Source organism: Rhodococcus ruber, assembly GCF_016804345.1.
In the GTDB taxonomy this organism is placed as follows: domain Bacteria; phylum Actinomycetota; class Actinomycetes; order Mycobacteriales; family Mycobacteriaceae; genus Rhodococcus; species Rhodococcus ruber.
This window is the reverse complement of sequence record NZ_CP044211.1, coordinates 858732-972177: the sequence shown is the minus strand read 5'-3', so window position 1 is coordinate 972177 and position 113446 is coordinate 858732. Positions and strand designations below refer to the sequence as shown.

The window sequence follows — 113446 nt, the reverse complement described above, 5'->3', positions numbered from 1 at the left end:
CCATGCACCACCTGTACACCGACCACAAGGGAAACCCCATCTCTGGGGCGGTCCGGTGTATGTCAAACCCAGGTAAGGTTCTTCGCGTTGCATCGAATTAATCCACATGCTCCGCCGCTTGTGCGGGCCCCCGTCAATTCCTTTGAGTTTTAGCCTTGCGGCCGTACTCCCCAGGCGGGGCGCTTAATGCGTTAGCTACGGCACGGATCCCGTGGAAGGAAACCCACACCTAGCGCCCACCGTTTACGGCGTGGACTACCAGGGTATCTAATCCTGTTCGCTACCCACGCTTTCGCTCCTCAGCGTCAGTTACTGCCCAGAGACCCGCCTTCGCCACCGGTGTTCCTCCTGATATCTGCGCATTTCACCGCTACACCAGGAATTCCAGTCTCCCCTGCAGTACTCAAGTCTGCCCGTATCGCCTGCAAGCCCGCAGTTGAGCTGCGGGTTTTCACAGACGACGCGACAAACCGCCTACGAGCTCTTTACGCCCAGTAATTCCGGACAACGCTCGCACCCTACGTATTACCGCGGCTGCTGGCACGTAGTTGGCCGGTGCTTCTTCTGTACCTACCGTCACTTGCGCTTCGTCGGTACTGAAAGAGGTTTACAACCCGAAGGCCGTCATCCCTCACGCGGCGTCGCTGCATCAGGCTTGCGCCCATTGTGCAATATTCCCCACTGCTGCCTCCCGTAGGAGTCTGGGCCGTGTCTCAGTCCCAGTGTGGCCGGTCGCCCTCTCAGGCCGGCTACCCGTCGTCGCCTTGGTGGGCCGTTACCCCACCAACAAGCTGATAGGCCGCGGGCCCATCCTGCACCGGAAAACCTTTCCACCCCGGAACATGCATCCCGAGGTCCTATCCGGTATTAGACCCAGTTTCCCAGGCTTATCCCGAAGTGCAGGGCAGATCACCCACGTGTTACTCACCCGTTCGCCACTAATCCACCCAGCAAGCTGGGCTTCATCGTTCGACTTGCATGTGTTAAGCACGCCGCCAGCGTTCGTCCTGAGCCAGGATCAAACTCTCCGTTGAAGACTCTCAATCAAACCCCGAAGGGCCGATCAGCCATAAGCGTAGAGCCGAATCACTAGCAAAAAACTCAAACTAGCAAAAACACTGACCACCACAGACGGAAGAATGCGGCAGCCAGCAACAACCACCCCACAAAAGTGAAGTGGCCGCACCAAAATAATTTGGCACTGACATTCATCGGCACACTGTTGAGTTCTCAAAGAACACGCACACACCATCACCCCGCGAACCAACGTCCGCGGCGCTCCGGGGCAACCGTTCCAGCCTACCCACACCACCCGCCGGGAACAAACCCGACGCACTCGGTGGGATCGGCAACGGCCCAGAACCCTACCAGAAGATTCCGAACCGAACAATCAGGCGCCTGCGTCCAACCTCGTTGTCCCGAGCCCCTGCGGGCCGGGTCGGTGTCCGTGTCGCTCTGACCTGGAATAAGTTACGTGAACATTGCGCGAGTTACCAAATCTCCTGGTCAAGCCGCTTTTCTGGACGACATCAGGGCACCCAGTACTTCGCGGCCAGCTCTTCCACAACGGGGTCCCCCTCGGCGGCCTGGTCCAGCAGTGCCAGGTCGAGGCCGATGTCGATGAGCCGGGGGTTGTCCCCTTCTGCGTCCCCGAGGGGGCGCCCGCCGTCTTCTCCGCGCTGGCGCAGAATCTTCGCTCGCACCCGCTCCTTCAACGACTCACTCATAAGTCGAGTGTACTGAGCCGACGACGCCCGAGCGGGGTGCCGAGCAGCGGCGATCGGACTAGTGGTCGTCGTCGCGCCGGCGGAACACGCGCACCGCAGTGGGGATGAGAACGACCAGGGCGCCGATGATCAGAACGATCGAGAAGATCTCCAGGAGCACACCCGCCATCATGCGGCACGGAACGCGGCGGCGGGCGCCTTTGCCCGGGGCGAGCGGACCGGAGAGTGTACGTGCGTACGACGAAGGCCCTCCGTCCGCGTTCGGGATGGAGGGCCTTCGTCGTGCGGAGCTGCCTGCGAGAATCGAACTCGCGACCTTTTCATTACGAGTGAAATGCTCTACCGACTGAGCTAAGGCAGCGTGCCTGACGGCGCGCACGAGTCTAGCGCCTACCCCCCTGCCCAATGCAAACCGCCCGTCGGTGCCTACCGGAAGGCCGAGCTCAACCGGGCCGCCATCGCGGCCACCGCGAAGCGGGGCTTGACGTTCTGCGCGAGGACCTCGCGGCATTCGAGAATCGCCTCGATGCAGGTCAGCAACGCCTCCGGCCGGGCACGCGAAGCCAGGTCGGCGGCACGCTCGGCCATGTCGGGATGGTTGGCGGTGCTGGAAGCGCCCAGGGAACGTGCCAGCGCGTCGCGGTAGAGACCGGCCAGATCGATGAGGGCGCGATCCATGATGTCGCGCTCGGTCCGGGTGCGTCGGGACTTCTGGGTGCGTTCGAGGTCCTTGAGGACGCCCGCCGAGCCCCGGAGCGCCCCGGCGGCGCCCTTGCCGGTGCCTCCGGCGCCGAGAGCCGTCCGAAGTTCCTCGGTCTCCCGTTCGTCGCGCGTGGCGCTGATCTCCTTGGCTTCCGCCTCCGCACGCTGCACCAGCTCGTCCGCAGCGGTGTACGTGGTGGCAGGGCGGAGGACGGCCGCGGCCAGATCCAGCGCACGTCGACGGCTGGTGCGAGCGGACTCGTCGGTGGCCAGACGCCGGGCCCGCCCGACGTGGCCGCCGCTGATCGATGCCGCCCAGTTCGCGGTCTCGGGGTCGAGTCCGTCGCGTTCGCGCAGCACCCGGGCGATGGCGTCCGGGTTGGGCGTGACGAGCGCGACGTGCCGGCATCGCGAGCGCAGGGTCACGGAGATGTCCTGCGGATCCACGGACGGTGCGCACAGGAGGAACACCGTGCGTTCCGGCGGTTCCTCGACGACCTTGAGCAGTGCGTTCGCGGCGCCCTCGGTGAGACGGTCCGCATCCTCGATCACCACTACCTGCCACTGCCCGGTGCTCGGACGACGCGACGCGGTCCGGACGATGTCGCGCATCGCCTTGACACTGATCGTGAGCCCCTCGGGAACGACCCGACGGACGTCGCCGTGAGTGCCGGCCATGGTGGTGCTGCACGCGTGGCAGCGACCGCAACCCGGGACGTCCGGGTCGGTGCACTGCAGGGCGGCGGCGAAGCAGAGCGCCGCAATCGACCGACCGGAACCGGGAGGGCCGGTGAACAGCCACGAGTGCGTCATCCGGGAACCGGCTCCGCCGCCGCGCGCCGCGGTGGCTGCGGCGATCAGTTCGGTCTCCACGTCGCGCTGGCCGACGAGACGTTCGAAGACACCGGGCATGGCCTCAGCGTAGCGACCGGTTCCGACGCCGCCGAGGCGTCGGCCGTCCGAAACCTTCAAGACGGCGACGGCGCAGCGACCTAGCGTCACCGGTATGACCGCACAACTCGCCCTGGTCGGGCTCGTCGTCGCCGACATGACCCGTTCCTTCGACTGCTATCGACGCCTCGGACTGGACCTGCCCGCCGGTACCGACGAACCGCACTTCGAAACGACACTTCCAGGTGGGCTCCGCCTGGCATGGGACACAGTCGAATCGGTCCGGTCCTTCCATCCGGACTTCCGGCCGGGAACGGGTGGCCCCGCGCTCGCCTTCGACTGCGGTTCACCGGCAGGCGTGGATTCGACGTACCGCGACTTGCTGGAGGCGGGATGCACGAGTGCGCTCGAACCGTGGGACGCGTTCTGGAAGCAGCGGTACGCGAGCGTCCACGATCCCGACGGGCACAGCATCGAGCTGTTCGCGGCCCTGCCCGGGTGACCGCTCAGCCGAGGAGCGCACCGAGCGTGGTGCCGGAGAGGGCGCGGACCTCCCGCGCGAGATGGGCCTGGTCGCTGAAGCCGCACTCGGCCGCGACGTCGGCGAACGGTCGGCCGGCGCGGGCGAGACCGACCGCGCGGCGGAACCGCAGCACGCGTGCCAGCGTCTTCGGTCCGTAGCCGTACGCGCGCAGTGCGTGCCGGTGCAACCGGCGCGCACTCCAGCCCGTCGACGCCGCCAGCTCGGCGACGGACGCTCCGGCCCCGAGCTGCGCCGCGATGCTCGTCTCGACGCTGCGGTCGACGCCGTCCAGACGGCGCCGGGTCTCGCGCAGGAGCGCACCGACCGGGTCGGACTCCGCGTCCGAGACCAGGCGACGAACGTGTGCGCCGGGCCGGATGTGGTCCAGCGGTACGCGTGCGTCACGGAGGTCGGCTGCATCCACGCCGAGCACCGCCGGCCCTACGCCGGGACCGAAACGCACGGCGGTCAGGTCACGCCGGGCACCCAGGTCGGAGAACTGGGCTCGGGTGTCCGGTCCGGCGACGAGGAGGCCGTCCTCGTGCCAGATCAGGTCCGTGCAGCCGTCGGGCAGCACGGACGTTCCCGCCGAATCCGCGGTCCTCGTCGCGGTCCACACGAGCACACCGGGTATGCCGGACGCCGCTTCGCGGTACACACGGCGAGGATAGGACGCCGTACCCGGAAGGTCACTCCTTCTGCGCGGCGGTCTTCTTCGCAGTCGTCTTCTTCGCAGTCGTCTTCTTGGCGACGGTCTTCTTGGCCGCCGTCTTCTTCGCGGGAGCCTTCTTCGCAGCGGTCTTCTTGGCGGTCTTCTTCGCCGGACCACGGGCACGTCGATCCGCGAGCAGCTCGGAGGCACGCTCGTCGGTGATGGTGTCGACCTCGTCGCCCTTGCGGAGGCTGGCGTTGGTCTCGCCGTCCGTGACGTACGGGCCGAAGCGGCCGTCCTTGATCACCATCGGCTTGTCGCTGACCGGGTCGGTGCCCAGTTCCCGCAGCGGCGGCGTGGCGGCGGCCTGCCGACCGCGTCGTTTCGGCTCGGAGTAGATCTTCAGCGCCTCCTCGAGGGTGACCGTGAACATCTGCTCCTCGTTCGCCAGCGACCGCGAGTCGGTGCCCTTCTTCAGGTACGGCCCGTAGCGACCGTTCTGGGCGGTGATCTCCTCACCCGTCGCAGGATCGACCCCGACGACCCGCGGCAACGACAGCAGTCGCAGTGCGTCCTCGAGCGTCACCGTCGACAGTTCCATCGATTTGAGCAGCGACGCCGTCCGCGGCTTGGGACCGGCCGCCTTCTTGGTGGCCTTCTTCGCCGGTGCCTTCTTCGCAGCCTTCTTCGCCACGGTGGTGGTGCCGCCCGCCGAGGGCGCCGCCTCGACCGGGATCGGCGTGATGTCGGGTTCGGGCTCCGGCTCCGGCTCACGCAGCAACTCGGTCACATACGGACCGAAGCGGCCCTCCCGCGCGACGATCTCGTTGCCGGTGGCCGGGTCGACGCCGAGGACCCGGCCCTCCTGCGGGGTCGAGAACAGCTTCTCCGCGTACTCGAGCGTCAGCTCGTCCGGCGGCAGGTCGTCGGGCAGGTTCGCACGCTGGGAGACCGGTTCCCCGTCGGGAGCGTCGGGATCGGCAACCATCCGCTCGAGGTAGGGGCCGAACCGGCCCACGCGCACGTGGATCTCCCGGCCCTCGGCGTCGTCGAACAGCCGGATGGAGTTGATCTCGCGGGCGTCGATGTCTTCGAGGTTCTCGCCCACCATCTTCTTCAGGCCACCCTCGCGCGCCACCGAGTTCTCGGCTCCGTGGGCGCCACCGAAGTAGAAGCTCGACAGCCAGTCCGTTCGCTGCTCGTGACCACCCGCGATCTCGTCGAGGTCGTCCTCCATGGCGGCGGTGAAGCCGTAGTCGACGAGGCGTCCGAAATGCGCCTCGAGCAGCCCGATGACCGCGAACGCCACCCACGACGGGACCAGGGCGCTGCCCCGCTTGTAGACGTAGCCGCGGTCGAGGATGGTCTTGATGATCGACGCGTACGTCGACGGCCGGCCGATGCCGAGGTCCTCGAGAGCCTTGATCAGGCTGGCCTCGGTGTAGCGAGCCGGCGGGTTGGTCGAGTGACCGTCCGGGTCGAGCTTCGTCGCGGTGACGCGCTGTCCCTCGGACAGGTTCGGCAGCCGGGATTCGGCGTCGTCGGACTGGCCGCCGGCCTCTTCGTCGACGCTCTCGACGTACGCCCTCAGGAAGCCGGGGAAGGTGATGGTGCGACCGGACGACGAGAACGTGCATTCCTCACCGCTCGCGGCGGTGCCGGTGATGCGCAGTGTCAGGGTCGTGCCCCGCGCGTCGGCCATCTGGGAGGCGACGGTGCGCTGCCAGATGAGTTCGTAGAGGCGGTACTCGTCGGTGTCGAGACGCGAGTGCAGTTCGCCGGGCGTGGCGAACACGTCACCGGCCGGACGGATCGCCTCGTGGGCCTCCTGCGCGTTCTTGACCTTGCGGGTGAACTGCCGCGGGGTGGCGTGCACGTACTCCGCGCCGTACAACTCGGTGGCCTGGGCCCGGGCGGCGGCGATCGCGCTCTCGGACAGGGTCGTCGAGTCGGTACGCATGTACGTGATGTAGCCGTTCTCGTACAGGCGCTGGGCGATGCGCATCGTGCGCTCGGACGAGAACCGCAGCTTGCGGCCCGCCTCCTGCTGCAGCGTCGACGTCATGAACGGTGCGTACGGCTTGCGGGTGTACGGCTTGCTCTCGACCGACGTCACCGTCAGGTCCACGCCGTGCAGAGCGTCGGCGAGTCGTCGCGCGTACGCCTCGTCGAGCACGACGACGCCGGTGGACTTGAGCCGGCCGTCGGCGCCGAAATCGCGGCCGGCGGCGACGCGGGCGCCGTCGACACCGACGAGCCGTGCCCCGAACGATCGGGGGCTCGCGTCGGCGCCGGCGTCGAGGGTGGCGGCGATGTCCCAGTACGTCGCGGACCGGAAGGCCATGCGCTCACGTTCGCGCTGGACGATGACCCGGGTGGCGACGGACTGCACGCGGCCCGCCGACAGCCGCGGCATGACCTTCTTCCACAGCACCGGGCTGACCTCGTAGCCGTAGAGGCGGTCGAGGATCCGGCGGGTCTCCTGCGCGTCGACCAGGTTGTTGTCGAGGTCGCGGGTGTGTTCCGCGGCGGCCCGGATGGCCGGCTCGGTGATCTCGTGGAAGACCATCCGGCGGACCGGGACCTTCGGCTTGAGCGTCTCGAGCAGGTGCCAGGCGATGGCCTCGCCCTCCCGGTCGGGGTCGGTCGCGAGGTACAGCTCGTCCGCGTCCTTCAGCAGCCCCTTCAGCTCGGTGACCTTGGACTTCTTCTCAGGACTGACGACGTACAGCGGCTCGAAACCGTGGTCGACGTTCACACCGAGGCGGGCCCACGACTCGCCCTTGTACTTGGCCGGCACATCGGCGGCCCCGCGTGGCAGGTCGCGGATGTGTCCGACGGACGCCTCGACGACGTAGTCACGGCCCAGGTAGGGCGCGATCTTCTTCGCCTTGGTCGGGGACTCGACGATGACGAGCCGACGCGTGCCCGACGAGCCGTTCGACGTGCTGTTGTCCCGTGCTGCCACAGCGCTGCCGCACCTTCCCTGTTCGCTGACATGTCCCGCTTCTTGAAGACATGTATACCGACCCGTTCCCCGGACGCGGCCATACACAGGGTCGCACACCTGCAACGGAAGGCCCGTCACGCGTGATGCGGCCCCTACTGCACGCGCGGCCAGATCTGCCGCGCGCGGGCGTCGTCCGGGGGTGCCCCGATGTTCTCGACGAGACGCGTCAATCGCCGTCGCCCGGACACCCGCAGGCCCGGTCCGGCGCCGCGGGCGCCGATCAGCGTCGGCGCGATCCCGGCACGCATCAGCGACTGGGCCAGCACCGCGTGGGTGTCCGGGGCGTGCGGATCCAGCCCCAGGACGTAGCGTTCGCCCTCGACCTCGACGCGACCGGCCGCGAGCACCCACGCCCGCAGGGCTCGCGAGCCCGGCACCCATCCCGCCGGCACCGCCTTCACCGCGCCCCGCGTCCATTCGGCCGCGACCGGGACGAGTTCCGGCAGGGCTGCGGTGCGCACCAGCGGATGTCCCTCGTCCGTGCGGGTGACCTCCGGGGACAGCGCGGCCTGCGTCATGAGCTCCGCGATCGCGTCCGCCCGCCACGGCTCGTCCACGACCACGGAGATCCGCGCGCCGTCACCGGAGACCACCGCGTGTCCGTGCGCGGCCAGCAGACCACCGAGGTCGGCCGGGTCCGGCGGCATCACCTCGGCCCCGAAGAACGACAGTTGACTCACTCCCCCGTCCTTCCTTCGCTGCCTCCCGCAGAAACAGATCGTCCCCCATCACCGAGGGTGACGGGGGACGATCGAGGCTTCGGTCCTTGCGGACCGAGTCACGTCAGGCTCCGGCAGGAGCGTCGACGATCAGAGCGCGCGAACGCCGGTGGCCTGCGGGCCCTTGGTGCCCTGGCCGACCTCGAACTCCACGCGCTGGTTCTCCTCCAGGGTGCGGAAGCCGCTGCCCTGGATCTCCGAGTAGTGGACGAAAACGTCGGCGGAGCCGTCCTCGGGAGCGATGAAGCCGAAGCCCTTCTCCGCGTTGAACCACTTCACAGTGCCCTGTGCCATGCTTTTCCTTCTCTTTCTAACACCGGATGCGGCGGTTCGCGGGCGAGCGAGCCGCCGGGCCGGTTCCGACCGCTGTACTTCTTGATCCCCCCACAGGAAGAGCAAAGCACCGCGCTCGCAACCATCGATCCTGCGAGCCGTGCACTTTCTCAAGTCACCGAACACAGAAGCTGCGACCGATGTCAGTGAACCACGTTCGGGGCGCCGACAACAGTAGGAGGGCGCACAATTCGCCCGAAAATTTGATCTTGTACATACCGACGGTACGATTACTCGTCGGTACGGTTACGTCGATGTTAACCCGCGCGCGGGTCGCACACCGACCGAACGCCGGGAACGACGGCCGACTACGCTGGTTTCCCATCCCGACCGCATCCTCCGGAGTACCCAGTGTGACCAGCTCGCCGCACCGCCGTCCCGTCGGCGACGGGCCGACGAGCTTCGGCCACGAACTGCTCGAACGAGTTCTCGAGGGCACCCCGGCCTCGGAGCACCCCCTCACCCACAGCGCGGAGCTGCCCGCCCGCGAGGTCCGGCACACCGACTGGCCGGACTGGGCGTCCGACGCCGTCGTCCGGGCCCTGCGCGCGACGGGTGTGCCCCGGCCGTGGAGCCACCAGAGGGCGGCCGCCGACGTCGCCGCCGGCGGGGAGCACGTCGTCGTCTCCACCGGCACCGCGTCGGGCAAGTCCCTCGCCTACCAGTTGCCCGTGCTCACCGCACTCGTCGAGGACCCGCACGCCACCGCGCTGTACCTCTCCCCCACGAAGGCGCTCTGTGCAGACCAGTTGCGCGCCGTCACCGACGTGACCGCCGCCGAGCCCGAACTCGGTCGGGTGCACGCGTGTGCCTACGACGGTGACACCTCCACCGAACTGCGGCAGTGGGCGCGCAGCCACTCGCGGTGGATCTTCACCAACCCCGACATGCTGCACATGTCGATGCTGCCCGGGCACGCCCGCTGGTCCCGGTTCTTCCGCCGACTGCGCTACGTCGTGGTCGACGAGTGCCACTCCTACCGCGGCGTCTTCGGCTCCAACGTGGCCCTGGTGCTGCGCCGGCTGCGACGGATCGCCGCACGCTACGGTGCCCGACCGGTCTTCGTCCTCGCCTCCGCGACGACCGCCGACCCCGGCGCCGCGGCGTCCCGGCTCGTCGGCGCGCCCTGCCGGGAGGTGACCGAGGACGGCTCCCCGCACGGCCCGCGCACCGTCGCGCTGTGGGAACCGCCACTGCTCGAGCAGGTGACCGGCGAGAACGGCGCCCCGGTGCGCCGCGCCGCCGGAACCGAGGCCGCGCGCATCCTCGCCGACCTCGTCGTCGAAGGTGCCCGCACCCTCGCCTTCGTACGGTCCCGGCGCGGCGCCGAGTTCACTGCGCTCGGCGCACAGCGGCTGCTCGCCGAGGCCGCCCCCGAACTCGTCGATCGTGTCGCCGCGTACCGCGCCGGCTACCTCGCCGAGGAGCGGCGCGAGCTCGAGGCTGCTCTGGCGGACGGCCGTCTGCTCGGTGCCGCCAGCACCAACGCCCTGGAACTCGGTATGGACATCGCCGGCCTCGACGCCGTCGTCGTCGCCGGATTCCCGGGCACCGTCGCGTCGTTCTGGCAGCAGGCCGGCCGGGCCGGCCGCCGCGGCGCGGGATCGCTGGTCGTGCTCGTCGCCCGCGACGATCCACTCGACACCTACCTCGTGCACCATCCGGCGGCGCTGCTCGACAAGCCCGTCGAGGCGACGGTCACCGACCCCACCAACCCGTACGTGCTCGGCCCGCAACTGCTGTGCGCTGCGCTCGAGCTGCCCCTCAGCGACGCCGAGGTCGAGGAGTTCGGCGCGGCCGACGTCCTCGCTGCCCTGGCCGCCCAGGGCGCGATCCGGCGGCGCCCGCACGGCTGGTTCGTCACCCCCGACACCCGTCCGCACTCCGACATCGACATCCGCGGCGGCATCGGCACCCAGATCGCCATCGTCGAATCCGACACCGGACGGATGCTCGGCACCGTCGACGGCGGCCGGGCACCGGCGACCGTGCATCCGGGCGCGGTGTACCTGCACCGCGGCGAGTCGTTCGTCGTCGACGAGTTGCACCTCGACGACGGGATCGCGCTCGTGCACGCCGAGGAGCCCGAATGGTCCACCTCCGCGCGGGAGATCACCGACATCGTCGTGACCGCCGTGACGGAGCAGCGCTCGCTCGGTCCGGTGACTGTGGGCCTCGTCGAGGTGGAAGTGACCCATCAGGTGGTCTCCTACCTGCGGCGACTGCCGTCCGGCGAGGTTCTCGACAGCACCGAACTCGATATGCCGTCCCAGTGCCTGCCGACGCGCGCAGTGATGTACACCGTCACCCCCGAACTGCTCGACCGGTGCGGAATCGGACCGGAACGGGTACCCGGCGCGCTGCACGCCGCCGAGCATGCCGCGATCGGGCTGCTGCCGTTGGTGGCGACGTGCGACCGCTGGGACATCGGCGGGGTGTCCACGGCGGTGCACCCGGACACCGGGCTGCCCACCGTCTTCGTCTACGACGGGCATCCCGGCGGCGCGGGCTTCGCCGACCGCGGTTACGCGCGCATCGCCGAATGGCTCGGGGCGACCCGCGCGGCCGTGACGGCCTGCGAGTGCGCCGCCGGCTGCCCGTCGTGCGTGTACTCCCCCAAATGCGGCAACGGCAACGACCCGCTCGACAAGGCCGGGGCGGTCGCTCTGCTCGGCGCGGTGCTCGACGCCCTCTCCTGACCGGCGCTCACTCGACCGGCCCCGCCCGCGCGATCGCGCGGGCCTGCCGCCCACCCGGCAGCGCCACCGCGGCCTCGACCTCGACGACCGCGTCCCAGCCGTCGACGGTGCACGAACGCACCTGCACCCGCATCCGCGCCGCGATCCGGTTCGCTTCCGAGCAGGCGGTGCCCGATCCGCGGTCGAGTGCACCGGCCACCGCGAGGGCCGCCAGGTCGGCCGCCCCCTGCGCCCGATGCCGCGTCGCGACCCCCGCGCCGATCTGCACGAGCAGTCCGGTGACCGCGATCAGCGCGGCCGCAACGAAACACGCCACCACGCTCGCGCTACCCCGATCGTCCCGGAACGTCACTGCGCCACTTCCGGTTCGAACGCAGCCACGGCCTCCGCGGTGAGCGTCACCGCCGGCAGCAGCGGACCGTCCGCTGTCACCGTCGCCACGACGAGGTCGCCGTCGGGGCGCACGGAGATCCGTGCGCCCTCCGGGGCGATCCGCGCCGCCACCTCCACCGCCCGCGTCCCGTCGCCACGGGCCGCGAGCCGGGCGGCTTCCCGTGCGGCGTCCTGGCATCGGAGCTGACTCGAAATACACAGCACCGCACCGAGACACAGCACGAGGACGCTCACCAGAGCGGTGAGGGCGATCGCCGCCTCGACGGTCACCCCACCGTCGTCCCCGCTCACACCGCCGTGTTCAGTGCGCGCTCGACAATGCCGGTGAGCGCAGTGACGATGTTGTCGCCGGTGACGACCGTGTAGAGCACGGCCCCGAACGCCGCCGCCGCGATCGTACCGATCGCGTACTCCGCGGTGGACATCCCGTCCTCCGCCGCGACGGCACCGCTCAGCCGTTGCACGACCGTACGAATTACGTTGCCTACCATGGTTCCTCCCCTCCTCCGGCGCGGACCGTCCGCGCCGACGTCTCACAACAGCCCCTCACCGAGCACGCGTCCCGCGAGCCCGATCACGACGGGCACGATGCCCAGGCACACGAACGCCGGCAGGAAGCACAGTCCGAGTGGGCCGCTGACCAGAACCCCGGCACGCTCGACGGCTGCAGCCGCCCGGTCCTCCGCTCGTTCGCGCTGCCGCTCCGCCACCTCGGCGACGATGCCCGACAGCGGGGCACCGGATCGTGCCGATCGCCGCGCGGCGCGGGCGAAGGCCTCCAGCGCCTCCGTCTCGTCGTCGGATCCGTCGGCCGTCGCCTCCCCGAGACCGCTCCACGCCTCCGACGGCGCGGCCCCGAGCTCGAGACGGTCGGCGCCCCGCCGCAGGGCCAGGGCGAGCGCGGGCGGTGCCGAGTCGGCCACCGCCCGTGCCGCGGTCGCCGTCGGAAGGCCGGCGCGCAGGCAGGCGGCCATCAGGTCGAATGCGGCCGGCACGGCGTGCGGGTCGTCCGGGGCGCCGCCGGTTCCGGTGGCTTCCCCGGAGGCCGCGGCCCCGGCAGTCCGGCACCGTCGCGTCCGCAGGTCCGGCAGGATCACGAGCGCCGCGGCCAGGCAGACCAGCGCTACGGTCACGATGCCACCCCCCTCGCGATCCGGTCGGTCCACAGCAGTCCGGCGCACCCCAGTGCGGTGCCCACCACCAGCAACACCCCGCCGAGACCGTCGCCGAGCAGCACCGACACCGGCGACGCCCCCATCATCTGCCCGAGCGCCACACCGAGCGCCGGCAGAGCCGCGAGCACCGCCGCCGTCGCGCGGGCCCCCGCCAGTCCCGCTTCGGTACGGGAGCGCAGGCGCATACGACCGGACAGATCCGCCCGTGCGGCCGCGAGGAGTTGCGCCAGCGCCAGCCCGTACCGGTCGGACACCTCCCAGGCCCCGGCGACCCGATCGAGCGACGCGGCGATCCCCGACGGGTCCGTCGCGCGGGCTACCGCGCGCAGGCCGTCGGCTGCGCTTCCGCCGAGCCGGGCCCGCGCCGCCGCGACACGGAAGGCATCGGCGGTGGGCCCGGTCGTCTCCCGTGCCGCCGTCGCACACGCCTCGGCCGGATGGGTGCCCACCTCCAGCTCGGCGACGACGGTTTCGAGACCGGCGAGCAGGGCCCGCTGTTCGGCGTCACGGGCGCGGTCCCGTCGGCGTCGCCGCACCCGGCGCACGGTGGTGCCGGCGACGACCGCCGCCGCGACGGCGGGTGCGACGCCGAGCAGCAACACCGGGAGGACGCACAGCACTGCCGTCACCTCCTGCGGCGGTCGCCACGGCCGTCCGGCGACGACTGTCGTGCGCAGCGACCGCAGTCGCGGCGCGGCGACCGTCGCCGGTGCGACCAGCAGGGCCGCGGCCAGGCACAGGGCGGTCGCGGTCACGGCGCCTCCCGTCGCCGGAAGAGCTGTTCGAGCCGGTCCATGCCGGCCTGCGTGCCGCGCTCGTGGGTCCACGCGGGTGCGACGACGACACCCGAGACCTCGTCGCGCTGCACGACACCGATCTCCGTCAGCCGACGGGTTCCGTCGGGGGTGCGGTGCACGTGCAGGACTACCTGCACCGCTGCGACGAGCTGACTGTGCAGGGCGGCGCGGTCCAGACCGCCGAGCGCGGCGAGGGCTTCGAGCCGCGCCGGCACCTCGTCCGGAGAATTGGCGTGCACGGTGCCTGCACCCCCGTCGTGACCGGTGTTCAGCGCGGTGAGCAGATCGACGACCTCGGCGCCGCGCACCTCGCCGACGACGATGCGGTCGGGCCGCATTCGCAGCGCCTGCCGGACGAGATCGCGCACCGCGACCTCCCCGACGCCCTCGACGTTGGCGGCTCGCGCGACGAGCCGCACGACGTGGGGATGGGCGGGCGCCAGTTCCGCCGCGTCCTCGACGCACACGATCCGCTCACCCGGATCCACGGTGCCGAGCAGCGCCGCGAGCAGGGTGGTCTTGCCCGCACCCGTGCCCCCGACGACGAGGAAGGCGAGCCGGGCGGCGACGATCCGGCGCAACAACACGTAGGCGTGCGGGTCGACGGCGCCGCGATCGCGCAGCGCGTCGAGTCCCTGGGTGGCGGGCCGCAGCACCCGCAGCGACAGACACGTGCCACCCTGTGCGACGGGCGCGAGGACGGCATGCAGGCGGACACCGAAATCGCCGTGCCCGGGCAGCCGGCCATCGACCCACGGTTGGGCGTCGTCGAGCCGCCGCCCGGCGAACAGCGCGAGGCGCTGGGCCAGTCGCCGCACCGACGCCTCGTCGGGAAAGGCGACGGAGGTGAGCCGCAGCCCGCCGCCGCGGTCGACCCAGACGCGGTCGGGGGCGGTGACGAGTACGTCGGTGACGCCGGGTTCGGCAAGCAGCGCTTCGAGCGGGCCGGCGCCGGACAGCTCGGTCTGCAGATGCCGCAGTGCCGTGAGCAGATCGAAATCGCCGAGAACCCCGCCGGATTCGGCACGCAGCGCAGCGGCGACACGGTCCGGCGTGGGCTCGCCGGCCTCCGTCGCGAGACGTTCACGGACCCGGTCGAGCAGCTCGGCAGTGAGGACGGCGCTCATGCTGCCCACCGCGATCCCGGCTCGGGACCGGCCAGCACGTCGAGGACCGACTCGGCGGCGTGGACCAGGGGCGAACGACGTCCGAGCCGCAGTCCACCGCGTTCGAGTGCCGCGGCGAGGCCGGGCTGCGCGCGCATCGTGGCGATCAGCGGCAGCCCCACCACCTCGGCGACGTCCCGGCCACGCAGTCCGCCGGGGGCCGGGCCGCGCACGACGATGCCCTGGTTCGTGTTCTGGTCGGCGACCCAGCCGGCGACCCGCCCCGCGGCGAGGGCGGCACGCACACGGGCGGGGACCACCAGCACGGCCAGGTCGGCGGCCGCCACCATCGCCTCGGCGGCCGGCCCGCGGCTGCGCGGCACGTCGCACACCACCAGGTCGCCCGAGCGGCGGACGGTGTCGAGCACCGCGGTGACGGCGGCGGGGGCCGGCTCGGACGTGGACTCGCGATCTGCGGAGAGCACGCCGAGTCCCGGAAGCCATTCGGGCACCGCATCCCGCAGCGACCGGGCGGAGAGCCGGCCGCGATCGACGGCCAGGCCGGACCAGCGGACACCCGGCCGCTCCTCGATTCCCGTGAGGACGTCCAACCCTCCGCCCAGGGGATCACCGTCGACGAGAAGTGCTCCCGCACTGTGCCGGAAGGCGGCGACGGTCCATGCCAGGGCGGCCGCGAACGTGGAGGCGCCGGCGCCGCCGCAGCCGCCGAGTACGGCGACGACGTGCCCACCCCCGGTGTCGGGTTCGGCGGCGGTGCCGAGCACCGTGAGCAGTTCGACTTCGTCGTCGGGCAGGCCGACGACGTGTTCGGCCCCGACGGCGGTGGCGGCCTGCCAGTCGGGGAGGTCGGCCCCGCCGGCAGTGACCAGGACGATGCCGCCTCGACGGGGAAGCTGCTGCGCGCAGAGCAGGGCTGCGGTTCGGTCGACCACGACGAGTCCCGCGTCGAGCCAGGTTCTGCGCGGCGGTGGCATCGCCGCCGCGCCGACGGTGCGGTCGGTGGCGGCCGCCACGCGGTGCAGGCTCGCCGTCAGGGCGGGATCGTCGACGAGGGCCAGGACGTCGTTCATGGCGCCCAGCTTGCGCGCCGAACGAGGGTGCCGGAAGCCGAGGCGGGGCGAATCGGCGAATCTGTGGATGAATGCGCCGCCTGTGGATGAACACGCCGGGCTTCGAAAGGTCCCGGAACAGAGGACGACCCTCGCCAGGGGGGGAGGAGGCGAGGGTCGTCATGTTCAGCCCCGGGGGGTCGGGCTGAACACCCCCTGGACTATGTCCAGGTGAGGTCGATACTACGCCGGGACCCGATATTTGCAAGTTCAACCGTCGCGTGTTCCACGCAGGTGGAGGCGCCCGACGACGGGCCGGATCACGGGACGTACCGGGAAGATGCAGCCACACCTATTGTGGTGCCGTGACCGACGCGACCGTGGACCCGACCCCGTCCGGCCGAATCGCCGCCTTCTTCGATCTCGACAAGACCGTCATCGCGAAGTCCAGCGCGCTCGCCTTCAGCAAGCCGTTCTTCGCCCAGGGGCTCCTCAACCGGCGGGCGGTGCTCAAGAGCAGCTACGCCCAGTTCCTGTTCATGCTGTCCGGCGCCGACCACGATCAGGTGGAGCGCATGCGTGCCCACATCGCGGCGATGTGTACCGGCTGGGATGTCGAGCAGATCAAGGCGATCGTCGCCGAGACACTGCACGACATCGTGGACCCGCTGGTCTTCGCCGAGGCGGCCGATCTCATCGCGGACCACCGGCTCCGGGGACACGACGTGATCATCGTGTCCGCGTCCGGGGAGGAGGTGGTCACCCCCATCGCGACGGCGCTCGGGGCGACGCACAGCACCGCGAGCCGGATGCGGATCGAGGACGGCCGCTACGCCGGGGAGCTGGAGTTCTACTGCTACGGGGAGGCCAAGGCGGAGGCAATCCAGGCGCTGGCGCTGCAGTACGGGTACGATCTCGCACGCTGCTACGCGTACTCGGACTCGTCGACGGACATCCCGATGTTGCGGGCCGTGGGTCATCCGCGGGCGGTGAACCCGGATCGGGTACTGCGCCGCGAAGCAGTCGAAAATGATTGGCCCATACTCACTTTCATCCGTCCCGTCCCGCTCCTGCACCGATTCACCACGACGTCGCCGGCCGTGGTCGCCGCGACGGCCGCGATCACCGCGGGCGCGGCGGCCGCGGGCGCCGCGGCGTACCTGGCGTTGCGCCGGAGGCACCGGCGCGGGTTCACGCCCCGGGGGTGACGGTCCCGAAAATGGGACTTGCCCCCCTGTGAGACCGGGAGTAGAAAGGAGTTACGGAAGGACGGAAGGCCAAGAGCGAATCGGAAGAGAAGGTTCGATCTCCCGACCGGACTTCCCAGCACGGACACCGAGCACCCACGCGGAGCCGATGCCACTATAAGGGCAAAAGCGTTGTGGGCTTGCGAGATTCGGGTCTTCGACGGCGAGCACCCCGCACCCGTTGCGAGGACGAACCAGCGATATCCGAACCCTCGCCGAGGCCAGTGACACACAACCCATGCAGCACGCTTGGTAACTCGGCAGTCCGTGCTGGCGGGCGACGCCACCGAAGTCATTCGGCGACGTCGCCCGCTTACATGTGACGACATGGCCCGAAAACGATGTCGGGCAGCCTGATTCACTGCTCTAACCAGCCGCACCGCTCGGACTAGCCGCCGGCGAAGGCGTCCGCGATCGATGTCGCCTCCCGCGCGCCCGCTTCCAGCCCGCCGCAGCAGAAGACGACCCAGCCGCCGACGCCGACCGCGGTGCCCGACTCGAAACCCGCGAGCCCGTCGCGGTAGGCCTGGGCGCGACGCATCCAGCTCACCTCGGGCACGCCCAGATTGTGCACGTCCAGCCCACTCGCGACCGACACGAGGCGCGACGCCGACCGGGCGATCACGCCGTCGGCCACTCCGAAGGGACGCAGCACCGCCAGCTCGCCGTGCACCACCGCGGCCAGCACCGGGGCGGGTGCCCGGGTACCACCGGTCACCAACTGCGCGAGGGCGTCGAGCCGCTCCCCCACGCCCGGCTCCGGGCGGGGCCGGCCCAGCACCTCCGGATCGTCGACGAGGTCGGCCGCCGCGAGCAGATGCAGACGTGCGAGGGTCTGCAAGGGCGCGCGCTGCCAGGTGGACACCATGACGGCCAGGCCGTCGCCGTCGAGCGCCTGCGCCACTCGCAGTGCGCCCGTCAGAATCGGCTCACCCGCCTCCCCCGGCGTGGGCAGCTCCATGGATCCACCGTCGAGCGCGGCCGAGGCCCGGGCGGCCCGGACCGACGCCTCGGCGGCGGTGTTCGGCCAGCCGCGCCGGTTGGTCTTGTGCCGGTGCACCTCGGCGAGGGCGTCGCGCGCGCGGTCCGCGGCATCGCGCACTCCGGGCAGGTCGAGCAGGGGCTGCAAGGGGTCGGTCACGGCATCCGACGGTACCGGCCGGTGCCGACTGCCCGGGCGCCGGTTCCGCTGGACGCGGAGGCCGACCGCCCGTCGCGCGGGACCGACCGATCGTCGAAAGTGAGCAGGTTGCAGCCGTATGCAACGGTGCGATGTCGGTCACAGGTGACTACCCTCACAGGTGCCCGAACTGTTTGGACCGACCGGAAAGAGGCCCCGCAACCATGACGAGCGCAGCGCAGGACCACGAACAGCAGGTGTACCCACCGAGCCCCGAGTTCGTCGCCACCGCCAACGCCGGTCCCGAGTTGCAGGCCGCCGCGGACGCCGACCGGCTCGGGTTCTGGGCGACGCAGGCGCAGCGGCTGGACTGGGCCACGCCGTGGACCGAGGTGCTGGACTGGTCCGACGCGCCGGTGGCCAAGTGGTTCGTCGGCGGGCAACTCAACGTCGCCTACAACTGCGTCGACCGGCACGTGCTCGCCGGCAACGGCGACCGGGTCGCCATCCACTTCGAGGGCGAGCCCGGCGATTCGCGGGCGCTGACCTACAACGACCTGCTCGCCGAGGTGTCCAAGGCGGCGAACACCTTCACCGACCTGGGCCTGGTCGCCGGCGACCGGGTGGCGATCTACATGCCGATGATCCCCGAGGCGATCGTGACGATGCTCGCCTGCGCGCGCCTGGGCCTGACCCACTCGGTGGTCTTCGGCGGGTTCTCCTCGCACGCGCTGCGCTCGCGCATCGACGACGCCCGCGCCAAGCTGGTGGTCACCGTCGACGGACAGTGGCGCCGTGGCCAGGCCGCTCCGCTCAAGCCGGCCGCCGACGAGGCCCTCGCCGAGGCCGCGTCGGTGCAGCACGTGCTGGTGGTCAAGCGCACCGGCATCGACGTCGACTGGACCGACGGACGCGACCTGTGGTGGCACGAGACGGTGGACAAGGCCTCCGCCGAGCACGAGGCCCAGCCGTTCGACGCCGAACATCCCCTGTTCATCCTCTACACCTCGGGCACCACCGGTAAGCCCAAGGGAATCGTCCACACCTCTGGTGGCTACCTGACGCAGGCCTCGTACACCCACCACTACGTGTTCGACCACAAGCCGGGCCGCGACGTGTACTGGTGCACCGCCGACATCGGCTGGGTCACCGGGCACAGCTACATCGTGTACGGCCCGCTGTCCAACGGCGCGACCCAGGTGGTCTACGAGGGCACCCCGAACTCGCCGAACGAGCACCGGCACTTCGAGATCATCGAAAAGTACGGGGTGAGCATCTACTACACCGCCCCCACCCTGATCCGCACCTTCATGAAGTGGGGCCGGCAGATCCCCGACGCGCACGACCTGTCCTCGATCCGGTTGCTGGGTTCGGTGGGTGAGCCGATCAACCCGGAGGCGTGGCGCTGGTTCCGGGAGGTCATCGGCTCGGGCAAGGCCCCCATCGTGGACACCTGGTGGCAGACCGAGACCGGCGCGATCATGATCTCCCCGCTGCCGGGCATCACCGCCACCAAGCCGGGCTCGGCGATGGCGCCGCTGCCGGGCATCTCCGCCAAGATCGTCGACGACAACGCGGCCCCGCTCGGGGCCGGCGGCAACGGCTACCTGGTGCTCGATCAGCCGTGGCCGTCGATGTTGCGCGGCATCTGGGGCGACATGGACCGGTACAAGGACACCTACTGGTCCCGGTACGCCGAGGAGGGCTGGTACTTCGCCGGTGACGGCGCCCGCTACGACGAGGACGGCGCCCTGTGGGTCCTCGGCCGCGTCGACGACGTCATGAACGTCTCCGGGCACCGCATCTCGACCTCCGAGGTCGAGTCCGCACTCGTCGGGCACCCGGCCGTCGCCGAGGCCGCCGTCGTCGGTGCCGCCGACGAGACCACCGGCCAGGGCATCGTCGCGTTCGTCATCCTGCGCGAGGGCGTGGAGAACACCGGCGATGCGCTGATCGCGGAACTGCGCAACCAGGTCTCCACCGAGATCTCCCCGATCGCCAAGCCCCGGCAGATCTCCATCGTGCCGGAACTGCCCAAGACCCGTTCCGGCAAGATCATGCGCCGCCTGCTGCGCGACGTCGCCGAGGGCCGCGAACTCGGCGACACCTCCACCCTCGTGGACCCGAAGGTCTTCGAAGCCATCCGTTCCCAGAGCAAGTAGGCAGCGAAGCTGCCGGTGTGCCCTTTGGGCGGCCCCAACAGCCCAAAGGGCACACCGGCCGCGGAGCGGCCTACACCTCGTCCAGCCGGCGATCCTTGGTCTCGTGCATCACGAGCAGCGCGACGAAGGTGAGTGCGGCCGCGGCCAGGAGATACACACCCACCCAGCCGACCCCGTAGGTCGTGGCGAGCCACGTCGCGATGAACGGGGCGACGGCGGCGCCGAGGATGCTCGACACGTTGTAGGCGATGCCCGACCCGGTGTAGCGCACGTTGGTGGGGAACAGCTCGGGCAGCACGGCGCTCATGGGACCGAAGGTGAAGCCCATCAGGATCATGCCGACGACGAGGAACAGCAGCATGCGCGGTTCGCCCATGCCCTCCGGGTCGAGCAGGATCCCGAAGGTCAGGCCGAACGCCATGATGATCCCGGTGACGACGAGCAGGGTGATGCGGCGACCGTAACGGTCGGCGAGCCGGCCGGACACCGGAATGGCGGCCGCGAAGAACAGCACCGCGACCAGCTGCAGCACCAGGAAGTCCGAGTACTGGAACCCGGCGCCGGTACCGCCTTGCGCGGGGGTCTTCCCGGTGCCGTGGCTGAGCACCCAGGTCGTCATGATGTAGAAGAGGGTGTACGTCGCGAGCATCACGAATGTGCCGATGATCAGCTGACGCCAGCTGGTCCGGAAGACCTCGGCCAGCGGGGTCTTGACCTTCTTGCCCTCGGCGACGGCGCGGGCGAACACCGGCGTCTCCTCCAGCTTGAGCCGCACGTAGAGGCCGATGATCACCATCACCGCGCTGAGCAGGAACGGGATCCGCCAGCCCCACGTCAGGAACGCGCTGTCCAGGTCGGGCTCGGCGTTGTTGTGGTTCAGGAACAGGGTGATGATCAGGAACAGGCCGTTGGCCAGGAAGAACCCGATCGGCGCACCCAGCTGTGGCCACATGGCGGCCCACGCCCGCTTGCCCTTCTCGGCGGTTTCGGTGGCCAGCAGTGCCGCGCCGCTCCATTCGCCCCCGAGGCCGAGGCCCTGACAGAAGCGCATGAGTGCGAGCAGCGCCGGGGCCAGCAGACCCACCTGGTGGTACGTGGGCAGGATTCCGATGAGGAAGGTCGCGACGCCCATGGTCAGCAGCGAACCGACGAGGGTGGCTTTGCGGCCGATGCGATCGCCGAAGTGACCGAACAGGATCGAGCCGACCGGACGGGCGACGAACGCGAGACCGAACGTCGCGAGCGAGGCGAGCAGAGCGGTGGTGCCGTTGCCCTTCGGGAAGAACAGGTGCGGGAACACCGAGACGGCGGCGGTCGCATAGATGTAGAAGTCGTAGAACTCGATCGAGGTGCCGACGGTGCTCGCGACGATGATGCGGCTGCGCGGTACTCCCGCGACCAGCGATCCGTCTCGGTCGGCGGTGTTGTCGAGGGAAGTGCTCACGAAACCAGCTCCAGAGATTCACATGATGGGAAACGATCCCAGCTTCTAGGAAAGTGAACACCTCCTTTCCGGAACGAATCAAATCGGACATCCGCCGACCGGACGGACGGGGATACGATTCGTCGCTGGGTGCGCTGGGAATCCTGGTCGGCGGCAGCCCCATCGCCCCGCGGATTCGTCGATCGAAAGGCCTTCGTGAATCAGCCACTGCGCTCGGAACTCACTCGGTATCTACGCACCGAGACCGTCGGTGGCGCGATCCTCCTCGTCGCCGCCGCCGTCGCCGTCCTGTGGGTCAACTCCCCGCTCGGACCCGCCTACGAGAGGCTGCGCGACTTCACCGTCGGGCCGGAGGCGCTGCACCTGCATCTCACCGTAGGCACCTGGGCACAGGACGGCCTGCTCGCCGTGTTCTTCTTCGTCGCCGGACTCGAACTCAAACGCGAACTCGTGATCGGTGAACTTGCAGACCGCAAGAAGGCCCTGCTGCCGGTCATCGCGGCCTGCGGCGGCGTGCTGCTGCCGGCACTCATCGCCGCCACCGTCGGGTGGGGCACGCCGGGCATGGACCGCGGCTGGGCGATCCCCGTCGCCACCGACATCGCCTTCGCCCTCGGAGTTCTCGCCCTCACCGGTTCCCGCATCCCCACCGGCGCGCGTGTCTTCCTGCTCAGCCTCGCCGTCGTCGACGATCTCATCGGCATCGCACTGATTGCCGTCCTGTTCACCACGTCCATCGCGGCGCTGTGGCTGCTCGGGACCGTCGCGTGCGCCGCCGCCTACTGGTACGCCCAGCACCGGCGGATCACGACCCCGTGGCTGTACGTCCCGCTCGCGCTGCTCACCTGGTACGGCATGCACGAGGCCGGCATCCACGCCACCATCGCGGGCGTCGTGCTGGGTCTGCTCACCCGCGTCCGCGCCGACCCGGGTGAGCGGCGGGCACCGGCCGAGCGGCTCGCCCACGACCTCCAACCCTGGTCCGCCGGCCTGTGTGTGCCTCTGTTCGCGCTGTTCGCCTCCGGCGTTCCCATCGACGGCGAGGTCCTCGCCGATGTGTTCACCAGTCCGGTGGGCCTGTCCGTTCTGCTGGGCCTGCTGATCGGCAAGACGGTCGGCATCTTCGGCGCATCCTGGCTCGCGATCCGGACAGGCGTGGCCACCAGGCCCGCCGGCCTGGCATGGCCGGACCTGCTGGCCCTCGCCGTACTCGGCGGCATCGGATTCACCGTGAGCCTGCTCATCGCCGACCTCTCGCTCGCCGGAATCGACGGCGGGGCGCCCGCGGAGATCGCGAAGGCGTCGGTCCTCGTCACGTCACTGATCGCCTCGCTGCTGGGATCGACGCTACTGTTACGGCGTGGGCGAGCCCACCGTAGGCAATACGAATCAACTGGAGGGGTCGACAAGTGAGCGTGACGAACGGGAACCGGAAGCAGGGTGACGGGGTACCGACGAGCATCTCGTCCATTCCGCTGACCGAGGTGCGCGCCCGCACTCCTCAGGAAGCGAGCATCGGGGACCTGGTCCGCGACGCCACAGCACAGGTCTCGACGCTGTTCCGCGCCGAGGTCGAACTCGCCAAGGCCGAGGTCACCGGCGAGGTGAAGAAGGGCCTGCAGGGCAGTCTGTTCTTCATCCTGGCCTTCGCGGTCCTGGTGTTCAGTTCGTTCTTCTTCTTCTTCTTCCTCGCCGAACTGATCGACATCTGGACGCCCCGCTGGCTGGCGTTCCTGATCGTCTTCCTCATCATGGTCGTGGTCACGGCGATCTTCGCCCTGATCGGGTACCTGCGGGTGCGCAAACTGCGCGCCCCGGAGAAGACCATCGACTCGCTCAGGCAGGCTCGTACCGTCCTGCCGCAGCAGCACGACGCGGTGCCGGCAGCGGGTCCCCGGCACGCGCGCTGATCCTCCACGTGCAGGGCACCGTGTCCCTCCCCGACCCGTCCACGGTCCGGTTCCCCGGGCCGTGGACGCACCGCGACATCCACGCCAACGGCATCCGTCTGCACGCCGTCGAAGCCGGCCCGTCCGGCCCCGACGCACCGCTGGCGCTGTTCCTGCACGGGTTCGCCGACCTGTGGTGGTCGTGGCGGCACCAGCTCACCGCCTTCGCGGACGCCGGCTACCGCGCCGTCGCCGTCGATCTGCGCGGCTACGGCGACTCCGACAAGCCCCCGCGCGGCTACGACGGCTGGACCCTCTCGGGCGACGTCGCAGGACTCATCCGCGCCCTGGGCTGCTCGGAGGCGACGCTGGTCGGGCACGCCGACGGCGGGCTGGTGTGCTGGGCGACGGCCGTGCTGCACCCGCGGCTCGTCCGGGCGATCGCCCTCGTGGACTCGCCGCATCCGATCTCACTGCGGGACGCGACGCTGCACGACCGGGCGCAGCGGGCGGCGCTGCTGCCCACGTTCCTCGCCTACCAGGTGCCGTGGCGGCCCGAACGCAAGCTCGTGCGCGACGACGGCTGGGAGATCGAACGACTGCTGCGGGCCCGCGCGGGCGCACGGTGGCAGCAGTCGGACGAATTCCGGGAGGTCGCCGAGCGGATGCGCTCGGCCATCCGCATTCCCGGCACCGCACACTGCACGCTCGAGTACCAGCGCTGGGCCTTCCGCAGCCAGTGGCGGCCGGACGGGCGACGGTTCATGGCGGCGATGGACAAGACGCTGACGCTGCCGGTCCTGCAACTGCACGGCGCGCGGGACCCGTACGTCGTGCCGGCGACCGTGCGCCGGTGCGTCCGTCACGCTCCCGGCCGGAAGTTGCTCATGATCGACGACGCCGGGCACTACGCCCATCAGGAGCGTGCCGACGACGTGACCGCCGCGCTGCTCGACTTCGCCGCCGGGCTCTAGGAGCCCCGGGATTCAGGCGATGCAGGTCCCCGTCGCCACCGCTGCGAACGAATCGTCGGCCAGTGCCAGCTGACTGCTGACCTCCGCCGCGGTCAGCACGAATCCGGTATCGCTGTTGTCCACGGCCGCCCCGAACACGACACCCAGGACCCGGCCCTGCTCGTCGACGAGCGGACCGCCGGAGTTGCCCTGCCGGATGGACCCGCGGACGGTGTACACCTCTCGCTCGACGGTGCCCGAGCGGTAGATGTCCGGTCCCTGCAGGTCGAGCGTCTCCCGGATGCGCGCGGCACTCGCCGTGTAGGGGCCGCCGCCGGGATAGCCCAGGACGAGGGCGTCCTGCCCCGAGTCGGCCGGGGCCGGGGCGAATTCGAGCGGTGCCACGTCGAGTCCCGGCACCGAGAGGATCGCGACGTCGACCGCGGGATCGAACAGCACGACCTCGGCGTCGAGCGCCCCGCCCAGCGTCTGCACCGACACTGCCGACGTGCCGGCGACGACGTGGGCGTTGGTCATGACGCGTTCGGGCGCGACGACGAACCCTGAGCCCTCGAGCGCGCGCTGGCAGGTCGGCGCGATGCCGTTGATGCGCAGCACACTCGGGTGCAGGTCGAGCGCGACGGGACTGGCGAGCACACTCGGGTCCGGTGGCTCCACCTCGGCGACCGGGGTGCGTCCGAACGGGCCGATGACGTCCGGCAGGCCCGAGGTGTCGAGCAGCGCAGAGAACTCCTTCGGGACCCCGCGCAACCAGTCCGGGGCCAGCACGTCGACCGTGCTCAGCACCCGGGACCCGCGCACGGCCGCGGAGATCTCCGGCTGGGACGAGGCGGTGAGCGGAATGGCGAGCAGCCATGCCGCCACCAGCACCGCCACGGCCTGCAGGCCGGCCCCGACCACGCTGTCGACGCCCCGCGCGACGGGGCTGTGCATGTTGCTCCGGGCCGCCCGGCCGAGCACCATGCCCGCGACCTCGCCGATGATGACGAGGACGACGATGAGCGCGATCCCGGCGAGGATCCGCATCCGTCCCTCCTCGACGTGCACGAGCACGTGCGGGGCGATCAGGATGCCGGCGACCGCGCCGAGCACCACGCCGAGGAACGCCAGCGCGGACGCCACCGCGCCCTGCCGCAGGCCGGACGACGCGGCCACGAGCACGACCAGCAGGATGAGCAGATCGATCCATCCGGACGGCGTCACGGTTCGACCACCCCTGTCTCGAGCTCGGCGAGCGTGACGTCGAAGTCACGGATGTCGCTGTGGTCCCACTCGATCTCCCAGCCCGACACCGCGAACAGGCCTGCGAGGATCCCCGCGGTGAATCCCCACACGAGCATGTCCTCCACCAGGAACGCCGGTCCCTGGTAGCCCCGCTCGTGCCGGATCTGGAAGCGATTGTCCGGGTCGAGCAGGTCGTGCAGGGACACCCGGACCACCCGGACCGCCTCGCGGGGGTCGACCACCCCGATGGGAGTGGGCTTCTCCCAGAAGGCCACCACCGGGGTGACGTCGAACCCGGACGGCGGGATGAAGATCTCCGGCAGCACCGTCAGCGGGCGGACACCCGCGGGGTCGAGGCCTGTCTCCTCCTGCGCCTCGCGCAGCGCGGTCGCGACCGGGCCGTCGTCCTCCGGGTCGGCGGCACCACCGGGGAACGCGACCTGTCCGCTGTGCTGACGCATCGTCGGCGCCCGCTGGGTGAGCAGGACGTCCGCGTCGGCGGGCAGTCCGCCCCGGGCCAGGGGATCGGGTTCGGGCGAGCCGCCGAACAGTACGAGCACGGCCGCGGGACGAACGGGAACCCCGCTCGGAGCCCGGCGGTCGAGCACGGGGTTGACCCGGTGCGGATCGCTCGGCAGGACGGTGGACACGTGGCGCAGCCAGTACGGCGTCATACCTTCACTCCCAGGTGGTACTCCACGGCGGCGGCGACCTCGTCGGCGCTGCGGAACGGCTGGGGCAGCACCTTGGCGACCGAACCGTCGGGCCGCAGCAGCACCGTCACCGGCAGCACCGGCGGCGACTGCACCGCGGCCTGCGCCCGCGCGGACCCGTCCTGCACCCCCGGCAGCTGCACGGCGTACTCCGCGAGCCGGGACAGGGCGTTGGCCTCGTTGGGATCGGTGTGGACGGTGACGACCGTGACCGCATCCCCGGCACGCTGCGCGTACTCCTGCAGGTAGGGCAGTTCTTCGGCGCACGGCCCGCACCACCACGCCCACAGGTTCACCAGGGCGGGCCGTCCCGCGAGCGCGGCCGCCAGGTCGACGCTGCTGCCGTCGCCGAGACACTCGAACCGCAGCCCCGCAAGCGGCCCCGCTCCGTTCCCGGCCGGGGCCGGGCAGGCCTCGAGCGCCGCCGCGGCACGCAGCGGCGCGAGGGCCTCGGGGGTGTCCTGGGCCCGGCGGTCCACCGGCGCCGCGGCCGGCCGGGCACCGTCGACGGGCGGTGCCGGATCGTCGGTGTCGCGGGGCCAGATCGCGACGATCAGCGCCACCACGACGACGAGTGCCACCAGGCTCCAGCGGCCTGCGCGGGTCAGTTGCACCGGGTCACCGTCCGGCCAGTTCGAGCAGGTGCTCGGTCTCCGGTCCCTTCACCAGCGCGGCGGCGGTCACGGGGTCGGTCGGTCCGATGCCGTAGGACGGGCAGTCCTTGGCCAGTACGCAGATGCCGCAGGCGGGTTTGCGGGCGTGGCACACGCGCCGGCCGTGGAAGATCACCCGATGCGAGAGCAGGGTCCATTCCTTGCGTTCGACGAGCGCACCGACGGCGTGTTCGATCTTGACCGGGTCGGTCTCCCCGGTCCACTTCCAGCGGTGCACGAGGCGCTGGAAGTGGGTGTCGACGGTGATGCCGGGAACGCCGAACGCGTTGCCGAGGACGACGTTGGCGGTCTTGCGCCCGAATCCGGGAAGTGTGACGAGATCCTCGAGCCGGCGTGGCACCTCGCCGTCGAACCGCTCGAGCAGGGCCTGGCCGAGCCCGATCAGGGAGTTGGCCTTGTTGCGGTAGAAGCCGGTGGACCGGATGTACTCCTCGAGCTCGGCGCGGTCGGCCTCGGCGTAGGCGCGGGCATCCGGGTAGCGGGCGAACAGTGCCGGGGTCACCTGGTTGACCCGCACATCCGTGCACTGGGCGGACAGGATCGTGGCGACCGCCAGCTCGAGTGGCGTGGTGAAGTCGAGTTCGCAGTACACGTGGGGAAACGCCTCGGCGAGCCGCCGGTTCATGCGACGCGCCCGGCGCACGAGGGCGAGCCGACTCTCGGGTGGGCGCTCGCCTCCGGACGCGCGTCGTCGGCGCACGTCGGGACTCTCGGACGGGGTCGCATGCACCTGCTCCACTGTACGTACCCGGCCCGTCGCGGATTCGGCGCTGTGTCGCATCTGAGACCTTTCTTGTGTTTACTTCCCGGTATGCAAGCTCTTGCTGTCGTGCTCTTCCCCGTCCTGCTCATGCTGTTCGCATTGGCGATGGAGCGGGTCGAGTCCCGGCTGAGCCGTCTGTCCGTTCGCCAGCAGGAGGTCGAGGAGTTCCTCGACAAGGCGAGCCACGACGACGTCGCCACCCTGGCCAGGGAGGGATTCCCCCACGCTCTCGCCCGGTTCCACCGCCGCCGGCGGCGGGTCCTCGTCATGGAGTTCGACGACGCGGAGTCCGACATAGGGGAGCGCCGCGCGAGCTGATGCCGCGCGAGCTGATTCCGCGCGAGCTGATTCCGCGCGAGCTGATTCCGGGACGCATCGGTAGAATGCGTGGGCGCTGCCGCGGGAACGGCACGACGGTTGTCGTGGTGTCAATCACTCGTGCCGAGGGCGCGCACAGTAGACTTCGATTCCGTACGCGTTGCAGGTGGCCTGTCCGGGCGCCCGTGGACGTCGTGCGGACCCGGCAGCATGACGACGAGAATTACCCTCAAAGGAGCGCACGTGGACGACGTCCTGGCCAGAGCAGGCATCTTCCAAGGAGTCGAACCCTCGGCGGTTGCGGCGCTGGTCAAAGAGCTTCAGCCGGTCGATTTCCCCCGCGGACATGTCATCTTCAACGAGGGTGAGCCGGGCGACCGCCTGTACATCATCGTCTCCGGCAAGGTGAAGCTCGGCCGCCGTTCCCCGGATGGGCGCGAGAACCTGCTGACCATCATGGGTCCGTCCGACATGTTCGGTGAGCTGTCGATCTTCGACCCGGGCCCGCGCACCTCCACCGCGACGACCGTGACCGAGGTCCGCGCCGTGAGCATGGACCGCGACGCGCTCAAGGCCTGGATCGATCAGCGCCCGGAGATCGCCGAGCAGCTGCTGCGCGTGCTCGCGCGCCGCCTGCGCCGCACCAACAACAACCTGGCCGACCTGATCTTCACCGACGTGCCCGGTCGCGTCGCGAAGGCTCTGCTGCAGCTCGCGCAGCGGTTCGGCACCCAGGAGGCGGGCGCGCTGCGCGTCACGCACGACCTGACCCAGGAGGAGATCGCACAGCTCGTCGGCGCCTCCCGCGAAACCGTGAACAAGGCGCTCGCCGACTTCGCCCACCGCGGCTGGCTGCGGCTCGAGGGCAAGAGCGTGCTCATCTCCGACTCGGAGCGCCTCGCCCGCCGCGCGCGGTAGGCCCACCCTTCCGAACGACCCGAGGCCGGTGCATCGTCGATGCACCGGCCTCGGGTCGTCCCAGGTCAGGCGAAACTGCGCAGGTACTCGAGCTGGACGTTGACCGACTTCTCCGCGACCGGCCACAGCGACGGGTCCACATCGGCGTACACGTGCTCGACGACGGATCGCGGCGTGGCGTCGTCCCCGAGCACTCGCAACGCGGCCCGCACCTGGTCGAGCCGCTCCTCCCGATGGGCGAGATAGCCGCGGGCGACGGTCTCCAGGTCGGGCAGATCCGGTCCGTGACCGGGCAGAACGGTGTAGCCGCCGCCCAGGTCGATCAGCCGGCGGAGCGACCCGAGGTAGTCCCCGAGGTCGCCGTCGGAGTCGTCGAGAACGGTGGTGCCCCGGCCGAGGATGGTGTCGGCGGTGAGCACGCTGCGGTCGTCCTCGACGACGAAGGACAACGAGTCCGCGGTGTGGCCCGGCGTTGCGAGCACCCGGATCCGCAGCCCGGCCGCCTCGATCGTCTCGCCGTCGGCCAGGCCCGCTCCCCCGCCGTGCCGGTGCCGGGCATCCACGGCCCGTACCGGGGTGCCGGTGAGTTCGGCGAACCGGCCGGCGCCGTCGGTGTGGTCGCCGTGCCGATGGCTGACCAGCGTCAAGGCCACGGGAACGCGCGCGACGCGGGCGAGGTGCGCCTCGTCGAGCGGGCCCGGATCGACCACGACGCATTCGTCGCTGCCGGGGGCCCGCAGGATCCACGTGTTGGTGCCGTCGAGCGTCATCATCGACGGGTTCTCGGCCAGCACCACCGCGGCGTTGGCGGTGACCTGCCGCAACTGTGCGTACGCGGGGTGAACCAGCGTCACGATCCGGCCTCCTCCATGTGGGGTGCGTCCCACTCTAGATCCGGTCCACCCCGCATCCGTCAGCGCACCTCGGCGACGATCTCGACCTCGACGGGTGCGCCGAGCGGCAGCTCGGCCACGCCGACGGCGGACCGGGCGTGCACGCCCGCCTCCCCGAACACCTCGCCGAGGAGTTCGGATGCGCCGTTGATCACACCCGGCTGACCGGTGAAACCCTCCGCCGATGCGACGAAGCCCACGACCTTGACGATGCGGACGAGGTTGTCGATGCCGACGAGGTCGTCCACCGCGGCCAGCGCATTGAGCGCGGCGATGCGCGCCGCGGCCTTCGCGTCCTCGGCCGCGACCTCGGCGCCCACCTTTCCGACGAGGCCCAGCGCGCCGTCGACGAACGGCAGCTGGCCGGAGGTGTAGACGTGGTCACCGGTGCGGACGGCGGGAACGTACGCGGCGACGGGCGCCGCCACCGGCGGCAGGCTCAGGCCCAGTTCGGCGAGCCGTGCCGTCCAGCTCTGCCCGGCGGAATCCCCTGTTGCCACGCCCGTCAGCCCTTCGGGCGCTTGAGGTACGCGACGTGCTGCTCACCGGTGGGTCCCGGAAGCACCGAGACGAGTTCCCAGCCGTCGGCCCCCCACGTGTCCAGGATCTGCTTCGTGGCATGGGTCAGCAGGGGCACCGTCGCGTACTCCCACGTTGTCAATTCGCTCATGTCTCGACCCTATATGCGCACCGGACTTATAGGCTCGACGTCGTGGCATCAACGACTGCTGAACACGACGTCTGGCCGGCGAAGGCCGCGCAGGCGCGGCTGCACTTCGTCTCGGGCAAGGGTGGCACCGGTAAGTCGACCGTCGCGGGGGCGCTGGCCCTCGCGCTGGCGGCCGGGGGCCGCAAGGTGCTCCTGGTGGAGGTGGAGGGACGGCAGGGCATCGCCCAGCTGTTCGACGTGCCGCCGCTGCCGCCGGTCGAAACCAAGATCGCCACGACGGACAGCGGCGGCGCCGTGTACGCCCTGGCCATCGACATCGAGACGGCCTTTCTCGAGTACCTGGACATGTTCTACAACCTCGGGTTCGCGGGGCGGGCGATGCGCCGGATCGGTGCCATCGAGTTCGCGACCACGCTGGCGCCGGGTCTGCGGGACGTGATCCTGACCGGCAAGATCAAGGAGACCGTGGTGCGCACCGACCGCACCGGCGAACCCGTGTACGACGTGGTCGTGGTGGACTCCCCGCCCACGGGCCGCATCGGTAGCTTCCTCGACGTGACCAAGGCGATGGCCGACCTCGCGAAGTCGGGTCCGATCCGCTCCCAGAGCGAGGGGGTCGTGCGGCTGCTGCACTCCGACGAGACCATGGTCCACCTGGTCACGCTGCTCGAGGCGCTCCCGGTGCAGGAAACCTCCGACGCGGTGAGCGAGCTGCTCGCGGCGGACCTGCGGCTGGGTACCGTGATCGTCAACCGGACCGCACCCGACTTCCTGCCCGAGGAGATGGTGGACGAGGCGGCGGCCGGCCGGATCGATGCGGCCGCGGTACGCGAGGGACTCGACCGGGCGGGGGTCGCGCTCGACGAAGCGAACTTCGCGGGTCTGCTGACCGAGACGATCGAGCATGCATCCACCCTGCAGGCGCAGCAGATCAGCGCCGCCCAACTCGACGAGGTGAACGTGGCACGAATGCATCTGCCCGCGCTGGCGGACGGCGTGGATCTCGGCGGGCTGTACGAGCTCGCGGAGCAGCTCGGCGAACAGGGTGTGCGGTGACCGCGCCGCGGGCGCACCATGCGCCGCCGCTCGACGTCCGGTCCATCCTCGCCGACCCCTCGTCGCGCATCATCGTGTGCACCGGCGCGGGCGGGGTCGGCAAGACCACGACCGCTGCGGCGCTGGCGCTGCGGGCCGCAGAGCAGGGCCGCAACGTCGTGGTGCTGACGATCGATCCGGCCCGGCGGCTGGCTCAGGCGCTGGGTGTGCAGGCCCTCGACAACAGTCCGCAGCTCGTGCAGCTGGGGCCGGGCGCGAAGGGCGAGCTGCACGCGATGATGCTGAACATGCGCCGCACCTTCGACGACATGGTGCTCGAGCACTCGACACCGGAAAAGGCGCAGCAGATCCTCGACAACCCGTTCTATCAGACCGTGGCCTCGTCGTTCTCCGGCACTCAGGAGTACATGGCGATGGAGAAGCTCGGGCAGCTCGCGGCGAGCGACGCCTGGGATCTGATCGTGGTCGACACCCCGCCGTCGCGCAATGCGCTGGACTTCCTCGATGCACCGCAGCGGCTCGGCGCGTTCCTGGACGGCCGGATGATCCGCATGTTCACCGCGCCGGGGCGGGGGCTGGGACGGTTGGTGACGGGCGCCATGGGCCTGGCCCTGAAAGCGGTCTCGACGATCGTCGGTAGCCAGATGCTTTCGGACGCATCCGCTTTCGTGCAGTCCCTGGATTCGATGTTCGGCGGGTTCCGGGAGCGGGCGAACCGCACCTACCAGTTGCTGCAGCAGCCGGGCACCCACTTCATGGTGGTCGCGGCGGCCGAACCGGACGCGCTGCGGGAAGCATCGTTCTTCGTCGAGCGGTTGTCCGAGGACCGCATGCCGCTCGCGGGGCTGATCCTCAACCGCACGCATCCGACACTGTCCTCGCTACCGGCCGACCACGCCCTGACTGCGGCGGATCTGCTCGAGGAGCAGGGCCGGAAGGAGAACGCGCCGGCCGAGGCCGTGCTGCGGGTCCACGCGCACCGGGCGGTGACGGCGAAGCGGGAGCTGCGGCTGCTGGCTCGATTCACGAGTGCGCATCCGCGGGTGCCGGTCGTCGGCGTACCGTCGCTGCCCTTCGAGGTCTCGGATCTCGAGGCACTGCGCGCCGTGGCCGATCAGATGACCCGCGAGGCATGACCTCGCGGGTTCCCACTGATCGGTCGGACGGCTGATCGGTCGGACGGCTGATCGGTCGGACGGCCGATCGGTCAGACGGCGTTCTGGTGCTGACGCTGAGCCTCGAAGAAGTCGGCCCAGGAGTCGACTTCGGGATGCTGCTTGAGCAGCGCCCGGCGCTGACGTTCGGTCATCCCGCCCCAGACGCCGAATTCGACGCGGTTGTCGAGGGCGTCGGCGCCGCACTGGAGCATCACCGGGCAGTGCCGGCAGATGACTGCGGCCTTGCGCTGGGCGGCGCCACGGACGAACAACTGATCGGGGTCCACTTCACGGCATCGGGCTTTCGATACCCATGCGATGCGTGCTTCTGCTTGGTCTACGTCGAGCCGGGCCATCGGGGTGGTCATGTGCATTCAGTTGCCCCTTACTCTCCGAACGCCGTGTCACGGGGTCCTGGAAGGCACGCAGTATCGACGGCCTAGCACGACCGTTCTGCGCCACATTCCTATTCAGGTGTTATCTGCATCACACTGAGGACTCAATCTAGGTAAAGAGTTCCCCGTGCGCAAGGTGGAGAAACACTTTTCTGGTACGCCCGTGCATCACTGCACGTCGGAGGGTTTTCGCCAGCGCAACGCGGACACGGGAACGCGTGCGGCGGGGTCCGTGCTCCGCCGCGGCACGTACTGTGTAGGCGTGTCGATCGGAAAAACGGTGGCGAAGCTCGCAGGATGCACGGCACTGGGCGGAGTCCTGCTGGCCGGTGTGATGTTCCCGGCGGCCGGAGGGTTCGGCTACGTCTCGAACCGCGCCGCGGACACGGTGGACAACAGTTCCGCCGAACTCGTCGAGGGGGTGGTGCCCGCGGTCACCACCATGACCGACGCCGCGGGCACACCCATCGCCTGGCTCTACGACCAGCGCCGGTTCGAGGTGCCGAGCGACCAGATCTCCAACGAGATGAAGCTCGCCATCGTCTCCATCGAGGACAAGCGCTTCGCCGAACACCAGGGTGTCGACTGGCAGGGCACCATCCGCGCCTTCCTCACCAACACCACCAGCGGGCAGGTCGAGCAGGGCGCGTCCACGATCGACCAGCAGTACGTGAAGAACTACCTGCTGCACGTGGTCGCCAAGACCGACGCCGAACGCCGCGCCGCGATCGAGACGACGCCCGCGCGCAAGATCCGGGAGATCCGGATGGCGCTGACGCTCGACGACGAGCTGACCAAGGACGAGATCCTCACCCGCTACCTGAACCTCGTGCCGTTCGGGAACGGATCCTTCGGCGTGCAGGACGCCGCGCAGACGTACTTCGGCATCGACGCGAAGGACCTGAACGTCACCCAGTCCGCGATGCTCGCCGGCATGGTGCAGTCCAGTTCCGCGCTGAACCCGTACACCAATCCGGACGGCGTGCTGGCGCGGCGCAACGTCGTGCTCGACACGATGATCCAGAACATCCCCGAGCGCGCCGCCGAGATCCGTGCCGCGAAGGAGCAGCCGCTCGGCGTCCTGCCCGAGCCGAAGACCCTGCCGCGCGGGTGCATCGCCGCGGGCGACCGGGGGTTCTTCTGCGAGTACGCGCTGCAGTACCTGGCCGAAGCCGGGTTGTCCCGCGAACAGATCGACAAGGGCGGATATCTCATCCGCACCACGCTCGACCCCGAGATCCAGAACTCGGTCAAGTCGTCGCTGGACAAGTTCACGAGCCCGACCGTCGAGGACGTCGCCACGGTGATGAACGTGATCCGGCCCGGGGAGGATTCGCATCGTGTCCTCGCGATGGGGTCGAGCCGCGTGTACGGTCTCGACGGCGAGGCCAACCAGACGGTGCAGCCGCAGCCGTACTCGCTGACCGGTCACGGCGCCGGCTCGGTGTTCAAGATCTTCACGGTGGCCGCGGCGATGGAGAAGGGCCTCGGCACGAGTGCCGTGCTGGACGTGCCGGCCCGCTACAACGCCCGCGGTCTCGGTGACGGCGGCGCCCCCGGGTGCCCGCCAGCCACCTACTGCGTCGAGAACGCCGCGCCGTACCCGCCGAAGCTGTCGGTGACGGACGCGCTGGCGCAGTCCCCCAACACCGCCTTCGTCAAGCTGATCGAGGCCACCGGGGTGGACTCCGTCGTCGACATGTCGGTGCGGCTCGGTCTGCGCTCCTACGCCCAGCCCAATTCCTCCGGTTTCGGCGAGCAGAGCATGTCCGAGATGCAGAAGGCGCAGCACCTCGGTTCGTTCACCCTGGGACCCACCTGGGTCAACCCGCTGGAGCTGTCCAACGTCGCGGCGACGCTCGCCTCCCACGGCAAGTGGTGCCCGCCCACGCCGATCGACGCGGTGTTCGACCGCGAGGGCAAGCCCGTGCCGATCACCCAGCAGGCCTGCGAACAGGTCGTCGAACCGGGCCTGGCCGACACGCTCGCGAACGCCCTGGGCAAGGACACGTCGGGTGGCGGCACGGCGGCCGGCGCGGCCGGCTCGGTGGGCTGGAACCTGCCGGTGTCGGCCAAGACGGGAACCACCGAGTCGCACATGTCCTCGGCCTTCCTCGGTTTCACCAACAATCTCGCCGGATCCGTCTACACGTACGGTGACTCGCCTACGCCGGGGCAGATCTGTTCCGGGCCGGTGCGCCCCTGCTACGACGGCAACCTCTTCGGCGGCACCGAGCCCGCACGCACGTGGTTCGATGCGCTGCTGCCGGTCGCGAACAAGTTCGGCCCCACCGAGCTGCCCCCCGTGGATCAGAAGTACGTGCGCGGCGCCGGCAACGCGCAGGTCCCCAACGTCGTGGGCCTGAACCGGCAGCAGGCCAGCCAGCGCCTGATCGACGCCGGGTTCCAGGTGACGGAGACGACCGTCAAGGCGGAAGGCCGCAGTGGCACCGTCGCCTCGGTCTCGCCGTCCGGTTCCGCCGTCCCCGGCTCGACGGTGACGATCTTCGTCAGCGACGGGTCGGTGCGCGCCGCGCCGCCGAGCCCGAGTGCGACACCGGCCCGGCCGAGCGAGAGCCGGGTACCGGACACGACGGTGCCGGCCGCGCCGGCACCCATCCCGGGACGATGACCGTCGCCGCCCGGTCGCGCGACGACCGGGCGGCGCCGTCGTCTACCGGTGCGGTCTACAGGCGCGACTTGACGGCGGCGGACAGGCGCTTGCCGTCGGTCTTCCCGGCGGCGATCGCGGTCGCCGCCTTCATGACCTGACCCATCTGCCGGGGCCCCGGCCGCTCCCCGATCTCCTCGGCGACCTGGGCGATGGCGGTGTCCACCACGTCGGCCAGTTCGGCGTCGGTGAGCGGGGTCGGCAGGTACCCGTCGATGATGCGGGCCTCGGCGTGCTCTTTCGCCGCCAGTTCCCCGCGGCCGTTCTCGGTATACACCTCGGCAGCTTCGCCGCGCTTCTTCGCTTCGCGCGCGAGCACCTTCACGACTTCCTCGTCGGTGAGATCGCGTGCCTGCTTGCCGGCGACTTCTTCGGTCTGGACAGCGGCGAGCAACATGCGCAGCGTGTTGGTGCGCAGCGCATCCTTGTCCTTCATCGCGGACGTGAGGTCGGCGCGGAGCGTGGCTTTGAGCGAGGACGTGGTCTCGGACATGCCTCGACGCTACGCGGTGCCCTGCGAACCCGTGCACGGACGAGCCCCGGCGGTACGCTGGAGACGTGCCAGACGTTCCTACTCTCCGACGTGCCGCGATCGGCGCGGCCGGTGCCGCTGTCCTCGGCCTCGGCTACGCGACGCTCGTCGAGCGCAACGCCTTCGCTCTGCGGGAGGTGACGCTGCCGGTGCTCGCGCCGGACGCCTCGACGCTGCGAGTGCTGCACCTGAGCGACATCCACATGACGCCCGGGCAGCGGCTCAAGCAGAACTGGCTTCGCGAGCTCGACCGCCTCGAACCCGACCTGGTGATCAACACCGGTGACAATCTCGCGCATCCGAAGGCGGTCCCCGCCGTCGTGCAGGCGCTCGGCGGTCTGCTCGCCCGGCCGGGGCTGTTCGTCTTCGGCAGCAACGACTACTTCGGGCCGCGGGTGAAGAACCCGCTGAAGTACTTCGACCGCGACCACGAGCGCGTGCACGGCGCGCCACTGCCCTGGAGTGATCTGCGCGCCGCGTTCAGCGAGCGCGGCTGGCTCGACGTCACGCACGTGCGACGCGAGCTCGAGATCGCCGGGGTGCGCATCAGCGCAGCCGGTGTCGACGACCCGCACATCGACCGGGACCGGTACGACACCGTCGCCGGTCCCGCGAATCCGGCGGCGGATCTGCGGCTGGGGCTGACCCACTCGCCCGAACCGCGGGTGCTGGACCGGTTCGCGGACGACGGGTACGACCTGGTGATGGCGGGTCATACCCACGGTGGTCAACTGTGCCTGCCGCTGGTCGGCGCGCTGGTGACCAACTGCGGGCTGGACCGGTCGCGGGTCAAGGGCCCGTCGCGCTGGGGGTCGCACATGCGGTTGCACGTCTCGGCGGGCATCGGCACGTCACCGACGGCACCCGCCCGGTTCTGGTGCCGTCCCGAGGCGACGCTGCTGACGCTGGTTCCGGCACCGCGGGAGCAGGCTCGAAGCACCGCGGACGCGGGTACCCGGAGTACGTTTTCGCCGCGCTGACCAGGCGATTTAACCGTCAACCCCATCGTGCTGTAAGCTGACCGAGGTTCGAAACGGGGTGTGGCGCAGCTTGGTAGCGCGCTTCGTTCGGGACGAAGAGGTCGTGGGTTCGAATCCCGCCACCCCGACTCGCGAAGAACCTGATCGGGGCCTCTTCTCCGCACGGAGAAGAGGCCCCGATCTCGTTCTCAGTTTCTCGGCACGGCACGTCCGCCGTGATCGTGACGTACGGTGAGCAGACCGGCACGTTCCCGTCTCGAGCATCCGGCTCGACGCCTCCCGGTGACAAGCCGGCCTCCCCGAGGCCACCCAAGGAGCGTCTCATGACGCACAACCACGCCATCACCCACGTCGCCGACGATCGCTCCGTGCCGCCCGATCGCTCCGTGCCGCCCGAGCGCACCGCGCCGTCGCACCGCCCACCTGCCCGATTTCCCACACCGGCCCACACGCCGCGCTTCCTGCTCCGGCCGAACTCCGCACCACCGTCCTCGATCGACGGCTCCTGGTTCCCGTGGACCACGAACCTCACCGACGAGCTGGACGACCTGATCTCCGCGCTCGTCCTGCGCCTCGGACCCGTGGCCCGGGTCTGCTTCGACTGGAACGCCCTGCAGATCTCGCGAAAACGAATCGACGAGTTCACCCTCGACTCGGGCGGCACCGCCCTGCGCGAACCGGCACCCGGACAACCACCGCACACGATGTACTTCCTCGGGTGCAACGGCACCCAACTCGTGCTGGTGCTCCTGTCCCCCGACACCGAACCGGACCACGCCTACGGCATCATGCGCACGTTGGCGGATTCGTAGGATCGGCCGGCGGTGCCGGCTCGTCCGGATACCGGCCGCCCCCGGAGTCCAGTGTGGCCGTCAGGCCCGAAAAGAAGACGTCGAGGCCGCGCTCGAACTCGGCGGCACCGTCGTAGGAGGCCAGAATCGGCGCGAGACTACGTAGGATGGGGAACTCGCCGATCGGTAGCCGATGCAGCCCCAGGCGGAGCAGGTCGTCGGACTCCTCCGGCCGCTCGACGAGTTCCTGCAACTCGTCGAGGACGTGACCGTGAAGGAACCCGAACAAGGCCCGGTAGACATGCAGGGCGTCGGCCGCAGTGAAGCCGGCCCGGGTGAGCAGGGTCAGGATACCTTCGAGGGGACGCAGAGTTCCGAGCGGACGCAGCGCGAGGGGCGTGGACAAGGGGCGGGTGACCAGCAACGGAACCACGTGCGGGTGGTCGAGAGCCAGTCGACGGAAATCCCTTGCCACCGTTCGTAGTTGATCTTCCCAGTCACCGCCCTGGGGGTCGACGGACAGTTGCCCGAGGACGATCTCGGCGACTCCGTCGAGGAGGGCGGCCTTGTTCGGCGCGTGGCGGTACAGGATCATCGGATCCCGGCCGAGTGCCTTGCCGAGGCGGCGCATGGAGAGCCCCTCGACGCCGTCGCGATCGATGATCGCGAGCGCGGACGTGAGGATCGCTTCCCGGGTCCGAATGTTCCCGCCCCAGGGTCCGACCGGGCGGCCCGCGGGAGTCTTCGGCATCACGGACTCCTTCCCGTCCGTGCCCACTGTAGCCCTGTGCTGTAGGTCTACAGCGTTGACACCCTCGGTGACGCGGTGTTGACTGGTCCTACATCCCAGGCCTCGGGAGGCCGCCGTGATCGACCTTGTGCGACCGAACGTCCTGCTCGTCGTGACCGCCGGAACGGGCGGGGCGCCCCGCGGATCCCGTCGCGAATCGACCGACACGCACCGGCGTCGTGGCCGCCCCGCTACCGAGAACGTGACTCGACGACGTGCGCCGCGGTGGGCCACCGCACCGACCGTTGATCCGCTCCCGCAGCGGGGTCCGAATCCTACCTCGCCCGTTGCGAACTCGATGCGGAAAGGACACCATGGCGATCTCCGACATCAAGGAATATGCGCACCTCACCGCGGATGATGTCGAGGCGCTGAGCACCGAACTGAACGAGATCCGCCGAGATGTCGCCGAGTCGCTCGGGGCGGCGGACGCCGCCTACATCCGGCGCACGATCGCGTTCCAGCGTGCACTGGATGTCGCTGCACGGCTGCTGATCTGCACCAGCAGGGCTCGGGCCGGGTGGGTTCTCGGAGTGGCAGCCCTCGCTGTCGCCAAGAGCGTGGAGAACATGGAGATCGGTCACAACGTCTCGCACGGGCAGTGGGACTGGATGAACGACCCGGAAATCCACTCCACGACGTGGGAGTGGGACATGGCCGGGCTCTCCTCGCAGTGGCGGTACTCCCACAACTACCGCCACCACGTTTTCAACAACGTCGTCGGAGTGGACGACGACCTCGGCTTCGGCGTCATCCGGATCACCCGCGACCAGCCTTGGCAGCCCGGCAATCTGGCGCAACCGCTGCGAAACCTGCTGTTGGCAATCACCTTCGAGTGGGGGATCGCACTGCACGGTCTGCATTCCGCGAACGAGCACGCCGGCAGCGAGGCCGAGAAGACCGCCCACCGGCGAGCACTGACGGGAAAGCTTGTCCGCCAATCGCTGAAGGACTACCTGGTCTTCCCCGCGCTCAGCGGTCGTCGCTGGCGGCGTACCCTGACGGCCGATCTGGTCGCGAATCTGCTCCGGAACCTGTGGTCGTACGTGGTGATCTTCTGCGGGCACTTTCCCGACGGCGCCGAGAAGTTCACCCTCGTCGAGCTCGAGCACGAGACGAGGGCGGAATGGTATCTCCGGCAGATGCTCGGAAGTGCCAACTTCCGCGCCGGCGCGGTGATGGCTTTCCTGAGCGGCAACCTCTGCTACCAGATCGAGCATCATCTGTTCCCGGACCTTTCCAGCAACCGCTACGCAGAGATCTCCATGAAGGTCCGGGCGCTGTGCGACAAGTACGATCTGCCGTACACGACGGGTCCGCTTGTGCGGCAGTATCTTCTGACTCTGCGTACGATCCACAAGCTCGCGCTGCCCGATCGATTCCTGCGGGCGACCTCCGATGACGCCCCGGAAACCGCCTCCGAACTGAAGTTCCGCTCCCCGGCTACCGCGCCGGTCGTTCCGCCGGTGGCCCTTCGGCCCGGCCGTCGGGCAGTTCTGCGGACCTTGCACCTCGACCGGCGCAACCGCCGGTGAGCGATGAACCCTGCCCGGCATTGGGGTGACCATCCGGGGCGGGGCCACGGAAGAGCAGGCCGTGAGGATAGCCTCCCCTCATGAACAAGCTCAGACACCTCGGCCGCCTCACCGCCGCGGCCCTGCTCGTCACCTTCACGGTCGCGGCCTGCGGCGGCGCCGCCGAGTCGACCCGCGACACCGGCGCCGGCAACGCCGACGTCGCCACCGGTGGCCGGCTGTTCGCCACCGCCGACGAGGAGACGGCGAAGCTCGGCAGCGACGCGGCGCCCGGACAGTTCCCCCGGGTCGTCACCCACGCTCTCGGCGAGACGGAGATCGCGGCCAAGCCGCAGCGCGTCGTCGTGCTCGACGGCGGCGAGCTCGATGCCGTCCTCTCCCTCGGCCTCACTCCCGTGGGCATCGCGAGTCCCGAGGGCGCTGCGGAGCAGCCGTCGTACCTCGCGGACCGGCTCGCCGGCGTCGCCGACGTGGGCACGATCAACAACCTCGATCTCGAGGCCATCGGCACGCTGCGGCCGGATCTGATCGTCGGCAGCAAGCTCCGCGCGGACAAGATGTACCCGCAGCTGTCCGCCATCGCTCCGACCGTGTTCTCGATCCGGCCCGGTTTCCCCTGGAAGGAGAATTTCCTGCTCGTCGCGGACGCGCTGGGCGAGGAGGAGAAAGCCGAGTCGGTCCTCAATGCCTATCAGACCCGCGCCGACGAGGTGGGGGACTCGATCCAGGGCGATCCAAGCATCTCGCTGGTGCGGTTCATGTCCGGCAAGATCCGCCTGTACGGGAAAACCTCTCGTTCATCGGCGTCATCCTGCAGGACGTCGGGCTGCGCCGTCCGCCGGTCCAGGACATCGAGGAACTTGCGGCCGAGGTCAGCCCGGAAACGATCACGGAGGCGGACGGCGACCGGATCTTCTACTCGAGCTACGGCAGAGAAACCGACGAGGCGGCCGTCGTCGGCGGCCCGCTGTGGTCGAGCCTCACAGCCGTGCAGCAGGGGCGCGCCGTCGCGGTGAGCGACGAGACGTGGTTCCTCGCACTCGGCCCGACCGGCGCAATGCTCGTTCTCGACGACCTCGAGCGATTGCTCGCACGGCAGTAACCGACATCGGCGTCAGATCGTCACCTCGTCGCGCCAACGGGTCAGCAACGCGGCGTCACCGAACACCTCGAACCGGTCGAGGGACGCCCGGTTCCACAGGAGGAGCAACAGATCCGACGCCGGCCCGCAGACTGCGACGTCCCCCTCGGCGTGGGTGTGGACGACGGAAGGTTCGTCGGCATCGAAGGTGATCGACCATTCGCCCTCGCCCGCGGCGAGGGCGGGGTCGGTCGCATGCAGGTGCATCGTCTTCCCAGACCAGGACGGCGACCCGGCACTCCCCGTCCCGGCAAGGGCACGGAACGGGAGCAGCACCCCGAAGAGTTCGTCGATGCCCTCGACGGCCAGTGCGGTGTCGACGGGCGTGGTGCCCTCGCCCGTGGCGAGCTCGGCGTCGGTCCGGTGCAGCGCAGTTTCGACCGCCATGCGACGGACCCAGAACGACGCCGGCTGCGGTCCGGCGAAGGTCTGCTCGTCGGCGTGCGGGTCGGCCGACTGCACGGCCTCCGTCAACTCCTCGAGTCCGTCCCGCACCCACGGGAGGACGGCGGCCCCGGCCGGAGCGGGTGGGATCTCGGTGCGGCGGCCGGTCCGCAGCCAGGCTGCCGCGTTCCGGTGCACGCGGCCGACGTGCCCGAGAAGCCGCTCGACGGACCAGCGCGGGCAGGTCGGGACCGGCCGGTCGAGCCGGCCTTCGCCGACGGCGAGCAGCCGCTCGGTGTCCGCGCGCAACAGCTTCGGATAGGACGCTCGATCCACGCCTCGATTATGCGTCCCGGGCACCTGCTTCCTGCCGGAGCGCCCCCTGTCAGCGCGCCGTCTCGCGCACGCGCAGCGTCATCACGTCGACGGGCTCCCCGACGTCCGAGAGCCCGTCGGACTTGCGGGCGGTGACGGCACCGAACTCGACGATCTCCCCGCCGTGGGTGCCGGCGAACGCGTACAGACCATACGTGCCGTTCGCCGCACCGTCGCTCACCGTGAACGCGATCCGCTCCTCGAGGGTTTCCCCCGCGGCCAGATCGACGTCGATCGGGTCCAGGACCGGCTCGCCTTCCTCGCCGTTCGGGCGGACCGCCCCGGCCCACACCTGCCCCGTGTAGGGCGCGTCGTCGGGTGCTTCGACGAGCAGGGTGGCCTCGACCACCCCGCCGGACGCGGGCAGCGTCGTGGACGTGTCCGCGGTGAGGGAGACGCGCACGGGCAGATCCGTTCGGGGAACGGCGGGACGGGTCGACGACGGGGATCCGTCGCCGATCTCCGGCCAGCCGTTGGCCCACACGATCCGGTCGATCATGCCCTCCCGTCGCTGCGCGCCGCTGGGCAGCTGGAGATCGTCGCGGGGAATCGCGTGGTAGACGATCCAGTCGTCGCCGGCGTCGTCGGTCACCACCGTGTTGTGCCCGGGCCCTGCCCACGGGTCGCTGCCGGCCAGGATGAGCGCGCCGCCACCGCCGTCGAGATCGTCGCCCTTGCGGTCGACGTACGGGCCGGTCAACGACTCGGACCGGCCGACGAGGACCCGGTAGGCGGTGTCGGCGCCGTTGCAGCAGTGGCCGGAGGAGAGGAACAGGTAGTAGTAGCCGTCGCGATGTTCGACGTGTGGTCCCTCGAAGCGTTCGTCCGCGACCCGGACCGGTTCGCCGGCAGGCGCGGTTCCCTCCGCATTCAGCGGGATGGCGTAGACGCCTTTGAAATTCCCGACGAACATCGTCTTCGTCGTGCCGTCGTCCCATACGAACGGATCGATCGTGCCCTGGACTCCGACGTCCTCGGCGCAGAACACGGGACGACCCAGGTCGGTCCACGGGCCGGCCGGTCCGGGTGCGGTGGCGAGACCGATGCACGGATTCGCCCCGTCCGGGAGCGCGTAGTAGAGGCTGTAGCCGGAGTCCGACTCGATCACGTGGGGAGCCCACACGTAGTTGTCCGGCGGGTGCCAGGTGGGAATCTCGGAGAACACGTCGTCGACGTACTTCCAGTCCGTGAGGTCGAAGGACGTGAAGACGGACATCCCGCGCAGGCCCCGGCCGTCGCCCCAGTCGTCACCCGTCGTGTACATGTAGTACGCCCCGTCGGATGCCCGCACGATGCTGGGGTCGGCCGCCACCGGCTCGACGATCGGGTTCGCCGCGGCCGACGGCGCCGGGGCGATCAGACAGGCGAGCAGCGCTGCGGCGGCGGCCCCCCGACGGACGTGGCGCCGCGCCGCGTGCGTGCCTCCCGCGTTCTTCCCCGTCTCGAACTTCCGCACGTCGCTCCCACCGTCGCACCCACATGGAACGGGGCAAATGTATACGGATGTGACTGATGTGAGAGTTGTGAACGACGGAAGCGGCGGGATCGAAACCGAACCGTGCCCTCGGACCGGTCCCGCGCCTCACACCGGCGGCAGCAACCGATCGAGGAATCCGTTGGTGAACACCCGATGCGGGTCGTGCCGGTCGAACGACGCGCGCGCCGCGTCCCAGCCCTCGTCGGCGGACAGTCCGGTGCGGTACATCGCCGGGACGACCTCACCGAGAAACCTCGGATCCCGGTATCCGCCCGCCGCGTCGAACGCCCAGCCCTTCGACCACTCCGACCGGAAGGTCGCGTAGTCACCGGAGTAGTGGTCGGCCATCCACTGCTCCATCTCCTGGAAGAAGGCGGACTGTCCCGCGGTGCCGGGAACGGAGACGACGTTCATCCAGATGGCCGTGTCCCACTCGGGCCGGTCGGGACGGGGACGGACGGCCGACAGGTTCGGCGGGCCCGCCGACTCGACGAGCACCTCCGACTGATCGTCCACGGTGCACAGGCGCACCTCGAACGGCATGTTGACCGGATACTGCCCGAGCGAGGCGTAGTGGGTCATCCGTTCGTGCAACCACGTGGTGAACTCGTGGATGACGCGGGCGATGTTCGCCCGCCGCGTGAGGACCACCCCGCCGCCGGCGACGACGCGCAGCGTGGTGGCCCGCAGATAGAACAACAGGTCCTTCGACCAGCCCCACAGGTCGGCGGTGCCGGTGGCGGCGAGACCGGCGGCGACGGCCCCGAACTGGGCGGCGCCGAAGGCCGGGGTGGCGGCCTGCATCCCGCTCGCCACCTGACCGAGAAGTGTGGTGACCTCCTCGGGGATGCTGTCGGAGAAGAAGTAGTTGTACGGGCCGTGCACCTCGCGCGCGGTCGGCGGCTTCTCGGGGCACACCGACCAGATCTTCAACCACGGCGTCTGCGTGAAGGGGAACCAGATCGCCTCCACTCGGCCGGACTCCTCGACGAACCGCTCGAAGGTGCGGCCCGGAGCGCCGGGCGGGGCGAACAGTTCCTGCCACGGCACGTCGGTGAAGCTCTGGCAGCGCAGCCGGTAGTTGGCCCCGGCCTGCAGGGTCACCGAGGTGACGAAGCTGCGGCCCAGGTGGGCGAGCAGGGGCGTGGTCTCGGGTTCGGACCGACGGAACTCGCGCAGTTCGTAGGCGCCGGCGGCGCCGTTCCACACGACGGCGGTGAGGGCGACGACGAGGTTCGACAGGGAGCCGAACGACTGGCCGGGGATCGCCCGCTCCCCCGCCGCCGGATAGGTGGCGCCGTGCGCGCCGATCGACAGCGCTCCGGCGATGGTGATGTCGCCGATGGCCGGCGCATTGGCCCACCCGAGGCCGTGCTGCTCCAGCGCGGTGAGGATCGATTCGATGCTCGCGCCCGCGCCGGCGGTGACGGTGGCGGGCGTTCCTGCGGGATCGACGGTGACGGCGTTCAGGTGCGCCATCGTGTCGATCAGCACGATCTTCTCGACGCTCTCGCCGGGCACGACGGTCAGCGGGCTCCAGCTGTGCATGGTGCCCCGCGGGCGGACGCGGTAGCCGTGGGCGCGGGCCCAGTCGGCGATGCGCACGACGTCGTGCGCATCGCGTGCGGTCGCGGTCCACACCGCGTCGAAGCGGATCGTCCGGGCCCAGTTCTCGAAGCGCTGCTGGGCCAGCGGGATATCCGCGGGGAATGCCGGGGGCGCCGGAATGGTGGCGCGCGGATCACCGACCGGGACTGCGCCGGCGGGTTTCCAGGCGAGACCGGTCAATCCCACGGCACCGGCGGCGCCGAGAAAGCCTCGTCGGCTGAGGGTCGTGGTGGAGACGGGGTCGCCGTCCGTCCGGGCATCGCGGGCTTTCACCGGGCTGGGCTCCGATCTGGCGAGAGGCAGAAACAGAGCAAAAATAGAACAAGTTCTCTTTCGATGCCAGTGGTTCCGAAATCCGCGTCAGCTGCCGGCGCGCGACACCCCGACGGCTTCGCGCAGGAGTTCCGGCGCGCCGTCGATCGACCACACCGCTATCGCGACCGCGGCGATCGTCAGCGCCGGGCCGAGGATCGCCAGCTCGAACGCGCCGCCGGCGCGGATGGCGAGGAACCCGGGCATCCGGATCTCCCACCAGCGTTCGCCGCGCCAGGGCACGAACGGCGCGAGAAACGGGATGCCCTCCTTGGTGACGGCGTCGCCCAGGCAGTGCGTCGCGCATCCGAGCGCTACCGCCACCCCGAGGCCCACCGAACCCACCTCGCCGGGGAACCAGTTCCACATGAGCACCGACAACACCGCCGAGGTCGCGGTCACCACGAGCCACCCGTTGCGCTTGGCCCAGCCGTCCGCGAGCCCGCGCAGCGCCAGGCCGAGCGTGACGAACAGGACGGCGACGACCGCGACCCGGTCGAACCGGGCGACGAGCATGGACACCCCCGCCCCCAGCAGGGCCGCGAACAGGGCCGTGTGCGTCAGCGTGCGATGGCCACCCCGGCGGCTACGGTCACGACGGCCCTTGGTGAGCGTGTAGTAGCCGAGCGAGAGGTTGTCGATGCCGCGCGCCGCCACCTGACTGACCGGCCCGAAGGACCGCGCCACCGTCGACTGCGGGGTGTCGAGATCCGGCAGCAGGGCTGAGCCGGCGCAGACCGCGGCGAACGCGAAGGTCTCCGCCGTGGAGCCGGGTCCACCCCACTCCGGGGGCAGCACGTCGGCGACGAGGAGGCCGACCAGCGCCCCGGACACCGCGTGGGTAGGACCCATGACCATCGCTGCAGGCACCTTTCGATCGGAGAACGGACCGGTGCCAACGTAGCAATCACATCCGACACTTCAGTAACACAGGTGTTCGATCGCCCGGAACACACGAAGGGCCACCCGCGGGAACGGGTGGCCCTGAGGGAGGTACCGGCTCAGGCGAGCTGGGCCTGCCACATCCAATGCGTCTGCTCGAGACCGGCGGTCTGGGCGATGAGCAGGTCCTGCGTGACCGGGTCCGCCTCGTCCGTCGCCGCGATGCGCTCGCGCAGGCGGCCGATGACGGCCGAGAGGTTGTCGGTGATCGACGCGACGACCTGCTCGTCCTTGGTCCAACCCGCACCGAACCCCTTGGTGCCCGAGTCCTGGGCGACGGTCGTGGCCCGTCCGTCCGGGCTGACGCCGATCGCCGTGAGCCGCTCCGCCACCTCGTCGGTGTAGGTCCGGGCGGCCGTGACGATCTCGTCCAGGGCGAGGTGCAGACTGCGGAACTGGGGGCCGACGACGTTCCAGTGCGCCTGCTTGGCGATCAAGCTCAGGTCGATCATGTCGACCAGGGTGTCCTGCAGAGCATCCCCCGCGATCTTCTGCTGGTCCGGATTCAGCGTGCTGGTGATGGGTCCGGTCATGATCCGAGCTCCTATCGGTGTCGATGTGCCTCCCGGCGGCGACGGACGTCGCGCCGGTCGTACTTCGGACATACTGCCCTGTTTCAACGCCCGAGGCGGTGGCCTGGTTCCCTGCGGCCGCAGGCAACGAAGTGGACACGGGACTCCCTGTTCTCGGAGTGTCCGTGGCGGCCGTGCCCCCGCGGGCGGATGATGGAGGAAGAATCCGCACCGAGGGAGGACAAAGAGATGCAGACGGTCGTCGTGTGGATACTGGCCACCCTCCTCTACTGGTGGGGCTTGCTCTGACGCGCGGTCAGGCCCGGCCCGACCGGACACCCTCCTCGATCTTCTTTCCGAGGTCGGTGTCGACATTCGACCAGTATTCGAAGATCCGGCCGTACAACGCCTCCGAGGTTCCGCCGAGGATGTGTCCGACGATGTTGCCCACCAGCCGCTCCCGAGCGGCGTCGTCGAGCACCTCGCGCACGAGCGTGCCGGCCTGACCGAAGTCGTCGTCCTCGGCATGCCGGACGTAGCCGGCCCGTACCGCCTCGGTGCCGAACTCCCACAGACCTTCGTCGCCGGCGAGCTGCGGGTCGGCGTGCGGGCCGCCGAAGCTGTTCGGCGCATACACCGGGGTGCCCGGGTCGTTGAACGAGTACCGCATGGCGCCGTCCTGCGAGTACGAGTTCACCTCGTTCTTCGGCGCGTTGACCGGCAGCTGCGCGTGGTTCGCGCCGATGCGGTAGCGGTGCGCGTCGGCGTAGGAGAACACCCGGCCGAGCAGCATCTTGTCCGGCGACAGTCCGATGCCCGGCACGATGTTCGACGGCGCGAACGCGGCCTGCTCGATCTCGGCGAAGAAGTTGCGCGGGTTGCGGTTCAGCGTCCAGGTGCCGACCTCGATCAGCGGGTAGTCACGCTGGGACCACACCTTGGTCAGGTCGAACGGGTTGAAGCGATACCCCTCCGCCTCGGCCACGGGCATGATCTGCACCTTCAGCGTCCAGCTGGGGAACTCGCCCCGCTCGATCGCGTCGTGGAGATCGGCGCGATGGTAGTCCGGGTCGGTACCGGCGAGCCGGTCGGCTTCGGCCTGGGTGAGGAACTCGATGCCCTGGTTCGTCTTGAAGTGGTACTTGACCCAGAACCGCTCCCCTTCGGCGTTGACCCACTGGTAGGTATGGGAGCCGAAACCGTCCATGTGGCGCCAGGTTCGGGGGATGCCCCGGTCACCCATCAGCCACGTCACCTGGTGCGCGGTCTCGGGACGCAACGTCCAGAAGTCCCACTGCATGGTGTGGTCGCGCAGTCCCGAACCGGGCAGCCGCTTCTGGGAGTGGATGAAGTCGGGGAACTTGATCGGGTCCTTGACGAAGAACACCGGGGTGTTGTTGCCGACGAGGTCGTAGTTGCCGTCCCCGGTGTAGAACTTCACCGCGAATCCGCGCGGGTCACGCCACGTGTCGGGACTGCCCTGCTCCCCGGCCACCGTCGAGAACCGCACGAGGGATTCGGTTCTCGTGCCGGGCTGGAACAGCTTCGCCGCGGTGTACGCACTGACGTCGTTCGTGACGACGAGTTCGCCGAACGCGCCGCCGCCCTTGGCGTGCACGACGCGCTCCGGGACCCGTTCCCGGTTGAACTGGGCGAGCTTCTCGATCAGGTAGTGGTCGTGCAGCAGGATGGGGCCCTGCGTTCCGGCGGTGAGCGATTCGTCGTCGCTCGCGACGGGGATACCGACGCCGGTCGTGGTGGGGCGGGGATTCGTCATGGTGATCCTCCTGGGGAAGGGTGCCCGCCACACCACCGCGGGATGCGGTGGTGGCGGAGGGAAAAGCGTTGCTGAACTAGGATTCTCGACAATCGGGGCACAGACCCCAGAACGTCACTTCGGCCTCGTCGACGGCGAATCCGTGATCGTCCGAGGGCACGAGGCACGGGACCGCTCCGACGACGCAGTCGATATCGGTCACCGCGCCGCAGTTGCGGCACACCAGGTGGTGGTGGTTGTCGCCGATCCTGGTCTCGTACCGGGCGGGTGAGCCGGCGGGTTCGATGCGGCGCAGTAGCCCGGCCCCGACACACGCCTTGAGCACGTCGTACACCGCCTGCGTGGAGACGGAGCCGAGTTCGCTCCGCACCGCGACCGCGATCTCGTCCGCATCGGAATGCGGGTGCGCGGCAACCGCGCCGAGCACGGCAACGCGCGGAGCAGTCACCCGCAGACCCGCGGCGCGCAGTTGCGCCGGGATGTCGACAGGCTCGTCCGTTCGGTGCATGACCCCAGTATGCCCCTTTTCTGGAATAGGTCAAGAAAACGGGCGGGATCGGTCCGTGCACGATCCCCCCGATTCCGCACAACGGACCCGGCGGCCGGGTCTACTCTGCTCTCAGCCCCACTCGGACGAGGTCCGCCCCGGACCGGAACCCGCGGGGGCACGAAACCGGTGGGCTGCGCGCGCAGGCACAGGAGTACGTCGCCGAGCTCGGGGTCCACCATGCGAGAGGAGTCCCGACAGTGGTGCACCTTCGTGCGTTCGCGGTGCTCGGAGTCGTCGGTGCGACGGCGACGGCGACAGCACTCGTCCTCGGCTCGGCGGCCGGAGCCCAGAGTTCCACGGCCCTCGACGGCCCGCCGCACCCGGTCGGCAACGGATCGGCCCACACGTACGTCACCGTCGGCCCCGACGGCACTCCCACCGCGATCGGCGTCCGCCTCGACGCGGCCGCACTCGACGGCCTCACGAGCGGTCTGCTGCCCACCACCGAGGCCTACGTCCTCGACGTGCCCGCCGGGGCGCCGGACACCGTCGTCGACCACGTCACGCTGGACTGGAACTCGCACGGCCACAATCCGGAGCACGGGTTCGACCAGCCGCACTTCGACGTGCACTTCTACCTCGTGGACACCGCGACGGTGGAATCGATCCACCCGTTCGTCCCCGGTTATCTCGAACGGGCCGCGAAGCTGCCAGACCCGAAGTATCTGCCGGAAGGCTACGCACCGTCGGACCCCCAGCCGATTCTCGGCACCGTCGCCAAGATGGGACTGCACTGGCTCGACACCACCGAGCCGCACGGGCACTTCACGGAAACGGTCCTGCAGGGTTCGTGGGACGGCCGGCACATCTTCATCGAGCCGATGATGACCAGGGACTGGCTCGCCTCCCGTCCCGACCTGCACGAGGACCTGCGCCAGCCGAGCGCGTACCAGCAGTCCGGCTACTACCCCACCACCTACTCCGTGACGTGGGACGACGCGGCCGGGCAGTACGTCGTCGAGCTCGGCGGGCTCACGATGCGCGAGGCGTCGTGAGCCCGGCGCCGCCCGTCAGCGCACCGTCCGGGCCGGCCCGATGCTCATCCGGCCCGAGGTGATCACGATGCCGTGGTGTGCCCCCGGCAGCAACCACTGCCCGAGCGTCGGGCCCTGCGCCTCGACGCGGACCCGCGCGTAGCGGAACCGCCCCCGCAGCCGCGCCGTGGCCCGGGCCTGACTGCCGTCCGGTTCGGGCTGGGCGAATGCCAGTCCGCCGACGATCGGCAGTTCGGGACCACGCGGGGACGCGTCGGTGTCCACCTTCCACGTGTGGCCCGTGGCCGAGAACCGGCCGGTGACGTCGCCGTCGAACGAGGCGAGCACCTTCGGCAGGTGCCAGTGCTCGCGGCCGCCGTGCACGGACGCCTCGGAGTCCACGGCGATGAACGGCACCGCCATCGCCGGGATCAGGACCGGGCGCAGGACGGGACTGGCGAGCACCTCACGGTAGGGACCGACGGGCGAGTCGAGATAGTCCACCACCATCGCGAGGGTGAACGGCAGGGTCCGGCCACCGGGGCCGAACTGCGCCGCCCCGGGCGCGCTGCGATGCCACCACAGGGCCGCGCGCGCCTGCGCCGACCAGGGTGGCGGGGCGGACGTCGGCCAGTCGGTGCGTTCGTCGGTGCTCTCAGGCACGCTCCACAACACGGGCGGCCTCCTCTCGTCGGACGGGATGAATCGGCAGGCGCAGCGCCCCGGGCGCGGAGTCCGGAACGCTGGGTCGCACCGGTCGCACGGCGGTGACCGGCACGTAACCGGAGCCGGGCGCCGGACGGGGATCGGCCTCGCCCTTGTTGGGCCACAACGCCATCGCCCGCTCGGCCTGCGCCGTGATGGTGAGCGACGGGTTCACACCCAGATTGGCACTGACGACCGATCCGTCCACGACGTGCAGACCGTCGTGACCGTAGACGCGCAGGTAGGGGTCGACGACACCGGACTCGGGCGAATCCCCGATCACGCATCCGCCGAGGAAGTGCGCGGTCATGGGGATGTCGACCAGGTCCGCGATCGATCCGCCCGCGTCGCCGCCGATCTTGTCGGCGACCCGCCGGATGGCCTCGTGCCCCACCGGGATCCATTCCGGCGGTGGCGCGCCGGGTCCGCGGCGGCTCGTGAGCCGGCGCCCGAGGATACCGCGCTTGCTCGCCAGTTCGAGGGAGTTGTCGTCGGTCTGCATGACCAGTGCGATCACGGTCCGCTCGGACCAGCGCCGCACCGACAGGGTGCGCAGGAACGCCGCGGGATTGCGGGCCGCCACGGCGAAGAACTTCGCCAACCGCGGTGTCCGGCCGCCGCCGTCGACCAGCAGGGCCTGCAGGAGGCCGATAGCGTTGCTGCCCTTGCCGTACCGCACCGGTTCGATGTGGGTGTGGTCGTCCGGGTGGAAGGAGGCGGTGATCGCGATACCGCGGGAGTAGTCCACGGTGCGGTCCTGTGCCGTCGCGGCGAGCACCGCTTCGGAATTGGTGCGCACCACTGTGCCCAGCCGCGGCGACAACCGCGGCAGGGCACCGGTCTCCCGCATCGCGAGCAGCAGCCGCGACGTGCCGTAAGTGCCCGCGGCGAGCACCACCTGGTCGGCGGTGTATACGTCGTGGCGCTTGCGGATCCGGTTCGTGCTGCGGGTGCGGACCTCGTATCCGCCCTCGGCGCGCGGACGGACAGCAGTGACGGTGGTGAGCGGATGGATCGTCGCTCCGGCCTGCTCCGCGAGGTACAGGTAGTTCTTCACCAGGGTGTTCTTCGCGCCCACCCGGCAACCGGTCATGCAGCCGCCGCACTCGGTGCAGCCGGTCCGGGCCGGCCCGGCGCCACCGAAGAACGGGTCCGGGACCGTCTGCCCCGGTTCACCGAAGAACACCCCGACCGGCGTGGTGGTGAACGTCTCCCCCACCCCCATCTCCTCGGCCACCGAGCGCATCACTTCGTCCGCGGGGGTCGTCAGCGGATTCGGGCGCACGCCGAGCATCCGCGCGGCCTGCTCGTAGTACGGCCCGAGCTCGGCCTGCCAGTCGGTGATGTGCCCCCACTGCGGGTCCTGGAAGAAACGGGCGGGCGGGCGGTAGAGGGTGTTGGCGTAGTTGAGCGACCCGCCGCCGACGCCTGCGCCCGCCATGACCAGGACGTCGGGCAGCAGATGGATGCGCTGCACGCCGTAGCAGCCCAGCGCCGGCGCCCACAGGTACTTGCGCAGCCGCCAGCTGGTCTTCGGCAGTTCGTCGTCGGCGAAGCGCCGGCCCGCCTCGAGGATGCCGACGCGGTAACCCTTCTCGGTTGCGCGCAGTGCGGCGACACTGCCGCCGAAGCCGGATCCGACGACCAGCACGTCGTAATGGGTCATGCCGCAATCCTTTCGGCCACGGGGCGGGCCAGGTAGTTCTCGGGATCGAATTGCCGGGTCCGGGCGCGGTACCGCCAGGTGAACGTAGGCCACATCACCGAGTTCCGGCCCTTGCGGTCGAGGTACCAGCTGTCGCAGCCGCCCGCATTCCACACCGTGCCCGCGAGGGCGGGGTCGAGTTCGGCGTTGTAGGTGCGCTGCGCACCCGCAGTCACCTCGACGGTGCCCAGTTCCCGGGACCGCATGGTGCGCAGGGCATCCGCGATGTAAGTGGCTTGCGACTCGAGCATGTACACGATCGAGCTGTGCCCGAGGTTGGTGTTCGGCCCGTACATCAGGAAGAGGTTGGGGAAGCCGTGGACGGCGATGCCCAGGTAGGCACTGGGGCTGCCGTTCCAGGTCTCGGCGAGGGTACGGCCGTCGCTCCCCCGGATGTGCTGGGCCACCGGCGGTTCGGTGACGGTGAAGCCGGTCCCGAAGATGACGGCGTCGACCTCGTACTCGTTGCCGGCCTCGTCGACGACACCGTTCTCGGTGAGTGCCGTCAGCCCGGAGGCCACGACGGTGACGTCGGGCCGGGTGATCGCCGGGAACCAGTCGTTGGACAGCAGGATCCGCTTGCACATGATCCGGAACTTCGGGGTGAGCTTCGTCCGCAGCTCCGGATCGGAGACCTGCTTGTCGAGCACCGACAGCGCCCGGCGTTCGAACAGCGGCACGAGCCACCGGCGCGCGAACGGACGTGTCATCCCGACGACGTACGTCTCCTTCTGCCCGTAGACAGCCCCGCGAACGACCTTCTGGGCGAGCGGGAAACGCCGGTAGAGAGCCCGCACCGGACGGGTGATGGTGTGGTCGTGCTTGGGCATGACCCACGAGGCGGTGCGCTGGAACAGCGTCAGGTGCCCGACGGTGCCGACGATGGCGGGGACGAACTGGATCGCGGAGGCACCGGTGCCGATCACGGCGACGCGCTTGCCGGTCAGGTCATAGTCGTGGTCCCACTGCGCCGAGTGGAACATCTTGCCGCGGAACGATTCCAGCCCCGGCACCTTCGGCAGGGTGGGGGTGGACAGCGCCCCGGTGGCCGAGACGAGCACGTCGGCGGTGAGGTCACCACGCGACGTCGCCACCATCCAGCGGGCGCTTTCGTCGTCCCACTGCGCGTCGCGCAGTGCGCACCCGAACATCGTCCGGTCGGTGACGCCCTGCTCCTTCGCGACCCGGCGCAGGTAGGCGTAGATCTCGTCCTGGGTGCCGTGGACCTTCGACCAGTCCGGTTCGGGCGCGAAGGAGAACGAGTACAGCGCGCTCGGCACGTCGCAGGCCGCACCCGGGTAGGTGTTCACCCGCCAGGTGCCGCCGACGTCGTCGCCTCGCTCGATCACGAGGACGTCGGCGCGTGGATTCTCGCGCAGGAGGGTGGCGGCCATGCCGATGCCCCCGAAGCCGGCCCCGACGACGAGCGTGTGTACGTGCGGCGGGAGGGTCTCGATGCTCACTTCATCACCAGTTCCTTCCAGACCGGGAGCAGCCGCTCCCGGATCTCACGATCGGATTCGGGGGTGCGCATCAGGGCGGCGACGGCAAGTCCGCGAGCGAGTTCGATGCTCAGGTCGATCTCGTCGGGTCCCATCCGGTCGCCCATGATCTCCAGGCAGCCGACCCGGAGCGCATCGGAGACCTTGCGCTCGAGGGGGATCACCGCCTCGTGCAGGGCGGGATCGGTCCGTGCGGCCACCCACAACTCGAGCGCGGCGTGGAACAGCGGCCCACAGAACGCGTCGGTGAGGACGTCGAGGCCGCGCTCGGGGTCCGGACTGGCCTCGAGAATCTCCGTCAGGCGCTTGTCGACGAGATGTTCGACCGCGGCGACGACGAGTGATTCCTTGGTCGGGAAGTGATGCAGTTGCGCACCCCGGGACACCCCGGCCCGCTTGGCGATCACCTGGGTGGTGGTGCGCGCGTAGCCGAGTTCGACGAGCGAGTCGACGGCCGCGTCGAGGAGTTTCGCCCGGGTCACGGCGGTGCGCTCGGCCTGTGTGCGCCCGGTGCCCGTGGATGTGGTTCGAGTCACAAGAACGGACGGTAACAGGCAATCAACAAACAGTCCAGACTGCTTGCAAATATGCGACAGGCCGACGTCGTGCCAGATGGGAGGCATGACCCCCGAAAAGCAATCGAAACTCAACCGTTGACTATTTCAATCATTATTGGTCTACTGTGATCTGCGCGACAAACGTCGCAGAAGGAGGGCCGCCGTCTCCATGAGTGCCGTGTCGCTCGAACGCACCATCTACGAATCCGACCACGATGCGTTCCGCGAAACCGCGCGACGCTTCGCCGAGCGCGAGGTCGCACCCCACCTCGAGCAGTGGGTCGGAGCGGGCCGCGTCGATCGCGAGCTCTACCGGCAGGCCGGCAAGCTCGGCCTGCTCGGTGTCGCCGTGCCGGAACGGTTCGGCGGCGGAGGCATCGACGACTTCCGGTTCGGGGCCGTGCTCATCGAGGAACTCGCCCGCGTCGGCGCCCAGGCCGTCACCATGGGGCTGTCGGGATTCAACGACCTGGTCGCGCCGTACTTCACGGCCCTCGGTACCGACGAACAGAACCACCGCTGGCTCGCCCCCATGGTCGCCGGCGAGGCGGTCGGCGCGATCGCGATGACCGAGCCCGGCGCCGGCAGCGACCTCGCCGCCGTCACCACCACCGCGATCCCCGACGGCGACCACTTCGTCCTCGACGGCAGCAAGATCTTCATTTCCAACGGCATCCTCGCCGACACGATCATCGTCGTCGCGAAGACCGATCCCGCCGCCGGGAAGAACGGGGTGAGCCTGCTCGTCGTCGAGGACGGCATGCCCGGCTTCACGAAGAACGGCCCGCTCGACAAGGTGGGCCTGTCCGCCCAGGACACCGCCGAGCTGGTGTTCGACAACGTCCGGGTACCCCGCGCCAACCTGCTCGGTGAGGAGAACAAGGGCTTCGGATACCTACGCCACAACCTGCCGCAGGAACGGCTGAGCATCGCGGTGACTTCCATGGCCCTGATGACCCGCACGTTCGAGACGGCGTTGCGCCACGCCACCGACCGCAGGGCGTTCGGGCAGCGCATCGCCGACTTCCAGGCCAACCGCTTCTACCTCGCCGAGCTGGCCACCGAGATCGAGATCGCGCAGGTGTTCGTGGACCGCTGCATCCTCGACGCCGCACACGGCCGCCTCGACGAGGTGACCGCGGCGATGGCCAAGTGGTGGGTCACCGAGCTGCATCTGAAGGTCGTGCACCGGGCCGTGCAACTGCACGGCGGCTACGGCTTCATGAAGGAGTACGCCGTCGCCCGCGACTATCTGGACTCCCGGGCCGGGACGCTCTACGGCGGCACCACGGAAATCATGAAGGAGATCGTCGGTCGCAGGCTCACCCGGCCGTAGCCGCTCCGGTCCAGAAAATCCCGAACCCCTAGGCATCGAGGAGATCCCGTGCTCAACCAAGGCACCGGTACGTGGCCGCACCGACGCGCCCGGCAGGCCCCCGACGCGGTCGCGCTCGCCTTCCGCGGCACCGGCATCACCTACCGCGAACTCGACGAGCGGGTCACCCGGCTCGCCCACGCCCTGCGTGCCCTGGGCGTCGGCCCCGGGGACCGCGTCGCGCTGCTGTCGGCGAACCACCCCGCCTATCTCGAGGTGCTGTTCGCCGCCGGTCTGCTAGGGGCGGTGTTCGTGCCACTCAACGCCCGGCTGACCACCCCCGAGGTGGAGTACTGCCTGGCCGACTCCGGTAGCACCGTCCTGGTCCATTCCGCTGCCCTCACGGACGTCGCCGAGGCCGCCGCGACCGCGGCCGGAACCACCCGGCGCGTGGTCCTCGACGGCAAGCCCGACGACCGGGCTGTCGGCTACGAGACGATCGTCGCGGCCGCCCCCACCGACCGCCTCGACGTCCCGGTCACACACGACGACCCGTGCTTCATCATGTACACCTCCGGCACGACGGGCCGGCCCAAGGGTGTCGTCCTCAGTCACGGGAACGTGGTGTTCGCGGTGATGAACCCGATCGTCGACCTCGACTTCCTCTCGGACGAGGTGGCTCTCGTCGCCGCACCCCTGTTCCACACCGCCGCATTGAACTTCGTCGCCCTGCCCACCCTGCTCAAGGGTGGCACCGTGCTCGTCGAAGAAGGTTTCGAGCCGGGCCGAATCCTGCACCTGATCGAAACCGAAAGGGTCACCTACTCGTTCGGGGTGCCCACGATGCTCGACGCGATGAGCGCCCACCCGAACTGGGACCGCACCGACCTGAGTTCGATTCGTCGCTGGATCGTCGCGGCCGCACCGGTTCCCCCGCGGACCCTCCAGACCTACACCGCCCGGGGCGTCCGCCTCTGCCAGGGGTACGGGCTGACCGAGACCGGACCGGGCGCACTGATACTCACCCCCAAGGACGCCGAACGCAAGATCGGCACCGCGGGCGCCCCGCACTTCTTCACCGACGTGCGCGTCGTCGATCCCGACGGCTCCGCGGTCACCGCCGGCGACCGCGGCGAGATCCAGATCTCCGGGCCGAATGTGATGCAGCGCTACTGGAATCGGCCCGACGCCACCGCGGACGCCTTCACCGGCGACGGCTGGTTCCGCTCCGGCGACGTGGGCGTTCCCGACGAGGACGGCTTCGTCACGATCGTCGACCGGCTCAAGGACATGATCATCTCGGGTGGGGAGAACATCTACCCCGCAGAGGTGGAGGCCGCCATCCTCGACCTGCCCGGCGTGCTCGGCTGCGCCGTCTTCGGTGTGCCCGACGAGAAATGGGGTGAGGTCGGCCGGGCGGCGGTCACCCTCGCCGACGGCGTCACCCTCACCGAGGACGAGCTGTTCGCCTTCCTCGGCGAGCGTCTCGCCAAGTACAAGATCCCCAAGTCCCTCCTCGTTCTCGACGAGATCCCCCGCAACGCCACCGGAAAGGTCCGCAAGGACACGTTGCGCGAGCAGTACGCCCACTGACCCGACTGTCACTGCAGGAGCTCACATGACCGTCACCGCATCCGCGGACATCACTGCGGCCCAGAGGAAGAAGGAAGTTCGACGCGTCGTGCTGTCGAGCTACCTGGGCAGCACGATCGAGTTCTACGATTTTCTGCTCTACGCGACCGCGGCGGCGATCGTCTTCGCCCCCGTGTTCTTCTCGGATCTGTCCCCGCTCGCCGGAACCATCGCGTCGATGGGGACGTTCGCTGCGGGTTATCTGGCCCGCCCCTTCGGTGGCATCGTCTTCGGGCACTTCGGCGACCGGTACGGCCGCAAGTCGATGCTGCTGATCTCGATGACGGTCATGGGCGTGGCATCGTTCCTCATCGGCCTCGTCCCGCCCGCGTCGGCGATCGGATCGTGGGCCGCGATCATTCTCGTGCTGCTGCGCGTGTGTCAGGGCATCGCCGTCGGCGGCGAGTGGGGTGGGGCCGCGCTCATGTCCCTCGAGCACGTCGGGGGACGGGGACGCGGCTTCGCCGCGGCGTTCACCAATGCCGGGGCTCCCACCGGTTCGCTGCTCGGCACCCTCGCCCTGGCGCTGGTGGCGCTGCTGCCCGAGGACGACTTCCTGTCGTGGGGCTGGCGCATCCCGTTCCTGCTGTCCGCGGTGATGCTGGCCGTCGGCCTGTTCGTCCGGGCCCGGGTGTCCGAGAGCCCGCTGTTCCGGGAGGCGATGGCGCGGCAGGCCGAGGTCGATGCCGCCGCCGCGGACCGGCCCACCCCGCCGATCCTGAGCATCCTGCGCCGACCGCGGAATCTGCTGCTCGTCGCCCTGGGCTGCATGGCCAGCTTCGGGATCCAGACCATGTTCACCACGTTCGCCATCGGTTACGCCTCCCACTCCGGGGTGACCCGATCGCAGGCGCTGATGGCGTTCGCCGTCTGCCAGTTCGTCGCGATCTTCACCCTGCTCGGGTTCGCCCGCCTCTCCGACCGCGTCGGCCGGCGCCCGGTGATGCTCTTCGGCCTCGGCGCGTTCGTCGTGCTGATCGTGCCGATCCTGGTGCTGCTGTCGTCCGGCAACGTCGCGCTGGTGACGCTCGGGTTCGTGCTCGGTTTCGGCGTCTGCCAGTCCGCGACCTACGGTCCGATGGCGGCGTACATCGCCGAGCAGTTCGGCACCGCAGCCCGGTACACCGGCGCCTCGCTCGGCTACCAGGGCGCGACGTTGCTCGGCGCGGGCTTCACCCCGGTGATCCTCGCGTCGCTGCAGGCGGCCGCCGGCGGCGGCACCGGACTCGTCGCGGCGTTCATGATCGGCCTGGCAGTGCTGAGCGCGGTGTTCATCCTCCTGGCGAAGGAGAGCAAGGACCGTGATCTGAGCACCTACGAGCACTGATCCACGAAACTCCGAGGGCGCGCAGGGCATCCCTGCGTGCCCTCGGAGTTTCCGCCCCCGGTCGGCGTCGCGTCGGCCGGTGCTCCGGATACGCCCGCGCCGAAGTCTCCACCGCCTCGGAGAACCGCTCGAACGCCGCCTCGAGTGGCCGGATATTCGGGTGCGTACCGCCGATTCGGTGACCACAATGGGACGGCATCGACGGACGAAGGAGACGCAATGGTGCAGCCACGGTCCCGGGAGTTCGCGCAGGTCGACGTGTTCGCCGCCGAACCGTACCGGGGGAACCCGGTCGCGGTGGTTCTCGACGGCGCCGGCATCCCGGACGAGGCGATGGCGCAGTTCGCGGCGTGGACGAACCTGTCCGAGACCACGTTCGTCCTTCCCCCGACGACCGCCGGGGCCGACTACCGGCTACGCATCTTCACCCCGGCCGCGGAGATCCCGTTCGCCGGTCACCCCACCCTCGGCTCGGCGCACGCGTGGCTCGAGGCCGGCGGGGTGCCGAACAGCCCGGGTCTGCTCGTTCAGGAGTGCGGAGCCGGACTCGTCGCGCTGCGCCGCGGCGACGAGTCCCTGGCGTTCCGGGCTCCCGAACCGGTCCGTCGCGGCGACCTCGACGACGAGCACCTGGCCCGGATCGCGCGGGGGCTCGGGATCGACCGTGCGCGAATCGTGGCGCACAACTGGGTCGACAACGGACCCGGCTGGGCCGCGGTCCTGCTCGGGTCCGCGCAGGAGGTGCTCGACCTCGAACCCGACGACCAGCACATGCGCGATCTCGTCCTCGGCGTCGTCGGTCCCTACCCGCCGGGATCGCCGCTGCAGTTCGAGGTGCGCGCCTTCGCGGCGCCCGTGGGCGTCAGGGAAGACCCGGTGACGGGCAGCCTCAACGCCGGCCTGGCCCAGTGGCTGATCGGTGCCGGCCTCGCGCCGGCCGACTACCGGGCGAGTCAGGGCACTCGCGTCGGCCGCCGCGGCATCGTGACCGTGCATTCGTCCGGCGACGAGGTGTGGATCGGAGGACGCAGCACGACGTGCATCCGGGGCGCCGTGCACCTGTAGGGCACCGGTCTCGGGACGGGGTCTCCCGTCGTCTCCGTGCGACTACGCCGACAGCGCTCGGGCCAGATCGTCGGGGACCGGCATCGGCGTGGTCAGTCCGGCGGCGACCCGTCCGATGTTGCCTTCGGGATACCGGCCGGTCATCGAACCGGGGGCAGCCACGAGGATCCGCACGACCTGCCCGAAAGCCTCGCGGCGGTCACGGCAGCGCAGGGCCAGGGCGAGCATCGCGGCGTGGTTGCAGGTGTGCAGCCACGGGTCCGGCTGCGAGAGGATGTGTGCGCGTTCGAGATGGCGCCACCGCTGTTGCGGGTCGACGGCGGTTCTCGACGCCGTCATCTCCTGTCGGTAGAGGGCTCGGGCAGTGGCACCGATACGAGGCATCATCGATCCTTCGGTTCAGGAGGGGTTCGGCAACAATCGCATTCGGATCCGCAGCAGCATTCCGGCGCGTCATCGGTCACCACTGCGGGTACTGGACAGCAGGTTCGGCCCCTCCAGGCTTCGAGTCCTTCCCGCACCGCGAAGACCGCAATGACGAGTGCCGCGACCGGATCGGCCCACGACAGACCGAATGCGCTGTTGAGTACCAGCCCGATCAGCAGCACGGCCGAGAGGTACGTGCACAGCAGCGTCTGCTTCGAATCGGCCACGGCGGAGGCGGATCCGAGTTCGCGCCCGGTACGCCGCTGAGCCCAGGACAACACGGGCATGATCACCAGGCTCGCCGCGGCCAGCGCGATCCCGACCGGCGAGTGCCGGGCTTCGCCGATCCCGAGCAGCGATCGGATCGAGTCGACGCCGACATACAGGGCGAGCCCGAAGAACGAGAACGCGATGATCCGCAGCGTGGCCTTCTCGCGGGCTTCCGGATCTCGGCCGGCGAACTGCCAGGCCACCGCGGCGGCGGAGGACACCTCGATCAGCGAATCGAGCCCGAACCCGATCAGCGCCGTCGACGACGCCCGCGCGCCCTCGGTCAATGCGACGCTCGCTTCGACGATGTTGTACGCGATCGTCGCGGTCACCAGCAGCCGGATCCGTTTCGTGAGCACGGCCCTGCGCGGCGCCGACGGCGCGGGGGCGTGTGGCCGCGCGGACATCAGCAGCAGTCCTCGGCCGCGGCGGCGGGACAACACGAGGGGTCCACCGTCAGGACCAGGTCGAGCAGGTCGTCGAGTGCGTGCCCGATCCGGCGATCGGCGAGTTCGTAACGATTGCGCCGGCCTTCGGGCACCGCGACGACGAGACCGCACCCACGCAGGCACGCCAGGTGGTTCGAGAGGATCTGCCGGCTGACGCCGATCGCCTCGGCCAGTTCCGAGGGATAACCCGGGCCACGCCGCAGGGTCAGCAGAATCCGTGTCCGGGTCGGATCCGAGAGGGCATGACCGAACCGGGACAGCGCGTCGTGATGCTCCACCGTCTCCACGACCTCGAATGTACATCGAATCCTGTATTCAGGAAATGATGTATCGAATCGCCGTCCGCGAGGCAGTACCGGCCGGCGCGCCGCCGCTAGACTCGGCGGCCACATGCCGACCGCAGCCGAGGACGGGTGATGGACACTCTCGCGCGTTACGTCGAACTGTTCGTGCCGATGCTCTGGCTCGGAATGGTGCTCGCGATCTCCTTCCTGGAGGCGCCTTTGAAGTTCCGGGCGCCGGGGATCACCATCCCGCTCGGACTCGGCATCGGGCGCCTGGTGTTCCGGGCCCTGAACACGGTCGAGGTCGTTCTCGCCGTCGCGCTGATCGTCGCGTGCCTGATCCTCTCGCCGGGCACGACGGGCTGGGTGCTGCTGCTGGTGACCGTGGCCGTGCTGGCGGTGCAGGTGGCGGTGGTCCGGCCGCCGTTGACACGCCGGTCGAACCGCGTCCTCGCCGGCGAGGACGTGCCCCGCTCGAACGCGCACTACGCGTACGTGGCACTCGAGATCGCCAAGGTCGCCTTGTTGATCGCGCTCGCGATCGTGCTCGCCGGCGCCATCGTCTGATCCCGGCGGACGATCGCGCCCCACGGGGCCGTCACGTCGTATGCCCGCCTTGCCTCCGGCACGGCCCTACAGTAGGAATCGAGGAGCTCATCGCCGTCGACGCTGCCGGCGTCACGGAGCCGAACACGAGGGGGCGTACCGATGCCTGTGACAGCCACTGTTCACCGGCCGGTGCGCGCGGCGAGTCTGCGGTCGCGTCGCCCTCGTCCCACCGAGGCGCCGCGAGGGCGCAGGAGGTAATCCGACAATGGCGGACACTTCGGTTCGCGACCTGCCCCCCGCGCTCGGGAACGAGGACCTGGCGCGGCTGCTGGACGGACGCCGGCCGGCGGTGTTCCTCGACTACGACGGAGTACTCACCCCGATCGTGTCGCGACCCGAGGACGCTGTGATCTCGGACGGTATGCGTACCGTCGTCCGAGATCTCGCAGCACGGTGCCCGGTCTGCGTCGTGACTGGCCGGGACCGGGCGGTGGTGCAGCAGCTGATGGGCGTCGACGACCTCGTGGTGGCCGGCAGCCACGGCTTCGACATCTGGACTCCGCAGCGCGGCTCCGTCTCCGACGACCGCGTGGCCCGGTTCGCGGACCTCGTCGCCGCGGTGACCGAGCGGCTCCGCGCCGAGATCGGGACGATCCCGGGTGCGCTGGTGGAGCCGAAACGCGCGTCGGTCGCAGTGCACTACCGGCTCGTCGACCCCGCGGACCGGAATCGGATCGAGGCGGTCGTGCAGACCCTGCTCACCGAGCATCACGGCGAACTGAAGGTCACCCCGGGAAAGATGGTGTACGAGCTCGCGCCCGCCATCGACTGGGACAAGGGCCGGGCCGTGCTGTACCTCGTGGACGTTCTCGGTCTCGACTCGGCCGACACGGTACCGGTGTACCTGGGCGACGACATCACCGACGAGGACGCCTTCCGGGCGTTGCGCGGGCGGGGGATCGGCATCCTCGTGGGCCGGCCGGACGATCCGGAGATGGCGGGCCGGACCACGGCCGCCGAATTCGCACTCGCCTCCGTCGACGAGGTGGAGCGCTTCTTGACCACACTGGCGCGGTGATCGGGGGCCACGCCCAGGGACATCCAGGGGGACGTCGTGCAGGACCCGAAGTTCGAACTCGACTACGACCGGTTCGACAGCGCGTCGGAGGGACTGCGAGAGGCGCTGACCTCCACCGGCAACGGCTACTTCTGCACGCGCGGCACCGCCGAGTGGGAGGACATGAGTCCCATCCACTACCCCGGCACGTACGTGCACGGGATCTACAACCGCGAGACCACCATCATGGGCGGCCGCCCGGTGCTGAACGAGGATCTGGTCAACGTCTCGAACTGGCTGGTCCTCAAGCTTCGCATCGAAGGCGGGGACGCCGTACGGCTCGACGACGTCGACGTGCTGTCCTACCGGCACACCTACGACATCCGGCTCGCCACGGTGAAGCGCGAGGTGCGATTCCGGGACCGGTTCGGGCGGGAGACCACCCTGCGGAGCCGTCGCTTCGTGAGCATGGCCCAGAGCCATCAGGCCGGGATCGAATGGACGCTGGTCCCGGAGAACTGGTCCGGGACGGTGGAGGTGGTCTCGGCACTGGACGGCCGCGTCACGAACCAGATCGTCGCCCGCTACCGGCAGCTCGAGGGCCGCCATCTGGATCCGGTATCCCCGCGTACCTTCGGCAACGAGACCATCGCGCTGCGCGTGCAGACCCGCCAGTCCGACATCTACATCGCCGAGGCCGCCCGTACCCGGGTCTTCCGCGGGGAGGGCTACGACGGCGGACCGCTCGAGGTCGACCGCTCGCTGTACCAGATGGAGGACTACATCCAGCAGGTGCTCTCCTTCGACGTCGAGCAGGGCCGGCCGACGCGCGTGGAGAAGATGGTGTCGCTGTTCACCTCCCGGGACAATGCGATCACCGAGGCGCTGGCCGCGTCCGGCCGGCACGTGCTGCGGTACCCGGACTTCGCCCCCGCGTATGCCGAGCACGAAGCGGCATGGGACGAACTGTGGGACATCTGCGACGTCCGGCTGCCCAGCGAACCGCGTGCCGACCTCCTGCTGCGGCTCCATGTCGCGCACGTGCTGCAGGTCTGTTCCCGGCACACGGCGCGGCACGACGTCGGCGTGCCGGCACGTGGACTCAACGGAGAGGCGTACCGGGGGCACGTGTTCTGGGACGAGATGTACATCCAGCCCTTCCTGAACCTGCGGATGCCGGAGGTGACCCGGAGCCTGCTGCTCTACCGGTACCGCCGGCTGTCCGAAGCCCAGGCCGCGGCCGAGGAGGCCGGGTACCGCGGCGCGATGTTCCCCTGGCAGAGCGGCAGCGACGGCACCGAGGAGACCCAGGCAGTCCATCTCAATCCCCTTTCCGGGCAGTGGGATCCAGACCTCAGCCGGAATCAGCGGCACGTCAACGCGGCGATCTTCTACAACGTGTGGCGCTTCCTGCAGGCGACCGACGACACGGAGTTCCTGGCCGACTACGGCGCCGAGCTCATGCTCGAGATCGCCCGGTTCTGGGCGTCGGTGGCCCACTACAACTCCGAGCGCGAACGCTACGAGATCCACGGTGTGATGGGGCCGGACGAGTTCCATGAACGCCACCCCGGCGCGGCCGAGGCCGGTTTGCGCAACAACGCCTACACCAATGTCATGGTGGCCTGGATCATGGCGACGGTTCCGGCGGTGCTCGGCTCGCTCTCGTCCAGCCGGCGCGGCGCCCTGCTCGCCCAGCTCGCGGTCACCGACGAGGAGCTGCGCACATGGGACGACATGAGCCGGCGGATGTTCGTGCCCTTCCACGAGGGCGTCGTCAGCCAGTTCGAGGGTTACGACGAACTCGAGGAACTCGACTGGGAGCACTACCGCGCCGCATATCCCAACATCCAGCGGCTCGATCGCATCCTCCGGGCGGAGGGCGAGGATCCGAACCGGTTCAAGATGGCCAAGCAGGCCGACACGGTGATGTTGTTCTTCCTGCTCGACGACGACGAACTGCACACGACGTTCGAGCGGCTGGGCTATCCGTACGACCGGGAGCTGGCCCGGCGCACCATCGAGTACTACGACCAGCGGACCTCACACGGGTCGACGCTCAGCCACGTCACCTTCGCCGGAGTGCTCGCCGACATCCATCCGCCCAGCTCGTGGGAACGCTTCATGCTGGCACTCGAGAGCGACGTCAGCGACATCCAAGGTGGAACCACCAAGGAGGGCATCCACATGGGCGTCATGTCCGGCACGCTCGACCTGCTGCAGAGCAGCTTCGTCGGCGCCCGGGTCTACGACGGTGTGCTGCTGTTCCGGCCCCGCCTCGTGGACCGGCTCGACGGCGTGTCCTTCTCGATCCGGTTCCGGGGCACCCCGCTACGGGTACGCATCGTGGGTGGCGAACTGACCGTGCTGGCCCAGTCCGAGGGGTTCCACGGACCCGTCCGGGTGGGTCTCGACGGTCAGGTCTGCGAACTCGGCGCCGGGGAGAGTTGTGTGTTCACCCTGCCCACCCAGGAACCGTCGATGCCCTGAGCACCGCCCAACCGTTGTGGCCGAATGTCACATGCGGTCGATCCAACCGACCGAATGTGACATTCGGTCACCGGCGCCGGCGTCCTACGGCAACGAGCGGCGCATCAGTTCGGCGACGCTCCGGTCGTACGCGACGAGCGTGACGATCTCGACGGCGGTGCGGGCGGAGGTCAGCGCGGTGACCGCCTGCCGGATCGCGTCCTCCCTCGGCCAGCCGTAGGCACCGGCGGAGATGAGCGGGAACGCGACGGTGCGGGCGCCGAGGGTGTCGGCGACGGCGAGACTGCGGGTGTAGGCCGACCGCAGCAGGTGCGAGCGGTCCTCGTGGGGCGAGTAGAGCGGTCCGACGGTGTGGATCACCCAGCGCGCCGGGAGTTTTCCGGCAGTGGTGGCCACCGCCGCACCGACGTCCAGACCGTTGGGCAGGGTCGTCGCGCGCAGGGCCTTGCAGGCGGCGAGGATCTCCGGACCGCCGGCGTGGTGGATGGCGCCGTCGACGCCGCCGCCGCCGAGGAGGGAGGACTTGGCGGCGTTGACGATCGCGTCGACGCGCTGGGCGGTGATGTCGCCGTGGACGACGTCGATGAGGGTCACGACTGCTCCTGGAACGTGGTGGGACGAGCGGGGACGGCGACGGGACGACCGTATCCCTTGCGGGCGGCCGCCGTGGCCAGGCGGGTCAGGTCGTGCGCGGTGTACCCGGGCCAGCCGTGCAGGATGCGCCGCCAACGATCCGGGACCGCCGAGGCGCCCCAGCGAGCGCCGAGCAGTCCGCCCGCGATGGCGGCGGTCGTGTCGGTGTCACCGCCGGCGCGGACCGCGGCCTCGAGGGCACGCTGCAGGTGCCCGGCGTCGGAATCGTCGGTCGTGCTGATCGCCCACCACGCGGTCTGCAGCGCGTGGACGGTCCATCCGTTGTTCGCGAAGTCGTCGGGCGAGCCGCGCTCGGCCCGATCGAGCAACGGGCCCCAGTACTCGGCGACGTCGGCGGGGCAGACCTGCAGGTATCCGCGGACACCGTCGAAGGTGCCGTGCAGGACGGCGTGGCGGATCGCGTACGTCCACAGCCGGCAGGCCTGGACCACCCGGGGGTCGTCGTGGGTCAGCCGGGCCACCTCCCCCGCGGCGACGAGCGCGACGTCCGTCCCGCCCGCGCCGAGACAGGACAATGCGACGGGGGCGGTGCGCATGAGAGCGCCGTTGCCGCCCTTGCGGCCGGGAAGGGCGCGGGCGCGGGCCTGCATCGCGGCGCCGCCGGCGGGACGATGCGAGAGCACCGCGCGGGTCTGGTTGCCGATGTCCTTCGGGTCCGAGTCGAACCAGCGCACGAACTGCGCGGCCAACGCGTCGAGACCGGCGGCGCTGCCGAGGTCGACGCCCGTGGCCGCGACCTCGGCGACGGCGACGGTCATCGCGGTGTCGTCGGTCCACTCCCCCGGTTCCCACCCGAACACGCCGCCGCCGACCATGCCGATCTCAGCGTCCGCCGCGGGGTGAGTGAATTCGTAGCCGGCGCCGAGGGCGTCCCCGGCCGCCGTCGCCACCAGCACCCCCACCGCTCGGTCGCACTGTCGTGTCGTCAATGCCATCGCTCGTCCCACCCTTCGATCAAATCTGCGCTATCAGCTTAGATCATGTCCGAGCTAAGCTGCAAGAGTGAACGAGTGGAGGGACGAGACCGGCCGGACGCTGGGCGACTATCCGCACCCGTCGGCGGCGGTGGACGTCGCCGTGCTGACCTACTGCGACGGCGAACTCCGGGTGCTGGCCGTCGAGCACGGCCACGGCCCCCTGGCCCTGCCCGGCACGTTCCTCCGCGAACGCGAACGGCTCGCCGACGCCGCCCGGCGCGTGCTGCGCGACAAGACGAACCTCGCCGGCATCCGATTCCACCAGATCGGCGCGTTCGACGCCCCCGACCGGGATCCGCGCGGATGGGTGATCTCGATCGCCCATGCCGCGGCGGTCCCCCACGAGGATCTCCCGCCCCGCGCCCTCCTCGTGGTGGTGCGTGACGGAAAGGCCGACCAGCCGCTGGCTTTCGATCATGCCGAGATGGTGGCGGCGGCCGTGGCGGATCTGCGGGCGCGCTACGCACAGCGTGTCGATCCGGACGGGCTGCTCGGCGACGAGTTCACCGTCCTCGAGCTGCGGCGGCTGTACGAGGTGGTGTTCGGTCTTCCACTGCAGAAGGACTCGTTCCGCCGCCACGTCGTCGACGCTCTCGACAGCACCGGGCGCATGTCGAGTCCGGGTACCGGCCGGCCGGCGGAACTGTTCCGCCGCAAGGACGGCGCCCGGTTGCCGGCTCAGGCGGCGGTGTTGTTCACCGGCTGAGGCGGCCGCGGGGTCACAGGATCGGATAGACGAAGTGCCCGGGCCCGCCGCCCGGCAGACTCGAACCGGTGACGTTCGGCAGGTTGGCCGGCAGCCGGATCAGCTTGTGCGGCTGCCCGTTCTGATCGGCCTGCCAACAGTCGGTGGTCACGCCGTGGAAGCCGACGCAGACGATCCGGGTGCCGGTGCCGAACGGTGACGTGAGCCGATTCCGGTTCACCAGCGGATTCCAGTAGTCCAGGTCCGCAGGAGTCAGGAAGTCCTTGGTCTCGTACGGCATCATCGGTGTCGGATAGGACGGAATCTCGGGCCACTGGTCCTGCGCCGACGCCGGGCCGGATGCGCCGAAGACTGCGGCGGCCGCCAGCAGCAGCGTCGCTCCCGCTCGCCGGGCACGGCGGCCGATACGGTTGCTCGTCATCTCGCCTCCTCGCGGTACTCGTCCCGACCATCGAAGCACGTGGTGCCCGCCGGCAGCGGGCACCACGCGGAGACGGAAGATTCGGAACCGGTCAGCCGAGCCGCTTGTGGTACACGACGACGTCGCACGGAACGGCGAGCAGCGGAACCAGTTCGGGGTACATGACCTCGGGGTCCTCCGTCCGCACCGGCACGTATCCCATTCGCGGATACCACTGCGACAGGAACACCTTCGACGGGTGCTCGAAGTCTTTGGGCTGGATGATCTCGAGCTGCATGATCTCGTTCCCGAGCCGCGCCGCGTGGGATTCGGCGAACCGCACCAGGGCACGGCCGATGCCTGCACCCCGCACCTCCGGGTCGGCAGCGAGCATCCCGAACTCGGCGGTGCGGGCATCGAGTTGCACCACCTTCACGCAGCCCACGATCCGGTCGCCGAGCGAGGCGACGAAGAGCTGACCGGCACCGGCAAGTTCGGCGATCTCGGTCGCCGAGGTCCGGGTGGCCCCCTCCGGCCACATGCCGTCCTCGGCAACGGCATAGACGGCATTGACGAGGTCGGCGACCACCTTGGCGGTGTCGTCACTGCCGTCGGCCGGGCGCACCAGCGGCCCGATACTCAGTTCCCCAGAGTCCGTCAACGTCTTTCACCCAATTTTCTCGACGACCGCGGCCCGCAACCGCGGAGGGACCGGCGGTCCGGCTTGCCGGAACAAGCCTAGCCGACCGCGACGACGCGACCGTTCCGGCTTCCGAGGGGCGGACGCTCAGCCGGGCAGCGCGCCGACGGCCGGCCTCGACGCCCCGAACTTCGAGGCGAGTTCGCGCCGGGCGGCCCGGTCGCCGGCCCGCTCGAGGAACCGCCTGCCGGTGCGTGTGCGGGCCACCACCGTGGAGGCGACGACGTTCTTGACCAGCACCGGAGGAACGGCCCAGGCCGAGGTGACGGGCAGATCCAGCTCCCGCAGGCTCTGCGTGCCGAGGAAGTACCGAAGCATACTCAGCAGGCGCTGCCGCTCGTACCGGCCGCGCACGTCCCCGAACCTGCCGTGGTCGAGGGTCCGCTGGCCCTCCACGAGGGCCCCGGACAACGCGGCACCCGCGGGCGTGACGTCGTTCTGCACCAGCAGCACGTGGTAGTTGAACACGTGCTGCTCGCGTTCGGTGTCGAACAGCCAGTCCTCGTCGATTCCCATGAGCCATCCGACGTACTTCCACAGGTGCATCACCGCCCGGGACTCCTCACGGGTGACGAAGTACCCCAGTGCCCGCATGCCGAGCAACAGCGTGCCGTTGAACAACCCGAGAGTTGCCGCCTGGTCGGTCTGGTTGATCGGCAGACCCCAGCGCTCGACGTCCCATCGGCCGTTGGTCTCGAACTGGTGGTTGATCAGCGCATGCATCGCGCGCACGTGCACGGTGAGCTTGAATCCCTCACCGTTCCTGCGCATCCCGCCCGGCTCGCCGACCGCGGTTCCCCATTTCTGCGTTTCGCCGAGGCGCCGCATTGCGGTCGAGCCGGTCAGGCCCCCGGTCTCGACGAGCAGATCCGGCGGCCCGCCGAACCGATAGCCACCGATGAGCGACAACTGGAGCAGCACGTCGATGCGGCTGCGGCCCATCCTGCGAAAGGCCCGGGCGCCCTTCTCCAGCAGGTCGAAGTCCACCCACTCCGGGACGTCGTCGACCACGGCGAAGAACCGTCGCAGCGCCTCCGGGGCCTCCGGCACCGCGTCGATGCCGTGCTCGAGCGCCCGATGGAACTGCGCCATGCTCACCCGTTCGGCGTCCGTCCGGGGGCGGCGCATCGCGCGCACCAGATCGGCGCCCACCTCGTCCCGGGCGAACATCCGGCGGCCGATCCGATCGAGCAGTTCCTCGTCGACGGCGCCGATCCGCGCGTAGGCGCGCAGTGGGCGTCCGATGCGCTGGTTCCTGGGCCGGATGCCCGCGTACCGGCGCGGGTAACGGGCCGCCTGCGCGTCCTGTCGAATCTCGTGTGCCACCATGAGCCGATGCTGACACGAGCAAATACTCGCGTTCAATTCGCGTCCGGGGGGCGCCGATGAGGCCGGCGGAGCAGAGCCGGCTGCGCCGGGTGCCACGGCAACGCCGCTCCCAGGCGATGGTCGAGCGCATCGTGACCGCCGGCCGGGAGGTCCTGTTCACCCACGGATACGAGGGCGCCTCCACCAACCGGATCGCCGCCGCCGCCGGTATCAGCCCCGGCTCGCTGTACCAGTACTTCCCCGGCAAGGACGCCATCGTGGCCGAAGTCGTCGACCGGTGGACCGAGGAGGTTCAGGCTCGCATTTCGCACGTGTTCACCGATGCGCTCGACGCCCCCACCTGGACCGAATCGGTGCGGACCAACATGCGCGTACTCCTCGAGGCACTCGGCGAGAACCCCCGGCTGCTGCGCGTGCTCGTCGAGCAACTCCCCCGCACGCCGGACAGCCGGCTGGTCGCGTTCGAGCACCGCATCGACGCGCTGCTGGCCATGTGGCTGCGCTTCAATCCCGGCCGGCGCCGGATCGAGCATCCCGACGCCATCGCGTGGATGCTCGTCCGCACCGTCGAGAACGTCGCGGTCGGTTACGTGCTCGATCAGCCACCGATCGAGCCGGAGGTGGTCGCGGACCAGCTGACGGCCATGATCACCGCCTATCTCAAGGAGATTCTGGACTGAGCGCCGCCCGTATCCTTCCCGACGATCTGTCCGCACGCCTCAGCAGTTGCTCCGGCAGCGTCGCAGCTGGCCGGCCAGGTATCGCCGGGCGCGGCGATGCCCACCCGCGCTGGCGAGTTCGAGGTCCAGCGCGTTCAGGAGCGTCGCGAGCAGGCTCGCCTGCGGGGCCCAGCCGCGCCGGTTCCGGCACTCGGCGAGCCACTCGACCGGACCCCGGTGACCGCGGTCGGCGTTGCACCGCCGGCACGCGGCGGCCTCGTTGGCCGCGATGCTGGGACCGCCCTTGACTCGTGGCACGAGATGTTCGGTGGTCGGCGGAATCAACGGTCCGAACCGTCGGCCACACCACAGGCAGCAATCGTCCTGTCGTTCGACGGCGAGCGTGAGTCTGGCGGCGCGGTCCACCTGTCGATCGTGACCGAGTCGCTCCCCGAGCGCCAGTGCCCCCGCGGACCACGATGCAGGGCGAGCGTTGTCGTCCCGTTCGCTCAGGGATCACAGGCGCTTGCAGAAGTGGCGCCGGGACACCCCGTGGCGGAGATCACTTTCATCCGGCAGACATTCGCGTTCTCCGCACCGTACCATCTTGCGCGGGTGGGGTTCCGGGGGGATACGACATTCGAGGCGTCCGAACGAGCATTCGGGAACTGGACGGTTTCACGAGCAGTCTCCCCCGTGCATCACGTCGTTGTGCAAGTTCGGTTCCATCAAGGGGGGTCATGCATTCTCGCCACACCGTCGTCACGTCCGGACATGCACTGCTGGACGGGCTGGCCACTTCATGCGTCGAGCGCCCCGATCGGATCGCGGTGACCGATCTGCGCTCGTCGTCGCAGCACGCTTTTTCCGACATCCAGCACGCGGCCGAGTCCGCACGGACACACCTGCACCAGCTGGGTGTACGGCCAGGCGACAACGTGGTGGTGACGCTGCCGCTGAGCGTCGAGCTGATCGCATACTGCTACGGCGTATTCCTGGTAGGAGCAGTCCCCGCGTTCCTCGACCCCAACCAGCCCCCCGACACGCTGGCCGCGTGCCTTGCCGACCTCGATGCGCCGGTGTGGGTCTCCGAACTGCCCTGCCCCGGAGCGGATCTCTACGACGGCATCGTCTGCACCCCGACGAGCACCGGCTTCGACAGCGCTCGTCTCGGTACGGTTCTGCCCGACCCGAGTCGGAGCGAAATGCAGTGGGACATCGCCGATACCGTGCTGCTGCTCTACACCAGCGGAACCACGGGCATCCCCAAGGGAGTGCCGTGGACCTCGCGCGAGCTCGCCTCGCAGATGCGCTACTACCGCAGCGACGAGATCTCCTCCGAGTTCTGCCTGTTTCCACACCTGGCTCTGGTGGCCGTGGCCATGGGCCGACGCGTGGTGTTGCCGGACCTGGCCACCGTCCAACCCGCTCGCCTCGACGTCGCCGCGTTCTACCAGCAGCTGGCCGTCTCCGGCAGCGACTACCTGTTCGCTTCGCCACTGGTGTGGCATCGCCTGATCACCCATATGGATCAGCATCACCTGCCCGCCCCGGCGTTGCGACGGGTGGCCACCGCGGGGTCGGCCATCGGCGCCCGGCTGGTCGAACGCATGCAGGACAGGCTCGCCCCGGCCGAGGTCGTGGTGCCGTATGCGAGCACCGAAGTGTTGATGCCGATCACCCTGATCGGCGCCGACGAGCACGTGTACCGTTCGAAGCTCGGAACCTGGACCGGCATGGGCACCCCGCTCGGGCGGCCGCCCGCGGACATGGACGTCGCTGTCGTCGAATCGCAGTTCGAGGGGCCGCACTTCGACGTAGCGCTCGACGGCCTCCCTGCCGACAGGACCGGCGAGATCGTCGTTTCCGGCGCTCGGGTGAGCACCACCTACTTCCACCGCGACGACGCCGTGCGCACCGCCAAACTGCGCGATACGCGAACCGGTGAGATATGGCACCGCACAGGCGATTTCGGCTACATCGACTCCTCGGGTCTGGTGTGGTACCTGTGCCGCAGAAAGGACGTCGTCGACTCCCCACACGGCCCGATCCATCCCGATGCGCTCGAACAGATGTGGAACATGGTCACCGGGTTCCTGCTCAGCGCAGTGGTGTATCTCGAGGATCTCGACCGCCTGTTCTACGTCTTTCCCCACGACGAGGATCCTCGCGCCGTCGACCTCGGCACCATGGCAATCCTCGCCCAGCGGCTGCACTTGCCACGGCCCACCCCGGTGCACCTGTCCACCGCGCTACCGACCGACCCGCGGCACAACAGCAAGATCGACCGCGGGCGACTGCGCCGCGTCGTCGAGCACCTCGTCGCGACGGAGGGCCTGTGACCACTACTTCGACTCCGTCGCTGCGTTCGACACCGCCGGCCTGAACGGTCCGGTTCGCGGCTGTGCCGTCGGCACCGGTTTCGGCACCTCCGACTGCTCGAGGCCGGCTACCCGCTGTTCCGACGGCAGCGTGGACGTGCTCGACCGATTTCGGCTCGACTGCGCCGAGGCCGGTCTGCCCTACGCCACCGCACCCGGCCCTCACCTCAGCCAGCTCGTCAGGCTGCCGATACCCTGCCGACCCTCGATGGGTCGACAACTCCACACCCCGGACGCCCCGACCGCGCCCGTGGACGAGCGCGCGGTCAGCGGGCGGCGTTCACCGACTCGGGAAAACCATGCGGCCGAGCACAGTGCGCATTTCGGCGAGAAGAGCCGGGTCCACGCCGGCGAAGTGCCGGTCCGACACCTCCTCGCTGAGCCGGCGCGCTTCGTCGCACAGCTTTCGTCCCTCGTCGGTGGCGACGACGAGTTTGTTGCGCCGGTCGCCCGGGTCGGCGGTGCGGGCGACCAGATTCCGGTTCTCGAGTTCGTCGACGATCGCGACGATCTGGCTGGGGTCGAGTCCCATGTCCGCGGCGATGCGGCGCTGCGCCACACCGGAGGGTTCGTCGCACGCGAGGGAGAGCACCGTGTAGGGGCGCACCCGCAGCCCGAGTGGGGCGAGAGCCTCGTTCACCGATCGCACCACCATCGCACTGGCACGCGTCAGCAGAAATCCCAGGTCGTCCTCGAGGACGCGTCGACGTTCCATTCCGAGAGCCTTTCGTCGCGACCCTCAGGATAACAGTTCCTCAATCGTTGACATTCTCAATAGTAGATGTTCCTATGTGATTGGGAGTTCATCAGCTCGAGCAACGGAGGATCTCGTGGACCTCAGCAACAAAGTCGCCGTCGTCACCGGTAGCGGGCAGGGCCTCGGCCTCGCCTACGCCGCCGAGCTGGCACGTCACGGCGCCGCGGTCGTGATCAACGACGTCGACCGGGGCACCGCCGATGCCGCCGTCGCGACGATCACCGCCGCGGGCGGACGCGCCGTCGCCGTCGTCGCCCCCGTCGGTCCCACCGAGACGGCTCGAAAACTCGTCGCCGCCGCGGTCGAGCACTTCGGCCGCCTCGACGTGATGGTGACCAATGCGGGCATCCTGCGTGACAAGGTGCTGTGGAAGATGACCGACGACGACTTCGACGCCGTGATCGACGTGCACTTGCGCGGCACCTTCACGTGCGTGCGCGAGGCCGTACTGCGCTTCCGTGAGCAGGGCGAGGGCGGGCGCATCATCGCCATCGGATCCCCGGCCGGGCAGCGCGGCAACTTCGGGCAGACCAACTACTCCGGCGCCAAGGCCGCGGTGGTCGGGATGGTCCGCACCTGGGCGATGGAACTGCAGCGCGCCGGGATCACCGCCAACGCGGTGTGCCCCGTCGCCGTCACCGCGATGACCGAGACCGTGCCGATCTTCGCGCCCTACATCGAGCAGATGAAGCAGACCGGCGAGCTGCCCGCGGTGATCCGCCGCGAGGTCGGCATGGGCACCCCGCAGGACGTCGCCGGCCTGATCGCCTTCCTCGCCTCCGACGACGCCGCCGACATCACCGGGCAGGCGTTCTCCGTCGGCGGCGACCGCCTGGCGCTGTGGTCGCATCCGCAGCTGACCGCCACCGCCTTCCACGACGGCGGCTTCTCCGCCGACGACGTGGCCGCGCAGTGGCCCATCGTGTTCGCCGACCGCGTCGAGTCCGTCGGCGAGGAATTCCCCGAGGAGGTGCTCGCCAAGTGAGCCGCTACGAATACGGGATCGACTTCGAGGCGATCGAGGCGATCGACATCCACACCCACGTCGAGATCGACGGCTGCGGACACCGCTCCATGGACGACGAACTGATGGCCGCCTCGGAGAAGTACTTCAAGTCCGGCGAGGAACGCACCCCCACCATCGACTCCATCGCCGAGCACTACCGGCAGCGGAACATGGCCGCCGTCGTGTTCACCGTCGATGCCCGGTCCGCCACCGGCCACGCCCCCAACTCGGTCGAGGAGATCGCCGAGCTCGCCACCACCCACAACGACGTGCTCATCCCCTTCGGCTCCGTCGATCCGTTGCAGGGCAAGGCCGCTGTGAAACGGGCGCGCCGCCTGGTCGACGAGTACGGCGTCAAGGGCTTCAAGTTCCACCCCAGCATGCAGGGCTTCGAGCCGAACGACCGGCAGTTCTACCCCCTCTACGAGGCCCTCATCGAGGCCGGCGTGCCCGCCCTGTTCCACACCGGCCAGACCGGCATCGGCGCCGGACTGCCCGGCGGGCACGGCATCAAGCTGCGCTACTCCGACCCCATGCTGCTCGACGACGTCGCCGCCGACTTCCCCGACCTGACCATCGTCATGGCCCATCCCGCGGTACCGTGGGTCGACGCGCAGATCTCCATCGCCACCCACAAGGCCAACGTCTACATCGACCTCTCCGGCTGGTCCCCCAAGTACTTCCCGCCGCAACTGGTCAAGGCCGCGAACACGATGCTGCGCCACAAGGTGCTGTTCGGCTCCGACTTCCCCGTCATCCAAGTGGATCGATGGCGCAACGATTTCGCCACTCTCGACATCAAACCCGACATCGCACCGATGATCTTCAAGCAGAACGCACTGCGCGTTCTCGGCATCAAGCGCTGAGCACAGGAGGCCCCATGACCGTCCCCGCCACCTCCATCACCCACGTCGCCACCTTGGCCGACCTCGAGGCACTCGTCGGGCAACCGCTCGGCGTCAGCTCGTGGATGGCGATCGAGCAGGACCGGATCCAGACCTTCGCCGACGCCACCGACGATCATCAGTGGATCCACCTCGACGTCGAGCGGGCGAAGAAGGAGAGCCCGTTCGGCGGTCCCATCGCCCACGGTTACCTGACGCTCTCCCTGATCATCCCGATGTGGAGCGAGGTCCTGAAGGTCGACAGTGTCACCATGGCCGTCAACTACGGCCTGAACAAGGTCCGCTTCACCAGTCCCGTGCCCGCCGGCGGCAAGGTCCGCCTCGACGCGACGCTGAAGTCGCTCGAGAAGCTGCCGAAGGGCGGCGTCCAGATCACGATCGACGGCATGATCGAGCTCGAGGGCAGCGAGCGGCCCGCCGTCGTCGTCGAGGCGGTCTACCGCATGTTCGAGTAGCGCCCGTTGCCTGCAACCGAGCGAATGTGACCTTCTGTCGGCTGAAGGGCACATTCGCTCGTTCCAGGCCGCCTCACGGCCGGACGAACGCGGGCAGCAACGTCTGCGCGACCCGTTCGTTCCAGTCGGCGGCGATGCCGCCACTGCGCGCCCGTTCCGCGAAGTAGGCGCCGACGATGCAGTCGAGGAAGGTCTCGACGTCGAGGTCGGTCCGCACGGTCCCCCGGGCGATGTGGCGCCGCACGACCTCCGTCAAGGTGCGTCGGTGTCGCACGAGCACCGAGCGGATGAGATCGGTGAACGCGGGATCCGCATCGGTCACCAGCGCGGCGAGACCCCCGAAGCCCACACCGCCGTCGACCGAACGCAGGGACTGCTCGGTCAGCCACGTCAGCACCTGCTGCGCGGTGGCATCCGGTGCGGGAGGCGACGGTTGCGCGATCGGTTCCATCACCGCGGTGAGCATCTCGTCCCGGTCGCGGTAGCGACGGTAGATGGTGGTGCGGGCCATGCCCGTGTGTGCGGCCACGGCCTCGATCGTCACCGCCCTAGGCCCCTTGCGACGCAGCAGCTCGAGCACGGCGTCGGCGATGCGTTCCTCCGGCGTGGCAGTGCCCTCACCGACCGCAGTGCCCTCACCCGACCGCATGCACCCCTCCGTCCGCCGTCCCGACTTCGACGATCATCCTACAACAGCGCTACACTCTCTGTAGCTACGCAACATGTAGCGATTCGAAGAGAGGTGCGCACATGAAGATCTCGAACTCGTTCGCCGGAGCGATCGCCCTGATCCTGGGCATCGCCACCATGACCGCGTCGGTGTGGTTCGACACCACCGCCGTCGGCTCCGGCGTCACCCTCGGACTGGGGGCCATCGCCGCGATCTACGCCCTGTGGTCGCTGATCGCCCGCGACCCCACCAAGGACCACTGGTCCCTGTCCGTCGTCGGCCTGATCCTGTTCATCTCGCCCTGGATCGGACAGTTCGCCGGCGACGGAGCAGCCTGGACCGCGTGGATCGCGGGTGCGCTCATCATGCTCGTCGGCAGCAGCGCCTACCTCGCCGACGAGTTCGCCGACGTCACGGCGTCGACCCAGGGACGGTCCCCGATCACGGAAACTGTGGTCCTCGACCGGAAGTAGTGGCCAAGCACGCGGAAGTGTCCACTCGACCGGTGACCGCCCCGATCAGCACGGACACATCCTCGGGAATGCTGTTTCCGCGCCACGCCACGTGACCGTCCGGCCGCACGAGTACGAGATCGGCCTCGTAGACGGCGCGCACCGTGGCGTCGTCCACGGCGAGAACCTGAATGGGCATGTTCACCGCGGCTGCAGCATCGACCAGTTCCGTCGCGGCGTCCTCGCCGACGAAGCTGACGATCGTGAACGTGTCGCGGTAGGCGTCGAGCATGGACCGGCCGTCCGGCAGCCGCACGTGCGGTGCGCGTGCGCCGGGAAGAGTGGTGGGGATGTAGGTCGAACCGTCGTTGTCGGGAACCGCACGGTCGTCCCGGACGATCACCGGCGAGGCGTAGACATACCCCATTTCCACGCCGAAGCTCTCGTGCTCACCGGTGTGGGAAGCGAAGTACTCCTCCAGGGCGTGCCGGTGCTCGTCTGCTTCGGTGGTGTCGGCTTCGACGAGTTCTGGGTCGACGAGCTGCTGGGCTTCGACGTGGACGCCGAGATGGCGGAACGACCAGTCCCGGGCCATGACGGCAACCGGTCGGCGCTCGGTTTCGTAGCTGTCGAGAAGGTCGTTGCCGCCGTATCCCTGGAGGACTGCGGCGAGCTTCCATCCGAGGTTGACGGCGTCGGCGATGCCGGTGTTCAGTCCGTATCCGCCGGTGGGGATGACCTCGTGGGCGGCGTCGCCGGCGACGAACAGCCGACCGAGGCGGTACCGGTCGGCGACGAGTACGTTCGCGTGCCACACACTGCTCTGCAGGACCTCGTCGACGTCGAGGTGCCGGCCGCAGACCGCGTCCAGCAGTTCCTGCTTGTCGATGTCTTCGGTCCGCACACCGTCGGTGATGGCGCTGGTCTGCAGCGTCCACGTGTCGCGTTCGTCCTGGGCGATGATCGCGCCGACTCCGCCGCCGACGAAGAAGGTGTGCCAGAACTGGCCGTGCGCGTGCAGGGTTTCGAGATCCCGGGACTTGAAATGCACCTGGCAGAACGTGATGACGCCGCGCTCGCCCTCCATGGTCAGCCCCATGGCGCGCCGCACGACCGAGACGGCGCCGTCACATCCGACGACGTAGTCCGCCGCGAGTGTGTGGACGGTGCCGTCGACCGGGGAGGTGATCTCGATCCGGGCACCGCCGTCGTCCTGGGTGACGGCGGTGACGCGCCAGGGCCGGAGCACCTCGATGTTCTCGTCCGCGAGACAGCGGCGCATGAGCAGCTTCTCGACCTCGATCTGGGTGACCCGCTGCCAGGCGTGCGCCGGTGTGGTGCCGTCGTTCCTGGACGCGATCCACTCGGACATCTCGTCGACGGCGGGGTACTTCCAGCGGCCCACCTGCCGGCCTGCCATCGAGGTGCAGAAGACGACATCGTGCGAGTGCTCCGGGGCGACGCCGACCGAACGGATGTCGTCGACGAGACCGAGCCGGTCGAGAAGCTCCATGCTGCGCGCATTCGTCAGGTCCATCTTCGGAAAGCGGGTCGTCTGCGGAGCCTGTTCGACCAGGGTGCTGCGGATCCCGTGCAGGCTGAGTTCGAGCGCGAGAATCATCCCCACCGGGCCCGCGCCGGAAATCACCACCGGTCGCCGCGACGACACATCGATCGCCGCAGCGACGTCCGTCGACGACGGCCCGGGGCGCACCGAATCCTGTTCCGGCTCGCGACTTGTGGGATGGATCATGACGATTCCTTTCGAGGTGTTCCGCCCGTACGCGGCCGTGGAGTACGACCGGGCGTGTGGGATGCGCAGGGTGGGACGAGGTGGCGTCACCGAGTCGGGTGGCTGCCACCGGTAGGTCCGCGGCGGCAGCCGCCTCCCGGTGTCAGCGCGCGGCGACGACCGGGCTGGGATCCATGAAGATCAGGTACTCGGTCACCTTCCCGTCCTCGATGCGGGTGCGGGTGACCGCAGGAAGGGTGAACGTGGTGCCGTCGTTCATCGTGTACGTGACGTCCACGCGCAGGGCGGTGACGTTGCCGGCGCACCACTGTTCGAGGATGACGTGCTGCATTCCGGCGACCGATCCCAGGTAGGACGCCACCCACTGCTGGATCGCCTCGCTTCCTTCGACCGGGTCGTTGTTCCCCATGCGGAAGTGGCAGTCCGTGGAGAAGTAGCCGAAGAATCGGGCGATGTCGGTGTCGGCAGCATGGAGAAGGCTACGGGTGATCTCGAGGGCGGTGGCATCGGGGGAGGTCGTGTCCGAGGTCATGGCGTTCACTTCCGTTGCGGTGGAGGTGCTCGTACGTCGCGCACCTGGAGGGCATGTCGGAGACCGATCCGGGTGTGTCAGAGCAGCGGGTCGGCGACGGGGAGGTCGAGGGTGAAGCGACCCATCGTTTCCGACGCGGTGTCGATGTCGAGGAAGGCATGCACCGCCAGGACGCTGAGGTCACGATGGAAGCGCTGGATCGGTGAGGCGGTGCGGAATCCGTCGCCGCCGATGCCGCGCACGATGTCGTTGAGTGCATTGCGGCACAGGTCGGTCATGTACGCCGCCTTCAGTTTCATTTCGGCCCGATCCTGCGGATCCGACTGCTCGGGACGCTGTGCGGTGAGGCGTTCGAAGAAGGCGCGCAGGAGAGTCTCGGCGGCGTCCGCCGCGGCAAGGGCACGGCCGAGCCGCATCTGGGCGGCCTGCTTGCCGGCAGCCTTCTCCTGGCTCAATGTTCCCTGCCGCTGACGGGTGCGGTCGATGAAGGCGTTCGTCGCTCCCCGCATGGCCCCGACGACGACGGGCGTCACCTCCGCCATCGCGAAGGGCAGGAACGGCAGGTGGTACATCGGGTTGTCGTGGAGCAGCATGCCCGGCGCCGCGCCGGCGAGGGCGAGGTCGAACGGACCGGTCCGGTAGTCGGGGACGAACACGTCCTCGACGGAGACGTCGTTGCTGGCGGTCCCGGCCATGCCGGAGATGTACCAGGTGTCGTGGATCTCGACCTCACTGCGAGGAACGAGGAACCACAAGGGCGCCGGCGGGCGACCCTCCTCGAGGGAAACTCCGGCGAAGGTGAACCATTCGGCGTGAGCGGAGCCGGAGTTCCAGGCGGTCTGACCGGTGATCCGGTAGCCGCCCTCGACCTTCTGCACTCCGCGCAGTGGAGCGGCAGTGCCGGCGGTGAGGGTGTAGGGCTTGTCCGCGAACACCTCTCGCTGTGCCTGCTCGGTGAAGATGTTCACCCGCCATGCCGCGCCGATGTAGAAGGACGTGACCCACCCCGTCGACGGGCACACGGCGCTGATGGCGCGAACGATGTCCGCTGCGACATCGAGACCGAGCTCGAGCCCGCCGTACGCTTTCGGTGTCAGCGTCGCCAGGATCCCCGAGTCGATCAGGTCGGTGATCGTCTCGTCGAGCGGCGCCCGGTTCTCCTCGGTTTTCTGGGCGCGTTCGGCCAAGACCGGCACCAGGTCGTTGACGCGGCTCATCAGTTGATCGGCGGTGATGTCCATGGTTTCCTCGCTTCGGGATGGGTGGTCGAATTGATCGCAGAGAGCTGACCCACTCCGGCACCGCACACCTCGGGTGCGCGAAATCGACTGGATCGGAATGGATTCGGACGAAGTCGGTGGTCAGTGTGAGCGTTCGTGATACTCGTCGGGTGCTACGAGGGTGAGGCCGTAGCTGTCGGCCAGTGCTTCGGCGTCGTGGGGACCTGCGGTGTTCACCGGGTCGCCGATGCCGTCGAGTTCGGCGAAGACCGCACCGGAGTATTCCGGCCGTGCCAGATCGGTCAGCGCAAGCGCGCAGGCGGCGACCGTCCGTCGCTCGCACAGGACACGCGGATCCACCCGGACGGGGACGAGATGCCCGGGCCTGCTGAGGTCGTCGACGCTCGAGCGCGGATCCGCGAGCACCCGGGCGGTGCGAGCCCGATCTGCCCCGGAGATGCCGGTGGTGACTCCGGCCGAAGCGTCGACGGCAACACATTGGCCGTATGCGCATGCCGACGGCGCGCGCGAACTCGGAGTGGCTTCGGGCAGACCGAGCCGGTCGCAGTCCCGCTCGTGGAGGGCCACTTGGACGAATCCCGTGCTGTGTCGAATGACGAAGGCCATCTGCTCGGTGGTCACGGTGCCTGCACACCCGACGAGCACGAGACGAGCACCGTGCCGCAGGATGATCAGTTCGCCTCGTGCCAGGGCGCGCATGCCCTCGGCTGCAGTCGACCACAGGGTCCGCGGGTCAGCGGCGTATGCAACGGAGGCGGTCATGACTTTCCTCTCCTCGAGGGTGTTCGGCGCTGGGGAACAGGGGCAGAAGCGATAGACGCTGCCGACCGGAACTGTCCGGTTACACCATTTCCAGCGCGCAGTGGGTGCCGAAGGTGCGGCGGTGATAGGTGAGGGGGTCGCTGTCGTGCTGCTCGGCGGCGACGACATTGCCCAGCACGATCATGTGGTCGCCGCCTTCGAGGATCCGTTCGACGGTGCAAGCTACCCATCCGGCCGCACCGGTGATCCGGGGCAGGTCGTGGTCGATGTCCCAGCGAACCCCGTGGAACTTGCCGAGGCCGTTCTTGGTGGCGAATTTCAGGGCGGCGCTGTGTTGGTCACTGGACAGGATGTTCAGGCCGAACCTGCGCGACTCGGTGACGAGTTCGAGGGTTTCGGACCCCCGGTCGAGGGAGACGAGGACCATCGGAGGGTTCATCGACAGCGAGAGGAAGGCGCTGACGGTGGTGCCGACGGGCAGCCCGCCGTTCATGGAGGTTGCGACGGCGACGGGGGTGGCTACGTGCGCCATCACGTTCTTGAAAGTTTCCTGGAGCGAAGTCAACGGACGTGTCCTTCGATCGACCGCGGGACATGCCGCGGGCCTGGAGGATGGGGCGCCGGGACCCGCTTCGACTGCTCTCACCACGGTGGCCGGCTGTGTTCTAGGACACAAGTAGACCGCACGGGTTGCGCCTTGCGCATTGGTGCGCAGCCTAAGGTTGCGCACCAACCTTGGTTTCCAGACCAAACTGCAGACGCAGGATGCCGGTACTGCCGAGCGCTACTCTCGGGCGAGCGGATCTCCGCGAAGCCACTCGTGAATGCGGAGCGCCGCACGCAGGTCGGTGGTCGTCTCCCCCGAATGACCACACAGATTCAACGCCTTGTGCACGCGATAGGTCACCGTGTTCTTCGAGATATGCTCTGCCGCAGCCACCTTGGACAGACTGTGATCCATGTCGAGATAGCGGCGCAGCGTCGACCGAAGCTCCGCCATGCGAGGTTCGCGCTGCGCGAGCGGGCCCAGCAGCCGCGACGCGAACTGGTCTGCCGCGTCCGGATCCGACAGGAGCAACACCTCGAGTGCGACGTGTTCGTGGGCCACGGTGCAGGGACCCCGGCCCGGGTGAAGGCGGATCAGTCGTTCGACCGCCTTGGCTTCGGCATGGCTTCGACGGAAGCCCTCCACCCCGACCCCCGTCTCCCCTACCGTGACGAACACGTCGTCGAACGTGGGGAGGGCACCCCGGTGCGGCGAACTCCCGGGGCGCACGGTTCCCCACGCCCATACCGTCTGGAGCCCGACCGGTAGTACCAACGAGGCCGACGCGGTGCCTCGCTCCCGCAGGACGGTGTCGACGACGGTGCGCAGATCCTGGGTGGAGTGCGGTCCGCCCCACGCGACGAGCGCAATGTGGGGGCCGGCGAGCGGATAGCCGAGAACCTTCTCGGCGTGGACCCGATCGACATCCTCGGCTCCCAGGATCTGGTTCACCAGATCGAATCGGGCCGCAGACACCCCCGCGGCCCAGACGCTTTGCTCTGCGATGAAAGCGGAGGCCGCCCCGGCCGTGAAGTCGTCGTGCACCTCGAAGAGCAACACCGAGATCCGCCGGAGTTCGGCACTGCTCTCCGTGGGCGGAAGCAAGAGAGTCGCCGCGTCGAGAAAGGCCGCGGCCAGGACGGCGTACCCCACGCGAATGGTACGCAGCAGGTCGTCGAGCTCCATACCTCGTCGGGCGAAGTCCCGGGCGATCTCGTCGACCTCGGCACTCGCCAGCGTCGTGTCGGACTCGCCGAGACCGGCCACCATCATCAGTGCGCGCAGTGCGGTGGAGGTGGTGGCTCGACGGATGGCCACCATGACAGCCGCCTCGTCCGCCAGGGCCGGAATCTTCCGGGCAATCCTGGCGGCGATGTCCTGACCGACCTCGACCGCCCAGGTCACCGCCCCGTCCCCGAGAGCCTCCCTGACGCGCTCGGCATCCGGGCTCAGCCACTCGCCCTCGGGCTGGGGTGCACGTGCTCCCGAGAGCTCATATGTCCAATGCGGCACTTCGGCATCCTTCCGATCCGGGCCGGGCACGGTGAGCACACGACTCTATTGGGCTCCAGACCAACTCTGTCCGGATTTCTTGGCTTCCAGCCCGTAGCCGCACAAGGCGACTTCGGATGGAATTGTGCAACAGATCACACGACAGAGACCACACCACGAACCCGTCCCGGAAGCGCCGTCGCTTCCCCAGACAGCAGCGTTCCCGTCCTGAGCACGCTGTTGCCCGGAGCGGCCCCCGTGGCGGTCCGCCCGGATTCGCCCGAGGTCTCGCACCGACGACCACGTTCAGCTCCGAAGGAGACACCGATGACCTCCACACCGAAGTTCGCTCACGTTGTGCTGCAGACCAGTCGTTTCGACGAGATGCGGGACTGGTACTGCACCGTCCTCGACGCTCACGTGGTCTACGAGGGCCACGGCCTGTGCTTCATCACCTTCGACGAGGAGCATCACCGCGTTGCTCTGCTCGGCGCCCCAGTCGAACTGGCGCCGCGCAACCCCGGAGCCGCCGGCATGCACCACACCGCCTACACCTTCGACACCCTGCAGGATCTGCTCGACCGCTACGACAGGCTCAAGGCCGAGGGGATCGAACCGAAGGTGCCGATCCAGCACGGGGTGACCACGTCGCTGTACTACCAGGACCCGGACGGAAATTTCGTCGAACTGCAGATCGACAACTTCGCCACCCCGGAGGAGGCGACCGAGTACATGCACGGGCCGGAATACGGCAACAACCCCGTCGGTGTGTCGTTCGTCCCCGAGTTGATGCGTGAGGCGCTCGCGATGGGCACCCCGGTCTCGGAGATCACCACCCATGCCTGGGCTCTCGAGACCAGCCCCCACCTGCCCGATCCGATGGTCGCGCTCACCAGCTGACCCGACGGTCTCTACCGATACCGACACTCGATCGTCTCTCGAAGGACTCGTTCTCATGCGTGTGGCAAATCAATCCGGCCGGCTCACCCTCGTCGCGGACGGACGCGGCGTCGACGTCGAAACCGCCAGCGCCGGGCGCTTCTCCGCAGATCCCCAGCAGATCTTCGAGCGCTGGGACGAGTTCGTCTCGTGGGCCCGGACAGTGGACTTCTCCGATGCTGCTTCGGTGATCGAATCGGAGCTGCACGCTCCGGTTCCCCGGCCGGGCCAGATCTTCGCCGTCGGCGTGAACTACGCCGATCACGTCGAGGAATCCGGTCTCGAATTGCCCGATGCGCCCTTCGTGTTCACGAAGTTCCCCGCCGCGATCACCGGGCCGTACGACACCATCGAACACCCCGGCGGCTCGGTGGACTTCGAGGTCGAACTCGTCGCGGTCATCGGTAAGGAAGCCCGCCACGTTCCCGTCTCGCAGGGCTGGGACCACGTCGCCGGCCTCACCCTCGGTCAGGACCTCTCCGAACGCGAGCTGCAGTTGTCCGGACCGCCGCCGCAGCAGTTCGCCCTCGGCAAGTCCTTCACCGGCTTCGCGCCGATCGGCCCCGTGCTGGTCACCCCCGACGAGTTCGCCGATCGTGACGACCTCGAGGTGAGCACCGTGCTCTCGGGTGAACTCATGCAGAAGTCCCGCACCCGGCATCTGATCTTCCCGATCCCGGTCCTGGTGTCCTACCTGTCGTCGATCGTGCCGCTGCGTCCCGGCGATCTGATCTTCACCGGCACCCCCGCGGGCATCGGCTTCACCCGCGAGCCCAAACGGCTCATCGGCACCGACGACGAACTCGTCAGCCGCGCCGAGGGTATCGGCGAGATGCGCCACCGCTTCGTCGCCACCGGCCGCCCCCACCCTCTCACCACAGTTTCCAGGAGCACGCACCATGTCTGACATCACCGTTCCCGTACTCGTCGTCGGCGGCGGCGGCTGCGGCCTGACCACCTCGATCCTGCTGTCCGAGCACGGCATCGACCACCATCTCGTCGAGCGGCACACCGGCACCTCGCCGCTGCCGAAGGCGCACTACCTCAACCAGCGCACCATGGAGGTGCTCCGGCAGTACGGCGTCGCGGACTCGATCTACGAGGTCGGCACGCCGCCGAAGAACATGGGCAAGACCCGCTGGGTGACCTCCCTGGGCGGCGACGGCGAACTCGACGGCCGCACCCTGTTCACCCTCGACTCCTTCGGAGGCGGGGGCCTCGAGAACAAGTACGCCGACGACAGCCCGTGCCTGTCGAGCAACTACCCGCAGGTGCGGCTCGAGCCGCTGCTGCGCGCGCACGCCGAGCGGCGCGCACCGGGCTCGATCCACTTCCACCGGGAACTGGTCTCGTTCACCCAGGACGACGACGGCGTCGATGCGGTCATCCTCGACCGGGACACGCAGCAGACCTACACCGTCCACGCCCAGTACCTGGTCGCCGCGGACGGCGGCAAGACCGTCGGACCCGAACTGGGGGTGACGCTGGAAGGCCCGACCGGGATCCTGGACATGGTCAGCACCCATTTCACCGCGGATCTGTCGCAGTACTGGGAAGACGACGTGCTGATCACCTGGCTGGTCAACCCGGAAGGGGCCGGCTCGTGGCACAGCGGCGCCATGGCCGCGATGGGACCGACCTGGGGCAAGCATTCGGAAGAGTTCGTCATCCACTTCACCTTCCGCCCGGACGATCCCAACCGCTTCGACGAAGAGGCGATCGTGCCCCGGCTGCGGGAACTGCTCGAGCTGCCCGACCTCGAACCGCAGGTGCACAAGGTCAGCCACTGGATCCTCGAAGGGGTCCTCGCCGACAAGTACCAGGTCGGCCGGATCTTCCTCGCCGGGGACGCCGCCCACCGGCACCCCCCGACCACCGGTCTCGGGCTCAACACCGCCATCCAGGACGCCCACAACCTGGTGTGGAAACTCGCCGCCGTCCTGCGGGGGGACGCCTCCCCCGCGCTGCTCGACACCTACGAACCGGAACGGCGCCCGGTGGGCATGCGCAACGTCGACTGGGCCACGTTCACCTTCCTCAACCACATGGTCATCGACGCCGGCCTCGGGCTGAGCCCCGATCAGCCTCTCGAGGTTCGCACCCAGGTGTTCCGCGACTTCTTCTCCGACACCCCGATGGGCGAAACCCGCCGGGCGCGGGCGTTCGAGGTCGCCAACACCCAGCGCACCGAGTTCCAGGCGCACGACCTCGAGATCGGCTTCGCCTACCAGGACGGCGCCCTGGTGCCCGACGGCAGCGACGCTCCGCCGCGGGACCCGATGGGCAGCGTGTACTTCCCCACCACCCGCCCCGGCCACCGACTTCCCCACGCCTGGATCGAGCACCACGGCCGCCGGGTCTCCACCCACGACCTCACCGGCACCGACACCGCCTTCGTGCTCGTCACCGGCGCCGAGAGCGAGGCCTGGGTGACCGCGGCCGACACGGTCGAGAAGAAGTTCGGGATCCGTATCAAGGTCGTCACGATCGCCGACGGCGCCGACTACACCGATCCCACCGGCCGATGGAACGAACTGCGCGAGATCGCAGAAGACGGCGCGATCCTGGTCCGCCCCGACAACCACGTCGCCTGGCGCAGCGCCGAACGCGTCACCGATCCTGCCGACGAGCTCGCCCGCACCGTCGGCACCCTCCTGTCCCGCTGAATCGACGCCGTCCCGGCGACCGACCCCGCGCACTCACCAGCGCATGCCTCGGTCGGTCGCGGGGGTGGCAGACCAGTCGAAAGGAAACCCCCACCGATGTCCGGTCCCGAGCCCGAACTGTTGTGGTCTCCCGCTGCCGAGCGGGTCGCCGCCTGCCGGATGTCGCGGTACCAGCGCTGGCTCGCCACCGAAAAGAACGTGCGCACCACCGATTACCGGTCGCTGTGGCACTGGTCGATCACCGACCTCGACGGGTTCTGGTCCTCGATCTGGGAGTACTTCGACGTGTCGGCCTCGAACCCGGGCTCGGTGGCCCTGGCCGAGCCTCGGATGCCCGGAGCGCAGTGGTTCCCCGGCGCGCGGCTGAACTGGGCGGAGAACCTGCTACGGCACATCGACGCCGACGGCCCGGCAATCGTCTCGCTCGACGAGAACGGCCACCGATCCGAGATCGGGCGGGCCCAGCTGGTGTCCCAGGTCGCCAATCTCGCCGCACAGTTCCGCGCTATGGGGGTGCGTCCCGGCGACCGGATCGCGGCGGTGCTGCCGAACATCGCGCCGACGGTGGTCGCGGTGCTCGCCGCGGCCAGCGTCGGCGCGGTGTGGTCGTGCTGCGCCCCGGACTTCGGTCTCAAGGGACTGCTGGACCGGTTCACCCAGATCGAACCGACCGTGCTCATCGGCGTCGACGGCTACCGGTTCAACCACAAGACCGTCGACCGCCGTGCCCTGCTCGCCGAGCTGCAGACCCAGCTGCCCACCGTCGCGCACACCGTCCTGGTCCGCGCCCTCGACAGCACGACACCGCTTCCCGACGGTGTCCTCGATTTCGCCGAGCTGATCACCGGGGACGCGGAGCCCCGGTACGAGCAGGTGCCGTTCGACCATCCCCTGTGGATTCTCTACAGCTCCGGCACCACCGGACTGCCCAAGGGCATCGTGCACTCGCACGGCGGCATCCTGCTCGAATCCCTCAAGGCCAACGCGCTGCACTACGACCTCGGCCCCACCGATCGGGTGTTCATCGCCGCCAGCACCGCGTGGGTGGTGTGGAACATGCTCGTCGACGCCATGGTCACCGGCGCGACGATCGTCACCTACGACGGCAGCCCCACCGCCGACGGCCCGGACACCCTGTTCCGTATCTGCGGGAAGGAACGCGTCACCCGTTTCGGCACCGGAGCCGCCTACCTGACCTTGTGCGAGAAGGCCGGCGCCACCCCGGGTGCGGACGTCGACCTCGGCTCGCTGCGGTCGATCATGAGCACCGGCTCCCCGCTGCCCGAGTCCACCTGGACCTGGGTGTACGAGGCGGTCGCGTCCGATGTGCACCTCGGTTCCGACAGCGGAGGGACGGATGTGGCCACCGCGTTCGTCGGCGCCAATCCCCTCCAGCCGGTGTACACGGGCGAGCTGCAGGGGCCGTGCCTCGGTGTCGCAGTCGAGGCCTGGAATGCCGACGGAGAGCCGGTCACCGACGAGGTCGGGGAGATGGTCATCACCGCGCCGATGCCGTCGATGCCGATCTACTTCTGGAACGACCCCGACGGTCACCGCTACCACGACGCGTACTTCGACACCTTCCCCGGAGTGTGGCGGCACGGCGACTGGATCACCATCACCGGCCACGGCAGCTGCCGGATCCACGGCCGCTCCGATTCGACCATCAACCGCGGCGGTGTGCGGATGGGCTCGGCCGACATCTACCAGGCTGTCGAAGCCCTCCCCGAGATCGCCGACGCCCTGGTCATCGGCGCCGAACTCCCCGACGGCGGCTACCACATGCCCCTGTTCGTCGTGCTCCACGACGGTCACGACCTCGACGACGCCCTCGTCGACAAGATCCGCACCACCATCCGCACCGAGGTTTCACCGCGTCACGTGCCCGACGAGATCGTCGACGTCCCGGCCGTACCCACCACCCGCACCGGCAAGCGCCTCGAGGTGCCGATCAAGAAGCTCATCCAAGGGGCGTCGCCGGAGAGTGCACTGAACCGGGCCACCGTCGCCGATACCGATGCCTTGGACTGGTACATCGACTACGCCAACGCCTTTCACCGCTCTCGCCAGACACGACATCAGTGAGGACTGCCGTGACCGACACCGTAGAGAACCCTGCACCCCACCGGCTCGAGCCTGTCGAAGAACGGGCACTCGAGGCGTTGTTCACCGCGGCGCGGACCGCGAACTCCTTCGCACCCATCCCGGTGTCCGACGACCAGCTCACCGAGATCTGGGAGTTGGCGCGGTGGGCACCGACGGGGGCGAACACGCAACCGCTGCGAACAGTGTTCGTTCGCAAGGAATCCGGGCGCGATCGTCTGGTCACCCACATGAACGACGGCAACAAGGCCAAGACCGCTTCGGCTCCGGCCACGGCGATTCTCGCCGTGGACACCCGGTTCCACGACCATATGGGCACCCTGCTGCCGTTCAAGCCCGAACTCGGGCAGCTCTACGAATCGAACGAGGCAGTCCGGTCGGCCACCGCCCAGCTGAACGCGGCGCTACAGGCCGGCTACTTCATCCTCGCCGTGCGGGCTCGCGGTCTCGCGGCCGGGCCGATGAGCGGCTTCGACGCCGCCGCCCTCGATGCGGACTTCTTCCCCGACGGGCAGTGGCGGTCGCTGCTGGTCGTCAACATCGGACACCCCGGTGAGAACCCTTGGTTCGAGCGGCTTCCGCGGCTCGAGCACAGCGAGTGCCTGCGCTGGGAGTGATCGTGGATTGCTTACTCCGCGAGGGTGTCGAGCAGTGGCCGCACCCGGTAGTCCACCATTTCGCGCATCACCAGGGCCGTGGTGGTGCGTTTGACGCCCTTGATGTTCAAGATGTCCCCGGCGATGCGATACAGATCGTCGGCGTCCCGGGCCGCGACGTGGACGAGCAGGTCGGCGACACCGCTGAGGCCGTGCACTTCGAGGACCTCGGGTATCGCGTCGAGTGCGGCTCCGACGCGGTCGAGTTTGCGCTGGGTGACGTTGGTGAGCACGTACGCCTGCAGCGGATACCCGAGGATGGCCGGGTCGACGCGGCGTTCGAACGAGCGCAGCGCCCCCGCCTCGTCGAGCTTGCTCAGGCGTGCTTGAACAGTGTTGCGGGACAGACCTGTTCGATCGGCCACCGCCAGGACGGTGGCACGTGGGTCGTCGGACAGGGCGGTCAGGATTCGCGCGTCGATCCGGTCGGCTCGGTGTGTGCTTGGCACAGTGCCCACCTCCCTCTCGTCCACACCCGCCGGCGGGGTGCATAATGCTCAATTCTTGGTTCCAGTATTGCGCAAACAGACACCCACTGGTGGACTGTTGTCACACCCCGCAGGTCGGGCAGCCTCCCAGACACGATCCGGTCGGCCTCCCGATTCCTTCGCCGCTCGGCCCCTTCTCATCCGTCGCCGGCCGAGCCGGCTCCCCCCGGCGCCCGATGCAGTAGCCCTGCCCGGTTCCGCGTTGTTGTCTTCAAGGAGAGTTCCGATGTCCCAGCCCGTGTCCTTCGACTCCGTGACCTCGTACCCGACCGGCCAGGTCGGTGCGTGCGAGGACCTCGCCGCCCTCGAGGCGATCCGGCAGCGGGTGTTGTGGCTGTCGACCTCGATGATCCACCACGCGAACCGGGTCCGCCCCAACCCCACCGGCCTGAAAGTCGGTGGCCATCAGGCGTCCTGCGCGTCGATGGTCTCGATCATGACCGCCCTGTGGTTCGAGCACCTGCGTCCCGGCGACCGGGTCTCGGTCAAACCCCACGCGTCTCCGGTGCTGCACAGCATCAACTACCTGCTCGGCGAACTGGACGAGAAGTACCTGACCACCCTGCGCGAATTCGGGGGCCTGCAGTCGTATCCGAGCCGGGCGAAGGACCCGGACCCGGTCGACTACTCCACCGGGTCGGTCGGGATCGGTGCCACCGCCCCGATCTGGGGGGCGATGGCCCGCCGCTACGTCGACACCCACCTCGCCGGCACCGGCCGCGGCCGGCAGTACTCGCTGGTCGGCGACGCCGAACTCGACGAGGGCGCGGTCTGGGAGGCCATCCTCGATCCCGGGATCACCGACCTCGGGGAGGTGGTGTGGATCGTCGATCTGAACCGCCAGTCCCTGGACCGGGTGGTGCCCAACATCGCCGCCCGCCGCCTGGAGAAGATGTTCGACGCCGCCGGCTGGCAGGTCGTCACCGTCAAGTTCGGCACGCTGCTCGAAGAACTGTTCACCCGACCCGGCGGGGACGCGCTGCGCACCCGCATCCTGGACATGCCGAATCCGGAATACCAGCGGCTGCTGCGCTGCACCCCGGCCGAGGTCCGCGACCGGCTGCCCGGCGACGGTGTCGGCAGCGCCCAGGTCGCCGAGCTGATCGCCACCCTCGACGATGCGACCCTGACCGCCGCGGTCCGCAACCTCGGCGGGCACGATCTGCAGGCCCTGTCGCAGGCGTACCGGCAGATCGACGACACCCGCCCCACGGTGATCATCGCCTACACCATCAAGGGCTACGGTCTGCCCACCGAAGGGCACCCGCAGAACCACTCCGCGCTGCTGACGGTCGACGAATACACGCAACTGGCCTCGGGTTTGGGAATGGACCCGCAGCACCCGTGGGGCCGGTTCGCGGCCGACACCGCGGCAGGACAGCTGTGCCGGGCCGCCGCCGACCGGCTGCGGCGCGACCCGGTCCCGGCGCTGCCGGCCCTGACGCTGCCCACCGACATCGGCCGCACCCCCAAGGGCACCGCCACCACCCAGGCCGCCCTCGGCCGGGTACTGCTGGACCTGACCCGCGAAGCCCCCGAGGCCGCCGGGCGGGTGGTCACCGTCAGCCCCGACGTCAGCTCCACCACCAACCTCGGCGGCTGGGTGAACAAGGTCGGGGTGTGGTCGGCGGCCGAGCGGCACAACTGGTTCGCCGACGACGCCGAGACGATCATGCACTGGAACGAACGCCCCACCGGCCAGCACATGGAACTCGGCATCGCCGAAACCAACCTGGTCGGGCTGATCGGCGAACTCGGCGCCACCTGGAGCCGCTGGGGCCAGCCGCTGCTGCCCATCGGGGTGCTCTACGACCCGTTCGTCGAACGCGCCCTCGAGCCCTGGTCGTACGGCATCTACGCCGGCGGACAGTCCATCCTCGTCGGCACCCCCTCCGGGGTCACCCTCGCCGCCGAGGGCGGCGCGCACCAGTCGATCAAGACCCCCTCGATCGGTCTCGAACAACCCGGCTGCATCAGCTACGAACCGGCCTTCGCCCTCGACGTCGAATGGACCCTGCTCGCCTCCCTCGCCCGGCTCGGCCGCCCCGACGGCACCTCGGCGTACCTGCGGCTGTCGACCCGCCCGGTCGATCAGACCCTCGCCGCCGTGCCCACCGACCCGGCCGCGCGCGAACGCCGCCGCCGCCAGGTCGTCGCCGGCGGCTACCCGATCCGGCGCCGCGAGGGCGCGCAGGTGACGATCGTGGCGATGGGCGCGATGCTCACCGAGGCGCTCGCCGCCGCGGACCGGCTCGAGGCCACCGGGGCGCGCGCCGACGTGCTGTGCATCACCAGCCCCGGACTGCTGTTCGAGGCCTGGCAGGCCCGCCAGGGCCGCGGCCGCGGTGAGAGCTGGATCCTCGATCAGCTCTTCCCCGCCGACCGCGCCACCCCGATGGTCACCGTCCTCGACGGCCACCCCCACACCCTGGCCTTCCTCGCCGGCATCAACCGGGTGCGCAGCACCTGCCTCGGCGTCAGCCGCTTCGGGCAGGTCGGTGGGCTCGACGACGTCTACCGCTACCACGGCATCGACACCGACAGCATCGTCGCCGCCGCCCTCGACCTCCTTCCCTGACCTGGCACCGTTCCCGCATCACCGGAGACAGAAGAGACCCCCATGACCACCGGACAACTCACCGGCACCACCGTGCGCATGCCGGCCCTCGGCGAGGGCGTCGACGAGGGCACCGTCACCCGCTGGCTCAAACAACCCGGCGACCACGTCACCGCCGACGAGCCGCTGCTCGAGGTCGCCACCGACAAGGTCGACACCGAAATCCCCGCGCCCGTCACCGGTGTCCTGCAGCGGATCCTCGCCGAGGAGAACGACGTCGTCACCGTCGGCACCGACCTGGCCGTCATCGCCGCACCGGGCACCGGATCGGCGCCCACACCCCCTGCGCCACCCCTCCCGGCGCCCGCTGCGGACCCGGCATCCCCGGCTGCGGCGGCGCCCCCGGTTCCGGGGGCGACGGCTCCTCCCCTGCGGCCGTCGCCCCCGGCACCTCGGATTCCTGCCCAAGATGCATCCTGGCCACAGGACCACGCCGGTTCAGACGGGTCGACGGTGGAGAAGCTGCCCCGCATCCGCCGCACCATCGCCCGGCGAATGGTCGACTCGCTGCAGACCGCCGCGCAGCTGACCACGGTGCTCGAGGTGGACGTCACCGCGATCGCCCGGCTGCGGGCCGCCCACAAGGACGACTTTCTGCGGCGAACGGGGATCAAGCTGTCGTTCCTGCCGTTCTTCGCCAAGGCCGCCGTCCATGCGCTCGCCGAGCACCGGGTTCTCAACGCCTCGCTGAACACCGCGGTCACCGAGGTCACCTACCACCACCACTGCCACCTGGGCATGGCGGTCGACAGCGACAAAGGGCTGATGGTGCCGGTCCTCCGCGACGCCCACACGCTCGGCATCGAAGGACTCGCCCGGGCCGTCGCCGACAAGGCCGAGAAGGTCCGCACCGGCACCATCTCCCCGGACGAACTGACCGGCGGCACCTTCACCCTCACCAACACCGGCAGCCGCGGCGCCCTGTTCGACACCCCGATCCTCAACCAACCCCAGACCGGCATCCTCGGTGTCGGCGCCGTCGTCGAACGACTGATCCCCACCCGAGCCGACGGTGAACTCCGCATCGACGTGCGCTCGATGGCCTACCTGTCGATCACCTACGACCACCGCATCGTCGACGGCGCCGACGCCGCCCGCTTCCTCACCACCGTCAAGAACACCCTCGAACACGGCTTCACCACAGCCGACCTGACCTGATCGCCCACCCGGAAGGAGCACACATGCGCCCGGACGATCGCGCGATGCTGGCATTCGCCGCCAAGTGGTCCCCCTTCGGCGGAGGAGACGAGCACATCCTCCCCGAATTCGGGCTCACCCCCGCGGTGTTCTACCGACGTCTTCTGGCGATGGTGACCACCACTCCGACGGATGAGGTGGATTTCGCGACCCGTACATTCCTACGACAGTTCTGCGTCTCGAAGCTGTCCCGTTCGACGCGACCCGCACGCCCCGCCTTCGACAAACCGATCGCTCCGCCCGAGGTTCGCCTGTCCCAGGCGACCGTAGAGAAACGCCCGTGAACACGACCACCGCCGCCACGGCAGCCGAACCCCACAACGACCACCTCATGCTCGCTCAGGGGAACCGGCCGTTGTTCGACGAATCCGATGAACCGGTCTCGTCGGAGGACCCGGTCTCGTCGGAGGACACAACCGCATCCTGATCGTCTCTGCCGGCGAAACCGGCACGAGGAACGCCGCGCCCATGCGTCGACGTCCCCCGAGAACGACGAGGGGGAGGTTGCCGGCGACGTGTCGCGGCAACCTCCCCTTCGGGGCGAAGAACCTACACCAGCAGCTCGGCGATCTGAATGGTGTTGAGGGCGGCGCCCTTCCGCAGGTTGTCCCCCGAGACGAACAGCGCGAGACCGCGGCCGTCCGGCACACCCGGATCCTGCCGGACCCGGCCCACCAGCGACGGATCCTGGCCGGCGGCCTGCAGCGGCGTCGGAACATCCACGAGGCGCACGCCGGGGGCGTTCGCGAGCAGTTCGTTCGCGCGCTCCACCGACAGCGGGCGTTCGAACTCGGCGTTGATCGACAGCGAGTGGCCGGTGATCACCGGCACGCGCACGCAGGTACCCGAGACCAGCAGATCCGGGAGTCCGAGGATCTTGCGGGACTCGTTGCGCAGCTTCTGGTCCTCGTCGGTCTCGCCGCTGCCGTCGTCGACGAGCGAACCCGCGAGCGGCAGGACGTTGAACGCAATCGGCGCGACGTACTTGTCCGGAGCCGGGAAGTCGACGGCGCTGCCGTCGTGCACGAGCTTCTCGGCGTCGCCGATGACGGCGCGGGCCTGGCCGAGCAGCTCCTCGACGCCCGCGATGCCGCTGCCGGAGACCGCCTGGTAGCTCGAGACGATCAGTCGCTGCAGGCCGGCTTCGTCGTGCAGCACTTTCAGGACCGGCATCGCGGCCATGGTGGTGCAGTTCGGGTTGGCGATGATGCCCTTCGGCGGGTTCTTCGCCTCCTGCGGGTTCACCTCGCTCACGACGAGCGGCACCTCGGGGTCCTTGCGCCAGGCCGAGGAGTTGTCGACCACGACCGCCCCGGCGGCGGCGAACCGCGGCGCCTGGGCACGCGAGAGCGTCGCACCGGCCGAGAACAGGGCGATGTCGATGCCCTTCAGATCCTCGTCGGAGGTCGCCGCGGCGTCCTCCACGACGATCTCCTCCCCGCGGAACGGCAGCTTCTTGCCGGCCGAGCGGGCCGAGGCGAAGAAGCGCACCTTGTCGGCGGGAAAGTTGCGCTCCTCGAGCAGGGTGCGCATGACGATGCCGACCTGGCCGGTGGCACCTACGACTGCGATGGTGGTCATGATCTACCGTCCCGTTCCGGCGTGGACGACGGCTTCCTCGTCGCCGCCGAGTTCGAAGGCGGCGTGCAGGGCGCGCACCGCGTCGTCGAGTTCGGTGTCGTCGACGAGCACCGAGATGCGGATCTCCGAGGTGGAGATGAGATCGATGTTGATGCCCGCGTCCGCGAGGGCCTCGCAGAACTTCGCCGTGACGCCCGGATGGCTCTTCATTCCGGCACCGACGAGCGAGACCTTGCCGATGTGGTCGTCGAACAGCACCTGGGTGAAGCCGATCTCCTCCTGCTGCTTGCTCAGCAACTCCACGGCACGTGGGCCGTCGCTCTTCGGCAGGGTGAAGGTGATGTCGGTCTTGCCGGTCTCCACCTTGGAGATGTTCTGCAACACCATGTCGATGTTGATCTCGGCCTCGGCGACGGCGCGGAACACCTTCGCGGCGTAGCCGGGAGTGTCGGGCAGGCCGACGACGGTGACCTTGGCCTCGCCGCGATCGTGCGCGACGCCGGTGATCAGAGCCTCTTCCACGGGGATGTCCTCCATCGATCCGGACACGATGGTGCCGGGCTTGGTGGTGTACGACGAACGAACGTGCACGGGCACGTTGTAGCGGCGGGCGTACTCGACGCAGCGCAGCATGAGCACCTTCGCGCCGCAGGCCGCGAGCTCGAGCATCTCCTCGAACGAGACCTTCTCGAGCCGCTGCGCGTCCTTGACGATGCGCGGGTCGGCAGTGAAGACGCCGTCGACGTCGGTGTAGATCTCGCAGACATCGGCGTCGAGCGCCGCGGCCAGGGCCACGGCGGTGGTGTCGGACCCGCCGCGGCCGAGGGTGGTGATGTCCTTGCTGTCCTGGCTCACGCCCTGGAAACCGGCGACGAGGACGATGCTGCCCTCGTCGAGCGCGGTCCGGACGCGGCCGGGGGTGACGTCGATGATCTTCGCGTTGCCGTGGCTGCCCGTCGTGATCACGCCGGCCTGGGAGCCGGTGAACGAGCGTGCCTCGGCGCCGAGCGAGTGGATCGCCATCGCGACCAGGGCGTTGGAGATGCGCTCACCGGAGGTGAGGAGCATGTCCATCTCACGCGCCGGCGGGGCGGGGCACACCTGCTGAGCGAGGTCGAGCAGCTCGTCGGTGGTGTCGCCCATCGCCGACACGACCACGACGACGTCGTTGCCCGCCTTCTTGGTCTCGACTATCCGTTCAGCGACGCGCCGGATCCGTTCGGCCGTCGCGACCGAGGATCCTCCGTACTTCTGGACGACGAGTGCCACGCTGGCGAACCTCCGGGGTCTTGGGTGCAAGTCCAGGGGACCAGCTTACCGATGCGGCCCGAAGGGATGCGGCCCGACCTGCCCCGACCCGCCCCGCCCATCCGGCGGCAACCTCGGCAGCAGACCGTAATCGCCGGGCCCGAACGCGATCTCGGACGGCAACGGCAGCGGCGGGCGGGAGGGCCGGCGGACGCTGCAGGTCCGCGCGGCGGGACGCGGGTCCGCGCGGCGGGACGCGGGTCCGCGCGGCGGGACGCGGGTCCGCGCGGCGGGACGCGGGTCCGCGCGGCGGGACGCGGGTCCGCGCGGCGGGATGCGGCCGACAACGGCCGCTCGGGACGAGCGGCTCAGCCCGCGACGGTCGTGCGCAGCAGCATGACGTTGTAGTCGCTCCAGCGGGACGCGACGAAGTAGAGGTCGTTGCCGCTGGACCACGGGTGGATGTACGGCGCGTACAGGCCGCTGATCTGGGCACTGGTGACGAGCACGCGCGGCGCGCTCCACGGGCCCTCCGGCCGCGCGCTCGTGCGCATCTCGATCCGGCCGCCTTCCTCGTTGCCGTAGAGGAGGACGAAGGTGCTGCCGGTCCAGTGCACCGACATCTCGCCGACCGGGCCGTCGACGACGGGCACTGCCGCATCGATTCCGCCGAGCACCCAGCCGGTGCCGGTCCAGAACTCGTAGGCGCCGAGGTCTCGGATCTGCGCCTCGGGCACGCGGGAGACGTAGGCCGGTCCGAAGCGGCCGTTGGGCGTGCCGAAGTCGTAGACGTAGCCCTCGTGCTTGACGTACGCGTGCTGCTGGAACCCGGCGTTGCCGACGGCCAGCTGCTGGACGCCGGGCACCTCCACCGGTGTGTTGATCCGCGCGGTGGCCGGGTCGACGGTCCACGTCTCACCGTTGTCGGTCGAGTACGCGAGGGCGGAGGCGTTGGTCCACCATTCCCCGGGCTCGCCCCAGGCGCGCACCGACATGAAGTTGATGTACTGGGTGCCGCCGACGGCGACAGCGGCGGTGGGCACGACGGTGGTCTCGACCCCGTCGATGCCGATGCTGCCGAGGATCTCCCGGGCGAAGTTCGGGTCGGAGGCGAGCACCGGTGCGCCGGAAGAGGGATCGCCGGGGCGGGGCTCGGGCACGGCGATGCCGTCCGACAGCTCGGTGTCCGCGCTGCGCATGAGGATGTTGCGGCGCCATTCGTCGCCCTCGACCGAGCAGTCGCCGAAGGTGTCGCCGAAGGCCATGAGCACCTGGCGGCCGGGTCCGGTTTCACCGTTGTCCCACATGATTCCCAGATCGGTACCCGAGACGGAGAACCGGGTGTCGGTCCGGTTCGGGCTGCGCGGCCCGGTGACCCAGGCGACGGTGCGGGTGGGACCGGAGGTGATCGTCGGGAGCGGTCCCTGTGGTGTCCCGGCACCGGGGTTGCTGCTGCCGAAGCCGCTGCTTCCGGGTCCGGAATTCCCGCAGGGTTCGGCGTGGGCGGTGGCGGCGAACGGCACCGCGCAGCCGAGCGCCAGCAGCAGCGCGGAGGTGAACGTCGTCGCCGACCGGACCGCGCTCATGAACTCTCCTCCCGTCCGGGTGACCGGATCGCGTCTTCCGCAGGACTTCTGTGACAGGTGATTCTCATGTGACGAATGAGGTCAACGTATTGGACCGGCACGGACCGCGGCGGGGCCCTTCGTATCGATCGGGTCACGTTCGCGCGGGCCCGGCTGTTCGGGATCGGTTTCGAGATCGTTTATGGAATCCCTCACCTCCGGGTGGGCTCCGGCGGGGCCGGCGAGTACACTGCCTGGCATGCAGCGCGCGCTTCTCCTCGGCCGCCGCGGCGGGATCTGACCAGACCGGCTTCCCGTCGCGGGGTGTTGTCGCGCCGGTCGTATCCTCATCCGGACTCACCGGTCCCCATTTTTTGGAGCTACGTCATGTCACCCGCCGACGCATTCACCTCCGGCTCGCGCACGATCACGCCGCCGAGCAAGCCCGCCCCCGCCGATCAGCCGGCGTGGAACAAGCAGAAGAACTCTTCGATGCCGACCTACCGGTACCGGCCGTTCGCCGAGGAGGTCGAGCCGATCACGCTGCCCGACCGCACCTGGCCGGACAAGATCATCGACCGGGCGCCCGCCTGGTGCGCGGTGGACCTGCGTGACGGCAACCAGGCGCTCATCGACCCCATGAGCCCCGCCCGCAAGCGGCGCATGTTCGACCTGCTGGTACGCATGGGCTACAAGGAGATCGAGGTCGGCTTCCCGTCGGCGAGCCAGACCGACTTCGACTTCGTCCGAGAGATCATCGAGGACAACGCGATTCCCGACGACGTCACCATCCAGGTGCTGACGCAGGCCCGCCCCGAGCTGATCAAGCGCACCTTCGAGGCGTGCGCCGGGGCCCACTCGGCCATCGTCCACTTCTACAACTCGACGTCGATCCTGCAGCGTCGCGTGGTGTTCCGGGCGGACAAGGACACGGTCAAGAAGATCGCCACCGACGCGGCCGAGCTGGTGCTCGAGGAGGCGAAGAACCACCCCGACACGAACTGGCGGTGGGAGTACTCCCCCGAGTCGTACACCGGCACGGAACTGTCGTATGCCAAGGAGGTGTGCGACGCGGTCGTCGACACCCTGGGCGCGACCCCCGAGAACCCGGTGATCATCAACCTGCCGGCCACGGTCGAGATGGCCACGCCGAACGTGTACGCCGACTCGATCGAGTGGATGCACCGCAACCTGGCCAAGCGCGACTCGATCATCCTGTCACTGCATCCGCACAACGACCGCGGCACCGGTGTCGCGGCGGCCGAACTGGGCTACCAGGCCGGCGCCGACCGCATCGAGGGCTGCCTGTTCGGCAACGGCGAGCGCACCGGCAACGTGTGCCTGGTGACCCTGGGCCTGAACATGTTCAGCCGGGGCGTGGATCCGCAGATCGACTTCTCCGACATCGACGAGATCCGCCGCACCGTCGAGTACTGCAACCAGCTGCCCGTGCCCGAGCGGCACCCCTACGGCGGTGACCTGGTCTACACCGCCTTCTCCGGCAGCCACCAGGACGCCATCAACAAGGGCATGGACATGATGAAGGCCGACGCCGATGCCGCGGGCACCGACGTCGACGACCTGACCTGGGCGGTGCCGTATCTGCCCATCGACCCGAAGGACGTGGGCCGCAGCTACGAGGCCGTGATCCGGGTCAACTCGCAGTCCGGCAAGGGCGGCGTGGCGTACATCATGAAGCACGACCACGGCCTGAACCTGCCGCGACGGCTGCAGATCGAGTTCTCGCAGGCGGTACAGCGCGTCACCGACGGTGAGGGCGGCGAGGTCAGCCCCAAGGAGATGTGGGACATCTTCCACGAGGAGTACCTGGCTCCGACCACTCCGCTCGAGCGGATGCGGCAGAAGGTCACGGCGGCCGAGACCGACGACGGCACCGACACCGTCACCGCGGTCGTGAAGTACCACGGCAAGGAACAGGAGATCACCGGGTCCGGCAACGGTCCGCTCGCGGCCTTCGTCGACGCCCTGGAATCCCTGGGCTACCAGGTGGCCGTCCGCGGCTACGCCGAGCATGCCATGTCGGCCGGCGACGACGCCCTCGCCGCCGCGTACGTCGAAGCGGACGTGACCCGGCCCGACGGCGTCACGACCCTGGTCTGGGGCGCCGGCATCGCACCGTCCATCACGACGGCCTCGCTGCGCGCGGTGGTGTCGGCGGTGAACCGGGCGCACTGAGCCCTCCGGGTCCCGCGAACGCCGGTCGATTCGGCAGGAATTCGGACGAATGCGGCGGTACTCTTCCCCGGGGAGTGCCGCCGCATTCCGCGTTTTCCCACCTCGCGCGTGCCCCACGAAAGGGAGCGTCACATGGATTTCTGGGACATCATCTGGTTCATCATCATCAGCTTCGCGTTCATCGCGTACCTGATGGTGCTCTTCTCGATCATCGGCGACCTGTTCCGCAACCACCAGCAGTCCGGCTGGATCAAGGCGATCTGGATCGTCTTCCTGATCTTCCTGCCGTTCCTCACCGCCCTGATCTACCTGATCGTCAACGGCAAGGGCATGGCCGAGCGGTCCGCACGGGAATACGCCCAGGTCAAGCAGGCCCAGGACAGCTACATCCGCGAGGTCGCCGGCAAGTCCCCCGCCGAGCACATCGCCGACGCCAAGGCGCTGCTCGACGCGGGCACCATCACCGAAGCCGAGTACCAGGCTCTCAAGGCCAAGGCGCTGTCCTGACCATCTGCTGCCTGCCGGAACGAGAACGTTAACGCCTCTCCTTCCTGAAGGCAGGAGATTCCCGGCTCAGACCGCAACCGCACCACCACCCGGAGGGAGGACGGCGCTTCCTCTCCCTCGTGAACGAGGGAGTATCCGCGCCGCACATCAGATGACACCGGATCCGGTGCTGGTCGACCGCGACGGCCCGGTCACGACGATCGGGATCAACCGTCCGGGGGTCCGCAACGCCGTCGATCGGGCGACGGCCGAGGCGCTGGCCGCCGCCTTCCGCGCCTTCGACGCCGACGACGGCGCGGCGGTCGCCGTGCTGCACGGCACCGGCGGCACCTTCTGCGCCGGCGCCGACCTGAAGGCGATCAGCGAGGGACACCCGAACCGGGTCGCCCCGGACGGGGACGGGCCGATGGGCGTGTCGCGGATGCGGCTGTCCAAACCCGTCGTCGCCGCGATCTCGGGGCACGCCGTCGCCGGCGGGCTCGAACTGGCCCTGTGGGCCGATCTGCGCGTCGCCGAGGAGGGGGCGGTCCTGGGCGTGTTCTGCCGCCGCTGGGGCGTGCCGCTGATCGACGGCGGCACGGTGCGGCTGCCGCGGCTCATCGGCGAGAGCCGCGCGATGGATCTCGTCCTGACCGGCCGTCCCGTCGACGCCGGCGAGGCGCTGAGCATCGGGCTGGTCAACCGGCTCGTTCCCGCCGGTCAGGCACTCACCGCGGCCCGCGCCCTCGCCGCCGAGATCGCCGCCTTCCCGCAGACCTGTCTGCGCCGGGACCGCCTCTCGCTGCTCGAGCAGCACGGGCTCGACGAGGACCAGGCGTTGCTCAACGAGTTCCGGCACGGCGCGGTCTCCCTGGCGCACGACACGCTCGAGGGCGCGTCCCGGTTCGCCGGCGGTGCCGGGCGGCACGGCAGTTTCGGTGAGCCCGGCACCTAGCCGTCCACATCCCCGCCGTCCCACACCACGTGCCCGTCCGCCCGCATGCGGGCACCCGGCGCCGCCTCGTGCGCCAGTAGACGGCCGTCGTGCATGAGGTGCTCGACGTCGTGGCCGAACCGCAGCACGACGACGTCGGCGACGAGGCGGCGGTGGCATCGCCACCACACGCTCTCGCTGCACATCATCGCGGTCCGGCGCCGCGCGGACTCCTCGAGCAGCCCGTCGAGCGCGTCGGCGAACTCCTCGGTGCGGGTGTGGGCGGCGTAGGCGGCGAACTGCTCGACCCGCCACCACGAGTCCTCGGGCGTCGTCCCGGCGGGGAGCCGTCGCCGGCCGCCGAGTCGCCGCTCGAGCCGGTAGCCGATGCCGGCATCGGCCAGCCATTGCGTCATCGCGTCGCTCGACAGGTCCGGGTTGCGCCGGCTGCCCGGGAAACGCCGGACGTCGACCAGCGACTCGACGCCGGCGGAATGCAGCAGCTCGGCCAGTTGCGTCCGGTCGAGCCGTCCGTGCCCCACGGAGAGCAGCATCGCGACGATTCCTCCCTCGGGTCGGGTTCCCTCCGGCATACCTGCCCCTCCGGCATACCCACCGGCGGCTACCGCATGCCCGCGCCCGCGACCGGCGCGTGCCGGCAGCCCCCCGGCGACGCGATCGGCAGTTCCTCGAACCGGCCGTCCGGAAGGCGCAGGTGCACATGCACCGCACCGGCGACCACCCCCAGCGGCTCGCGACCGAGCAGACGCGCGAGCACGTACGTCGCGCTCAGGCTCGTCACGTCGCGGATCACGCCCAGCGGCAGCAGCGAGCCCGTCTCGGCGAGCACCTCGCGTTCCCCGGCGCGCAAGACCAGCCGCAGGCCCGGTGCGATGCCCTGGACGGCGAGCGAGACCGCGACGTTGTCCCGGTCGTCGGACCCCACCGCAGCGAGCGCGACCGCCCGATGGACCCCGACCCGCTCGAGCAGCCGGCGGTCGCCGCCGTCGCCGACCACGGCGGGGATGTTCAGGTCGCGCACCAGTCGCAGGTTGCGCGCATTCGTGTCCCGCTCGACACCCACCACCGGGATGCCGAGGTCCCGCAGCTCCCGGCACAGCCGCAGACCCACCTGCCCGAGGCCCACGACGATCACGTGCCCGGAGCGGGGCAGCGATCGCGGGCCGAGCAGCGCGGTCAGGCGCGGACCCAGCAGCCGGTCCACCACCCCGGCGGTGAACATGGCAGTGAACACGATCGTCGCCAGCATCGCGGTGGACGCGATCGCGGCGTATGCCTCGTTGCCGTGCGGGTCGGCCGCCGGTCCGACCGTGGTGACCACGCGGACCGCCTCGTGGAACGCGTCGATCGTTCCCTTGCCCTCCCCGAAGGTCAGCCAGGCCCAGTCGCCGAACAGCACCGCAGCCAGCCCGAGCAGCCCGGCGAGCAGGATGCGGGTGCCGGTCTCGTGGGTGCGCAGCACCGCGGTGAGTTGCCCGGCCCACCGCTGCCACGCCATGCGGCGCGGCACCGCGACGGGCACCTCGTCGAGCACGTCACCGGCCGCGCGGATGCCGCGCGGTCCGCGGGTGGAGGTCACCGCCAGCAGGTCGGGTGCCACGCACGGCCCGGCCAGGGACGCCACGGCCAGGTCCGCCGGCGACGTCACGTCGCACTGCGGCAGGAACCGGGCGAGCTGATCGCCGATCGTGCGGTCGAAGATCGTCGCGACCATCGGGGCGTCCGGCTGCAGGTGCGCCGCGGCGAGCGCGTACCGCAGCGCCACCACGTCGTCCTGCAGGAGCACCGCGATCCCGGCGACCGGCGGCCGGTCCAGCAGGGCCCGCAGCTCGTCGTCGTCGGGCCGGGGCGCATGCCGCACGGTGCAGCCCAGGACGACGAGCGAGGCGCAGACCCGGCGCGCGACCGTGGTGTCGCCCACCACGACGTACGTCCCGGTGTTCCCGCTGGTTGTGTCCGCATCCGCCACGGCGACCACCTCCCCGCCCCAGGGGACCACGCCACCTGCGCGGATGCATCCGGCACCGCGGATGCTGTGAGCGATTCGACCCGGCGCAGCGGCGTGTGACGGCGCGGACACGGCGGCGCTGCGGCGACGCCGGCGCCGCTGTGGAAAACTCGCGACGTGGGTACAAGCACTCGAATCACCGGGCGCGGGCGGCTGGCGCTGCGCGCGGCGAAGGCCGCCTCGTGGGCCTCGCAGAAGGCCGGGCGCGGCAAGGGCTCGATGATCGGCGGTCTCGTCGCGCTGAAGATCGATCCGCGGCTGATGGAGCAGCTCGGGCGCGGACGACGCACCGTCCTGGTGACCGGCACCAACGGCAAGTCCACCACCACCCGGATGACGGCGGCGGCGCTGGAGACGATGGACTCCGTCGCCACCCAGGCCGACGGGGCGAACATGGACGCCGGCATCGTCGCCGCGCTGGTCGCCAATCAGGAGGCGCCGCTCGCGGCGATCGAGGTCGACGAGTTGCACACCCCGCACGTCGCCGACGCCCTCGACCCCGAAGCGATCGTGCTGCTCAATCTGAGCCGCGACCAGCTGGACCGGGTGGGCGAGATCAACATGATCGAACGCAAGCTGCGGGCCGGTCTCGAACGGCACCCGGACGCGGTGGTCGTCGCGAACTGCGACGACGTGCTCGTCACCTCCGTCGCCTACGACCATCCGAACGTGGTGTGGGTGGCGGCGGGCGCCGGCTGGTCGGGCGACTCGGTCAGCTGCCCCCGCACCGGCGAGCCGATCCTGTGGGAGGACGGGCACTGGCGCAGCACGGGATCGGATTTCGCACGGCCCGAACCGGATTGGTGGGTCGACGACGACAATCTCTACGGCCCGGACGGGCTGGTGCTGCCGATGACGCTGACCCTGCCGGGGCGCGCCAACCGCGGCAACGCCGCGCAGGCGGTGGCCGCGGCGGTCGCCCTCGGCGCGGATCCGGCCGCGGCCGTCGCCGCCGCGGGTGTCGTCGAGGAGGTCGCCGGCCGGTACAAGACCGTGCAGGTGGGTCCGCATTCGGTGCACATGCTGCTGGCGAAGAATCCGGCCGGATGGCAGGAAGCCCTGTCGATGATCGACCCGACGGTCGACGGTCTGGTCATCGCGGTCAACGGGCAGGTGCCCGACGGGGAGGACCTGTCGTGGCTGTGGGACGTGCGGTTCGAGCACTTCGAGGGCGTGCAGGTGGTGGCCTCCGGCGAACGCGGTACCGACCTGGCCGTGCGGCTGACCTACGCCGGGGTCGAGCACACGCTGGTGGCGGATCCGGTCCGGGCCATCGCGTCGTGCCCGCCCGGACGGGTCGAGGTCCTGGCCAACTACACCGCGTTCCGGGATCTGAACACCGCCCTGGCGAAGGGAGCCGCGCATGTCTGAGTCCACCGTGCGGATCGGGCTCGTGCTGCCCGACGTGATGGGCACCTACGGCGACGGCGGCAATGCGCTGGTCCTGCGGCAGCGCCTGCGGATGCGCGGCCACGATGCCGAGGTCGTGTCGATCAACCTGACCGACCCGGTGCCCGACTCCCTGGATCTCTACACCCTCGGCGGGGCCGAGGACTCGGCGCAACGCCTCGCCACGCGACACCTGCAGCGACATCCGGGACTGCAACGGGCGGCCGGACGGGGGGCTCCGGTCCTGGCGATCTGCGCGGCGATCCAGGTGCTCGGCAACTGGTACCAGACGTCGGCGGGCGAGCGCGTCGACGGCGTCGGCCTGCTCGACGTGACCACCGCTCCGCAGCAGACCCGTGCCATCGGCGAGGTCGTGACCACTCCCCTCGTCGAGGGGCTGCACCTGCCGTTGACCGGCTTCGAGAACCACCGCGGCGGAACGACTCTGGGGCCGGAGGCTCGTGCCCTGGGCCGGGTCACCCGGGGTGTCGGCAACGGCGTGGGCGACGGCGTCGAGGGCGCCGTGCAGGGTTCGGTGATCGGCACCTACATGCACGGACCGGTCCTGGCCCGCAACCCCGAACTGGCGGATCTGCTGCTGGCACGCGCGCTCGGCGTGGACTCGCTGCCGCCGCTGGATCTGCCGGAGGTCGAGCAGTTGCGGCGTGAGCGGCTGGCCTGACCCGCCGTCCGTGAACACCCCGCGTCCGCGAACACCCCGGACAGGGGTTCGGCCCGGGAAATCGCTTTCGCGTTCACCGGGCCGGATCTCTGCTTCACGAGCCTCTGTCGTCCTCGGACGTCTGCTCGATTCGCACTACCGATGTTATCTGCATCACACCCCGAATGCAAGGGCGGGAACTCAACGGCGTCCCTTCATCTCGCGCGTCTCGCGGCGATGCTGGTCGACGACGGTGCGGGCCAGTTCCGCCACCTTGACGTTGACCTGCTGCGACGTCCGGCGGAGCAGCTCGAACGCCTGATCGTCGGAGATCTTGTTCAGTGCCATGAGAAGACCGACCGCTTTGCCGATCTCCCGGTTGCTCTCGATGCCGTTGCGCAGTGAGGCAATGTCCTCGCCCCGGGACGTGGCGGCGACGGCAACGGCCGCGAAGGCGGCCAGGACGCTGGCGTGGGTGGCGGCCGCGAGGTCGAAGGCCCCCGCCGTATCGGAGAACAGGTTCAGCGACCCGACCTTGCGGTCGTCGACTCGCAGGCGGAACCCCATCGCTCCACGCACGGGCGTCTGCGTCACGATGCCGGGAGCCAGATGCGGCCACTGCTCGGAGACGTTCAGGTCCGGCTCGATCTGAGCGGCGTCCTCCTCGATCGCGTCCAGGCACGGTCCCTCGCCGGTCGCGCGCTCGAGGTCGTCGACGTGCCGCGCGACGTCGTCGGAGGCACCGACGGTGACGTACGCCTTACCTTCCCGCAGCATGAGACTGGCATGGTCGCAGCCGGGCACCAGCATCGTGGCGGCCACGCAGATCGCCGTGTACGTCTCCGCAGGGCCCGCGCCGCGGTAGACGATCTCGGCGAGTGCGGTGAACACCGTCGCCGGATCGGCCGTGGACTGACCGTTCTGCATGTGCGCTCCTCGACCTCGTCGCCGCGCTTTCGACGCGGGGCTCGGATCGCCATTCAACCAGACACGCCGGAACGGCCGGCGCGTCGCGGGGAGCGCGGAGCCGCCTCCTACGTGCGGATCGCGGGCGATCGCGCGGACCCCTGAGCACAGTTGGACATCCGCTCGAGTAGCGCACGCCGCTGTGATGGGGTACAACACATCGGCATTGGTTTTGTGAACCAAGTCACGAATTGCTTGCAGGGGGATAAACCGAATATGACAGGCACGGCAACGCGCCACCACACCTCACGCTACGAGGACGTCCGGAGCGCCCCGATGGTGCTCGTGTCCCACACCGGCTCGTCGACGCCGGGGTGGCGCGCCGCTCTCGGGCACACGCTCGGCACCGCCGTCTCCGTCGGCGCCGCAGCCCTCATGGTCACCGGCCTGACCGCGGTCGGTGCGACCACCACCGTCACGGGTCTCGTGTCCTTCCTCCGGACGAACTGACCGTCCCGGTCGACCGAGCCCCGATCATCCCGACATCACAGACAGGAACACCACCACACATGCACACCTCCGCTGTCGCCGCGCCCCGTCGCTCCATGAGCACCGAGGAGATCAAGGCCCGCATCGAGGCCATGTTCGCGGACCGCGACCAGCAGGAGCGCCCGACGGCCGACTGACGATCGGGCCGCACGTCGAGAGGAGAAACCGATATGAACGCGAACGTGGTCGAGCTACTGCTGCTGCTCGGTGCCGCACTGGGCGGCACCGCAGCCCTCGAGGCCTACCTGGTGCGATCGGATTCCGCGCATCCGCACGTGTCCGACGACCTGGTCCGCCCGCCCAGGTACTGACGCGAGACCGCCCGTCCGGAAGACTCCCTTCCGGACGGGTCTTCTCATCCCCGGACGGCCCGGCCCGCGAAGCACGACGCGGGCCCGGTGCCACGGTCCGGGCAGGATCGGCAACATCCCGGTAGGCACCCGCTTCCACCCGGGCGATCGTGGCGTCCGCGTTGAGCGCGGCCTGCGTGAGCCTCCGGCCCGATGCTCCGTCGCCGGACCCGGTCAGGTCCGCCACGTCGCCACCTCGCAGATCGTCACTTCGCGTCCGCTCCCTGCAGCAGCCACCGGTCGTCCACCCGGTCGAGGGTGATCAGGAACCGTGTCGCGTCGACCCGCCCGTCCGGCACCGCGACGTTCTTCACGTCCTGGTCGAGGAACACGAGCACCGTCGCGCGATCCGCGTCGAGTGTCTCGACCGCGGCGTGCGACACGGTCGCGACGGAGACGCCCTGCCCGTTCTCCACGAGCCCGCGCAGGTCTCCCGCCACCGCGCGGTACTTGTCCGCGAACTCGGGGGTGGAGACGTCGGTGACCGCGGCGAGCGCATCGTCGAAGTGCCGGTAGTCGTAGGTGCCGAGCGCGATCGCGTACTCCCGCGCCCGTTCGAGCGCACCGGCCCGTAGGTCCTCGGCCTGCTCGGCCTGCCACCACCGGAAGCCGCAGAAGCCGGCGGCCGCGGTGAGCAGCACGATCAGGACGAGCAGCAGCCGTCGCCGCGGCCGGGAGCCCGGGGGCCCCGGGTCCGGCGGCGCGGGCGTGGCGGTGTCGTCGACGGCGGATTCGGTGGTGGATTCGGTGGTCGGCATCAGTTTCCCAGTCCTTCCAACAGCTTCTGCCAGTACTGCAGTACCTCGACGCCGGTGGGGACGAGCAGCGGATCCTCCGCCATGTCCGGTCCGGTCACCATTGCGGGGGTGGTCTGGTGTTGCAGGCCGAGGTCGTCGGGTCGTGGCGCGACGCGGGCGCCGCGCTGGGCGAGATCCTCGCCCGGCGGGCAGTACAGGGACAGGTTCGGGGTGCGGGGGCTCTCGTCGCCGACAGTGCGGCGCTGCGTGTCGTAGTAGCAGACCGGCCCCTGCGTGGCGACGAGCGAGAAGTCGCCACGGTCGCCTTCGACCACCGAGGTCAGGTCGCCGAGCGCCGCGGGGATCGAGTCGAGGCCGGCTGCCAGGGCCGGGGTGCGCGGGGCGAGCACGTCGCCCACGGTCACCAGGTTCGTCAGCAGCAGCCCGTAGTCGTCACGGGTGTCGGCGAACAACCGCTCCGTCTTCGCGAGGGCCTCCGGCGACCGGTCCAGCAGGTACACGAGCGCGTCCCGGCTACCGGCGAGTTGGTCGGAGACGTCCCGCACGGCCCGCATCGCGCCCGGGAAGGTGCCGGAGTTCTCGGCGAGCGTGTTCACCAGGTCGACCCCCTGCTCCAGCAGTGCCGCGAGGGTCGGCGCCCGTTCCGACGCCATCGTCGAGAGTGCATCGGCGTTCTCGAGCAGGGCCTGCAGGTCGGGCCCCGTACCCGCGAGTGCGGTGCCCCAGGTCTCGCCGAGCGTCGCGACCGATCCGGGATCGATGCTCTCGACGAGTGCGCTCATCCGGACGAGCATCTGGTCGAGCCGCAGTCCCTGCGCGTCCGCCGGCACCTCGAGGGTGTCGCCGTCGGTGAGATAGGGACCCTCGGCGGTCTGCGGTTCGATGTCGAGGGTGATGATGCCGATCGCGGTGCCCGTCGCGACGCGGCCCGTGCTGCCCACGGGGATCCGGGTGTCCGGATCCAGCGTGAGCACCGCCGTCGACCCGCGACCGCCGTCGTCGATCGTCACCGAGTCGATCTCCCCCACCGCGACCCCACGGTAGGTCACCGTCGTCCCGGGACCGATACCGCGCGCGTCGACCAGGTGCGCTCGCACCTCGAGGCCACCGCCGATGCTCTGCGGGCCGAGGACGTAGCGGACACCGAACGCGGTGGCCAGCAGACCGAGCACGACGAACAGCGAAACCTGCACCAGCACCGGCCGTTTCATCGGAGTCCTCCCTGGAGCAGGTCCGGCAGCCCCGACGGGACGGTGACCGGCGGCGAGGCGGCGGGCATCGGGACGCCGCCCGTGAGCAGCATGTCGATCGCTCCCGGCACGTCGAACGCGCCGTCGAACAGCAGATAGTCGCCGTGCACGGACCGGTTGAACCCGTCGACGAAGGCATCCATGTTGGTCAGCGCAGAGCCGACCGTCCGGTTGAAGTCCCGGATTCCGGCGAGGATCTCGGCGATGTCGTCGACGGATCCGCCCATCCGGCCGGAGTCGGCCATGATCGCGTCCAGCGACGTCAGCATCGTGGACGTGCTCGACACCAGGGACCGTAGGTCCGCTTCCTGCGCCGCGAGCAGGTCGACGATCTCCGCGCTGCTCGCGATGCCGTCGTCGATCAGCTGCTGTTGCTGCGCCAGCCGGGCCGTGACGTCGTCGGCGGCGCGCAGCGTCCGGGCGAGGTGATCGCCGTTGCCGGCCGCGAGCGCCATCGTCCGGTCCATCCGTTCGAGTAGGGTGCGGATCTTGTCGCCGCGACCGCCGAACGCGGTCGTGAGCTCGGTGGTGATCGTGCGGAGTTCGTCGAGGCCGCTGCCGCTGACGATCTGTCCCAGCATCGCGAACGTGGCCTCGAGCTCGGGGCCCCGCTCCGTCCGCTCGATGACGTCCCCGTCGGCGAGCGGCTCCGGTGACGGCTGCCCGGGCAGGTCGATCTGGACGAACGGGCTGCCGAGCGCGGACGGCAGCCGCACCGACGCGGCGACGTTCGCGGGCAGTTCGGCCCACTCGCTCATGCTCAGTTCGAGGAAGGCACGGCGGCCGTCCGTGGAGATCGACCGCACGCGGCCCACCACGGCCTGCCCGACGCGCACCTCGGTGCCGGGATCGACGCGGTCCGCCCCGTCGAACACCGCTGTCACCCGGTAGGTTTCGCCCTCGCCGCTGCGCCCGATCGGCAGCTGCTGCAGGCCCACGCCGCACCCCGTGGCCGCGACCGCCGCCGCGGCCAGGACGGCGGCGAGCCCGGCCGTGCGCCGGTTCATCGGCCGCCTCCCAGGGCCCGGTCCAGCGACTGGGGCACGAGATCCCGGAAGGGATCGGACAGGTCGATCGGGACGGTGATCGGGTTGGTGAATCCCGCTCCGGTGCACAACGGCAGCTGTTCCCGCTCGCACAGCTCCCTCGCCCGCGGGAACTGACCGATCCGGGTGGAGATGTTCAGCCGGATGCGGGCGGTGGTGTTCTCACCGATGGTGTTGTCGATGTTCTGCATCGTCAGCGGCAGCACGTCCAGCAGCTCCGCGAGATCGGCACGGTGCTCGGCGAACAGCCCGGTGAGCACCTGCGCGTCGGCGACGACGGCGTCGATGTCCTGCCCGCGGGCACCGAGCAGGGTGTCGAGCCGGTCCAGGATCGTCGTCAGCCGGCCGATCGGCCCGGCGACGTCGAGGTTCTGCCGTTGCAGCTCGGCGCCCAGGTCGGACAACCCGGTGGCCAGTTCGGACAGCGAGCCCTGACGGGCGTTCACGGCCTCGACCGCGATCCCGAGGTCGTCGACGAGCGCCCCGATGTCCTCGGATCGGGCGCCGACGACGGAACTCGCGGCACCCACCGCACGCAGCGCCCGGTTGATCTCGGGTCCGAGCCCCGCGGTGGCACCGGCGGCCAGGTCGAGGGTCGAGCCCAGCGCGCCGGCGTCCGGCCCGAGCGCCGCCGCGATGGTGTCGACGCTCTCGAGCAGTTCGTCCCAGTTGATCGGTGCGTGGCTGCGTTCGGGCGGGATGACGTCACCGTCCTCGAACCGGGCCCCGCCCGCATAGGCCGGGCTCAGTTCGACGAACCGGTCGCTGATGATCGACGGATTCATCACGAAGGCCGAGACGTCGGCGGGCAGGACGATGTCGTCGGGGATCCGCATCGTCACGGTCACGACGGTGCCGGCCGGCTCGACCGATTCGACCGTGCCGACGGGCAGCCCCAGGACGGCGACCTTGCTGCCGGGATAGACACCGCTCACGGACGCGAATTCGGCGGTCACGGTCCGGGCACGATCGGTGCCGACGAAGACGTACCAGGCCGCCGCCGCGCACACCACCGTGACGACGCCGATCGCGAGCCCGCGGAGCGCCCAGGTTGTCCGGGTGGTCACTGCCGTCCGGGTGGTGGTCACCGGCATCCCTCCATCACGCCGAGCGCGCACAGCAGGTTGTCGGGGATGGGGCCGGCGGGGGCGTGCACGTCGACCCAGTTGCCGTTGCCCGACGCGTCGGCGGCGGCACGCAGCGCCGGCGGCAGACGGGTCATCAGCACATCGATGTTCTCGGCGTTGCGGTTCAGCGTGTCGGTCACCGAACGCAGGTTGACCAGCAATGCGTCGATCTCCGCGGAGTTGTCCTCGAGGAAGGCGGCGGTGCGCTCGGTCAGCAGGCGCAGGTCCGC

General features: G+C 69.6%; 111 protein-coding genes, 2 tRNA genes, 1 rRNA gene and 1 pseudogene (2 of these 115 only partly in view). 48 read left to right on the top strand and 67 right to left on the bottom strand.

Going from position 1 to position 113446, the window contains the following annotated elements; genetic code table 11:
- The 4 genes from F1734_RS04570 to F1734_RS04555 all read right to left on the bottom strand — a co-directional run.
- A 16S ribosomal RNA gene (locus tag F1734_RS04570) occupies window positions 1-1034 on the bottom strand (it extends 489 nt beyond the left edge of the window).
- 495 nt (window positions 1035-1529) lie between these two features.
- Window positions 1530-1727, bottom strand: a complete 198-nt coding sequence (locus F1734_RS04565; RefSeq protein ID WP_017681228.1) for a hypothetical protein — start codon at window positions 1725-1727, stop codon at window positions 1530-1532.
- A 288-nt stretch (window positions 1728-2015) separates the two neighbouring features.
- Window positions 2016-2088 (bottom strand) — tRNA-Thr (locus F1734_RS04560).
- 65 nt (window positions 2089-2153) lie between these two features.
- A complete protein-coding gene (locus F1734_RS04555) occupies window positions 2154-3341 on the bottom strand; it encodes a DNA polymerase III subunit delta' (protein ID WP_010595037.1) in 1188 nt (395 codons plus the stop codon).
- A gap of 94 nt (window positions 3342-3435) precedes the next feature.
- Here F1734_RS04555 and F1734_RS04550 point away from each other — a divergent pair, with 94 nt between their 5' ends.
- Window positions 3436-3822 carry a VOC family protein gene (locus F1734_RS04550; protein WP_010595036.1) on the top strand — a complete coding sequence of 129 codons (387 nt, stop codon included), beginning with the start codon at window positions 3436-3438 and terminating at the stop codon, window positions 3820-3822.
- A gap of 4 nt (window positions 3823-3826) precedes the next feature.
- Here the strand turns inward: F1734_RS04550 and F1734_RS04545 are convergent, their stop codons facing one another.
- The 4 genes from F1734_RS04545 to F1734_RS04530 form a co-directional block, all read right to left on the bottom strand.
- Window positions 3827-4501, bottom strand: coding sequence for a helix-turn-helix domain-containing protein (locus F1734_RS04545; protein ID WP_010595035.1), 675 nt, complete (start codon window positions 4499-4501; stop codon window positions 3827-3829).
- Window positions 4502-4532: 31 nt separating this feature from the next.
- A complete protein-coding gene (topA, locus tag F1734_RS04540) occupies window positions 4533-7463 on the bottom strand; it encodes a type I DNA topoisomerase (RefSeq protein WP_119699357.1) in 2931 nt (976 codons plus the stop codon).
- 134 nt (window positions 7464-7597) lie between these two features.
- On the bottom strand, window positions 7598-8185 hold the full coding sequence (locus tag F1734_RS04535) for a hypothetical protein (RefSeq protein ID WP_040273695.1): 588 nt from the start codon (window positions 8183-8185) through the stop codon (window positions 7598-7600).
- Window positions 8186-8314: 129 nt separating this feature from the next.
- Entirely contained in the window at window positions 8315-8518 is a 204-nt protein-coding gene (locus F1734_RS04530; protein ID WP_003935252.1) for a cold-shock protein, read from the bottom strand.
- 392 nt (window positions 8519-8910) lie between these two features.
- Between F1734_RS04530 and F1734_RS04525 the strand changes: the two genes are divergently transcribed.
- Complete coding sequence (locus F1734_RS04525) at window positions 8911-11256, top strand: DEAD/DEAH box helicase (protein ID WP_010595031.1); 2346 nt, start codon at window positions 8911-8913, stop codon at window positions 11254-11256.
- Window positions 11257-11263: 7 nt separating this feature from the next.
- On the opposite strand, the gene F1734_RS04520 is transcribed toward F1734_RS04525, so the two are convergent.
- The 7 genes from F1734_RS04520 to ssd are packed head-to-tail and all read right to left on the bottom strand — an operon-like array spanning window position 11264 to window position 15818.
- Window positions 11264-11608, bottom strand: coding sequence for an Rv3654c family TadE-like protein (locus F1734_RS04520; RefSeq protein ID WP_010595030.1), 345 nt, complete (start codon window positions 11606-11608; stop codon window positions 11264-11266).
- Window positions 11605-11919: a TadE family type IV pilus minor pilin gene (locus tag F1734_RS04515; protein ID WP_017681224.1), complete on the bottom strand. Its 315-nt coding sequence runs from the start codon at window positions 11917-11919 to the stop codon at window positions 11605-11607. The genes F1734_RS04520 and F1734_RS04515 overlap by 4 nt, the downstream gene beginning before the upstream one ends.
- A 17-nt stretch (window positions 11920-11936) precedes the next feature.
- Window positions 11937-12140, bottom strand: coding sequence for a DUF4244 domain-containing protein (locus F1734_RS04510; protein WP_026137874.1), 204 nt, complete (start codon window positions 12138-12140; stop codon window positions 11937-11939).
- A 42-nt stretch (window positions 12141-12182) separates the two neighbouring features.
- Window positions 12183-12815, bottom strand: coding sequence for a type II secretion system F family protein (locus F1734_RS04505; RefSeq protein ID WP_010595027.1), 633 nt, complete (start codon window positions 12813-12815; stop codon window positions 12183-12185).
- Window positions 12779-13579: a type II secretion system F family protein gene (locus F1734_RS04500; RefSeq protein WP_010595026.1), complete on the bottom strand. Its 801-nt coding sequence runs from the start codon at window positions 13577-13579 to the stop codon at window positions 12779-12781. Before F1734_RS04500 ends, F1734_RS04505 begins: the two co-directional genes overlap by 37 nt.
- On the bottom strand, window positions 13576-14748 hold the full coding sequence (locus tag F1734_RS04495; protein WP_010595025.1) for a TadA family conjugal transfer-associated ATPase: 1173 nt from the start codon (window positions 14746-14748) through the stop codon (window positions 13576-13578). Before F1734_RS04495 ends, F1734_RS04500 begins: the two co-directional genes overlap by 4 nt.
- On the bottom strand, window positions 14745-15818 hold the full coding sequence (ssd, locus tag F1734_RS04490; protein ID WP_017681222.1) for a septum site-determining protein Ssd: 1074 nt from the start codon (window positions 15816-15818) through the stop codon (window positions 14745-14747). Before ssd ends, F1734_RS04495 begins: the two co-directional genes overlap by 4 nt.
- A gap of 344 nt (window positions 15819-16162) precedes the next feature.
- On the opposite strand from ssd, the gene F1734_RS04485 reads away from it, so the two are divergent.
- Window positions 16163-17005: an HAD-IB family hydrolase gene (locus F1734_RS04485; RefSeq protein WP_010595022.1), complete on the top strand. Its 843-nt coding sequence runs from the start codon at window positions 16163-16165 to the stop codon at window positions 17003-17005.
- A gap of 427 nt (window positions 17006-17432) precedes the next feature.
- Here F1734_RS04485 and F1734_RS04480 read toward each other — a convergent pair whose 3' ends face one another.
- The gene (locus tag F1734_RS04480) at window positions 17433-18185 is read right to left on the bottom strand and encodes a Fic family protein (protein ID WP_010595021.1); all 753 of its coding nucleotides are present in this window, start codon (window positions 18183-18185) and stop codon (window positions 17433-17435) included.
- 203 nt (window positions 18186-18388) lie between these two features.
- Here F1734_RS04480 and acs point away from each other — a divergent pair, with 203 nt between their 5' ends.
- The gene (acs, locus tag F1734_RS04475; protein WP_203011389.1) at window positions 18389-20326 is read left to right on the top strand and encodes an acetate--CoA ligase; all 1938 of its coding nucleotides are present in this window, start codon (window positions 18389-18391) and stop codon (window positions 20324-20326) included.
- Window positions 20327-20396: 70 nt separating this feature from the next.
- Here acs and F1734_RS04470 read toward each other — a convergent pair whose 3' ends face one another.
- On the bottom strand, window positions 20397-21770 hold the full coding sequence (locus F1734_RS04470) for an MFS transporter (RefSeq protein WP_203011388.1): 1374 nt from the start codon (window positions 21768-21770) through the stop codon (window positions 20397-20399).
- Window positions 21771-21965: 195 nt separating this feature from the next.
- Here F1734_RS04470 and nhaA point away from each other — a divergent pair, with 195 nt between their 5' ends.
- From nhaA to F1734_RS04455, 3 genes are read left to right on the top strand one after another with little or no spacing between them, the layout of a single operon-like run.
- Entirely contained in the window at window positions 21966-23183 is a 1218-nt protein-coding gene (gene nhaA, locus F1734_RS04465; RefSeq protein WP_010595018.1) for a Na+/H+ antiporter NhaA, read from the top strand.
- Window positions 23180-23680, top strand: coding sequence for a phage holin family protein (locus F1734_RS04460; protein ID WP_203011387.1), 501 nt, complete (start codon window positions 23180-23182; stop codon window positions 23678-23680). The genes nhaA and F1734_RS04460 overlap by 4 nt, the downstream gene beginning before the upstream one ends.
- Before the next feature lie 20 nt (window positions 23681-23700).
- Window positions 23701-24633: an alpha/beta fold hydrolase gene (locus tag F1734_RS04455; protein ID WP_026137873.1), complete on the top strand. Its 933-nt coding sequence runs from the start codon at window positions 23701-23703 to the stop codon at window positions 24631-24633.
- A 12-nt stretch (window positions 24634-24645) separates the two neighbouring features.
- On the opposite strand, the gene F1734_RS04450 is transcribed toward F1734_RS04455, so the two are convergent.
- From F1734_RS04450 to nth, 4 genes are read right to left on the bottom strand one after another with little or no spacing between them, the layout of a single operon-like run.
- The gene (locus F1734_RS04450; RefSeq protein WP_010595016.1) at window positions 24646-25836 is read right to left on the bottom strand and encodes a MarP family serine protease; all 1191 of its coding nucleotides are present in this window, start codon (window positions 25834-25836) and stop codon (window positions 24646-24648) included.
- Window positions 25833-26531 (bottom strand): NUDIX hydrolase, encoded by a 699-nt coding sequence (locus tag F1734_RS04445; RefSeq protein ID WP_017681220.1) that lies wholly within the window; start codon window positions 26529-26531, stop codon window positions 25833-25835. The genes F1734_RS04450 and F1734_RS04445 overlap by 4 nt, the downstream gene beginning before the upstream one ends.
- A complete protein-coding gene (locus F1734_RS04440) occupies window positions 26528-27151 on the bottom strand; it encodes a TlpA family protein disulfide reductase (RefSeq protein ID WP_010595014.1) in 624 nt (207 codons plus the stop codon). Before F1734_RS04440 ends, F1734_RS04445 begins: the two co-directional genes overlap by 4 nt.
- A gap of 37 nt (window positions 27152-27188) precedes the next feature.
- Window positions 27189-27983 (bottom strand): endonuclease III, encoded by a 795-nt coding sequence (gene nth / locus F1734_RS04435; protein WP_026137872.1) that lies wholly within the window; start codon window positions 27981-27983, stop codon window positions 27189-27191.
- Between the two features lie 72 nt (window positions 27984-28055).
- Between nth and F1734_RS04430 the strand changes: the two genes are divergently transcribed.
- Window positions 28056-28325, top strand: coding sequence for a hypothetical protein (locus F1734_RS04430; RefSeq protein ID WP_026137871.1), 270 nt, complete (start codon window positions 28056-28058; stop codon window positions 28323-28325).
- Window positions 28326-28568: 243 nt separating this feature from the next.
- A complete protein-coding gene (locus F1734_RS04425; RefSeq protein ID WP_003935274.1) occupies window positions 28569-29243 on the top strand; it encodes a Crp/Fnr family transcriptional regulator in 675 nt (224 codons plus the stop codon).
- 65 nt (window positions 29244-29308) lie between these two features.
- On the opposite strand, the gene F1734_RS04420 is transcribed toward F1734_RS04425, so the two are convergent.
- Genes F1734_RS04420 through F1734_RS04410 form a run of 3 tightly spaced genes read right to left on the bottom strand, consistent with a single transcriptional unit; the run spans window position 29309 to window position 30806 of the window.
- Window positions 29309-30097 (bottom strand): MBL fold metallo-hydrolase, encoded by a 789-nt coding sequence (locus F1734_RS04420; protein ID WP_010595011.1) that lies wholly within the window; start codon window positions 30095-30097, stop codon window positions 29309-29311.
- A 59-nt stretch (window positions 30098-30156) separates the two neighbouring features.
- Complete coding sequence (locus F1734_RS04415) at window positions 30157-30636, bottom strand: RidA family protein (RefSeq protein WP_010595010.1); 480 nt, start codon at window positions 30634-30636, stop codon at window positions 30157-30159.
- Window positions 30637-30641: 5 nt separating this feature from the next.
- Window positions 30642-30806, bottom strand: coding sequence for a Sp36 family protein (locus F1734_RS04410; protein WP_006945567.1), 165 nt, complete (start codon window positions 30804-30806; stop codon window positions 30642-30644).
- Between the two features lie 42 nt (window positions 30807-30848).
- On the opposite strand from F1734_RS04410, the gene bagA reads away from it, so the two are divergent.
- Together bagA and bagB are read left to right on the top strand one after the other, a co-directional pair.
- On the top strand, window positions 30849-31862 hold the full coding sequence (gene bagA, locus F1734_RS04405) for an ATPase BagA (protein WP_040273682.1): 1014 nt from the start codon (window positions 30849-30851) through the stop codon (window positions 31860-31862).
- Window positions 31859-32998 carry an ATPase BagB gene (bagB, locus tag F1734_RS04400; RefSeq protein ID WP_010595008.1) on the top strand — a complete coding sequence of 380 codons (1140 nt, stop codon included), beginning with the start codon at window positions 31859-31861 and terminating at the stop codon, window positions 32996-32998. Before bagA ends, bagB begins: the two co-directional genes overlap by 4 nt.
- A 71-nt stretch (window positions 32999-33069) precedes the next feature.
- Here bagB and F1734_RS04395 read toward each other — a convergent pair whose 3' ends face one another.
- A complete protein-coding gene (locus F1734_RS04395; protein WP_026137870.1) occupies window positions 33070-33393 on the bottom strand; it encodes a WhiB family transcriptional regulator in 324 nt (107 codons plus the stop codon).
- 301 nt (window positions 33394-33694) lie between these two features.
- Here F1734_RS04395 and F1734_RS04390 point away from each other — a divergent pair, with 301 nt between their 5' ends.
- Entirely contained in the window at window positions 33695-36046 is a 2352-nt protein-coding gene (locus tag F1734_RS04390; protein ID WP_010595006.1) for a penicillin-binding protein, read from the top strand.
- Between the two features lie 55 nt (window positions 36047-36101).
- On the opposite strand, the gene F1734_RS04385 is transcribed toward F1734_RS04390, so the two are convergent.
- Window positions 36102-36578: a GatB/YqeY domain-containing protein gene (locus tag F1734_RS04385; protein ID WP_017681217.1), complete on the bottom strand. Its 477-nt coding sequence runs from the start codon at window positions 36576-36578 to the stop codon at window positions 36102-36104.
- Between the two features lie 65 nt (window positions 36579-36643).
- Between F1734_RS04385 and F1734_RS04380 the strand changes: the two genes are divergently transcribed.
- From F1734_RS04380 to F1734_RS04370, 3 genes are all read left to right on the top strand, one after another.
- Complete coding sequence (locus F1734_RS04380; protein WP_017681216.1) at window positions 36644-37597, top strand: metallophosphoesterase; 954 nt, start codon at window positions 36644-36646, stop codon at window positions 37595-37597.
- 54 nt (window positions 37598-37651) lie between these two features.
- A tRNA-Pro gene (locus tag F1734_RS04375) sits at window positions 37652-37725 on the top strand.
- 195 nt (window positions 37726-37920) lie between these two features.
- Window positions 37921-38409 carry a DUF5994 family protein gene (locus tag F1734_RS04370; protein ID WP_010595003.1) on the top strand — a complete coding sequence of 163 codons (489 nt, stop codon included), beginning with the start codon at window positions 37921-37923 and terminating at the stop codon, window positions 38407-38409.
- On the opposite strand, the gene F1734_RS04365 is transcribed toward F1734_RS04370, so the two are convergent.
- Complete coding sequence (locus tag F1734_RS04365) at window positions 38384-39139, bottom strand: TetR/AcrR family transcriptional regulator C-terminal domain-containing protein (RefSeq protein WP_010595002.1); 756 nt, start codon at window positions 39137-39139, stop codon at window positions 38384-38386. The genes F1734_RS04370 and F1734_RS04365 overlap by 26 nt on opposite strands.
- Before the next feature lie 353 nt (window positions 39140-39492).
- Here F1734_RS04365 and F1734_RS04360 point away from each other — a divergent pair, with 353 nt between their 5' ends.
- Entirely contained in the window at window positions 39493-40713 is a 1221-nt protein-coding gene (locus F1734_RS04360) for a fatty acid desaturase family protein (protein WP_203011386.1), read from the top strand.
- A gap of 80 nt (window positions 40714-40793) precedes the next feature.
- A pseudogene (locus F1734_RS04355) lies at window positions 40794-41815 on the top strand (ABC transporter substrate-binding protein).
- 12 nt (window positions 41816-41827) lie between these two features.
- Here F1734_RS04355 and F1734_RS04350 read toward each other — a convergent pair.
- The 7 genes from F1734_RS04350 to F1734_RS04320 all read right to left on the bottom strand — a co-directional run bounded on the left by F1734_RS04350 (window position 41828) and on the right by F1734_RS04320 (window position 49749).
- Window positions 41828-42574, bottom strand: a complete 747-nt coding sequence (locus F1734_RS04350) for a maleylpyruvate isomerase family mycothiol-dependent enzyme (RefSeq protein ID WP_017681212.1) — start codon at window positions 42572-42574, stop codon at window positions 41828-41830.
- A 49-nt stretch (window positions 42575-42623) separates the two neighbouring features.
- Window positions 42624-44069: a family 43 glycosylhydrolase gene (locus F1734_RS04345; RefSeq protein ID WP_040273649.1), complete on the bottom strand. Its 1446-nt coding sequence runs from the start codon at window positions 44067-44069 to the stop codon at window positions 42624-42626.
- A 126-nt stretch (window positions 44070-44195) separates the two neighbouring features.
- The gene (locus F1734_RS04340; protein WP_203011385.1) at window positions 44196-45971 is read right to left on the bottom strand and encodes a cholesterol oxidase substrate-binding domain-containing protein; all 1776 of its coding nucleotides are present in this window, start codon (window positions 45969-45971) and stop codon (window positions 44196-44198) included.
- Window positions 45972-46058: 87 nt separating this feature from the next.
- Window positions 46059-46868: a metal-dependent hydrolase gene (locus tag F1734_RS04335; protein WP_010594996.1), complete on the bottom strand. Its 810-nt coding sequence runs from the start codon at window positions 46866-46868 to the stop codon at window positions 46059-46061.
- A gap of 143 nt (window positions 46869-47011) precedes the next feature.
- Entirely contained in the window at window positions 47012-47485 is a 474-nt protein-coding gene (locus F1734_RS04330) for a Dps family protein (protein WP_010594995.1), read from the bottom strand.
- Window positions 47486-47780: 295 nt separating this feature from the next.
- Complete coding sequence (locus tag F1734_RS04325; protein ID WP_048774222.1) at window positions 47781-49241, bottom strand: catalase; 1461 nt, start codon at window positions 49239-49241, stop codon at window positions 47781-47783.
- Window positions 49242-49317: 76 nt separating this feature from the next.
- The gene (locus F1734_RS04320; protein ID WP_010594993.1) at window positions 49318-49749 is read right to left on the bottom strand and encodes a Fur family transcriptional regulator; all 432 of its coding nucleotides are present in this window, start codon (window positions 49747-49749) and stop codon (window positions 49318-49320) included.
- A 239-nt stretch (window positions 49750-49988) separates the two neighbouring features.
- On the opposite strand from F1734_RS04320, the gene F1734_RS04315 reads away from it, so the two are divergent.
- A complete protein-coding gene (locus tag F1734_RS04315) occupies window positions 49989-50786 on the top strand; it encodes a DUF5602 domain-containing protein (protein ID WP_203011384.1) in 798 nt (265 codons plus the stop codon).
- A 15-nt stretch (window positions 50787-50801) separates the two neighbouring features.
- On the opposite strand, the gene F1734_RS04310 is transcribed toward F1734_RS04315, so the two are convergent.
- Genes F1734_RS04310 through F1734_RS04295 form a run of 4 tightly spaced genes read right to left on the bottom strand, consistent with a single transcriptional unit; the run spans window position 50802 to window position 55213 of the window.
- On the bottom strand, window positions 50802-51428 hold the full coding sequence (locus tag F1734_RS04310; protein WP_010594989.1) for an acetoacetate decarboxylase family protein: 627 nt from the start codon (window positions 51426-51428) through the stop codon (window positions 50802-50804).
- The gene (locus tag F1734_RS04305; protein WP_203011383.1) at window positions 51421-53136 is read right to left on the bottom strand and encodes an FAD-dependent oxidoreductase; all 1716 of its coding nucleotides are present in this window, start codon (window positions 53134-53136) and stop codon (window positions 51421-51423) included. Before F1734_RS04305 ends, F1734_RS04310 begins: the two co-directional genes overlap by 8 nt.
- A complete protein-coding gene (locus F1734_RS04300; RefSeq protein ID WP_203011382.1) occupies window positions 53133-54638 on the bottom strand; it encodes a flavin-containing monooxygenase in 1506 nt (501 codons plus the stop codon). Before F1734_RS04300 ends, F1734_RS04305 begins: the two co-directional genes overlap by 4 nt.
- Window positions 54635-55213: a TetR/AcrR family transcriptional regulator gene (locus tag F1734_RS04295; protein WP_059175027.1), complete on the bottom strand. Its 579-nt coding sequence runs from the start codon at window positions 55211-55213 to the stop codon at window positions 54635-54637. Before F1734_RS04295 ends, F1734_RS04300 begins: the two co-directional genes overlap by 4 nt.
- 190 nt (window positions 55214-55403) lie before the next feature.
- On the opposite strand from F1734_RS04295, the gene F1734_RS04290 reads away from it, so the two are divergent.
- From F1734_RS04290 to F1734_RS04275, 4 genes are all read left to right on the top strand, one after another.
- On the top strand, window positions 55404-56570 hold the full coding sequence (locus F1734_RS04290) for an acyl-CoA dehydrogenase family protein (RefSeq protein WP_203011381.1): 1167 nt from the start codon (window positions 55404-55406) through the stop codon (window positions 56568-56570).
- Between the two features lie 48 nt (window positions 56571-56618).
- Complete coding sequence (locus F1734_RS04285; RefSeq protein WP_203011380.1) at window positions 56619-58142, top strand: acyl-CoA synthetase; 1524 nt, start codon at window positions 56619-56621, stop codon at window positions 58140-58142.
- Window positions 58143-58167: 25 nt separating this feature from the next.
- Window positions 58168-59508: an MFS transporter gene (locus F1734_RS04280; RefSeq protein WP_003935300.1), complete on the top strand. Its 1341-nt coding sequence runs from the start codon at window positions 58168-58170 to the stop codon at window positions 59506-59508.
- A gap of 219 nt (window positions 59509-59727) precedes the next feature.
- Window positions 59728-60573 (top strand): PhzF family phenazine biosynthesis protein, encoded by an 846-nt coding sequence (locus F1734_RS04275; RefSeq protein WP_203011379.1) that lies wholly within the window; start codon window positions 59728-59730, stop codon window positions 60571-60573.
- Between the two features lie 42 nt (window positions 60574-60615).
- On the opposite strand, the gene F1734_RS04270 is transcribed toward F1734_RS04275, so the two are convergent.
- Genes F1734_RS04270 through F1734_RS04260 form a run of 3 tightly spaced genes read right to left on the bottom strand, consistent with a single transcriptional unit; the run spans window position 60616 to window position 62005 of the window.
- The gene (locus tag F1734_RS04270) at window positions 60616-60957 is read right to left on the bottom strand and encodes a DUF3703 domain-containing protein (RefSeq protein ID WP_010594981.1); all 342 of its coding nucleotides are present in this window, start codon (window positions 60955-60957) and stop codon (window positions 60616-60618) included.
- On the bottom strand, window positions 60957-61676 hold the full coding sequence (locus F1734_RS04265) for a cation diffusion facilitator family transporter (RefSeq protein WP_010594980.1): 720 nt from the start codon (window positions 61674-61676) through the stop codon (window positions 60957-60959). The genes F1734_RS04270 and F1734_RS04265 overlap by 1 nt, the downstream gene beginning before the upstream one ends.
- On the bottom strand, window positions 61676-62005 hold the full coding sequence (locus F1734_RS04260) for an ArsR/SmtB family transcription factor (RefSeq protein WP_010594979.1): 330 nt from the start codon (window positions 62003-62005) through the stop codon (window positions 61676-61678). Before F1734_RS04260 ends, F1734_RS04265 begins: the two co-directional genes overlap by 1 nt.
- Before the next feature lie 129 nt (window positions 62006-62134).
- On the opposite strand from F1734_RS04260, the gene F1734_RS04255 reads away from it, so the two are divergent.
- The 3 genes from F1734_RS04255 to F1734_RS04245 all read left to right on the top strand — a co-directional run bounded on the left by F1734_RS04255 (window position 62135) and on the right by F1734_RS04245 (window position 66098).
- Window positions 62135-62569, top strand: a complete 435-nt coding sequence (locus F1734_RS04255) for a hypothetical protein (RefSeq protein ID WP_017681197.1) — start codon at window positions 62135-62137, stop codon at window positions 62567-62569.
- A gap of 247 nt (window positions 62570-62816) precedes the next feature.
- On the top strand, window positions 62817-63629 hold the full coding sequence (otsB, locus tag F1734_RS04250; protein WP_010594977.1) for a trehalose-phosphatase: 813 nt from the start codon (window positions 62817-62819) through the stop codon (window positions 63627-63629).
- Between the two features lie 36 nt (window positions 63630-63665).
- Entirely contained in the window at window positions 63666-66098 is a 2433-nt protein-coding gene (locus F1734_RS04245; protein ID WP_017681196.1) for a glycoside hydrolase family 65 protein, read from the top strand.
- Window positions 66099-66182: 84 nt separating this feature from the next.
- Here the strand turns inward: F1734_RS04245 and F1734_RS04240 are convergent, their stop codons facing one another.
- The gene (locus F1734_RS04240) at window positions 66183-66692 is read right to left on the bottom strand and encodes an O-acetyl-ADP-ribose deacetylase (protein WP_010594975.1); all 510 of its coding nucleotides are present in this window, start codon (window positions 66690-66692) and stop codon (window positions 66183-66185) included.
- Window positions 66689-67687 carry an ADP-ribosylglycohydrolase family protein gene (locus tag F1734_RS04235; protein ID WP_029540077.1) on the bottom strand — a complete coding sequence of 333 codons (999 nt, stop codon included), beginning with the start codon at window positions 67685-67687 and terminating at the stop codon, window positions 66689-66691. Before F1734_RS04235 ends, F1734_RS04240 begins: the two co-directional genes overlap by 4 nt.
- A 67-nt stretch (window positions 67688-67754) precedes the next feature.
- Between F1734_RS04235 and F1734_RS04230 the strand changes: the two genes are divergently transcribed.
- Window positions 67755-68435 carry an NUDIX hydrolase gene (locus tag F1734_RS04230; protein ID WP_010594973.1) on the top strand — a complete coding sequence of 227 codons (681 nt, stop codon included), beginning with the start codon at window positions 67755-67757 and terminating at the stop codon, window positions 68433-68435.
- 13 nt (window positions 68436-68448) lie between these two features.
- Here the strand turns inward: F1734_RS04230 and F1734_RS04225 are convergent, their stop codons facing one another.
- The 3 genes from F1734_RS04225 to F1734_RS04215 all read right to left on the bottom strand — a co-directional run bounded on the left by F1734_RS04225 (window position 68449) and on the right by F1734_RS04215 (window position 70864).
- Window positions 68449-68856, bottom strand: a complete 408-nt coding sequence (locus F1734_RS04225) for a hypothetical protein (protein ID WP_010594972.1) — start codon at window positions 68854-68856, stop codon at window positions 68449-68451.
- Window positions 68857-68947: 91 nt separating this feature from the next.
- Entirely contained in the window at window positions 68948-69496 is a 549-nt protein-coding gene (locus F1734_RS04220; RefSeq protein ID WP_225223147.1) for a GNAT family N-acetyltransferase, read from the bottom strand.
- A 126-nt stretch (window positions 69497-69622) separates the two neighbouring features.
- Complete coding sequence (locus F1734_RS04215; protein WP_010594970.1) at window positions 69623-70864, bottom strand: oxygenase MpaB family protein; 1242 nt, start codon at window positions 70862-70864, stop codon at window positions 69623-69625.
- A 116-nt stretch (window positions 70865-70980) separates the two neighbouring features.
- Between F1734_RS04215 and F1734_RS04210 the strand changes: the two genes are divergently transcribed.
- A complete protein-coding gene (locus tag F1734_RS04210; RefSeq protein WP_203011787.1) occupies window positions 70981-71544 on the top strand; it encodes a TetR/AcrR family transcriptional regulator in 564 nt (187 codons plus the stop codon).
- Window positions 71545-71583: 39 nt separating this feature from the next.
- Here F1734_RS04210 and F1734_RS04205 read toward each other — a convergent pair whose 3' ends face one another.
- Window positions 71584-71949, bottom strand: coding sequence for an HNH endonuclease (locus F1734_RS04205; RefSeq protein WP_010594968.1), 366 nt, complete (start codon window positions 71947-71949; stop codon window positions 71584-71586).
- A 314-nt stretch (window positions 71950-72263) separates the two neighbouring features.
- On the opposite strand from F1734_RS04205, the gene F1734_RS04200 reads away from it, so the two are divergent.
- Complete coding sequence (locus F1734_RS04200) at window positions 72264-73865, top strand: AMP-binding protein (protein WP_064066511.1); 1602 nt, start codon at window positions 72264-72266, stop codon at window positions 73863-73865.
- A 319-nt stretch (window positions 73866-74184) separates the two neighbouring features.
- Here F1734_RS04200 and F1734_RS04195 read toward each other — a convergent pair whose 3' ends face one another.
- Window positions 74185-74619 carry a MarR family winged helix-turn-helix transcriptional regulator gene (locus F1734_RS04195; RefSeq protein WP_017681864.1) on the bottom strand — a complete coding sequence of 145 codons (435 nt, stop codon included), beginning with the start codon at window positions 74617-74619 and terminating at the stop codon, window positions 74185-74187.
- Window positions 74620-74734: 115 nt separating this feature from the next.
- Between F1734_RS04195 and couN the strand changes: the two genes are divergently transcribed.
- The 3 genes from couN to F1734_RS04180 are packed head-to-tail and all read left to right on the top strand — an operon-like array spanning window position 74735 to window position 77027.
- On the top strand, window positions 74735-75646 hold the full coding sequence (gene couN / locus F1734_RS04190; RefSeq protein WP_010594965.1) for a 4-hydroxyphenyl-beta-hydroxyacyl-CoA dehydrogenase: 912 nt from the start codon (window positions 74735-74737) through the stop codon (window positions 75644-75646).
- The gene (gene couO / locus F1734_RS04185; RefSeq protein WP_010594964.1) at window positions 75643-76533 is read left to right on the top strand and encodes a 4-hydroxyphenyl-beta-ketoacyl-CoA hydrolase; all 891 of its coding nucleotides are present in this window, start codon (window positions 75643-75645) and stop codon (window positions 76531-76533) included. The genes couN and couO overlap by 4 nt, the downstream gene beginning before the upstream one ends.
- A gap of 14 nt (window positions 76534-76547) precedes the next feature.
- Window positions 76548-77027, top strand: a complete 480-nt coding sequence (locus F1734_RS04180) for a MaoC family dehydratase (protein WP_064065598.1) — start codon at window positions 76548-76550, stop codon at window positions 77025-77027.
- 73 nt (window positions 77028-77100) lie between these two features.
- Here the strand turns inward: F1734_RS04180 and F1734_RS04175 are convergent, their stop codons facing one another.
- Entirely contained in the window at window positions 77101-77676 is a 576-nt protein-coding gene (locus tag F1734_RS04175) for a TetR/AcrR family transcriptional regulator (protein ID WP_064065597.1), read from the bottom strand.
- A 101-nt stretch (window positions 77677-77777) separates the two neighbouring features.
- Between F1734_RS04175 and F1734_RS04170 the strand changes: the two genes are divergently transcribed.
- Window positions 77778-78170 carry an SPW repeat domain-containing protein gene (locus F1734_RS04170; protein ID WP_064065596.1) on the top strand — a complete coding sequence of 131 codons (393 nt, stop codon included), beginning with the start codon at window positions 77778-77780 and terminating at the stop codon, window positions 78168-78170.
- Here the strand turns inward: F1734_RS04170 and F1734_RS04165 are convergent.
- The 6 genes from F1734_RS04165 to F1734_RS04140 all read right to left on the bottom strand — a co-directional run bounded on the left by F1734_RS04165 (window position 78139) and on the right by F1734_RS04140 (window position 84496).
- Window positions 78139-79902, bottom strand: coding sequence for an FAD-dependent monooxygenase (locus F1734_RS04165; RefSeq protein ID WP_203011378.1), 1764 nt, complete (start codon window positions 79900-79902; stop codon window positions 78139-78141). The genes F1734_RS04170 and F1734_RS04165 overlap by 32 nt on opposite strands.
- Window positions 79903-80044: 142 nt before the next feature.
- Window positions 80045-80434, bottom strand: a complete 390-nt coding sequence (locus F1734_RS04160) for a nuclear transport factor 2 family protein (RefSeq protein WP_017681858.1) — start codon at window positions 80432-80434, stop codon at window positions 80045-80047.
- Window positions 80435-80511: 77 nt separating this feature from the next.
- A complete protein-coding gene (locus F1734_RS04155; RefSeq protein ID WP_017681857.1) occupies window positions 80512-81675 on the bottom strand; it encodes an acyl-CoA dehydrogenase family protein in 1164 nt (387 codons plus the stop codon).
- Between the two features lie 120 nt (window positions 81676-81795).
- Window positions 81796-82437 (bottom strand): 3,4-dihydroxy-2-butanone-4-phosphate synthase, encoded by a 642-nt coding sequence (locus F1734_RS04150; RefSeq protein WP_017681856.1) that lies wholly within the window; start codon window positions 82435-82437, stop codon window positions 81796-81798.
- A gap of 79 nt (window positions 82438-82516) precedes the next feature.
- Window positions 82517-82969, bottom strand: coding sequence for a flavin reductase family protein (locus F1734_RS04145; protein WP_017681855.1), 453 nt, complete (start codon window positions 82967-82969; stop codon window positions 82517-82519).
- 252 nt (window positions 82970-83221) lie between these two features.
- Window positions 83222-84496 carry a PucR family transcriptional regulator gene (locus F1734_RS04140; protein ID WP_026138031.1) on the bottom strand — a complete coding sequence of 425 codons (1275 nt, stop codon included), beginning with the start codon at window positions 84494-84496 and terminating at the stop codon, window positions 83222-83224.
- A 306-nt stretch (window positions 84497-84802) separates the two neighbouring features.
- Between F1734_RS04140 and F1734_RS04135 the strand changes: the two genes are divergently transcribed.
- The 5 genes from F1734_RS04135 to F1734_RS04115 all read left to right on the top strand — a co-directional run bounded on the left by F1734_RS04135 (window position 84803) and on the right by F1734_RS04115 (window position 90800).
- A complete protein-coding gene (locus tag F1734_RS04135; RefSeq protein WP_017681853.1) occupies window positions 84803-85375 on the top strand; it encodes a VOC family protein in 573 nt (190 codons plus the stop codon).
- Between the two features lie 55 nt (window positions 85376-85430).
- A complete protein-coding gene (locus F1734_RS04130; protein ID WP_048773657.1) occupies window positions 85431-86321 on the top strand; it encodes a fumarylacetoacetate hydrolase family protein in 891 nt (296 codons plus the stop codon).
- Window positions 86314-88080, top strand: a complete 1767-nt coding sequence (locus tag F1734_RS04125) for an FAD-dependent oxidoreductase (protein WP_203011377.1) — start codon at window positions 86314-86316, stop codon at window positions 88078-88080. The genes F1734_RS04130 and F1734_RS04125 overlap by 8 nt, the downstream gene beginning before the upstream one ends.
- A 96-nt stretch (window positions 88081-88176) precedes the next feature.
- Complete coding sequence (locus F1734_RS04120; protein WP_017681850.1) at window positions 88177-90165, top strand: acetoacetate--CoA ligase; 1989 nt, start codon at window positions 88177-88179, stop codon at window positions 90163-90165.
- Window positions 90166-90173: 8 nt separating this feature from the next.
- A complete protein-coding gene (locus tag F1734_RS04115) occupies window positions 90174-90800 on the top strand; it encodes a malonic semialdehyde reductase (RefSeq protein ID WP_017681849.1) in 627 nt (208 codons plus the stop codon).
- 11 nt (window positions 90801-90811) lie between these two features.
- On the opposite strand, the gene F1734_RS04110 is transcribed toward F1734_RS04115, so the two are convergent.
- Window positions 90812-91288, bottom strand: coding sequence for an Lrp/AsnC family transcriptional regulator (locus F1734_RS04110; protein WP_059175037.1), 477 nt, complete (start codon window positions 91286-91288; stop codon window positions 90812-90814).
- 265 nt (window positions 91289-91553) lie between these two features.
- Here F1734_RS04110 and F1734_RS04105 point away from each other — a divergent pair, with 265 nt between their 5' ends.
- From F1734_RS04105 to F1734_RS04090, 4 genes are read left to right on the top strand one after another with little or no spacing between them, the layout of a single operon-like run.
- Entirely contained in the window at window positions 91554-93905 is a 2352-nt protein-coding gene (locus F1734_RS04105; protein WP_238424097.1) for a transketolase-like TK C-terminal-containing protein, read from the top strand.
- A gap of 42 nt (window positions 93906-93947) precedes the next feature.
- Complete coding sequence (locus tag F1734_RS04100; protein ID WP_203011376.1) at window positions 93948-95102, top strand: dihydrolipoamide acetyltransferase family protein; 1155 nt, start codon at window positions 93948-93950, stop codon at window positions 95100-95102.
- A 23-nt stretch (window positions 95103-95125) separates the two neighbouring features.
- Entirely contained in the window at window positions 95126-95425 is a 300-nt protein-coding gene (locus tag F1734_RS04095) for a hypothetical protein (RefSeq protein ID WP_017681845.1), read from the top strand.
- Entirely contained in the window at window positions 95422-95568 is a 147-nt protein-coding gene (locus F1734_RS04090; RefSeq protein ID WP_156525141.1) for a hypothetical protein, read from the top strand. Before F1734_RS04095 ends, F1734_RS04090 begins: the two co-directional genes overlap by 4 nt.
- Before the next feature lie 122 nt (window positions 95569-95690).
- Here the strand turns inward: F1734_RS04090 and F1734_RS04085 are convergent, their stop codons facing one another.
- From F1734_RS04085 to F1734_RS04075, 3 genes are all read right to left on the bottom strand, one after another.
- On the bottom strand, window positions 95691-96722 hold the full coding sequence (locus tag F1734_RS04085) for an aspartate-semialdehyde dehydrogenase (protein WP_048773649.1): 1032 nt from the start codon (window positions 96720-96722) through the stop codon (window positions 95691-95693).
- Window positions 96723-96725: 3 nt separating this feature from the next.
- The gene (locus F1734_RS04080) at window positions 96726-97991 is read right to left on the bottom strand and encodes an aspartate kinase (RefSeq protein ID WP_003935350.1); all 1266 of its coding nucleotides are present in this window, start codon (window positions 97989-97991) and stop codon (window positions 96726-96728) included.
- Window positions 97992-98338: 347 nt separating this feature from the next.
- Window positions 98339-99556, bottom strand: coding sequence for a DUF4185 domain-containing protein (locus F1734_RS04075; RefSeq protein WP_010594959.1), 1218 nt, complete (start codon window positions 99554-99556; stop codon window positions 98339-98341).
- Window positions 99557-99922: 366 nt separating this feature from the next.
- Here F1734_RS04075 and leuA point away from each other — a divergent pair, with 366 nt between their 5' ends.
- The 3 genes from leuA to F1734_RS04060 all read left to right on the top strand — a co-directional run bounded on the left by leuA (window position 99923) and on the right by F1734_RS04060 (window position 103172).
- Window positions 99923-101731 carry a 2-isopropylmalate synthase gene (leuA, locus tag F1734_RS04070; protein WP_010594958.1) on the top strand — a complete coding sequence of 603 codons (1809 nt, stop codon included), beginning with the start codon at window positions 99923-99925 and terminating at the stop codon, window positions 101729-101731.
- A gap of 132 nt (window positions 101732-101863) precedes the next feature.
- A complete protein-coding gene (locus F1734_RS04065) occupies window positions 101864-102238 on the top strand; it encodes an SHOCT domain-containing protein (protein ID WP_010594957.1) in 375 nt (124 codons plus the stop codon).
- Between the two features lie 151 nt (window positions 102239-102389).
- Window positions 102390-103172: a crotonase/enoyl-CoA hydratase family protein gene (locus F1734_RS04060; RefSeq protein WP_010594956.1), complete on the top strand. Its 783-nt coding sequence runs from the start codon at window positions 102390-102392 to the stop codon at window positions 103170-103172.
- On the opposite strand, the gene F1734_RS04055 is transcribed toward F1734_RS04060, so the two are convergent.
- Window positions 103169-103705 carry a DUF488 domain-containing protein gene (locus F1734_RS04055; protein ID WP_026138029.1) on the bottom strand — a complete coding sequence of 179 codons (537 nt, stop codon included), beginning with the start codon at window positions 103703-103705 and terminating at the stop codon, window positions 103169-103171. The two genes, F1734_RS04060 and F1734_RS04055, sit on opposite strands and share 4 nt — an antisense overlap.
- A gap of 68 nt (window positions 103706-103773) precedes the next feature.
- On the bottom strand, window positions 103774-105141 hold the full coding sequence (locus F1734_RS04050) for a potassium channel family protein (RefSeq protein ID WP_048773682.1): 1368 nt from the start codon (window positions 105139-105141) through the stop codon (window positions 103774-103776).
- A 156-nt stretch (window positions 105142-105297) separates the two neighbouring features.
- On the opposite strand from F1734_RS04050, the gene F1734_RS04045 reads away from it, so the two are divergent.
- A complete protein-coding gene (locus F1734_RS04045; RefSeq protein WP_010594952.1) occupies window positions 105298-106551 on the top strand; it encodes a Mur ligase family protein in 1254 nt (417 codons plus the stop codon).
- Window positions 106544-107251 (top strand): type 1 glutamine amidotransferase, encoded by a 708-nt coding sequence (locus tag F1734_RS04040; protein ID WP_010594951.1) that lies wholly within the window; start codon window positions 106544-106546, stop codon window positions 107249-107251. Before F1734_RS04045 ends, F1734_RS04040 begins: the two co-directional genes overlap by 8 nt.
- A gap of 180 nt (window positions 107252-107431) precedes the next feature.
- Here the strand turns inward: F1734_RS04040 and F1734_RS04035 are convergent, their stop codons facing one another.
- A complete protein-coding gene (locus F1734_RS04035) occupies window positions 107432-108157 on the bottom strand; it encodes an ANTAR domain-containing protein (RefSeq protein WP_010594950.1) in 726 nt (241 codons plus the stop codon).
- Between the two features lie 255 nt (window positions 108158-108412).
- Here F1734_RS04035 and F1734_RS04030 point away from each other — a divergent pair, with 255 nt between their 5' ends.
- Window positions 108413-108646, top strand: coding sequence for a hypothetical protein (locus tag F1734_RS04030; RefSeq protein WP_145961970.1), 234 nt, complete (start codon window positions 108413-108415; stop codon window positions 108644-108646).
- A gap of 209 nt (window positions 108647-108855) precedes the next feature.
- Complete coding sequence (locus F1734_RS04025; protein WP_017681531.1) at window positions 108856-108996, top strand: hypothetical protein; 141 nt, start codon at window positions 108856-108858, stop codon at window positions 108994-108996.
- A 245-nt stretch (window positions 108997-109241) separates the two neighbouring features.
- Here the strand turns inward: F1734_RS04025 and F1734_RS04020 are convergent, their stop codons facing one another.
- The 5 genes in view from F1734_RS04020 to F1734_RS04000 are tightly spaced (each overlapping or abutting the next) and all read right to left on the bottom strand, a layout consistent with a single transcriptional unit that may run on beyond the window.
- Window positions 109242-109793, bottom strand: coding sequence for a hypothetical protein (locus F1734_RS04020; RefSeq protein WP_048773648.1), 552 nt, complete (start codon window positions 109791-109793; stop codon window positions 109242-109244).
- Window positions 109793-111004 (bottom strand): MlaD family protein, encoded by a 1212-nt coding sequence (locus F1734_RS04015; RefSeq protein ID WP_048773646.1) that lies wholly within the window; start codon window positions 111002-111004, stop codon window positions 109793-109795. The genes F1734_RS04020 and F1734_RS04015 overlap by 1 nt, the downstream gene beginning before the upstream one ends.
- Window positions 111001-112050 carry an MCE family protein gene (locus tag F1734_RS04010; protein ID WP_048773644.1) on the bottom strand — a complete coding sequence of 350 codons (1050 nt, stop codon included), beginning with the start codon at window positions 112048-112050 and terminating at the stop codon, window positions 111001-111003. Before F1734_RS04010 ends, F1734_RS04015 begins: the two co-directional genes overlap by 4 nt.
- Window positions 112047-113183, bottom strand: a complete 1137-nt coding sequence (locus F1734_RS04005) for an MCE family protein (protein ID WP_048773643.1) — start codon at window positions 113181-113183, stop codon at window positions 112047-112049. Before F1734_RS04005 ends, F1734_RS04010 begins: the two co-directional genes overlap by 4 nt.
- Window positions 113174-113446, bottom strand: partial view of an MCE family protein gene (locus F1734_RS04000; protein WP_200903469.1) — the 3' portion only. Its footprint extends 765 nt past the window's final position; 273 of the gene's 1038 nt are visible here — the last part of the coding sequence; its start codon lies off the right edge, out of view — the gene reads right to left on this strand; it ends in the stop codon at window positions 113174-113176. Before F1734_RS04000 ends, F1734_RS04005 begins: the two co-directional genes overlap by 10 nt.

What these genes read in the sequence shown, in the direction of transcription:
- F1734_RS04565 (WP_017681228.1), bottom strand. Translation starts at nt 1,727, where the DNA reads ATGAGTGAGTCGTTGAAGGAGCGGGTGCGAGCGAAGATTCTGCGCCAG.
- F1734_RS04555 (WP_010595037.1), bottom strand. Translation starts at nt 3,341, where the DNA reads ATGCCCGGTGTCTTCGAACGTCTCGTCGGCCAGCGCGACGTGGAGACC.
- F1734_RS04550 (WP_010595036.1), top strand. Translation starts at nt 3,436, where the DNA reads ATGACCGCACAACTCGCCCTGGTCGGGCTCGTCGTCGCCGACATGACC.
- F1734_RS04530 (WP_003935252.1), bottom strand. Translation starts at nt 8,518, where the DNA reads ATGGCACAGGGCACTGTGAAGTGGTTCAACGCGGAGAAGGGCTTCGGC.
- F1734_RS04510 (WP_026137874.1), bottom strand. Translation starts at nt 12,140, where the DNA reads ATGGTAGGCAACGTAATTCGTACGGTCGTGCAACGGCTGAGCGGTGCC.
- F1734_RS04495 (WP_010595025.1), bottom strand. Translation starts at nt 14,748, where the DNA reads ATGAGCGCCGTCCTCACTGCCGAGCTGCTCGACCGGGTCCGTGAACGT.
- ssd (WP_017681222.1), bottom strand. Translation starts at nt 15,818, where the DNA reads ATGAACGACGTCCTGGCCCTCGTCGACGATCCCGCCCTGACGGCGAGC.
- acs (WP_203011389.1), top strand. Translation starts at nt 18,389, where the DNA reads ATGACGAGCGCAGCGCAGGACCACGAACAGCAGGTGTACCCACCGAGC.
- F1734_RS04445 (WP_017681220.1), bottom strand. Translation starts at nt 26,531, where the DNA reads ATGACGCCGTACTGGCTGCGCCACGTGTCCACCGTCCTGCCGAGCGAT.
- F1734_RS04430 (WP_026137871.1), top strand. Translation starts at nt 28,056, where the DNA reads ATGCAAGCTCTTGCTGTCGTGCTCTTCCCCGTCCTGCTCATGCTGTTC.
- F1734_RS04410 (WP_006945567.1), bottom strand. Translation starts at nt 30,806, where the DNA reads ATGAGCGAATTGACAACGTGGGAGTACGCGACGGTGCCCCTGCTGACC.
- F1734_RS04395 (WP_026137870.1), bottom strand. Translation starts at nt 33,393, where the DNA reads ATGCACATGACCACCCCGATGGCCCGGCTCGACGTAGACCAAGCAGAA.
- F1734_RS04385 (WP_017681217.1), bottom strand. Translation starts at nt 36,578, where the DNA reads ATGTCCGAGACCACGTCCTCGCTCAAAGCCACGCTCCGCGCCGACCTC.
- F1734_RS04370 (WP_010595003.1), top strand. Translation starts at nt 37,921, where the DNA reads ATGACGCACAACCACGCCATCACCCACGTCGCCGACGATCGCTCCGTG.
- F1734_RS04365 (WP_010595002.1), bottom strand. Translation starts at nt 39,139, where the DNA reads ATGCCGAAGACTCCCGCGGGCCGCCCGGTCGGACCCTGGGGCGGGAAC.
- F1734_RS04360 (WP_203011386.1), top strand. Translation starts at nt 39,493, where the DNA reads ATGGCGATCTCCGACATCAAGGAATATGCGCACCTCACCGCGGATGAT.
- F1734_RS04335 (WP_010594996.1), bottom strand. Translation starts at nt 46,868, where the DNA reads ATGGTCATGGGTCCTACCCACGCGGTGTCCGGGGCGCTGGTCGGCCTC.
- F1734_RS04330 (WP_010594995.1), bottom strand. Translation starts at nt 47,485, where the DNA reads ATGACCGGACCCATCACCAGCACGCTGAATCCGGACCAGCAGAAGATC.
- F1734_RS04325 (WP_048774222.1), bottom strand. Translation starts at nt 49,241, where the DNA reads ATGACGAATCCCCGCCCCACCACGACCGGCGTCGGTATCCCCGTCGCG.
- F1734_RS04320 (WP_010594993.1), bottom strand. Translation starts at nt 49,749, where the DNA reads ATGCACCGAACGGACGAGCCTGTCGACATCCCGGCGCAACTGCGCGCC.
- F1734_RS04305 (WP_203011383.1), bottom strand. Translation starts at nt 53,136, where the DNA reads ATGACCCATTACGACGTGCTGGTCGTCGGATCCGGCTTCGGCGGCAGT.
- F1734_RS04290 (WP_203011381.1), top strand. Translation starts at nt 55,404, where the DNA reads ATGAGTGCCGTGTCGCTCGAACGCACCATCTACGAATCCGACCACGAT.
- F1734_RS04280 (WP_003935300.1), top strand. Translation starts at nt 58,168, where the DNA reads ATGACCGTCACCGCATCCGCGGACATCACTGCGGCCCAGAGGAAGAAG.
- F1734_RS04275 (WP_203011379.1), top strand. Translation starts at nt 59,728, where the DNA reads ATGGTGCAGCCACGGTCCCGGGAGTTCGCGCAGGTCGACGTGTTCGCC.
- F1734_RS04270 (WP_010594981.1), bottom strand. Translation starts at nt 60,957, where the DNA reads ATGCCTCGTATCGGTGCCACTGCCCGAGCCCTCTACCGACAGGAGATG.
- F1734_RS04265 (WP_010594980.1), bottom strand. Translation starts at nt 61,676, where the DNA reads ATGTCCGCGCGGCCACACGCCCCCGCGCCGTCGGCGCCGCGCAGGGCC.
- F1734_RS04255 (WP_017681197.1), top strand. Translation starts at nt 62,135, where the DNA reads ATGGACACTCTCGCGCGTTACGTCGAACTGTTCGTGCCGATGCTCTGG.
- otsB (WP_010594977.1), top strand. Translation starts at nt 62,817, where the DNA reads ATGGCGGACACTTCGGTTCGCGACCTGCCCCCCGCGCTCGGGAACGAG.
- F1734_RS04235 (WP_029540077.1), bottom strand. Translation starts at nt 67,687, where the DNA reads ATGGCATTGACGACACGACAGTGCGACCGAGCGGTGGGGGTGCTGGTG.
- F1734_RS04225 (WP_010594972.1), bottom strand. Translation starts at nt 68,856, where the DNA reads ATGACGAGCAACCGTATCGGCCGCCGTGCCCGGCGAGCGGGAGCGACG.
- F1734_RS04215 (WP_010594970.1), bottom strand. Translation starts at nt 70,864, where the DNA reads ATGGTGGCACACGAGATTCGACAGGACGCGCAGGCGGCCCGTTACCCG.
- F1734_RS04210 (WP_203011787.1), top strand. Translation starts at nt 70,981, where the DNA reads ATGGTCGAGCGCATCGTGACCGCCGGCCGGGAGGTCCTGTTCACCCAC.
- F1734_RS04200 (WP_064066511.1), top strand. Translation starts at nt 72,264, where the DNA reads ATGCATTCTCGCCACACCGTCGTCACGTCCGGACATGCACTGCTGGAC.
- F1734_RS04195 (WP_017681864.1), bottom strand. Translation starts at nt 74,619, where the DNA reads ATGGAACGTCGACGCGTCCTCGAGGACGACCTGGGATTTCTGCTGACG.
- F1734_RS04180 (WP_064065598.1), top strand. Translation starts at nt 76,548, where the DNA reads ATGACCGTCCCCGCCACCTCCATCACCCACGTCGCCACCTTGGCCGAC.
- F1734_RS04175 (WP_064065597.1), bottom strand. Translation starts at nt 77,676, where the DNA reads ATGCGGTCGGGTGAGGGCACTGCGGTCGGTGAGGGCACTGCCACGCCG.
- F1734_RS04170 (WP_064065596.1), top strand. Translation starts at nt 77,778, where the DNA reads ATGAAGATCTCGAACTCGTTCGCCGGAGCGATCGCCCTGATCCTGGGC.
- F1734_RS04165 (WP_203011378.1), bottom strand. Translation starts at nt 79,902, where the DNA reads ATGATCCATCCCACAAGTCGCGAGCCGGAACAGGATTCGGTGCGCCCC.
- F1734_RS04160 (WP_017681858.1), bottom strand. Translation starts at nt 80,434, where the DNA reads ATGACCTCGGACACGACCTCCCCCGATGCCACCGCCCTCGAGATCACC.
- F1734_RS04155 (WP_017681857.1), bottom strand. Translation starts at nt 81,675, where the DNA reads ATGGACATCACCGCCGATCAACTGATGAGCCGCGTCAACGACCTGGTG.
- F1734_RS04150 (WP_017681856.1), bottom strand. Translation starts at nt 82,437, where the DNA reads ATGACCGCCTCCGTTGCATACGCCGCTGACCCGCGGACCCTGTGGTCG.
- F1734_RS04145 (WP_017681855.1), bottom strand. Translation starts at nt 82,969, where the DNA reads ATGGCGCACGTAGCCACCCCCGTCGCCGTCGCAACCTCCATGAACGGC.
- F1734_RS04135 (WP_017681853.1), top strand. Translation starts at nt 84,803, where the DNA reads ATGACCTCCACACCGAAGTTCGCTCACGTTGTGCTGCAGACCAGTCGT.
- F1734_RS04130 (WP_048773657.1), top strand. Translation starts at nt 85,431, where the DNA reads ATGCGTGTGGCAAATCAATCCGGCCGGCTCACCCTCGTCGCGGACGGA.
- F1734_RS04125 (WP_203011377.1), top strand. Translation starts at nt 86,314, where the DNA reads ATGTCTGACATCACCGTTCCCGTACTCGTCGTCGGCGGCGGCGGCTGC.
- F1734_RS04120 (WP_017681850.1), top strand. Translation starts at nt 88,177, where the DNA reads ATGTCCGGTCCCGAGCCCGAACTGTTGTGGTCTCCCGCTGCCGAGCGG.
- F1734_RS04105 (WP_238424097.1), top strand. Translation starts at nt 91,554, where the DNA reads ATGTCCCAGCCCGTGTCCTTCGACTCCGTGACCTCGTACCCGACCGGC.
- F1734_RS04100 (WP_203011376.1), top strand. Translation starts at nt 93,948, where the DNA reads ATGACCACCGGACAACTCACCGGCACCACCGTGCGCATGCCGGCCCTC.
- F1734_RS04095 (WP_017681845.1), top strand. Translation starts at nt 95,126, where the DNA reads ATGCGCCCGGACGATCGCGCGATGCTGGCATTCGCCGCCAAGTGGTCC.
- F1734_RS04085 (WP_048773649.1), bottom strand. Translation starts at nt 96,722, where the DNA reads ATGACCACCATCGCAGTCGTAGGTGCCACCGGCCAGGTCGGCATCGTC.
- F1734_RS04075 (WP_010594959.1), bottom strand. Translation starts at nt 99,556, where the DNA reads ATGAGCGCGGTCCGGTCGGCGACGACGTTCACCTCCGCGCTGCTGCTG.
- leuA (WP_010594958.1), top strand. Translation starts at nt 99,923, where the DNA reads ATGTCACCCGCCGACGCATTCACCTCCGGCTCGCGCACGATCACGCCG.
- F1734_RS04065 (WP_010594957.1), top strand. Translation starts at nt 101,864, where the DNA reads ATGGATTTCTGGGACATCATCTGGTTCATCATCATCAGCTTCGCGTTC.
- F1734_RS04060 (WP_010594956.1), top strand. Translation starts at nt 102,390, where the DNA reads ATGACACCGGATCCGGTGCTGGTCGACCGCGACGGCCCGGTCACGACG.
- F1734_RS04055 (WP_026138029.1), bottom strand. Translation starts at nt 103,705, where the DNA reads ATGCTGCTCTCCGTGGGGCACGGACGGCTCGACCGGACGCAACTGGCC.
- F1734_RS04040 (WP_010594951.1), top strand. Translation starts at nt 106,544, where the DNA reads ATGTCTGAGTCCACCGTGCGGATCGGGCTCGTGCTGCCCGACGTGATG.
- F1734_RS04035 (WP_010594950.1), bottom strand. Translation starts at nt 108,157, where the DNA reads ATGCAGAACGGTCAGTCCACGGCCGATCCGGCGACGGTGTTCACCGCA.
- F1734_RS04030 (WP_145961970.1), top strand. Translation starts at nt 108,413, where the DNA reads ATGACAGGCACGGCAACGCGCCACCACACCTCACGCTACGAGGACGTC.
- F1734_RS04025 (WP_017681531.1), top strand. Translation starts at nt 108,856, where the DNA reads ATGAACGCGAACGTGGTCGAGCTACTGCTGCTGCTCGGTGCCGCACTG.
- F1734_RS04020 (WP_048773648.1), bottom strand. Translation starts at nt 109,793, where the DNA reads ATGCCGACCACCGAATCCACCACCGAATCCGCCGTCGACGACACCGCC.
- F1734_RS04015 (WP_048773646.1), bottom strand. Translation starts at nt 111,004, where the DNA reads ATGAAACGGCCGGTGCTGGTGCAGGTTTCGCTGTTCGTCGTGCTCGGT.
- F1734_RS04010 (WP_048773644.1), bottom strand. Translation starts at nt 112,050, where the DNA reads ATGAACCGGCGCACGGCCGGGCTCGCCGCCGTCCTGGCCGCGGCGGCG.
- F1734_RS04005 (WP_048773643.1), bottom strand. Translation starts at nt 113,183, where the DNA reads ATGCCGGTGACCACCACCCGGACGGCAGTGACCACCCGGACAACCTGG.